The 115,343-nt window shown below is 42.7% G+C and carries 104 protein-coding genes, 12 tRNA genes, 4 rRNA genes, 2 pseudogenes and 1 other annotated feature (2 of these 123 cut by a window edge); of the genes and pseudogenes, 70 read left to right on the forward strand and 52 right to left on the reverse strand.

The window, feature by feature from the left end:
• From ELZ61_RS02820 to paeA, 18 genes are all read left to right on the forward strand, one after another.
• Window positions 1-1,120: ribosomal RNA gene (locus tag ELZ61_RS02820) — 16S ribosomal RNA — on the forward strand; it begins 421 nt to the left of the window's first position.
• A 97-nt stretch (window positions 1,121-1,217) separates the two neighbouring features.
• Window positions 1,218-1,293: transfer RNA gene (locus ELZ61_RS02825), tRNA-Glu, on the forward strand.
• 219 nt (window positions 1,294-1,512) lie between these two features.
• Window positions 1,513-4,623: ribosomal RNA gene (locus ELZ61_RS02830) — 23S ribosomal RNA — on the forward strand.
• Window positions 4,624-4,763: 140 nt separating this feature from the next.
• Window positions 4,764-4,879, forward strand: a 5S ribosomal RNA gene (gene rrf, locus ELZ61_RS02835).
• Window positions 4,880-4,929: 50 nt separating this feature from the next.
• Window positions 4,930-5,045 (forward strand): 5S ribosomal RNA (rrf, locus tag ELZ61_RS02840).
• The 16S, 23S and 5S rRNA genes sit together here with 3 tRNA genes alongside, the layout of an rRNA operon.
• Before the next feature lie 11 nt (window positions 5,046-5,056).
• Window positions 5,057-5,133 (forward strand) — tRNA-Asp (locus tag ELZ61_RS02845).
• 8 nt (window positions 5,134-5,141) lie between these two features.
• Window positions 5,142-5,217: transfer RNA gene (locus ELZ61_RS02850), tRNA-Trp, on the forward strand.
• A 631-nt stretch (window positions 5,218-5,848) separates the two neighbouring features.
• On the forward strand, window positions 5,849-6,220 hold the full coding sequence (locus ELZ61_RS02855) for a ComEA family DNA-binding protein (protein ID WP_126371281.1): 372 nt from the start codon (window positions 5,849-5,851) through the stop codon (window positions 6,218-6,220).
• Between the two features lie 150 nt (window positions 6,221-6,370).
• Window positions 6,371-6,985, forward strand: coding sequence for an RdgB/HAM1 family non-canonical purine NTP pyrophosphatase (rdgB, locus tag ELZ61_RS02860; protein ID WP_126371283.1), 615 nt, complete (start codon window positions 6,371-6,373; stop codon window positions 6,983-6,985).
• Window positions 6,985-8,145 (forward strand): radical SAM family heme chaperone HemW, encoded by a 1,161-nt coding sequence (gene hemW, locus ELZ61_RS02865; RefSeq protein ID WP_126371285.1) that lies wholly within the window; start codon window positions 6,985-6,987, stop codon window positions 8,143-8,145. The genes rdgB and hemW overlap by 1 nt, the downstream gene beginning before the upstream one ends.
• A gap of 102 nt (window positions 8,146-8,247) precedes the next feature.
• Complete coding sequence (gene rpiA, locus ELZ61_RS02870; RefSeq protein WP_126371287.1) at window positions 8,248-8,907, forward strand: ribose-5-phosphate isomerase RpiA; 660 nt, start codon at window positions 8,248-8,250, stop codon at window positions 8,905-8,907.
• A gap of 21 nt (window positions 8,908-8,928) precedes the next feature.
• On the forward strand, window positions 8,929-10,161 hold the full coding sequence (gene serA, locus ELZ61_RS02875; RefSeq protein ID WP_126371289.1) for a phosphoglycerate dehydrogenase: 1,233 nt from the start codon (window positions 8,929-8,931) through the stop codon (window positions 10,159-10,161).
• A gap of 173 nt (window positions 10,162-10,334) precedes the next feature.
• Window positions 10,335-11,366 carry an endolytic transglycosylase MltG gene (gene mltG, locus ELZ61_RS02880; RefSeq protein ID WP_126373561.1) on the forward strand — a complete coding sequence of 344 codons (1,032 nt, stop codon included), beginning with the start codon at window positions 10,335-10,337 and terminating at the stop codon, window positions 11,364-11,366.
• A 1-nt stretch (window position 11,367) separates the two neighbouring features.
• Window positions 11,368-11,997, forward strand: a complete 630-nt coding sequence (tmk, locus tag ELZ61_RS02885; RefSeq protein WP_126371291.1) for a dTMP kinase — start codon at window positions 11,368-11,370, stop codon at window positions 11,995-11,997.
• Between the two features lie 5 nt (window positions 11,998-12,002).
• Window positions 12,003-12,995 (forward strand): DNA polymerase III subunit delta', encoded by a 993-nt coding sequence (locus ELZ61_RS02890; protein ID WP_126371293.1) that lies wholly within the window; start codon window positions 12,003-12,005, stop codon window positions 12,993-12,995.
• A gap of 9 nt (window positions 12,996-13,004) precedes the next feature.
• On the forward strand, window positions 13,005-13,787 hold the full coding sequence (locus tag ELZ61_RS02895; RefSeq protein WP_126371296.1) for a TatD family hydrolase: 783 nt from the start codon (window positions 13,005-13,007) through the stop codon (window positions 13,785-13,787).
• Window positions 13,788-13,826: 39 nt separating this feature from the next.
• Window positions 13,827-14,354, forward strand: coding sequence for a DUF1523 family protein (locus tag ELZ61_RS02900; RefSeq protein ID WP_103854264.1), 528 nt, complete (start codon window positions 13,827-13,829; stop codon window positions 14,352-14,354).
• Window positions 14,355-14,419: 65 nt separating this feature from the next.
• Window positions 14,420-15,709: a polyamine export protein PaeA gene (paeA, locus tag ELZ61_RS02905; protein ID WP_126371298.1), complete on the forward strand. Its 1,290-nt coding sequence runs from the start codon at window positions 14,420-14,422 to the stop codon at window positions 15,707-15,709.
• A 126-nt stretch (window positions 15,710-15,835) separates the two neighbouring features.
• On the opposite strand, the gene rpmE is transcribed toward paeA, so the two are convergent.
• Window positions 15,836-16,048: a 50S ribosomal protein L31 gene (gene rpmE, locus ELZ61_RS02910; RefSeq protein ID WP_126371300.1), complete on the reverse strand. Its 213-nt coding sequence runs from the start codon at window positions 16,046-16,048 to the stop codon at window positions 15,836-15,838.
• A gap of 200 nt (window positions 16,049-16,248) precedes the next feature.
• On the opposite strand from rpmE, the gene priA reads away from it, so the two are divergent.
• The 13 genes from priA to ELZ61_RS02975 all read left to right on the forward strand — a co-directional run bounded on the left by priA (window position 16,249) and on the right by ELZ61_RS02975 (window position 31,043).
• A complete protein-coding gene (gene priA / locus ELZ61_RS02915) occupies window positions 16,249-18,435 on the forward strand; it encodes a primosomal protein N' (protein ID WP_126371302.1) in 2,187 nt (728 codons plus the stop codon).
• Between the two features lie 142 nt (window positions 18,436-18,577).
• Window positions 18,578-19,384 (forward strand): cell division protein FtsN, encoded by an 807-nt coding sequence (gene ftsN / locus ELZ61_RS02920; protein ID WP_126371304.1) that lies wholly within the window; start codon window positions 18,578-18,580, stop codon window positions 19,382-19,384.
• A gap of 174 nt (window positions 19,385-19,558) precedes the next feature.
• Window positions 19,559-20,125: a TetR/AcrR family transcriptional regulator gene (locus ELZ61_RS02925; protein ID WP_126371306.1), complete on the forward strand. Its 567-nt coding sequence runs from the start codon at window positions 19,559-19,561 to the stop codon at window positions 20,123-20,125.
• Between the two features lie 30 nt (window positions 20,126-20,155).
• Window positions 20,156-21,382 carry a multidrug efflux RND transporter periplasmic adaptor subunit AcrA gene (acrA, locus tag ELZ61_RS02930; protein ID WP_115248511.1) on the forward strand — a complete coding sequence of 409 codons (1,227 nt, stop codon included), beginning with the start codon at window positions 20,156-20,158 and terminating at the stop codon, window positions 21,380-21,382.
• Between the two features lie 14 nt (window positions 21,383-21,396).
• Window positions 21,397-24,495, forward strand: coding sequence for a multidrug efflux RND transporter permease subunit AcrB (acrB, locus tag ELZ61_RS02935; protein WP_126371308.1), 3,099 nt, complete (start codon window positions 21,397-21,399; stop codon window positions 24,493-24,495).
• 232 nt (window positions 24,496-24,727) lie between these two features.
• Window positions 24,728-26,359, forward strand: a complete 1,632-nt coding sequence (gene pyrG / locus ELZ61_RS02940) for a glutamine hydrolyzing CTP synthase (protein WP_103855588.1) — start codon at window positions 24,728-24,730, stop codon at window positions 26,357-26,359.
• Window positions 26,360-26,474: 115 nt separating this feature from the next.
• Window positions 26,475-27,776: a phosphopyruvate hydratase gene (eno, locus tag ELZ61_RS02945; protein WP_103855589.1), complete on the forward strand. Its 1,302-nt coding sequence runs from the start codon at window positions 26,475-26,477 to the stop codon at window positions 27,774-27,776.
• Window positions 27,777-27,845: 69 nt separating this feature from the next.
• On the forward strand, window positions 27,846-28,259 hold the full coding sequence (locus ELZ61_RS02950; protein WP_126371310.1) for a DUF2251 domain-containing protein: 414 nt from the start codon (window positions 27,846-27,848) through the stop codon (window positions 28,257-28,259).
• A gap of 126 nt (window positions 28,260-28,385) precedes the next feature.
• Complete coding sequence (locus ELZ61_RS02955) at window positions 28,386-28,607, forward strand: YceK/YidQ family lipoprotein (RefSeq protein ID WP_103854250.1); 222 nt, start codon at window positions 28,386-28,388, stop codon at window positions 28,605-28,607.
• On the forward strand, window positions 28,604-30,616 hold the full coding sequence (gene rep, locus ELZ61_RS02960; protein WP_126371312.1) for a DNA helicase Rep: 2,013 nt from the start codon (window positions 28,604-28,606) through the stop codon (window positions 30,614-30,616). Before ELZ61_RS02955 ends, rep begins: the two co-directional genes overlap by 4 nt.
• A gap of 111 nt (window positions 30,617-30,727) precedes the next feature.
• Window positions 30,728-30,817 (forward strand) — tRNA-Ser (locus ELZ61_RS02965).
• A 10-nt stretch (window positions 30,818-30,827) separates the two neighbouring features.
• Window positions 30,828-30,904: transfer RNA gene (locus ELZ61_RS02970), tRNA-Arg, on the forward strand.
• A gap of 62 nt (window positions 30,905-30,966) precedes the next feature.
• Window positions 30,967-31,043 (forward strand) — tRNA-Arg (locus ELZ61_RS02975).
• 79 nt (window positions 31,044-31,122) lie between these two features.
• Here the strand turns inward: ELZ61_RS02975 and ELZ61_RS02980 are convergent.
• Entirely contained in the window at window positions 31,123-31,494 is a 372-nt protein-coding gene (locus ELZ61_RS02980) for a hypothetical protein (protein ID WP_126373563.1), read from the reverse strand.
• Between the two features lie 156 nt (window positions 31,495-31,650).
• Between ELZ61_RS02980 and ELZ61_RS02985 the strand changes: the two genes are divergently transcribed.
• The 5 genes from ELZ61_RS02985 (at window position 31,651) to purT (ending at window position 35,396) form a co-directional block, all read left to right on the forward strand.
• Window positions 31,651-32,250, forward strand: a complete 600-nt coding sequence (locus ELZ61_RS02985; RefSeq protein ID WP_126371314.1) for a beta-phosphoglucomutase family hydrolase — start codon at window positions 31,651-31,653, stop codon at window positions 32,248-32,250.
• Between the two features lie 2 nt (window positions 32,251-32,252).
• Window positions 32,253-32,861 carry a sugar O-acetyltransferase gene (locus ELZ61_RS02990; RefSeq protein ID WP_126371316.1) on the forward strand — a complete coding sequence of 203 codons (609 nt, stop codon included), beginning with the start codon at window positions 32,253-32,255 and terminating at the stop codon, window positions 32,859-32,861.
• Window positions 32,854-33,306 (forward strand): YqaA family protein, encoded by a 453-nt coding sequence (locus ELZ61_RS02995; protein WP_126371318.1) that lies wholly within the window; start codon window positions 32,854-32,856, stop codon window positions 33,304-33,306. The genes ELZ61_RS02990 and ELZ61_RS02995 overlap by 8 nt, the downstream gene beginning before the upstream one ends.
• A 375-nt stretch (window positions 33,307-33,681) precedes the next feature.
• The gene (luxS, locus tag ELZ61_RS03000) at window positions 33,682-34,188 is read left to right on the forward strand and encodes an S-ribosylhomocysteine lyase (RefSeq protein ID WP_103855833.1); all 507 of its coding nucleotides are present in this window, start codon (window positions 33,682-33,684) and stop codon (window positions 34,186-34,188) included.
• Window positions 34,189-34,214: 26 nt separating this feature from the next.
• Complete coding sequence (purT, locus tag ELZ61_RS03005; protein WP_126371320.1) at window positions 34,215-35,396, forward strand: formate-dependent phosphoribosylglycinamide formyltransferase; 1,182 nt, start codon at window positions 34,215-34,217, stop codon at window positions 35,394-35,396.
• A gap of 138 nt (window positions 35,397-35,534) precedes the next feature.
• Here purT and ELZ61_RS03010 read toward each other — a convergent pair whose 3' ends face one another.
• Window positions 35,535-35,855, reverse strand: coding sequence for a DUF5389 domain-containing protein (locus ELZ61_RS03010; protein WP_126371323.1), 321 nt, complete (start codon window positions 35,853-35,855; stop codon window positions 35,535-35,537).
• Between the two features lie 43 nt (window positions 35,856-35,898).
• Here ELZ61_RS03010 and ELZ61_RS03015 point away from each other — a divergent pair, with 43 nt between their 5' ends.
• Window positions 35,899-36,762, forward strand: a complete 864-nt coding sequence (locus ELZ61_RS03015) for a rhomboid family intramembrane serine protease (protein WP_126371325.1) — start codon at window positions 35,899-35,901, stop codon at window positions 36,760-36,762.
• Window positions 36,763-36,789: 27 nt separating this feature from the next.
• A complete protein-coding gene (locus ELZ61_RS03020; protein ID WP_103854240.1) occupies window positions 36,790-37,548 on the forward strand; it encodes a DeoR/GlpR family transcriptional regulator in 759 nt (252 codons plus the stop codon).
• A gap of 44 nt (window positions 37,549-37,592) precedes the next feature.
• Here ELZ61_RS03020 and glpC read toward each other — a convergent pair whose 3' ends face one another.
• The 3 genes from glpC to glpA are packed head-to-tail and all read right to left on the reverse strand — an operon-like array spanning window position 37,593 to window position 41,834.
• Entirely contained in the window at window positions 37,593-38,861 is a 1,269-nt protein-coding gene (gene glpC, locus ELZ61_RS03025; protein ID WP_126371327.1) for an anaerobic glycerol-3-phosphate dehydrogenase subunit GlpC, read from the reverse strand.
• Window positions 38,861-40,153 (reverse strand): glycerol-3-phosphate dehydrogenase subunit GlpB, encoded by a 1,293-nt coding sequence (gene glpB, locus ELZ61_RS03030; protein WP_126373565.1) that lies wholly within the window; start codon window positions 40,151-40,153, stop codon window positions 38,861-38,863. The genes glpC and glpB overlap by 1 nt, the downstream gene beginning before the upstream one ends.
• The gene (glpA, locus tag ELZ61_RS03035) at window positions 40,143-41,834 is read right to left on the reverse strand and encodes an anaerobic glycerol-3-phosphate dehydrogenase subunit A (protein ID WP_126371330.1); all 1,692 of its coding nucleotides are present in this window, start codon (window positions 41,832-41,834) and stop codon (window positions 40,143-40,145) included. Before glpA ends, glpB begins: the two co-directional genes overlap by 11 nt.
• Before the next feature lie 284 nt (window positions 41,835-42,118).
• Between glpA and glpT the strand changes: the two genes are divergently transcribed.
• Window positions 42,119-43,564 (forward strand): glycerol-3-phosphate transporter, encoded by a 1,446-nt coding sequence (gene glpT / locus ELZ61_RS03040; protein WP_126371332.1) that lies wholly within the window; start codon window positions 42,119-42,121, stop codon window positions 43,562-43,564.
• 93 nt (window positions 43,565-43,657) lie between these two features.
• Window positions 43,658-44,755: a glycerophosphodiester phosphodiesterase gene (gene glpQ, locus ELZ61_RS03045; RefSeq protein WP_126371334.1), complete on the forward strand. Its 1,098-nt coding sequence runs from the start codon at window positions 43,658-43,660 to the stop codon at window positions 44,753-44,755.
• A gap of 64 nt (window positions 44,756-44,819) precedes the next feature.
• Here the strand turns inward: glpQ and ftsY are convergent, their stop codons facing one another.
• Complete coding sequence (gene ftsY / locus ELZ61_RS03050; RefSeq protein WP_126371337.1) at window positions 44,820-46,454, reverse strand: signal recognition particle-docking protein FtsY; 1,635 nt, start codon at window positions 46,452-46,454, stop codon at window positions 44,820-44,822.
• Between the two features lie 158 nt (window positions 46,455-46,612).
• On the opposite strand from ftsY, the gene rsmD reads away from it, so the two are divergent.
• Entirely contained in the window at window positions 46,613-47,224 is a 612-nt protein-coding gene (rsmD, locus tag ELZ61_RS03055) for a 16S rRNA (guanine(966)-N(2))-methyltransferase RsmD (protein WP_126371340.1), read from the forward strand.
• A gap of 7 nt (window positions 47,225-47,231) precedes the next feature.
• Here rsmD and dprA read toward each other — a convergent pair whose 3' ends face one another.
• Window positions 47,232-48,362, reverse strand: coding sequence for a DNA-processing protein DprA (gene dprA, locus ELZ61_RS03060; RefSeq protein ID WP_126371342.1), 1,131 nt, complete (start codon window positions 48,360-48,362; stop codon window positions 47,232-47,234).
• A 159-nt stretch (window positions 48,363-48,521) separates the two neighbouring features.
• Entirely contained in the window at window positions 48,522-48,872 is a 351-nt protein-coding gene (gene copM / locus ELZ61_RS03065; RefSeq protein WP_126371345.1) for a CopM family metallochaperone, read from the reverse strand.
• A 443-nt stretch (window positions 48,873-49,315) separates the two neighbouring features.
• On the opposite strand from copM, the gene ELZ61_RS03070 reads away from it, so the two are divergent.
• Window positions 49,316-51,343 carry a BCCT family transporter gene (locus ELZ61_RS03070; protein WP_126371348.1) on the forward strand — a complete coding sequence of 676 codons (2,028 nt, stop codon included), beginning with the start codon at window positions 49,316-49,318 and terminating at the stop codon, window positions 51,341-51,343.
• Window positions 51,344-51,454: 111 nt separating this feature from the next.
• Window positions 51,455-53,239: a cation:proton antiporter gene (locus ELZ61_RS03075; RefSeq protein ID WP_126371351.1), complete on the forward strand. Its 1,785-nt coding sequence runs from the start codon at window positions 51,455-51,457 to the stop codon at window positions 53,237-53,239.
• A 74-nt stretch (window positions 53,240-53,313) separates the two neighbouring features.
• Here the strand turns inward: ELZ61_RS03075 and polA are convergent, their stop codons facing one another.
• Entirely contained in the window at window positions 53,314-56,178 is a 2,865-nt protein-coding gene (gene polA, locus ELZ61_RS03080) for a DNA polymerase I (protein ID WP_126371353.1), read from the reverse strand.
• A gap of 158 nt (window positions 56,179-56,336) precedes the next feature.
• Here polA and ELZ61_RS10760 point away from each other — a divergent pair, with 158 nt between their 5' ends.
• Genes ELZ61_RS10760 through ELZ61_RS03090 form a run of 3 tightly spaced genes read left to right on the forward strand, consistent with a single transcriptional unit; the run spans window position 56,337 to window position 57,756 of the window.
• On the forward strand, window positions 56,337-56,522 hold the full coding sequence (locus ELZ61_RS10760; protein WP_241969717.1) for a GNAT family protein: 186 nt from the start codon (window positions 56,337-56,339) through the stop codon (window positions 56,520-56,522).
• Window positions 56,506-56,775, forward strand: coding sequence for a GNAT family N-acetyltransferase (locus tag ELZ61_RS10765; RefSeq protein ID WP_241969718.1), 270 nt, complete (start codon window positions 56,506-56,508; stop codon window positions 56,773-56,775). Before ELZ61_RS10760 ends, ELZ61_RS10765 begins: the two co-directional genes overlap by 17 nt.
• Before the next feature lie 33 nt (window positions 56,776-56,808).
• Window positions 56,809-57,756 carry an ADP-ribosylglycohydrolase family protein gene (locus ELZ61_RS03090; RefSeq protein WP_126371355.1) on the forward strand — a complete coding sequence of 316 codons (948 nt, stop codon included), beginning with the start codon at window positions 56,809-56,811 and terminating at the stop codon, window positions 57,754-57,756.
• A gap of 126 nt (window positions 57,757-57,882) precedes the next feature.
• Here the strand turns inward: ELZ61_RS03090 and ELZ61_RS03095 are convergent, their stop codons facing one another.
• The 4 genes from ELZ61_RS03095 to ELZ61_RS03110 all read right to left on the reverse strand — a co-directional run bounded on the left by ELZ61_RS03095 (window position 57,883) and on the right by ELZ61_RS03110 (window position 62,402).
• Window positions 57,883-58,392, reverse strand: a complete 510-nt coding sequence (locus ELZ61_RS03095) for an MltR family transcriptional regulator (protein WP_126371357.1) — start codon at window positions 58,390-58,392, stop codon at window positions 57,883-57,885.
• A 45-nt stretch (window positions 58,393-58,437) separates the two neighbouring features.
• Window positions 58,438-59,592, reverse strand: a complete 1,155-nt coding sequence (locus tag ELZ61_RS03100) for a mannitol-1-phosphate 5-dehydrogenase (protein ID WP_126371359.1) — start codon at window positions 59,590-59,592, stop codon at window positions 58,438-58,440.
• A gap of 67 nt (window positions 59,593-59,659) precedes the next feature.
• Window positions 59,660-61,531, reverse strand: a complete 1,872-nt coding sequence (locus ELZ61_RS03105) for a PTS mannitol transporter subunit IICBA (protein ID WP_126371361.1) — start codon at window positions 61,529-61,531, stop codon at window positions 59,660-59,662.
• 334 nt (window positions 61,532-61,865) lie between these two features.
• Entirely contained in the window at window positions 61,866-62,402 is a 537-nt protein-coding gene (locus tag ELZ61_RS03110; RefSeq protein WP_126371363.1) for a single-stranded DNA-binding protein, read from the reverse strand.
• Between the two features lie 170 nt (window positions 62,403-62,572).
• Between ELZ61_RS03110 and uvrA the strand changes: the two genes are divergently transcribed.
• The 4 genes from uvrA (at window position 62,573) to mreD (ending at window position 68,200) form a co-directional block, all read left to right on the forward strand.
• On the forward strand, window positions 62,573-65,401 hold the full coding sequence (gene uvrA / locus ELZ61_RS03115) for an excinuclease ABC subunit UvrA (protein WP_126371365.1): 2,829 nt from the start codon (window positions 62,573-62,575) through the stop codon (window positions 65,399-65,401).
• Window positions 65,402-65,548: 147 nt separating this feature from the next.
• Window positions 65,549-66,595, forward strand: a complete 1,047-nt coding sequence (locus tag ELZ61_RS03120) for a rod shape-determining protein (protein ID WP_126371367.1) — start codon at window positions 65,549-65,551, stop codon at window positions 66,593-66,595.
• 70 nt (window positions 66,596-66,665) lie between these two features.
• The gene (gene mreC / locus ELZ61_RS03125; protein WP_126371369.1) at window positions 66,666-67,712 is read left to right on the forward strand and encodes a rod shape-determining protein MreC; all 1,047 of its coding nucleotides are present in this window, start codon (window positions 66,666-66,668) and stop codon (window positions 67,710-67,712) included.
• A complete protein-coding gene (gene mreD / locus ELZ61_RS03130; RefSeq protein WP_126371371.1) occupies window positions 67,712-68,200 on the forward strand; it encodes a rod shape-determining protein MreD in 489 nt (162 codons plus the stop codon). The genes mreC and mreD overlap by 1 nt, the downstream gene beginning before the upstream one ends.
• A gap of 152 nt (window positions 68,201-68,352) precedes the next feature.
• Here the strand turns inward: mreD and ELZ61_RS03135 are convergent.
• The 3 genes from ELZ61_RS03135 to ELZ61_RS03145 all read right to left on the reverse strand — a co-directional run bounded on the left by ELZ61_RS03135 (window position 68,353) and on the right by ELZ61_RS03145 (window position 68,687).
• Window positions 68,353-68,428: transfer RNA gene (locus ELZ61_RS03135), tRNA-Val, on the reverse strand.
• A 68-nt stretch (window positions 68,429-68,496) separates the two neighbouring features.
• Window positions 68,497-68,572, reverse strand: a tRNA-Val gene (locus tag ELZ61_RS03140).
• Between the two features lie 39 nt (window positions 68,573-68,611).
• A tRNA-Val gene (locus ELZ61_RS03145) sits at window positions 68,612-68,687 on the reverse strand.
• A gap of 176 nt (window positions 68,688-68,863) precedes the next feature.
• On the opposite strand from ELZ61_RS03145, the gene gltX reads away from it, so the two are divergent.
• Together gltX and ELZ61_RS03155 are read left to right on the forward strand one after the other, a co-directional pair.
• On the forward strand, window positions 68,864-70,306 hold the full coding sequence (gene gltX / locus ELZ61_RS03150; RefSeq protein WP_126371373.1) for a glutamate--tRNA ligase: 1,443 nt from the start codon (window positions 68,864-68,866) through the stop codon (window positions 70,304-70,306).
• Between the two features lie 94 nt (window positions 70,307-70,400).
• Window positions 70,401-70,476, forward strand: a tRNA-Ala gene (locus tag ELZ61_RS03155).
• Window positions 70,477-70,550: 74 nt separating this feature from the next.
• Here the strand turns inward: ELZ61_RS03155 and ELZ61_RS03160 are convergent.
• From ELZ61_RS03160 to ELZ61_RS03170, 3 genes are read right to left on the reverse strand one after another with little or no spacing between them, the layout of a single operon-like run.
• Entirely contained in the window at window positions 70,551-71,576 is a 1,026-nt protein-coding gene (locus ELZ61_RS03160; RefSeq protein WP_126371375.1) for an ABC transporter ATP-binding protein, read from the reverse strand.
• Between the two features lie 2 nt (window positions 71,577-71,578).
• Window positions 71,579-73,234: an ABC transporter permease gene (locus ELZ61_RS03165; protein WP_126371377.1), complete on the reverse strand. Its 1,656-nt coding sequence runs from the start codon at window positions 73,232-73,234 to the stop codon at window positions 71,579-71,581.
• Between the two features lie 57 nt (window positions 73,235-73,291).
• Window positions 73,292-74,302 (reverse strand): Fe(3+) ABC transporter substrate-binding protein, encoded by a 1,011-nt coding sequence (locus tag ELZ61_RS03170; protein ID WP_126371379.1) that lies wholly within the window; start codon window positions 74,300-74,302, stop codon window positions 73,292-73,294.
• Window positions 74,303-74,644: 342 nt separating this feature from the next.
• Here ELZ61_RS03170 and ELZ61_RS03175 point away from each other — a divergent pair, with 342 nt between their 5' ends.
• Window positions 74,645-74,935 (forward strand): co-chaperone GroES, encoded by a 291-nt coding sequence (locus tag ELZ61_RS03175; RefSeq protein WP_017806817.1) that lies wholly within the window; start codon window positions 74,645-74,647, stop codon window positions 74,933-74,935.
• A 78-nt stretch (window positions 74,936-75,013) separates the two neighbouring features.
• A complete protein-coding gene (gene groL, locus ELZ61_RS03180; RefSeq protein ID WP_103854190.1) occupies window positions 75,014-76,657 on the forward strand; it encodes a chaperonin GroEL in 1,644 nt (547 codons plus the stop codon).
• Between the two features lie 263 nt (window positions 76,658-76,920).
• Here groL and ELZ61_RS03185 read toward each other — a convergent pair.
• Both ELZ61_RS03185 and ELZ61_RS03190 read right to left on the reverse strand, forming a co-directional pair.
• Window positions 76,921-76,997: transfer RNA gene (locus tag ELZ61_RS03185), tRNA-Arg, on the reverse strand.
• Window positions 76,998-77,027: 30 nt separating this feature from the next.
• Window positions 77,028-77,104 (reverse strand) — tRNA-Pro (locus ELZ61_RS03190).
• A 164-nt stretch (window positions 77,105-77,268) separates the two neighbouring features.
• Between ELZ61_RS03190 and folD the strand changes: the two genes are divergently transcribed.
• Window positions 77,269-78,129: a bifunctional methylenetetrahydrofolate dehydrogenase/methenyltetrahydrofolate cyclohydrolase FolD gene (gene folD, locus ELZ61_RS03195; RefSeq protein WP_126371381.1), complete on the forward strand. Its 861-nt coding sequence runs from the start codon at window positions 77,269-77,271 to the stop codon at window positions 78,127-78,129.
• Window positions 78,130-78,201: 72 nt separating this feature from the next.
• On the opposite strand, the gene ELZ61_RS03200 is transcribed toward folD, so the two are convergent.
• From ELZ61_RS03200 to leuA, 5 genes are all read right to left on the reverse strand, one after another.
• Window positions 78,202-79,443: an O-antigen ligase family protein gene (locus tag ELZ61_RS03200; RefSeq protein ID WP_126371383.1), complete on the reverse strand. Its 1,242-nt coding sequence runs from the start codon at window positions 79,441-79,443 to the stop codon at window positions 78,202-78,204.
• 105 nt (window positions 79,444-79,548) lie between these two features.
• Window positions 79,549-80,151, reverse strand: a complete 603-nt coding sequence (gene leuD / locus ELZ61_RS03205) for a 3-isopropylmalate dehydratase small subunit (protein ID WP_126371385.1) — start codon at window positions 80,149-80,151, stop codon at window positions 79,549-79,551.
• 9 nt (window positions 80,152-80,160) lie between these two features.
• Window positions 80,161-81,573, reverse strand: coding sequence for a 3-isopropylmalate dehydratase large subunit (gene leuC / locus ELZ61_RS03210; protein WP_126371387.1), 1,413 nt, complete (start codon window positions 81,571-81,573; stop codon window positions 80,161-80,163).
• 382 nt (window positions 81,574-81,955) lie between these two features.
• Entirely contained in the window at window positions 81,956-83,032 is a 1,077-nt protein-coding gene (leuB, locus tag ELZ61_RS03215; protein ID WP_126371389.1) for a 3-isopropylmalate dehydrogenase, read from the reverse strand.
• A gap of 11 nt (window positions 83,033-83,043) precedes the next feature.
• Window positions 83,044-84,597: a 2-isopropylmalate synthase gene (gene leuA, locus ELZ61_RS03220; RefSeq protein WP_126371391.1), complete on the reverse strand. Its 1,554-nt coding sequence runs from the start codon at window positions 84,595-84,597 to the stop codon at window positions 83,044-83,046.
• Window positions 84,598-85,120: 523 nt separating this feature from the next.
• On the opposite strand from leuA, the gene ELZ61_RS03225 reads away from it, so the two are divergent.
• The 13 genes from ELZ61_RS03225 (at window position 85,121) to ELZ61_RS03285 (ending at window position 95,647) form a co-directional block, all read left to right on the forward strand.
• Window positions 85,121-87,163, forward strand: a complete 2,043-nt coding sequence (locus ELZ61_RS03225) for a TonB-dependent receptor domain-containing protein (protein WP_126371393.1) — start codon at window positions 85,121-85,123, stop codon at window positions 87,161-87,163.
• A gap of 260 nt (window positions 87,164-87,423) precedes the next feature.
• The gene (gene ccmA, locus ELZ61_RS03230; protein ID WP_126371395.1) at window positions 87,424-88,074 is read left to right on the forward strand and encodes a cytochrome c biogenesis heme-transporting ATPase CcmA; all 651 of its coding nucleotides are present in this window, start codon (window positions 87,424-87,426) and stop codon (window positions 88,072-88,074) included.
• A 43-nt stretch (window positions 88,075-88,117) separates the two neighbouring features.
• Window positions 88,118-88,783: a heme exporter protein CcmB gene (gene ccmB / locus ELZ61_RS03235; RefSeq protein ID WP_126371397.1), complete on the forward strand. Its 666-nt coding sequence runs from the start codon at window positions 88,118-88,120 to the stop codon at window positions 88,781-88,783.
• A gap of 40 nt (window positions 88,784-88,823) precedes the next feature.
• The gene (locus ELZ61_RS03240; RefSeq protein ID WP_126371399.1) at window positions 88,824-89,567 is read left to right on the forward strand and encodes a heme ABC transporter permease; all 744 of its coding nucleotides are present in this window, start codon (window positions 88,824-88,826) and stop codon (window positions 89,565-89,567) included.
• Between the two features lie 83 nt (window positions 89,568-89,650).
• Window positions 89,651-89,854, forward strand: a complete 204-nt coding sequence (gene ccmD, locus ELZ61_RS03245; RefSeq protein ID WP_126373567.1) for a heme exporter protein CcmD — start codon at window positions 89,651-89,653, stop codon at window positions 89,852-89,854.
• Window positions 89,851-90,366 carry a cytochrome c maturation protein CcmE gene (gene ccmE / locus ELZ61_RS03250; protein ID WP_126371401.1) on the forward strand — a complete coding sequence of 172 codons (516 nt, stop codon included), beginning with the start codon at window positions 89,851-89,853 and terminating at the stop codon, window positions 90,364-90,366. Before ccmD ends, ccmE begins: the two co-directional genes overlap by 4 nt.
• A complete protein-coding gene (locus ELZ61_RS03255; RefSeq protein ID WP_115249492.1) occupies window positions 90,366-92,324 on the forward strand; it encodes a heme lyase CcmF/NrfE family subunit in 1,959 nt (652 codons plus the stop codon). Before ccmE ends, ELZ61_RS03255 begins: the two co-directional genes overlap by 1 nt.
• Before the next feature lie 10 nt (window positions 92,325-92,334).
• Window positions 92,335-92,880: a DsbE family thiol:disulfide interchange protein gene (locus ELZ61_RS03260; RefSeq protein ID WP_126371403.1), complete on the forward strand. Its 546-nt coding sequence runs from the start codon at window positions 92,335-92,337 to the stop codon at window positions 92,878-92,880.
• On the forward strand, window positions 92,880-93,362 hold the full coding sequence (locus tag ELZ61_RS03265; protein ID WP_164550713.1) for a cytochrome c-type biogenesis protein: 483 nt from the start codon (window positions 92,880-92,882) through the stop codon (window positions 93,360-93,362). Before ELZ61_RS03260 ends, ELZ61_RS03265 begins: the two co-directional genes overlap by 1 nt.
• 3 nt (window positions 93,363-93,365) lie before the next feature.
• A complete protein-coding gene (gene ccmI, locus ELZ61_RS03270; protein ID WP_126371405.1) occupies window positions 93,366-94,256 on the forward strand; it encodes a c-type cytochrome biogenesis protein CcmI in 891 nt (296 codons plus the stop codon).
• Window positions 94,257-94,307: 51 nt separating this feature from the next.
• Window positions 94,308-94,547, forward strand: coding sequence for a hypothetical protein (locus ELZ61_RS03275; RefSeq protein WP_126371407.1), 240 nt, complete (start codon window positions 94,308-94,310; stop codon window positions 94,545-94,547).
• Window positions 94,548-94,677: 130 nt separating this feature from the next.
• Window positions 94,678-95,073 (forward strand): SMU1112c/YaeR family gloxylase I-like metalloprotein, encoded by a 396-nt coding sequence (gloA2, locus tag ELZ61_RS03280; protein WP_126371409.1) that lies wholly within the window; start codon window positions 94,678-94,680, stop codon window positions 95,071-95,073.
• A gap of 73 nt (window positions 95,074-95,146) precedes the next feature.
• Window positions 95,147-95,647, forward strand: coding sequence for a DUF8095 domain-containing protein (locus tag ELZ61_RS03285; RefSeq protein ID WP_206750010.1), 501 nt, complete (start codon window positions 95,147-95,149; stop codon window positions 95,645-95,647).
• A 42-nt stretch (window positions 95,648-95,689) separates the two neighbouring features.
• On the opposite strand, the gene hda is transcribed toward ELZ61_RS03285, so the two are convergent.
• The 24 genes and pseudogenes from hda to ELZ61_RS03400 form a co-directional block, all read right to left on the reverse strand.
• Window positions 95,690-96,379: a DnaA regulatory inactivator Hda gene (gene hda / locus ELZ61_RS03290; RefSeq protein WP_338418674.1), complete on the reverse strand. Its 690-nt coding sequence runs from the start codon at window positions 96,377-96,379 to the stop codon at window positions 95,690-95,692.
• A 106-nt stretch (window positions 96,380-96,485) separates the two neighbouring features.
• Window positions 96,486-97,739 (reverse strand): nucleobase:cation symporter-2 family protein, encoded by a 1,254-nt coding sequence (locus ELZ61_RS03295; protein ID WP_103854207.1) that lies wholly within the window; start codon window positions 97,737-97,739, stop codon window positions 96,486-96,488.
• A gap of 98 nt (window positions 97,740-97,837) precedes the next feature.
• Window positions 97,838-98,464, reverse strand: a complete 627-nt coding sequence (upp, locus tag ELZ61_RS03300; protein WP_103854208.1) for a uracil phosphoribosyltransferase — start codon at window positions 98,462-98,464, stop codon at window positions 97,838-97,840.
• Between the two features lie 138 nt (window positions 98,465-98,602).
• Window positions 98,603-99,106, reverse strand: a complete 504-nt coding sequence (locus tag ELZ61_RS03305) for a chorismate--pyruvate lyase family protein (protein WP_126371414.1) — start codon at window positions 99,104-99,106, stop codon at window positions 98,603-98,605.
• Window positions 99,107-99,115: 9 nt separating this feature from the next.
• A complete protein-coding gene (gene hisIE, locus ELZ61_RS03310; RefSeq protein WP_126371415.1) occupies window positions 99,116-99,727 on the reverse strand; it encodes a bifunctional phosphoribosyl-AMP cyclohydrolase/phosphoribosyl-ATP diphosphatase HisIE in 612 nt (203 codons plus the stop codon).
• 1 nt (window position 99,728) lies between these two features.
• The gene (locus ELZ61_RS03315; protein ID WP_126371417.1) at window positions 99,729-100,091 is read right to left on the reverse strand and encodes a hypothetical protein; all 363 of its coding nucleotides are present in this window, start codon (window positions 100,089-100,091) and stop codon (window positions 99,729-99,731) included.
• Window positions 100,078-100,839, reverse strand: a complete 762-nt coding sequence (locus ELZ61_RS10820; RefSeq protein ID WP_126371419.1) for a methylated-DNA--[protein]-cysteine S-methyltransferase — start codon at window positions 100,837-100,839, stop codon at window positions 100,078-100,080. The genes ELZ61_RS03315 and ELZ61_RS10820 overlap by 14 nt, the downstream gene beginning before the upstream one ends.
• A 1-nt stretch (window position 100,840) precedes the next feature.
• A complete protein-coding gene (locus ELZ61_RS03325) occupies window positions 100,841-101,212 on the reverse strand; it encodes an aspartate/glutamate racemase family protein (protein WP_422386256.1) in 372 nt (123 codons plus the stop codon).
• Window positions 101,175-101,300, reverse strand: a complete 126-nt coding sequence (locus ELZ61_RS10840) for a hypothetical protein (RefSeq protein ID WP_422386257.1) — start codon at window positions 101,298-101,300, stop codon at window positions 101,175-101,177. The genes ELZ61_RS03325 and ELZ61_RS10840 overlap by 38 nt, the downstream gene beginning before the upstream one ends.
• 10 nt (window positions 101,301-101,310) lie before the next feature.
• Window positions 101,311-102,084, reverse strand: a complete 774-nt coding sequence (gene hisF, locus ELZ61_RS03330) for an imidazole glycerol phosphate synthase subunit HisF (protein WP_126371421.1) — start codon at window positions 102,082-102,084, stop codon at window positions 101,311-101,313.
• A complete protein-coding gene (gene hisA, locus ELZ61_RS03335) occupies window positions 102,066-102,815 on the reverse strand; it encodes a 1-(5-phosphoribosyl)-5-[(5-phosphoribosylamino)methylideneamino]imidazole-4-carboxamide isomerase (RefSeq protein WP_126371423.1) in 750 nt (249 codons plus the stop codon). The genes hisF and hisA overlap by 19 nt, the downstream gene beginning before the upstream one ends.
• A 25-nt stretch (window positions 102,816-102,840) precedes the next feature.
• Window positions 102,841-103,335, reverse strand: a complete 495-nt coding sequence (locus ELZ61_RS03340) for a protein disulfide oxidoreductase (protein WP_126371426.1) — start codon at window positions 103,333-103,335, stop codon at window positions 102,841-102,843.
• A complete protein-coding gene (gene hisH / locus ELZ61_RS03345) occupies window positions 103,335-103,928 on the reverse strand; it encodes an imidazole glycerol phosphate synthase subunit HisH (RefSeq protein ID WP_126371428.1) in 594 nt (197 codons plus the stop codon). Before hisH ends, ELZ61_RS03340 begins: the two co-directional genes overlap by 1 nt.
• Before the next feature lie 20 nt (window positions 103,929-103,948).
• Window positions 103,949-104,509 carry a hypothetical protein gene (locus ELZ61_RS03350; protein ID WP_126371430.1) on the reverse strand — a complete coding sequence of 187 codons (561 nt, stop codon included), beginning with the start codon at window positions 104,507-104,509 and terminating at the stop codon, window positions 103,949-103,951.
• A gap of 114 nt (window positions 104,510-104,623) precedes the next feature.
• Window positions 104,624-105,031 carry a DUF1016 N-terminal domain-containing protein gene (locus ELZ61_RS03355; protein WP_197717467.1) on the reverse strand — a complete coding sequence of 136 codons (408 nt, stop codon included), beginning with the start codon at window positions 105,029-105,031 and terminating at the stop codon, window positions 104,624-104,626.
• A gap of 29 nt (window positions 105,032-105,060) precedes the next feature.
• Complete coding sequence (gene hisB / locus ELZ61_RS03360; protein WP_126371432.1) at window positions 105,061-106,155, reverse strand: bifunctional histidinol-phosphatase/imidazoleglycerol-phosphate dehydratase HisB; 1,095 nt, start codon at window positions 106,153-106,155, stop codon at window positions 105,061-105,063.
• Between the two features lie 48 nt (window positions 106,156-106,203).
• Complete coding sequence (hisC, locus tag ELZ61_RS03365; protein WP_126371434.1) at window positions 106,204-107,259, reverse strand: histidinol-phosphate transaminase; 1,056 nt, start codon at window positions 107,257-107,259, stop codon at window positions 106,204-106,206.
• A 41-nt stretch (window positions 107,260-107,300) separates the two neighbouring features.
• Window positions 107,301-107,567 (reverse strand): annotated as a pseudogene (locus tag ELZ61_RS03370) (type II toxin-antitoxin system death-on-curing family toxin); the annotation flags it as partial.
• 20 nt (window positions 107,568-107,587) lie between these two features.
• Window positions 107,588-108,242, reverse strand: a pseudogene (locus ELZ61_RS03375) (IS1595 family transposase).
• A 38-nt stretch (window positions 108,243-108,280) separates the two neighbouring features.
• On the reverse strand, window positions 108,281-108,994 hold the full coding sequence (locus tag ELZ61_RS03380; protein WP_241969719.1) for a virulence RhuM family protein: 714 nt from the start codon (window positions 108,992-108,994) through the stop codon (window positions 108,281-108,283).
• A 45-nt stretch (window positions 108,995-109,039) separates the two neighbouring features.
• Complete coding sequence (gene hisD, locus ELZ61_RS03385; protein WP_126371436.1) at window positions 109,040-110,338, reverse strand: histidinol dehydrogenase; 1,299 nt, start codon at window positions 110,336-110,338, stop codon at window positions 109,040-109,042.
• A 41-nt stretch (window positions 110,339-110,379) separates the two neighbouring features.
• Window positions 110,380-111,279, reverse strand: coding sequence for an ATP phosphoribosyltransferase (gene hisG / locus ELZ61_RS03390; protein WP_126371438.1), 900 nt, complete (start codon window positions 111,277-111,279; stop codon window positions 110,380-110,382).
• Between the two features lie 32 nt (window positions 111,280-111,311).
• Window positions 111,312-111,449: a sequence feature (His leader region), on the reverse strand.
• A gap of 89 nt (window positions 111,450-111,538) precedes the next feature.
• Window positions 111,539-112,282, reverse strand: a complete 744-nt coding sequence (locus ELZ61_RS03395; protein WP_197717468.1) for a class I SAM-dependent methyltransferase — start codon at window positions 112,280-112,282, stop codon at window positions 111,539-111,541.
• A gap of 76 nt (window positions 112,283-112,358) precedes the next feature.
• Window positions 112,359-113,609, reverse strand: coding sequence for an aromatic amino acid transporter (locus ELZ61_RS03400; protein ID WP_126371442.1), 1,251 nt, complete (start codon window positions 113,607-113,609; stop codon window positions 112,359-112,361).
• Between the two features lie 159 nt (window positions 113,610-113,768).
• On the opposite strand from ELZ61_RS03400, the gene ppa reads away from it, so the two are divergent.
• Window positions 113,769-114,296: an inorganic diphosphatase gene (gene ppa / locus ELZ61_RS03405; protein WP_103854223.1), complete on the forward strand. Its 528-nt coding sequence runs from the start codon at window positions 113,769-113,771 to the stop codon at window positions 114,294-114,296.
• A gap of 71 nt (window positions 114,297-114,367) precedes the next feature.
• Window positions 114,368-115,138: a M48 family metallopeptidase gene (locus ELZ61_RS03410; RefSeq protein WP_126371443.1), complete on the forward strand. Its 771-nt coding sequence runs from the start codon at window positions 114,368-114,370 to the stop codon at window positions 115,136-115,138.
• 73 nt (window positions 115,139-115,211) lie between these two features.
• Here ELZ61_RS03410 and ELZ61_RS03415 read toward each other — a convergent pair whose 3' ends face one another.
• On the reverse strand, window positions 115,212-115,343 hold the end of the coding sequence (locus tag ELZ61_RS03415; protein ID WP_126371445.1) for a hypothetical protein. The gene runs 252 nt beyond the window's last position; the window shows 132 of its 384 coding nt (coding positions 253-384); its start codon lies off the right edge, out of view — the gene reads right to left on this strand; it ends in the stop codon at window positions 115,212-115,214.

The following is a 115,343-nucleotide window of genomic DNA, read 5'->3' on the forward strand; positions in this document are numbered from 1 at the left end:
TCGGGTTGTAAAGTTCTTTCGGTGGTGAGGAAGGCAGTGGTGTTAATAGCACTACGGTTTGACGTTAGCCACAGAAGAAGCACCGGCTAACTCCGTGCCAGCAGCCGCGGTAATACGGAGGGTGCGAGCGTTAATCGGAATAACTGGGCGTAAAGGGCACGCAGGCGGTGGCTTAAGTGAGATGTGAAAGCCCCGAGCTTAACTTGGGAATAGCATTTCAGACTGGGTTACTAGAGTACTCTAGGGAGGGGTAGAATTCCACGTGTAGCGGTGAAATGCGTAGAGATGTGGAGGAATACCGAAGGCGAAGGCAGCCCCTTGGGGAGATACTGACGCTCATGTGCGAAAGCGTGGGGAGCAAACAGGATTAGATACCCTGGTAGTCCACGCTGTAAACGCTGTCGATTTGGGGATTGGGCTTAGAGCTTGGTGCCCGTAGCTAACGTGATAAATCGACCGCCTGGGGAGTACGGCCGCAAGGTTAAAACTCAAATGAATTGACGGGGGCCCGCACAAGCGGTGGAGCATGTGGTTTAATTCGATGCAACGCGAAGAACCTTACCTACTCTTGACATCCTAAGAATCCTGTAGAGATATGGGAGTGCCTTCGGGAGCTTAGAGACAGGTGCTGCATGGCTGTCGTCAGCTCGTGTTGTGAAATGTTGGGTTAAGTCCCGCAACGAGCGCAACCCTTATCCTTTGTTGCCAGCACTTCGGGTGGGAACTCAAAGGAGACTGCCAGTGATAAACTGGAGGAAGGTGGGGATGACGTCAAGTCATCATGGCCCTTACGAGTAGGGCTACACACGTGCTACAATGGTGCATACAGAGGGGTGCGAGCCTGCGAGGGTGAGCGAATCTCAGAAAGTGCATCTAAGTCCGGATTGGAGTCTGCAACTCGACTCCATGAAGTCGGAATCGCTAGTAATCGCGAATCAGAATGTCGCGGTGAATACGTTCCCGGGCCTTGTACACACCGCCCGTCACACCATGGGAGTGGGTTGTACCAGAAGTAGATAGCTTAACCGCAAGGGGGGCGTTTACCACGGTATGATTCATGACTGGGGTGAAGTCGTAACAAGGTAACCGTAGGGGAACCTGCGGTTGGATCACCTCCTTACCTAATAGAATAGATGAGTGCTCACACAGATTGTGATGGTTGATGTTAGACAAGCGAGAGCGAAACTCAATGTCGTGTGAGATTACCTTTATATGTAGTCCCCTTCGTCTAGAGGCCTAGGACATCGCCCTTTCACGGCGGTAACAGGGGTTCGAATCCCCTAGGGGACGCCATTTAAAGCTAATTTTTTAGCGATTTGCTCTTTAACAATGTAAAAACAAGCTGAAAACTGAAGAGACTTTCAAGCTAATGAGGAAGTGGTGACAGTGATAGAACCATTTTCTTATTAAATTGAAGAAGTCTGAGTAAAAAAGACTTACTTGAACAAAAGCAAGTAAGCGTTCTCAACGAGAATGAAGAGACTTCAGGGAGAAAAATCCTTGAGGTTGTATAGTTAAGTGAGAAAGCGTACAGGGCGGATGCCTTGGCAATCAGAGGCGATGAAGGACGTGCTAATCTGCGAAAAGCGTGGGTGAGTTGATAAGAAGCGTTTAACCCACGATGTCCGAATGGGGAAACCCGATAGGTGAAGAACCTATCATTGTTTACTGAATAAAATAGGTAAACAAGGCGAACCGGGAGAACTGAAACATCTAAGTACCCCGAGGAAAAGAAATCAACCGAGATTCTGTGAGTAGCGGCGAGCGAAAGCGGAGAAGCCAGTGAGTGATAGCATGTGATTTAGGAGAATTAGCTGGGAAGCTAAGCGACACAGGGTGATAGCCCCGTATCTGAAAAATTGCGTGTGGTACTAAGCTTACGACAAGTAGGGCGGGACACGAGGAATCCTGTTTGAAGATGGGGGGACCATCCTCCAAGGCTAAATACTCCTGATTGACCGATAGTGAACCAGTACTGTGAAGGAAAGGCGAAAAGAACCCCGGTGAGGGGAGTGAAATAGAACCTGAAACCCTGTACGTACAAGCAGTGGGAGCCCCATCATTAAGCCAAAGGCACGATGATGAGTAGCGCACCTTTTGTTGGAAGTGCGGTTGACTTCACGCAGTGAAGTCCAACCCGAAAAAATCAAACAGAGGGGGCTTAATGATGGGGTGACTGCGTACCTTTTGTATAATGGGTCAGCGACTTATATTTTGTAGCGAGGTTAACTGAATAAGGGAGCCGAAGGGAAACCGAGTCTTAACTGGGCGTTGAGTTGCAAGGTATAGACCCGAAACCCGGTGATCTAGCCATGGGCAGGTTGAAGGTTGGGTAACACTAACTGGAGGACCGAACCGACTAATGTTGAAAAATTAGCGGATGACTTGTGGCTGGGGGTGAAAGGCCAATCAAACCGGGAGATAGCTGGTTCTCCCCGAAATCTATTTAGGTAGAGCCTTGAGCGGACACCTTTGGGGGTAGAGCACTGTTTCGGCTAGGGGCCCATCCCGGGTTACCAAACCGATGCAAACTCCGAATACCGAAGAGTGATACTCAGGAGACACACGGCGGGTGCTAACGTCCGTCGTGGAGAGGGAAACAACCCAGACCGCCAGCTAAGGTCCCAAAATCTATATTAAGTGGGAAACGAAGTGGGAAGGCTTAGACAGCTAGGATGTTGGCTTAGAAGCAGCCACCATTTAAAGAAAGCGTAATAGCTCACTAGTCGAGTCGGCCTGCGCGGAAGATGTAACGGGGCTAAAATATAGTACCGAAGCTGCGGCATCAGGCGTATCACTAATACGCCTTAACGATTAACCACTTGCGAAGCAAGTGGGTAAAGCGAAAAACACGTTGAGTGTAATGGCAAAAAATCGAAGAGGGATATTAGTGATACGCCTGTTGGGTAGGGGAGCGTTGTGTAAGCGGAAGAAGGTGATTTGAGAGGATTGCTGGACGTATCACAAGTGCGAATGCTGACATAAGTAACGATAAAACGGGTGAAAAACCCGTTCGCCGGAAGACCAAGGGTTCCTGTCCAACGTTAATCGGGGCAGGGTGAGTCGGCCCCTAAGGCGAGGCTGAAAAGCGTAGTCGATGGGAAACGGGTTAATATTCCCGTACTTGGTAAAGCTGCGATGTGGGGACGGAGAAGGTTAGGTTATCACACTGTTGGATATGTGTGTTTAAGCTGGTAGGTGGGAAGACTAGGCAAATCCGGTCTTCTATTCAACACCGAGAAGTGATGACGAGGCTCTATGGAGCTGAAGTAACCAATACCACGCTTCCAGGAAAAGCCACTAAGCGAAAGGCTTTACTAAACCGTACTGAAAACCGACACAGGTGGTCAGGTAGAGAATACTCAGGCGCTTGAGAGAACTCGGGTGAAGGAACTAGGCAAAATAGCACCGTAACTTCGGGAGAAGGTGCGCTGGCGTAGTGTGAAGTTCTATACGGATGGAGCATGAACCAGTCGAAGATACCAGCTGGCTGCAACTGTTTATTAAAAACACAGCACTCTGCAAACACGAAAGTGGACGTATAGGGTGTGATGCCTGCCCGGTGCTGGAAGGTTAATTGATGGTGTAATCGAAAGAGAAGCTCCTGATCGAAGCCCCAGTAAACGGCGGCCGTAACTATAACGGTCCTAAGGTAGCGAAATTCCTTGTCGGGTAAGTTCCGACCTGCACGAATGGCATAATGATGGCCAGGCTGTCTCCACCCGAGACTCAGTGAAATTGAAATCGCCGTGAAGATGCGGTGTACCCGCGGCTAGACGGAAAGACCCCGTGAACCTTTACTATAGCTTGACACTGAACCTTGAATTTTGATGTGTAGGATAGGTGGGAGACTATGAAGCGGTAACGCCAGTTATCGTGGAGTCGTTGTTGAAATACCACCCTTTAACGTTTGATGTTCTAACGAAGCGCCTGAAACGGGTGTTCGGACAGTGTCTGGTGGGTAGTTTGACTGGGGCGGTCTCCTCCCAAAGCGTAACGGAGGAGCACGAAGGTTTGCTAATGACGGTCGGACATCGTCAGGTTAGTGCAATGGTATAAGCAAGCTTAACTGCGAGACAGACAAGTCGAGCAGGTGCGAAAGCAGGTCATAGTGATCCGGTGGTTCTGAATGGAAGGGCCATCGCTCAACGGATAAAAGGTACTCCGGGGATAACAGGCTGATACCGCCCAAGAGTTCATATCGACGGCGGTGTTTGGCACCTCGATGTCGGCTCATCACATCCTGGGGCTGAAGTAGGTCCCAAGGGTATGGCTGTTCGCCATTTAAAGTGGTACGCGAGCTGGGTTTAGAACGTCGTGAGACAGTTCGGTCCCTATCTGCCGTGGGCGTTGGAGAATTGAGAGGGGCTGCTCCTAGTACGAGAGGACCGGAGTGGACGCATCACTGGTGTACCAGTTGTCTCGCCAGAGGCACTGCTGGGTAGCTAAATGCGGAAGAGATAAGTGCTGAAAGCATCTAAGCACGAAACTTGCCTTAAGATGAGTTCTCCCAGTCTATAAGACTGTAAGGGTTGTTTGAGACTAAGACGTAGATAGGCTGGGTGTGTAAGCGGTGTGAGCCGTTGAGCTAACCAGTACTAATTGCCCGAGAGGCTTAACTATACAACGCTCAAGGGTTTTGGCTTGTTTTTGATTGTGAAGGAAGAGTGAGAATAAAAATAAAAACACTTAGTCGGATAATGGCATAGAAATAAGCGAAGTTATCGACTAAGAGAAAAGACATAAAGAATACAAAGAATTATCTTGGCGGCGCTAGTGCAGTGGACCCACCTAATTCCATGCCGAACTTAGAAGTGAAACGCTGTAACGCCGATGGTAGTGTGGGGAATCCCCATGTGAGAGTAGGACACCGCCAGGTTTTATTTTGTTAATTTATTTTTATTTAAGTAAATTAACAAAATAAAATTTTTTGGCAGCTATAGTGTAGCGGATCCACCTAATTCCATGCCGAACTTAGAAGTGAAACGCTATAACGCCGATGGTAGTGTGGGGAATCCCCATGTGAGAGTAGGTCACTGCCAATTATCAGTTTTGCGGAGCGGTAGTTCAGCTGGTTAGAATACCTGCCTGTCACGCAGGGGGTCGCGGGTTCGAGTCCCGTCCGTTCCGCCACTTCATTTAGGGGCGTAGTTCAATTGGTAGAGCACCGGTCTCCAAAACCGGGTGTTGGGAGTTCGAGCCTCTCCGCCCCTGCCATCAGATATAAAATTTCCTTATTACTCCAATTTTTTCATTATATTTTAAGTTTAGTTTTCTTTTGCTTTTCTGAAATTATCATAATTTGAAAAGAATGATGGTTATCAGAGTTTTTGTATTCCTATGCTTCCATATTTTTTGGCTTTTAGTATGAAAAATCTATTAAAGGGCAGTATTTTGCACATTGTTAATGTCAAGCGCGATTACAATAGCAAAACTTGATGAATAAATCAGATTAATGGGAGAACGAGTAAAAAAAAAGCAAAGCACAATGTCAGAGAGCTTACGAGTACAAGATTGAGGGCAAGGTTTTGGAAGATAAAATAAGTAATGCCCTCTCCTCCCAAGAATAAGCAAAGGCAATGATAGAAATATCATTACCTTTTCTTTTTTAAACAATCTAAGCCGAACGTGTTTATTATGACTTGTTAAGCTATCAAAAATAGATTTCACTTTTTTATTTTTTGCACCTTCTTATATCAAATTACCTTATTTATTCCGTTTATTTTTACGATCGTGATCGTAAAAGAGCGGTGCTTTTCTTGCGAGTTTTTGTATTGAGATGCAAAGTATCACTGCTGATTTATTCAGTATTTATACTTTTTTGTTTCTATGAATAAGGAAAACCGTAATGAAAATTAAGACAGTTCTATCTTCTTTATTGTTATCTATAGGCTTGTTAAGTAGCTTTTCTGTTGTGGGTCAACCTCAACTAAATGAAAAAGTCAGTTCTAGTACCGCTCAAGTTTTGACGGATACAATCAAAGAGGAATCTTTTATTGGGGAAAAATTGAATATCAATACCGCTACAGCGAGCGATATTCAACGTTCGTTGGTTGGTATTGGTGCGAAAAAAGCTGAAGCAATTGTTGATTATCGTGAAAAACACGGCAAATTTACCGCAGTAGAACAGCTGTTAGAGGTTCAAGGCATTGGGAAAGCAACATTAGAAAAAAACAGAGAACGTATCGATCCTTTATCATTTAGTGAAGATGGCAAATAGAGATCACAATTAAAATGCACTATACTAATCACACTAAGTATATGGCGTAAACATATTATCGCTGAATGGAGATCATAATCTGGTTTCTACTCAATGAGTGTTACAAGGGCGACTTAGTGGTCGCCCTTTTTTATTTTATAAGGAGCAACAATGAAACAAAAAATTGTGCTTGCTACGGGCAATCAAGGCAAAGTGCGCGAAATGGCCGATGTGCTAGCAGATTTTGGCTTTGAGGTGATCGCACAAACGGATTTAGGCATTGAAAGCCCCGAAGAAACAGGCTTAACTTTTGTGGAAAATGCCTTGTTGAAAGCGCGTTATGCAGCCAAAATGTCAGGTTTGCCCGCCATTGCTGATGATAGCGGATTAGTGGTGAATGCACTCAATGGTGAGCCAGGGCTATATTCCGCTCGTTACGCAAGTGTTGATGGCGAGCAAGCCGATGCTGAAAATCGTAAAAAGTTATTACAAAAATTAGCTAATGTGCCAGCCAGCGAACGCCAAGCCAAGTTTGTTAGCTGCATTGTATTATTGCAACACGAAACCGATCCTTCACCGATTATTGCGGAGGGGGAATGCGCAGGTGAAATCACTTTTGAAGAAAAAGGTGAAAATGGTTTTGGTTATGACAGTCTATTTTTCTATCCTGAAAAAGACCGCACTTTTGCCGAGCTTGATACGCCAGAGAAGAAACAAATCTCACATCGCGCACGTGCATTAGGCGTGTTAAAAGCACGCTTGCAAGCCAAAGAGCGGTCAAAATAATGCAAGTTTTTCCGCCGCTTTTTCCGCCATTGAGCCTTTATGTACATATTCCTTGGTGCGTACAAAAATGCCCTTATTGCGATTTCAATTCCCACGCGCAAAAAGGCGGCATTCCCGAACAGGAATATATCGCGCATTTGTTGGCTGATTTACGCCAAGATCTAGCGCGCTATCAAGCAAGTATTGGTGAGCGAACGCTACATTCCATTTTTATTGGCGGTGGCACGCCGAGTTTATTTTCAGCACAAGGCATTGCACACTTATTGCAAGGGATTGAACAGCAAATTCCCTTTGCGCCAAATATTGAAATCACCTTAGAAGCCAACCCCGGCACGGCAGAAGCGAGCCGTTTTGCAGGCTATGTGGAAGCTGGGGTAAATCGCCTTTCTTTAGGCATACAAAGTTTTGATGATGAAAAATTGCAACGCTTAGGGCGCATTCATAATTCTGAGGAAGCCAAAAGCGCGGTGCAAATGGCAAAAGATGCGGGCTTTAAACGCATTAATTTAGATTTAATGCATGGCTTACCAAATCAAACATTGACGGAAGCGCTAGATGATTTGCGTCAAGCTATTGCCCTTGAGCCGAGCCATCTTTCTTGGTATCAGCTCACCATTGAGCCAAATACAATGTTCGCCTATCGTCCGCCTACATTGCCTGATGATGACGCGCTATGGGATATTTTCGAGCAAGGTCATCAGCTTTTAAGCCAAGCAGGCTATGGGCAATATGAAACCTCTGCCTATGCCAAAGCCGGTGATCAGTGTCGCCATAACCTGAATTATTGGCGCTTTGGCGATTATTTGGCAATAGGCTGTGGTGCGCACGGAAAATTGACTTTCCCGAATGGCGATATTTTGCGTTTTTCTAAAACTAAGCACCCGAAAGGCTATATGCGTGGGGAATATTTATATGAAGAAAAGCCAATCTCCCTTAATGAGCGTCCTTTTGAATTCTTTATGAACCGTTTTCGCTTGCTTGAACCTGTGCCCAAAATTGAGTTTGAGAATTTGACGGGATTATCCTGTGATGTGATCGCAAAACAAATTGATTGGGCTAAATCACAAAAATATATTCAAGAAAACCACCGCACTTGGCAAATCACCGAGCAAGGTAAGTTGTTTTTAAACGAATTGTTAACAGAGTTTTTACCCGAATAGGGCTTGTATCTGCCCGTGAATGGGATTAAAGTAGATGCCTTATTCGCAAACGTTTACTTATAGCAAATTTGAACACTGATTTTATCAATGAAGGGAAAGAATATGGATCAACTCGCAATGAAAAAGCAAGCTGCACAAGCGGCATTGCAATATGTTAAACCAGATACGATTGTGGGCGTGGGCAGTGGCTCAACGGTAAATTGTTTTATTGAAGCCCTTGGTGCAATGAAAGATGAAATTAAAGGGGCTGTGGCGGCCTCTAAAGCATCAGAAGAATTGTTGAGAAAACAAGGCATTGAAGTATTTAGTGCCAATGAAGTGTCAAGTTTGGATATTTATGTTGATGGCGCTGATGAAATCAACCCACAAAAAATGATGATCAAAGGGGGCGGTGCAGCATTAACGCGAGAAAAAATTGTTGCGGCACTGGCGAAAAAATTTATCTGCATTGTGGATCAAAGCAAACAAGTGGACGTGCTAGGCTCAACCTTTGCTTTGCCGGTGGAAGTGATCCCAATGGCGCGCTCGCAGGTGGGGCGTAAATTGGTCAGCCTTGGTGGCGCACCAGAATACCGTGAAGGTGTGGTAACCGATAACGGCAACGTGATTTTAGATGTCTATAATTTCCCAATTTTAAATCCAATCGAAATGGAAAAAACCTTAAATAACGTGGCAGGTGTGGTTACCAACGGAATTTTTGCCTTGCGTGGTGCGGATATTGTAATTGTCGGCACACCACAAGGTACAGAAATTATTGAATAATTTTTGATTATGGAGAGCAAAATGACAACCAAAGTTTCACTGGATAAGTCTAAAATTAAATTTGTACTGCTTGAGGGCGTACATAAAAATGCCGTTGATGTGCTAAATGCCGCAGGCTATACCAATATTGAATATCATAAAAAAGCCCTTGAGCCAGAAGAATTAAAAGAAGTGATCAAAGATGCGCATTTCTTAGGTATTCGTTCACGCACGCACTTAACTGCTGATGTATTGGAATGTGCCAACAAACTCATCGCCGTGGGCTGTTTTTGTATCGGCACAAACCAAGTGGATCTTGAAGCGGCGAAAATGCGTGGTATCCCCGTGTTCAATGCCCCATTTTCTAATACTCGCTCGGTGGCAGAGCTGGTATTAGGCGAAATTTTGCTCTTAATGCGTAATGTCCCGCAAGCTAACGCCGAAGTGCATCGTGGTTTATGGAACAAATCTGCATCAGGTTCTAACGAAGTGCGGGGGAAAAAATTAGGGATTGTTGGCTACGGACATATTGGCTCACAGCTCAGTATCATTGCGGAATCACTAGGTATGAATGTCTATTTTTATGATGTTGAAACCAAATTGCCATTGGGTAACGCGCAGCAAGTGGGTACCTTGGAAGAATTGCTCGCCAATAGCGATGTGATTTCTTTGCACGTGCCTGAAAATGCCTCTACGAAAAATTTAATGAATGCCGAGCGTATCGCCCAGCTTAAAGAGGGAAGCATTTTAATTAACGCCGCCCGTGGTATGGTGGTGGATATTGATGCCCTAGCACAAGCCCTAAAAGCGGGCAAATTGCGAGGGGCAGCGTTAGATGTGTTCCCTGTTGAACCCGCTTCTATCAATGAAGAATTTGTATCACCGTTACGCGGTTTAGATAACGTAATTCTCACCCCACATATTGGTGGCTCAACGGTGGAAGCCCAAGAAAATATCGGTACGGAAGTGGCAAGCAAATTTGTGAAATATTCCGACAACGGCTCAACACTTTCTGCTGTGAATTTCCCTGAAGTGTCCTTGCCTGGGCATAGCGGAACAAAACGCTTGTTGCACATTCACGAAAACCGCCCAGGTGTGTTAAACCAAATCAACCAAATTTTTGTCGGTGCAAATATCAACATCGCCGCCCAATACCTACAAACCGACCCGAAAATTGGTTATGTGGTTATTGACGTAGAAACCGATGACTGCTCACAACTCTTACAACAACTGCGCGAAATTAACGGCACAATTCGTGCAAGGGTTTTGTATTAATCATTTGCTAGGCTTTGAATTTTAAGCTTAACGAAAAAAGAAAAGTGCGGTGGAAATTTTATGAATTTTTCCACCGCACTTTGTTTTTACCCTATTCTTGTTTTTTCATAACATTCTGAAAATTTGCCTGTCTGTGATACACTTGCCCTCAATTTTTTGATGATGGATCGATGATGAAAAAATTTTTCCTTTTTCTTTTGTTTTTGTTGCTCTTGATTGGTGGGGCGGCGCTTTGGGGTTATCAGCACTTAACGCAATGGGTGCAGCACCCTGTGAATGTGCAGGCGGAGCAATTATTAACGGTGGAGCGTGGCACAACGGGGGCGAAATTAGCGAAGCTGTTGGAGCAAGAAAAGCTGGTTGATGATGCCACCTATTTGCCGTGGTTGTTAAAGCTCAAGCCCGAGTTAAATAAAATCAAGGCGGGGACCTATTCCCTTGAGGGTGTGAAGACGGTGGCGGATTTGTTGCAACGTTTAAACAGCGGTAAGGAAGTGCAACTGAATGTGCGTTTTTTAGAAGGGGATACCTTCAAAACCTGGCGTAAAACGCTGGCGAAAGCCCCTTATTTGCAACAAACTTTGGCGGATAAAACGGAAGAAGAAATTTATCAATTATTGGATTTGCCGGCGGATTTACCGCATAAAATTGAAGGCTGGTTATATCCTGATACTTATAGCTATACACCGAAATCGAGCGATCTGGCATTATTGAAACGAGCGGCAGAGCGTATGAAAGCCTTATTAGAAAAAACGTGGGCAGCGCGCGATGCCAATTTACCGCTAAAAAATGCCTATGAAATGCTGATTTTAGCTTCTATTGTTGAGCGTGAAACTGCATTGAATGATGAGCGCGGCAAAGTGGCGTCAGTGTTTATTAACCGCTTGAATAAAAAGATGAAATTGCAAACTGACCCAACCGTGATTTACGGAATGGGTGAGCGTTATAATGGTAATATTCGTCGTAAGGATTTGGAAGAAGCCACGCCATACAACACCTATGTGATTGACGGCTTGCCGCCTACGCCAATTGCAATGCCAACAGAAAGCGCCTTGCAGGCCGTGGCACACCCTGAGAAAACGGAATTTTTATATTTCGTGGCCGATGGCACGGGCGGACATAAATTCAGCAAAAACTTACAGCAACACAATCAAGCAGTGCAAGAATATCTGCGTTGGTATCGCCAACAAAAAAGTGGGAAATAATATGACTGGCAAATTTATTGTGATCGAAGGGCTAGAAGGGGCAGGCAAAACCACCGCGCGTGATGCTATTGTGGAAGTGCTAGCTCGCGAAGGCATTGACGATGTGGTGTTTACCCGTGAACCCGGTGGCACGCCGTTGGCGGAAAAATTACGCCATTTGATCAAATATGAAACGGAAGAACCCGTAACCGATAAAGCGGAACTGTTAATGCTTTATGCTGCGCGTATTCAGCTGGTGGAAAATGTGATTAAACCCGCCCTTGCTGCAGGCAAATGGGTGGTGGCCGATCGCCACGATTTATCTTCCCAAGCCTATCAAGGAGGCGGGCGACAAATTGATGCACAACTGTTGCAAAGCTTAAAGCAAACGGTGTTAGGGGATTTCTCGCCTGATCTCACGTTATACTTAGATCTCGATCCTGAAATCGGTTTGGCGCGTGCCAGAGGGCGTGGCGAGTTGGATCGTATTGAGCAGCAGGAAATCGCCTTTTTCCAACGTACGCGAGCGCGTTATTTGGCATTGGTGAAAGATGATCCGAAAGCAGTTATCATCAATGCGGAACAGCCCATTGAACAAGTGCGTGCCGATATTCAAAGTGCGGTGCAAAATTTCGTTAAAAATCATCAATAAAACTTATGTTACGTTATCCTTGGTTGCAACCTTATTACGACAAAATCATCAACGCCTTTGAACAGGGCTATGGTCATCACGCCTTGCTGTTTAAAACAGAGCAGGGCATTGGCGACGATGAGCTGGTGCGTGGCGTGGCGGAATGGTTAATGTGTCAATCGCCAAAGGGCAACCAACCTTGTGGCGCGTGCCATAGTTGTCAGCTGTTTAATGCAGGCAATCACCCTGATTTTTATCTGCTTGAACCGATTGAAAATAAGGATATTGGCATTGACCAAGTGCGAGAAGTGAATGAAAAAGTTGCGCAGCGTTCACAGCAGGGTGGCAATAAAGTTGTCATGATTAGACAAGTGGATCGCCTGACGGAATCTGCCGCGAATGCGTTGCTGAAAACCTTGGAAGAACCCACTGAGCAAACTTATTTCCTGCTTCAAGCAGATCTTTCTGCCAGTTTGTTAGCGACCATTTATAGCCGTAGCCAACCTTGGCTTATTCCAAATCCGCCTGAAGTGGAAGCTTTGACTTGGCTAGAGACACAGAATGTAGGAAAAATCGAAGAAATTCGCACCGCACTTGAGGTTTCGCACGGTCGCCCTCTTTCCGCGTTGGATATGTTACAGCAAGGATTATTGGAAAAACGCAAGCAGTTGTTACGCCAATTTTGGCAGTTTTATATGCGCCGTTCACCGCTGGAATTATTACCGCACTTTGAAAAAGAGATTTTATTTCAGCAGTTAGATTGGCTCAGTGCCTTTTTGCGTGATGCGTTGAAAATGAAGCTGAATGTGCCTGAGCAGTGGGTGCAGGCAGATTTTCTGCAAGCCATTGCTCGTTTTAATCAAAGGCAGAGCGCGCAAGGGTTGCTAAAAGCCAGCCAAATTATGCAACAAGTGCGGTCGGATTTATTACAAATTAATGGCGTGAATCAAGAAATTATCTTGCTTGATGGCTTAACACGCCTGATTACAGAGGTTTTTGAACCCGAACAAAATCATTAGGAAAGTAAAATGTTTATTGTAGATAGTCATTGTCATTTAGACGCATTAGATTATGAAAACTTACACCAAAATGTCGCCGATGTGGTGCAAAAAGCCAAGCAACGTGGCGTGCAGCATTTGCTTGCGGTGGGGGTAACCTTAAAACGTTTTGAGCAAATGTACGATACCTTAAAGCCGTTTTCTGAAATTTCGCTGGCTTGCGGTGTTCACCCGTTAGATTTAGATGATGAACCCTTTGACGCTGAGCGCCTGTTAAAATTGGCGCAAGACGATAAAGTTATCGCTATTGGGGAAATGGGCTTGGATTATTATTACAGTGTGGAAAATAAAGCTCAACAGCAATCGGTGTTTGCCGCCCAAATTGGCGTGGCGAATGCGTTAAACAAGCCGATTATTGTGCATACGCGCGCCGCAAGAGAAGATACCATTGCATTGTTGAAAGAAAATAATGCACAAAAGTGCGGTGGTGTTTTGCATTGTTTTACGGAAAATTGGGAAATGGCAAAACAAGCCCTTGATCTCGGGTTTTACATTTCCATTTCAGGCATTATTACCTTTAGAAATGCGGAAGAACTGCGTGAAGTGGTGCGTCAAGTGCCGTTAGATCGCCTGCTGGTGGAAACCGACAGCCCTTATCTTGCGCCTGTGCCTTATCGCGGCAAACAAAATCAACCAGCTTATACCCGCGAAGTATGCGATTATGTGGCAACCTTAAAAGGGCTTTCTAGCGAGGAATTTGCCCAAATCACCACACAAAATTTTGAGCGTTTGTTCAAAATTCAGGTACAATAAAGCATCACTAAAGAATTACTTTAGCAGGAGGAAGACACAATGCGCCGCTTTTTTAAATATTTTTTTATTTTGATCATCTTTTTATTCCACGGTTTTTTGTTTGCCCTAGTGAACTACGTTACCCCACATTATGACGTAACGCGCGTTACTGGGGTGGAAGTAAAACGTGTGGACAAAGATGGCCCAATCACGAAATCAAATCCAGCAGACGGCCCAACTCGTGATGTGTATTACATTTATACACAAAAACCGAATGAAGATAAGGTAATGGTGTATCGCAATGAAGATACACGCTGGGGCTTTCCGTTCTATTTCAAATTTGGTTCGGCAGATTTACAAGCCAAAGCGCAAAGTTTTGCGGTGGAACATAAATTGGTGCAAGTGAAATATTATGGTTGGCGTTTGGTGTTATTTGATGAGTTCCGTAATGCCACATCAATCAAAGAAGTGACCTTAGATGAAGGTGCATCTTACCCGATTTTGTCTTATGTGTTTTACTTCTTCTTGTTGATTACGCTGTTTTTCTCAATCCAATTCGTGCGCGGGTGGTTTGATAGCGAACGATAAGCATCAAAATAAGGTGAAAGTGGTGTATCTTGTGATGCACCATTTTTTGTCTAAGGATAATAAAAATGGGATTATTTGAAGCAATATTAAGTTTGGCTGCCTTAATTGGCATAAGTGCGGTGATTTCTTCCGCAGAAATTTCCCTCGCAGGGGCAAGAAAGTTGAAGCTACAAAGTCTTGAAAATGAAGGTGATGAGCGAGCAAGATTAGTGCTACAACTGCAAGCGCAACCGGGGCGATTTATCACCGTGGTGCAAATTGGCTTGAATATGGTGGCAATTTTAGGTGGGGTGATTGGCGAAAGTGCCATTAGTCCTGTACTGGAAAAATTACTTGCCCAATATAGCCACGCAGAATGGTTGCAAAGTGCCGCGTCTTGGTTGTCTTTTGCCATTGTAACCATTGCGTTTATTTTACTGGCGGATCTGATTCCTAAACGCCTTGCAATGACCAATCCAGAAGCCGTCGCATTGCGCACCGTACGCATTATGCTATTCTGCATTTTCTTATTTAAGCCTATCGTGTGGCTGTTTGACGCTATTGCCAACGGTGTATTTCGCTTATTTCGCATTTCTACCGTGCGAGAAGATAACCTGACCCCTGAAGATATTGTGGCGCTGATGGACGCAGGAGCTGAGGCGGGCGTGCTAAAAGCGCAAGAACATTATTTGATCGAAAATATTTTCGATATGCAAGAACGCACGGTGACTTCCACAATGACCACGCGTGAAAATATCGTTTTTTTAGACCGCACTTTTGATCGCGAAAAAGTGATAGCAACCATTAAATCTAACCCTCATTCTAAATTGCTGATTTGTGATAATGGACTAGATAAAATTTTAGGCTACATTGAGTCGCACAGCTTGCTCACCTTGTATTTGCAAGAACAGCAGGTTTCTCTCACAGATCAGCGTATTCTGCGTAAGCCCTTGTTTATCCCTGATACTTTATCCCTATTTGAAGTGCTGGAATTGTTTAAATCTGCGGGCGAAGATTTTGCCGTAATCGTCAATGAATATGCCTTAGTGGTGGGTATTGTTACCTTAAATGATGTGATGAGCATCGTAATGGGCGAATTGGTGTCGAGTGAAGAAGAGCAAATCGTCCGCCGTGACGAAAGTTCGTGGCTGATTGACGGCGCAACCCCTTTGGAAGATGTAATGCGAGCCTTAGAAATCGAAACCTTCCCTGATGCGGAAAACTACGAAACCATCGGCGGATTTATGATGTATATGCTACGCAAAATCCCGAAAAAAACCGATTTTGTGCTATACGACAAATATAAATTTGAAATTATCGACACCGAGAATTTTAAAATTGACCAACTGATGGTGTCTTTAAGAAAGGATATATAGGATTAAGGTGAGATAAGGCAGTGAGCTGAAAAGAACGTGATCGGTAGGCTGCCTGTGTTTGCTCAATCCATATTTTTACTCAACAAAAAAACCCTACTTGCGTAGGGTTTTTTGTCATCAACAATCTTATTTTGTGCTTGGAATGCTGAAGCGTTTGTTGAAGCGTTCAACACGACCACCAGTATCAACAACACGTTGTTTACCAGTGTAGAATGGGTGGCAGTTGCTGCACACATCTAAGTTCAAAGCTTTACCTAAAGTTGAACGCGTTTTGATTACATTACCGCAAGAACAAGTTGCCGTAATTTCTTTATATTCTGGGTGAATACCTTGTTGCATAGAAAACCTCAATTTGAAGCCACTCCGCTCTCTAAAACTGAATTTAGCACCGAGTGTGGTTAATATTACGCTTATAACACATCGCCATAAGCAGGATCTTTCATTTAAGCCCGCAGATTATACCGAAAAAAAAGGAATATTCAAGGGGCGAGATTATTCCGCTATAATAAGGGCAATTTTTGTTTGTTAAGGCTCGCATAATGAAACTTGTTCGAGTGGCGCTGGCTGTGCCGTTGTTCCAATTTTTTGATTATCTTCTGCCCGAAGGTTTAAACCCTGTGGTGGGCGGGCGCGTGGTTGTGCCATTTGGAACACAAAAACGAGTGGGGATCGTGGTGGATTTTCCTACGGAAAGTGAGATTGAACTACAACAGCTCAAAGGGATCTTGGGCGTGCTAGATGAGCAAAATTTATTTAACGAACCTGTGTGGCAGCTCATTCACTGGGCAGCGAATTATTATCAAGCGCCCTTGGGAGAAGCCTTATTCCAAGCCTTGCCAGTGAAATTGCGGCAGGGCGAAAGTGCGGTGCAAAATTCGCAAGTTTTTTTCCATATTACAGAATTAGGCGAGCAAGCCTTGCGTGAGAATTTGCTGAAACGCGCGAAGAAACAGCAAGAAGCCTTGCAATTATTGGCCGCACAGCCTGTGGAAAAAGGGCAGAATTCCTTTGCCGCGAGCATTTGGCAGAACCTGAAAGAAAAAGGCTATGTGGTAGAAAAAGAACAGCTAGCGGAAATTCGCCCTTGGCAAGATATTGAACAGCCGATTGTAAATGAGCAAAATAAACATCGCTTAAATAAAGAACAGGCGTTGGCGCTAGGGCAAATTTTATTTCATCAAGGCTTTGCTGCGTGGTTGATTGACGGCGTAACGGGTTCGGGCAAAACGGAAATCTATTTACAAAGCATTGAAGAAACCTTGAAAAAAGGGCGACAAGTGTTGGTGCTTGTGCCTGAGATTGGCTTAACCCCGCAAACCGTGCAACGCTTTAAAGCACGTTTTAATGTGGAAATTGATGTGCTACATTCTAATTTGAACGATACGCAACGCTTGCAGGCTTGGCAACGAGCAAAATCGGGACAAAGTGCGGTGGTTATTGGCACGAGATCGGCACTGTTTACCCAATTTGCCGATCTTGGTTTGATCGTGATTGATGAAGAACACGACAGTTCTTTCAAGCAGCAAGAGGGTTGGCGTTATCACGCGCGGGATCTCGCCGTGGTGTATGCCAAACAGTTGGATATTCCCATTTTATTAGGATCGGCAACGCCAAGCCTTGAGAGCTTGAATAACGTGAAATTGGGCAAATACCAGCACATTATTTTGCAAAAAAGAGCAGGAAATAGCACCGCACTTCAACAGTTTGTCATCGACCTGAAACATCAGCGTATGCAAAATGGCTTGTCAGATGCCCTTGCCAACAAAATGCAGGAACATTTACAGCAAGGCAATCAAGTGTTGCTATTTTTAAACCGCCGTGGTTTTGCGCCTGTGTTGTTTTGCCACGAATGCGGTTGGATTGCCGAATGTCAGCATTGCGAAAAGCCTTATACTTATCATCAACATCAACGCGTGTTGCGCTGCCATCATTGTAACTCACAAAAGCTCATTCCAATGCAATGTGGGCATTGTGGTTCAACCCATTTGATGACCACGGGACTTGGCACCGAACAGCTGGAAGAAACCCTAAAACAACGCTTCCCTGATTATGTGGTAACGCGTATTGACCGCGATAGTACCGCGCGCAAAGGCAAGCTAGAACAGCATTTGCAAGATATTCAGCAAGGCAAAAGCCAGATCTTAATCGGCACGCAAATGCTCGCAAAAGGCCATCATTTTCCTAATGTGACCTTAGTGGGCTTAATGAATGTGGATAATGCCTTGTTTTCTTTGGATTTTCGTGCAGAAGAACGGCTTGCTCAGCTTTATGTGCAAGTGTCAGGGCGCGCGGGGCGCGGTGAAAAACACGGGCAAGTGGTGCTGCAAACGCACTATCCCGATCACCCCTTATTACGCACTTTGTTAAAAGATGGCTACGGTGAATTTGCTCAGCAAGCCTTGCATTTACGCCAACAAATGGGGCTGCCGCCTTATAGCGCACAGGCCTTATTTCGCGCGCAGAGCCGACATAGCGAAGAAGCCGAGCAGTTTTTACAACATATTGCCGAACAGCTACAACAACAAAATGTTACAGGCTTGCAAATTTACGGCCCATTGCCAGCCCCATTTAGCAAAAAAGCAGGGTTTTACCGTTGGCAGTTATTGCTACAACATTCTTCCAAAGCAAAACTACAGCAAGTGTTAAGCCAATTTAAACCGCATATTCCGCAAAAGGCTCACCAAGTGCGGTGGATTTTAGATGTGGATCCGTTAGATTTAAGTTAAAACTTGCTAGCCATTACCCCTATTTTTCAGTAGAATTGCGGTTATTTTTTATTATGGTTGGGGATAATTGTTAAATTTCCCACTGATTGAGTAAATTTATCCTAAATTTTGACCGCACTTTTAATGGAAACAAGGTGTTATTGTGGCTAAACGTGATTATGTTTCTCGCCGATCTGGCGCAACAAATAAGAAAGCAAAGAAAGTAAATAAATCAGTAGTTTTAACGATTGTGGCATTAGTGATCGCACTATTTGCGGGTGGATTATATTTTCTTAAGCAAAAATCTAACGAAATTGCCCCTGTTGTGCCTACGCCAGAGAAAAAAGCGCCAAAAAGCGTCTTGCCAACGCCCCCTGAAGAAGTGTGGAGCTATATTAAAGCCTTGGAAACGCGCACTGTGCCTGTGGACGATAATCCAAAATCTTTGGAAAAAAATATGCGTTTAACAGAAGAGCAGAAAAAAGTGCTAATCGAAATGGAAAAAGAGCAAAAGGCTGCCGAAGCCGCGCGCTTAAAACAGGCTGAAGAACGCAAGAAAGCCGAAGAACAGGCAGCCAGAGAAGCCGCAAGAAAACCAGAGCCAGCCAAAGCTAGCGTGGTGGAAAGCAAGCCTATGGTGGTAGAAACAAAACCTGTCGTGAAAGTAAAAGAAGAAAGTAAAAAAGCGGAAACGGTGAAAAAAGAAGAAGCGCCGAAGAAAGTGGAAACTGCAGTCGCAAAAAATACCAACGGAGAGAAAAAATATGGCTTGCAATGTGGCGCATTTAAAAATCGTCATCAAGCAGAAAATATTCAAGCCAAACTTGTGTTAGCTGGGTTTAATGCGCGTGTAAATAGCAGTGCAGATTGGAATCGTGTGGTAATCGGTCCGGTGGGGGATCGCACAACAACGCAAAAGACGCTTGAAAAGGCGAAGTCAATCACCACTTGTGTGTTGATTGGAATGTAAAATTTGAAATACTAAATCTCATCAGCCACCTTTCAAAAGGTGGCTTTTTTTCGCTTATTTTTTGATTTATTTATTGCGTTAAAATAAAAAATCATTAAAATGAACGAACGTTCATTCAGTCCATTCTTTTTACTGTTTGTACTTTTTTCTCTCAATTTTTTTAAGGTTATTTTAATGCGTCAATCTGAAAATGAGATGACCGAGCAAATCTTTTTGGCCACAGAACGGCTGATGGCAGCAGGTGGATTGCACAATTTGTCGATGCACAAAATTGCCAAAGAAGCCAATATTTCTGCGGGAACAATTTATATTTACTTCAAAAGTAAAGAAGAATTGCTAAAGGAATTTGCTCGCAGGGTGTTCACCCTTTTTTCTAAGGAATTAGAAAAAAATTACGATGAAAACCAACCGCACTTTGAACAATATCGTCAAATGTGGTGGAACATTTGGCATCATTTACAAAACAATCCAATGATTGTGGTGAATATAAGCCAATATCAGTCCTTACCTGATTTTTATGAAATCTGTACGGAGCTGGAAACAGAAAGCCTTTGGTATGCCTTTTGTGAAAAGGCAAAGAAAGCTGGGGTGCTATGCGATTTATCGCATAAGATTTTGTTTTCATTAGGTTTAGAAAGTGCGATTAATCTGGCCTTAGATCAAGCCTTTTTCAAAACTGAAATGAAAGACGGTATGTTAGAAGAAGTGATCGCAAGAACTTGGCGCTCAATTCAAAAATAGTTTAGTGATTTTGTTTTATGGAGTTTTTTTATGAGTCTTAATACTCAACCCGTTCAACCTAAAACACAAAAGCGTTCGCACGTTTTTTGGGTGAAGTTGATCCTCATCGTGGCGGCATTAATTTTTATTGCAATGATTGCGGCAAATATCTTTAAAGGAAAAATGATTGGTCAATATTTGGCAAGTATGCCAGAAACCGCCAACCCAGTTACCGCAATGAAAGTAGAAGCGAGAGAATGGACGCCAGTGATTGAAACCACAGGCTTAGTTCGTCCAAATCAAGGGGCGATGCTAAGTGCGCAAACCGCAGGCACAGTTGCCAACGTGTTGGTGCAATCAGGCCAAGCCGTGAAAAAAGGCGATGTGTTAGTACAGTTAGACAGCTCAGTGGAACAGGCAAATTTATCGGCTTCGCAAGCGCAGCTTTCTTCGGTGAAACAAACCTATCAACGTTATCTCAATCTTTATAAAACTAAAAGCGTGTCGCAGCAGGAATTGGATAATGCCAAAGCCAGTTACGATGCCTTAGTGGCCAATATTGATGCGTTAAAAGCTACTATTGAACGCCGCCAAATTGTTGCGCCTTTTGATGGCGTAGCGGGGATTGTGAAAGTGAACGTAGGACAATACGTTACTTTAGGCAGCCCAATTGTACGCGTGGAAGATCGTAGCCAAATGAAAGTGGATTTCTCCGTGGCACAAAATTCCTTAGAGCAATTACACTTAGATCAAAAAGTTACCGCAACGGCTGATGCCCTTTTAGGGGAAACCTTTGGGGCAAAAATCACCGCGATTGAGCCAGCAATTAACGGTTCAACAGGTTTAATTGATGTGCAAGCGACCTTTGATCAGCCTGAGGGCGAAAAATTATTGTCAGGAATGTTCACCCGTTTACGCATTGCCTTGCCAACAGAGCGCAACCAAGTTGTCGTGCCACAAGTGGCGGTGAGCTACAATATGTACGGAGAAATCGCCTACGTTTTAACCGCACTTTCTGATGAAGATAAACAGAAGCTATTAGATAACGATAAATTCCCGCACAAAGATGATATTGATAAAGTCTATCGTGCCAAACAAATCACTGTATTCACCAAAGATCGCCAAGGTATTTATGCCCAATTAAAAGGCGATGATGTGAAAGTGGGTGATTTAATCATCACAGGCGGTCAGCAACGCATCGGTAACGGCAGCTTAGTGTTTGTTACTGATAAAGCAGGCGTGGGAACAAGCGAACCTGTGAAGAAAACCAATCTTTAATTAGGAAATAGCGAATGAAATTTACAGATATATTTATTCGTCGCCCCATTTTAGCGGTTTCGATTAGCTTGCTGATTGTGATTTTAGGTCTGCAAGCCATTTCGAAATTGACGGTGCGTGAATATCCTAAAATGACCACCACGGTAATTAATGTTACCACCACTTACCCCGGGGCAGATGCCAATCTGATCCAAGCCTTTATTACGTCAAAATTAGAAGAAGCTGTGGCGCAGGCAGATAATATTGATTATATGTCCTCTGAAAGCCGTCCAAATGTGTCTTCGATTACGGTAAAAATGAAACTGAACACCGATCCAAACGCTGCACTGGCTGATGTGTTAGCGAAAGTGAACTCGGTACGTTCTGCTTTACCAAGTGGTATTGATGATCCTGCGATTACGTCTTCCACTGGGGGATCGGGGATTATGTACATCAGTTTCCGTTCTAACAAATTAGATGCAAGCCAAGTTACCGACTATATTGAACGTGTGGTAAAACCGCAGTTCTTTACCGTAGAAGGGGTGGCAAAAGTGTCAATTTTCGGGGCATCACAATATGCAATGCGTATTTGGTTAGATCCGCAAAAAATGGCATCGCAAAATCTTTCTGCGCCAGAAGTGATGGCGGCGTTATCAGCAAATAACGTGCAAACCGCCGCGGGGAATGATAACGGTTATTTCACGGTATATAAAAACAAAGTGGAAACCACCACGAAAACCGTAGAGCAGTTGCAAAATCTGATCGTGTATTCAAAAGGCGATAACCTCGTGCGTTTGCGTGATATTGCCGATGTGGAATTAAACAAAGAAAGCGATGACAGTCGTGCGGTGGCTAATGGTTCAGATTCTGTGGTGTTAGCCATTGATCCTGCCTCAACGGCAAACCCATTAACGGTGGCAGAAAATATTCGTCCATTATATGAAAGTATTAAACGTAATTTACCTGATAGTATTGAAACGGATATTCTTTACGACCGCACTATTGCAATTAACAGCTCCATTGACGAAGTGGTAAAAACCATTTTAGAAGCAACCATTATCGTATTGGTGGTGATCACGTTATTTATCGGTTCATTCCGTGCTATTTTGATCCCCGTTATTACCATTCCGATTTCCTTGATCGGGGTAATAATGATGCTGCAAGCCTTTGATTTCTCCATCAACTTGATGACCTTGCTGGCTTTAATTCTGGCTATCGGCTTGGTGGTGGACGATGCCATTGTGGTGCTAGAAAATGTGGATCGCCATATTAAACTGGGTGAAACCCCGTTCCGTGCAGCGATCATCGGTACAAGAGAAATTGCAACGCCAGTTATTTCAATGACTATCGCCTTGATTGCAGTATATTCCCCAATGGCATTAATGAGTGGGATTACCGGTTCATTGTTTAAAGAATTCGCCCTCACTCTTGCAGGTGCGGTATTTATTTCAGGGATTGTGGCATTAACCCTTTCGCCAATGATGAGTAGTAAATTACTCAAACCGCATACCGAGCCCTCAAAACTTGAGCAACGTATTGAAAATACCTTAGGAAAATTGACCCGCACTTATGAATATGTGCTTGGTATCGTGATGAATAGCCGTAAATTCGTGCTAGCCTTTGCCGTAGTGATTTTTGCCACCTTGCCGATGTTGTTTAATTCCCTTTCCAGTGAATTAACCCCTGCGGAAGATAAAGGTGCATTCCTTGCCTTGGGTACAGCGCCGGCAAATGTCAATGTGGATTATGTACAAGGGGCAATGAAAGGCTATGAAGAGATCTTAAAAAATACTGATGAAGTTGCCTTTTCTATGGTTATTTCGGGTGCGCCAGCCTCTAACCAATCACTTAACGTAGTTACCTTGAAAGATTGGAAAGAGCGTAGCCGAAAACAAAGTGAAGTATTAGCTGAGCTAAACAAAAAAGCGCAAGCGATTCCAGAAATTTCAGTGAGTGGCTTTGCCTTCCCAGAAATTGAAACTGGGGAACAAGGCCCGCCAGTGAGCTTTGTGATTAGCACGGCGAAAGATTACAAAGAGTTGGCTGAAGTGGCAGGCGCTTTCCTTGATAAAATGAAAAACTCTGGACAGTTTGTGTACACGACTTTAGCGTTGAAGTTTGATACTGCGCAAATGAAAGTAACCATTGATAAAGAGAAAGCGGGAACTTACGGCATATCAATGCAACAAATTAGCCAGACGTTAGGTAGCTATCTTTCTGCCGCAACCATCACTCGTGTGGACATTGATGGCCGTGCGTATAAAGTGATCTCGCAAGTAAAACGTAAAGATCGCCTTGCGCCAGAAAGTATGGATAACTACTTCGTGAAAGCAAGCAATGGTGAATCTGTGCCGTTAAGCAGTTTCTTAACTGTAACCCTTGAATCACAACCAAGTTCATTACCGCGCTTTAGCCAGTTAAATTCGGCGATTATCGGCGCTGTGCCGTCACCAACCACCAGTATTGGTGATGTGGTGAAATGGTTACAAGACACCGCGAATCAGGATTTACCACAAGGCTATAACTACGACTTCAAAGGCGAAGCCCGTCAGTTAGTACAAGAAGGAAATGCTTTAGCGGTAACCTTTGCCCTTGCGGTGATTATCATTTTCTTAGTGTTAGCGATTCAATTTGAATCTATCCGCGATCCATTAGTGATTATGATTTCCGTACCGCTTGCGGTGAGTGGGGCATTATTCGCCTTGAATTTATTCAGCTTGCTTGGCGTGGCAGGGGCAACCTTGAACATTTATTCGCAAGTGGGATTAATTACCCTTGTGGGCTTAATCACCAAGCACGGTATCTTAATGTGTGAAGTAGCAAAAGAAGAGCAGCTTTATCACCACAAAAACCGCCGTGAAGCGATTATGGCCGCCGCCACAGTCCGTTTACGTCCAATTTTGATGACCACAGCCGCAATGATCGCAGGTTTAATCCCATTGCTCTACGCCACAGGCGCAGGTGCGGTTTCTCGCTTTAGTATTGGTATTGTGATCGTTGCAGGGCTAGCAATCGGTACGCTATTTACCTTGTTCATCTTGCCAGTTATTTATACTTACATCGCAAGCGAACACAAACCATTGCCAGAGTTTGATGAAAATCAGCCCGCATTAGAAAATAATGCACAGCATTAATTAAGCATTAAAAATTAAAAGCTACCTTCGGGTAGCTTTTTTATTGGCATAATACAATAGCAAGTGCGGTGAGATTTTGTGAAATATTTATAAAAATCCGAGAAAAAACCACCGCACTTTAAAAATAAAAAATCTGCCCCAATGATTGAGTTAAATTGCCCTTTGCTGTAGACTAACGTCCCGTCTTATTACAATGATTATCAACTTTCATCTCAACAAATTAGGTTCGATTATGGCTACCAATTATATTTTTGTAACGGGCGGTGTTGTTTCTTCCCTAGGTAAAGGTATTGCTGCGGCATCTCTTGCAGCAATTTTAGAAGCCCGTGGTTTGAATGTAACCATTATGAAGCTGGATCCTTATATTAATGTGGATCCCGGCACAATGAGTCCAACGCAACACGGCGAAGTGTTTGTTACCCAAGACGGTGCAGAAACCGATCTCGATTTAGGACATTATGAGCGTTTTATTCGCACCAAAATGACCAAACGCAACAATTTCACCACCGGTAAAATTTATTCTGAAGTGCTACGCAAAGAACGCCGTGGTGATTATCTTGGTGCGACCATTCAAGTGATCCCACATATCACCAACGAAATTAAAGCCCGTGTGATTGACGGTGCAGCTGGCCACGATGTCGCGATTGTCGAAGTGGGCGGCACAGTGGGGGATATTGAATCCTTACCTTTCTTAGAAGCCTTGCGTCAGCTTGCGGTGCAAGTGGGGCGTGAGCGTACGATTTTTATGCACTTAACCCTTGTGCCTTATATTCCAACGGCAGGGGAAGTGAAAACCAAACCAACGCAACACTCGGTGAAAGAATTACTGTCTATTGGTATTCAGCCTGATGTGTTAATTTGCCGTTCTGATCGTATGGTTCCACCGAATGAGCGCGCCAAAATCGCCTTATTCTGTAATGTGCCAGAGCGTGCGGTGATTTCGTTAAAAGACGTGAACTCCATTTATCAAATTCCAGCTTTATTGAAATCGCAAGGCTTAGATGAATTTATTTGTCAGCGTTTCCATTTAGATTGTCCAGAGGCGGATTTAAGCGAATGGGAACAAGTGCTTTACCAGCAAGCCAACCCAACAGGCGAAGTAACCATTGGTATGGTGGGCAAATATACCGAATTGCCTGATGCCTATAAATCGGTGAACGAAGCGCTCAAACACGGTGGTTTGAAAAACCGTTTGAACGTGAATATCAAATACATTGATTCCGAAGATGTCGAAAGCAAAGGTACCGATGTACTGAAAGGCTTAGACGGTATTTTAGTACCAGGTGGCTTTGGTTATCGTGGCGTAGAAGGCAAAATTCGTACCGCGCAATATGCGCGTGAAAATAACATTCCTTACTTAGGTATTTGTTTAGGAATGCAAGTGGCGTTAATTGAATACGCGCGTCATAAAGCGGGATTAACCGAAGCCAACTCTACTGAATTTGATAAAGACTGCAAACAGCCTGTGGTTGGTTTGATTACCGAATGGCAAGATGCAGAAGGAAATATTGAAACTCGTAACGATCAATCTGATCTTGGTGGCACAATGCGTTTAGGCGCGCAACAATGTCATCTCGCCGAAGGTAGCCGTGCGCGTGAACTCTATGGTGCGGAAACCATTGAAGAGCGTCATCGTCATCGTTACGAAGTAAACAATACCCTGTTGCCACAAATTGAAAAAGCCGGTTTAAAAGTAACCGGATTATCTGCGGATAAAAAACTGGTGGAAATTATTGAAGTGCCTGAGCACCCTTGGTTTGTAGCTTGTCAGTTCCACCCTGAATTTACTTCAACCCCACGCGATGGTCACCCATTGTTTGAAGGTTTTGTGAAGGCGGCAAGAGAACATCAGAAAAATAGTTAAAAAGTAGTGTTTGGATCAAATAAGCATTATTTTTAACAAGACAAATTCGGAAAAACGCTTTACTATAAGCCCGATTTTTCAAGAATTCATTTTGAACTTAAAAGAGGAAAATAAAATGGCGAAAATCGTTAAAATTATTGGTCGTGAAATCATCGACTCTCGCGGTAACCCAACTGTGGAAGCAGAAGTTCACCTTGAAGGTGGTTTCGTAGGTCTTGCAGCTGCGCCATCTGGTGCATCAACAGGTTCTCGCGAAGCGTTAGAATTACGCGATGGCGATAAATCTCGTTTCTTAGGTAAAGGTGTATTAAAAGCGGTTGATGCTGTAAATGGTCCAATCGCACAAGCTTTAGTGGGTAAAGATGCCACTAATCAAGCTGAAATCGACCAAATTATGATCGACTTAGACGGCACTGAAAATAAATCTAAATTCGGTGCAAACGCAATTTTAGCGGTTTCTCTTGCTAACGCCAAAGCAGCGGCAGCATCTAAAGGTTTACCACTTTATGCGTGGATTGCTGAGCTTAACGGCACACCAGGTGTTTACTCAATGCCATTACCAATGATGAACATCATCAACGGTGGTGAACACGCAGATAACAACGTGGATATTCAAGAATTTATGATCCAACCAGTGGGTGCAAAAACGTTAAAAGAAGCACTACGCATTGGTGCTGAAGTGTTCCACAACCTTGCTAAAGTATTAAAATCTAAAGGTTTAAGCACTGCAGTGGGCGATGAAGGTGGTTTTGCACCAAACTTAGAATCAAATGCAGCAGCGCTTGCTTGTATCAAAGAAGCAGTAGAAAAAGCAGGCTATGTATTAGGTAAAGACGTTACCCTTGCAATGGACTGCGCATCATCTGAATTCTACAACAAAGAAAATGGTATGTACGAAATGAAAGGTGAAGGCAAATCATTCACTTCTCAAGAATTCACACACTACCTTGAAGAGCTTTGCAAAGAATACCCAATCGTTTCTATCGAAGATGGTCAAGATGAATCAGACTGGGAAGGTTTCGCTTACCAAACTAAAGTGTTAGGCGACAAAGTTCAATTAGTGGGTGATGATTTATTCGTAACTAACACCAAAATCTTAAAAGAAGGGATTGAACGCGGTATCGCAAACTCAATCTTAATCAAATTCAACCAAATCGGTTCATTAACTGAAACTTTAGCGGCAATCAAAATGGCGAAAGATGCAGGTTATACTGCAGTGATCTCTCACCGTTCTGGTGAAACTGAAGATGCAACTATCGCAGATTTAGCGGTAGGTACAGCAGCAGGTCAAATCAAAACAGGTTCAATGAGCCGTTCTGACCGTATTGCGAAATACAACCAATTAATCCGTATCGAAGAAGCATTAGGCGACAAAGCGCCATTCTTAGGATTAAAAGCGGTTAAAGGTCAAGCGTAATTTATTGCGTGATTCGCTTAAGCCACCGAGTTTTCGGTGGCTTTTTACTATCTAAAAATAGGAGATACAATGCTTTATTCTGTCCTTGATGAAAAACTAAAAATTGGTGAAAAATACCGTTGTGGCGCACATTCACCACAGCACGAACATTTACTGGTGATTTTTGAAGATGATGGCGAAACAGGCTATTTTTATGCCCTTGATCTTCACCAAAAAGCACAGCCTGTTGTGGATAGTCTTTTTGTGTATGCGGTGAGTGATATTGATAAAAATTCTTTAGCTGAGCCGCGAGATCTACAAATTTGTTGGTCAGAAAATGGTTACCAAGCCTTTTTACTGATTAATGGTTACCCGCACGCCGTGTTCGATTTTCACCAATTTGTGGGCTACAACCACAGCAAATATCCTGAGCCAAACTTTGAAAGTATGTGGGTGCACAAAGAAACCACACAAGAGCTTGTTAATCGATGGCTGATGAGATAGGTTTGGGTATATTAATTGCGTTCAAACTCAATTAAAACCACAGATTGCACAGCTATTTTGGTCATTTCTATTTTATTTTTTACTTTCTATTCCCTATAATGCGCGAAATTTTTTACCTCATTGATTATGAAAAAAATAGCGATAATTTCCACCGCACTTTTATTATTAAGCGGTTGCGGCACGGTGGTGAAATTGGTTGATCCTACCGAACCTTATGAAAGTTATGCTGGCACGAAATACGATTGGGAAATGACCCAAAAGTGGGGGCTGCCAATTTTAGATTTGCCGTTATCTTTTTTATTAGACACCGCATTATTGCCCTATGCGTGGGCGGAAGAATCGAAATGAAATTAAACGCACAGCAACAACAAGCCGTTCATTATGTGTCTGGGCCTTGCTTGGTTTTGGCGGGCGCAGGCTCTGGCAAAACTCGGGTGATCATTAATAAAATTGCCCATTTGATCGCAAATTGTGGTTATTCCGCCAAGCATATTGCAGCGGTAACCTTTACCAATAAAGCCGCACGCGAAATGAAAGAGCGGGTGGCACATTCCATCGGTAAAGATCAAAGCCGCGGCTTGACGATCTCCACTTTTCATACCCTTGGTTTCGACATTGTAAAGCGCGAACACAAGCATTTAGGGCTAAAATCGGCTATTACGTTGTTTGATGATTCCGATCAAATGGCGTTATTGAAAGAATTGACTAAGGATTTGTTACAAGAAGATAAAGATCTGCTGAAAGCCTTGATGACACGGATTTCGCGTTGGAAAAATGATCTTATTTTGCCTGCGCAAGCCCTTGCCACCGCACGAGATCCGCAAGAGCAGACCTTTGCGCAATGCTATCAGCGTTATGCCACGCAGTTGCGCGCTTATAATGCCCTAGATTTTGATGATTTAATTATGCAGCCAACCTTGTTGTTACGCGCAAATGCAGAAGTGCGGTCAAAATGGCAGGCAAAAATTCGCTATTTGCTGGTGGACGAATATCAAGATACCAACACCAGTCAATATGAATTAATCAAATTGTTGGTGGGCGAAGCCGCACGATTTACCGTGGTGGGAGATGACGATCAGTCTATCTATTCTTGGCGTGGGGCAAAACCACAAAATATGGCCCGCCTGAAAAATGATTTTCCGCAACTAGAAGTGATCAAACTTGAGCAGAATTACCGTTCCACAGGACGCATTTTGCATTGCGCCAATATTTTGATTGCCAATAACGATCACGTTTTTGACAAAAAATTATTTTCCACCTTAGGCGAAGGGGAAAAATTGCAGGTAATCGAAGCAAAAAATGAAGAACACGAAGCCGAGCGCGTGGTGGGTGAACTTATCGCCCATCGCTTTATGCGTAAAACCAAATACCGCGATTATGCCATTTTGTATCGTGGCAACCACCAATCGCGTTTGTTTGAAAAAGTGCTAATGCAAAACCGTATTCCTTATAAAATTTCGGGCGGCACGTCTTTTTTCTCAAGGGCAGAAATTAAAGATATGATGGCGTATCTGCGCGTGTTGGTGAATCAAGATGATGATGCCGCGCTGTTACGCATCATTAATACACCAAAGCGAGAAATCGGCACGGCAACTCTTGAAAAATTGGGATCATTGGCATCGGAAAAACATATTAGTTTATTTGAAGCGATTTTTGATTTTGAGTTAATTCAACGCGTTACCCCAAAAGCCTATAACGCCTTACAGCATTTTGCACGCTGGATTGTAGAACTCAATGATGAAATTTTGCGTGCTGAGCCTGAAGACGCTATTCGCCGAATGTTAAGCCAGTTACATTACGAAGAATATCTTTACGAAACCGCGACTTCACCAAGAATGGCGGAAGTGCAAAGTAAAAATGTGGCGACCTTATTCCAATGGGTGGCAGAAATGCTCAAAGGCGATGAGTTTAATGAGGCAATGACGCTCAACCAAGTAGTCGCGCGCTTAACTTTGCGTGATATGTTAGAACGTGGTGAAGAAGATGATGAAAGCGATCAAGTGCAATTGATGACCTTGCACGCGTCAAAAGGGCTGGAATTTCCCCACGTTTTCTTAGTGGGAATGGAAGAAAATATCCTGCCACATCAAACCAGTATTGATGAAGACAATGTGGAGGAAGAGCGCCGTTTAGCCTATGTCGGCATTACGCGTGCGCAACAAACATTGACCTTTTCCCTGTGTAAAGAGCGGCGACAATTTGGCGAAATTTTTAAACCAACGCCAAGCCGCTTTTTAGAGGAATTACCGCCAGATGATGTGCAATGGGAAAAAGACAAACCTGCAATGACCGCAGAAGAAAAGCAAAACCAAACAAAGAAAAATCTTGCTAATTTACGAGCGATTTTGAAAGGCTAGTTGATATTTATTCTTCGTTGTAGATAAATCATTCAAACAAACGATTATTTTCAAAAAATCGTTTGACTTATGTGAGGGCAATCCGTATTATACCGCCCACAAACCGATTGCGGTGAGATGGCCGAGAGGCTGAAGGCGCACCCCTGCTAAGGGTGTATAGGGGAAACTCTATCGAGGGTTCGAATCCCTCTCTCACCGCCATTTACTCAGGGCACCCGTAGCTCAGCTGGATAGAGTACTCGGCTACGAACCGAGCGGTCAGAGGTTCGAATCCTCTCGGGTGCGCCATTTTGTTGAACTCTACAACAAAATTAAAATGATTAAATGATTGGTAAGTAATATTCAAATACGCACCCGTAGCTCAGCTGGATAGAGTACTCGGCTACGAACCGAGCGGTCAAAGGTTCGAATCCTTTCGGGTGCGCCATTCTACTTTAATTCCTTTTATATTTTTTCACTCTTACTTCAAACAATTCTATTACTTTTGTTTATTTTCTATTGTTTTTTTAATCTAGAATCTGTGGCTGACTTAATGATAGAGCATAAATATTCGCCATAAAATGCGTTTGTTCACTATCAGGAATAGCAAGGGGAATAAGCTGCATTAGCTCGATATGACGCTGAAAAACTTGCGGAAAAACCACCGCACTTTGCATTTCAGCCAAAATTTCTTGGGCTAAAGGGTGGGCGGCATAACCGCGTTTAATTCGCCCTAACGCCATTGCAAAATGATTAAACAGCATAAAAACTTGCGGGCTTTCCACATCAGCGTGCCACTGTGTGTGCAAATGATCTCGGATATGCAACATCCATTGCACGATTTCTTCATCGATCAATTTTCGTTGTAATAAAAACGTTAATTGTTGCTGCAGCCTCATTGCCATCTCGACATCATTTTCAGGTTAGAAAGTGCGGTGATTTTTTGCGATAAATTTTATTTAAGCCTAACTTTACCGAAATCTCATCAAATAAAACAGTGCAGGGATCACAAATTTGTAGCAAAATACACAAAATTTTAAAAAAGGTAGTAATGAATGACGGATTTGGAGTTTTTTGCCGATTATGACGGCTTAATTTTTGATATGGACGGCACGGTAATCGACACAATGCCAAGCCATAAAAAAGCGTGGGATAAAGTGGGCGAAACCTTAGGTTACCCTTTAAATGGTGAGATGATTTACCAACTGGGTGGCGCACCAGTGAAAGTGATTGCTGAACAAATGATGAAAAAAGCCGCAATGCCAATGGAGTTGTTTGATGAAGTGATCCAGCTAAAACGCCAATATGGAATTGAATTAATTATGCAACACTCCACCTTGTTGCCAGCGGCGCAGGTGGTAAAGAAATTTGCTGGACAAAAACCTTTGGCGCTGGGAACAGGCTCGCACCGCAATGTGACCAATTTATTGCTCGATAAATTTGATTTGCACGCTTATTTTGATGCCGTGGTTACCGCAGAAGATGTGGCAAAGCACAAGCCAGAACCTGATACATTTTTGCGTTGCGCGGAATTAATCAAGGTGAATCCACAACGTTGCGTGGTGTTTGAAGATGCCGATCTTGGCGTGCAAGCAGGGCTTGCTGCTGGAATGGACGTCTTTGATGTCCGTATCAATCAACTGATTAAACAATAATTATGTTATCAAATAAGCAGAAAATGCTCGCAGGGCTGGCGCATAAACCTAATGATCCAGAATTAGCACAACTTCGCATTGAAAATAAAAAGCGCCTTTTTCAATACAATACGCAAATTTGCCCTTCTGAAACAGAAAAAAGAGCGGTGCTAATTCAGCAAATTTTAGGCAAATGCAAAAATGAACCCCATATTAACGCGCCGTTTTTTTGCGATTACGGCTGTTTTATTGAAGTGGGCGAAAACTTTTTTGCCAACTATAACTGCACAATATTGGATAACGGTGGCATCACCATTGGCGATAATGTGATGCTTGCGCCAAATGTGAGCCTCTATACCGTAGGCCACCCCCTTGATGCGGAATTACGCAGCCAAGATTGGGAACAAGCGCTGCCGATTACCATTGGCAATAATGTGTGGATTGGGGGAAATGCCATTATCTTAGGTGGCGTAACCATTGGCGACAACGTGGTGATTGGTGCAGGTGCAGTGGTGAGCAAAGATATTCCTGCCAATAGCCTTGTGGTGGGTAATCCTGCCAAAGTGCTTCGTCAAATTACCGAGCAAGATAGGCTAAATTATATTAACAAATATATGGCAGACTATGCTTGATTGGCTGACCGATGGGCTATTGGGATCAAATAGCCTGTGGATAATGTTTAGCAGCGCCTTTCTTAGCGCCACCGTATTACCCGGCAATTCGGAAATTATTTTCCTTTTTCTCACCGCACCTTTTATTGGCGCGGTTTTCTCTATTGATCTTTTTGAATTGCTTGTTGCTGCCGTACTTGGTAATACATTAGGTGGAATGACCACTTATATGATTGGACGTTGGTTTCCCAAATTAGAACAAAAAAATCTGCAACACAGCTGGGCATTGAACAACATTCAGCGCTATGGCATTTGGACATTATTATTAAGCTGGCTGCCCATTGTGGGCGATGCCTTTTGCGCAATGGCAGGCTGGTTGCGTTTTAACTGGTTGAAATCATTATTATTAATAATGATTGGAAAATTGTTTCGTTATACGTTGTTATTATTAATTAGCCAAATTTAAATAAAAAAATGCCACCTCGAAAGGTGGCGAATAACCTAAGGAACCAATTTTTATTAAACAACTGCAAGTTGCTATTTGTTGTGGAACGCTATACTAACATAACTTTAAGAAAATTTACAAAGAATTACAAAAAATAAATCAGGTTGTTCGCTTTTTGCACTTTGCTTATACTAGATCGGTGTCAAACAAGATGTTTTAGCCGATCAAGGAAAGAAAAAGCCACTCATAAAGAGTGGCAAAAATAACTTAAGGAATCAAATTTATTAAAACAACTGCAAGCTGCTATACTGTCAGACCGAATAATAACAGAAAAGTTCACGATAAGTTGAATTTTTTTTACAAAAATTTACATTTTATTCAGGAAAAGGAAAAATTATGCCATTACTCGATAGCTTTAAAGTGGATCACACCAAAATGAATGCGCCAGCAGTGCGTGTCGCCAAAACAATGCGTACCCCAAAAGGCGATGATATTACGATTTTCGATTTGCGTTTTTGTATCCCAAACAAAGAAATTCTGCCACCAAAGGGCATTCACACCTTGGAACACCTTTTCGCTGGTTTTATGCGCGATCACTTAAACAGCGAAAATGTAGAAATTATTGATATTTCGCCGATGGGTTGCCGCACTGGATTTTATATGTCCCTCATTGGCACACCAAACGAACAGCAAGTGGCGCAAGCGTGGCTCGCCTCAATGAAAGATATTTTACAGGTGAAAGATCAAAAAGAGATTCCAGAATTAAACGAATATCAATGCGGTACTTACACCGAACATTCCTTGCCCGAAGCCCATCAAATCGCGCAACACATTCTTGAACGTGGCGTAGGCGTAAACAAAAATGAAGATTTGCTACTCGATGAAAGTTTGTTAGCACAGTAAATTCTCACTGATAGAAGGAAAACACAATGACAACATTAGGGACTGCACTGACACCAAAAGCCACCAAAGTGATGATGTTAGGTTCTGGTGAGCTGGGTAAAGAAGTGGTAATTGAATTGCAACGCTTAGGTGTGGAAGTGATTGCGGTGGATCGTTATGAAAATGCGCCAGCGCAGCAAGTGGCGCACCGTGCTTATACCATTTCAATGCTTGATGGCGAGGCGTTGAAATCCTTGGTTGAAAAAGAACAGCCTGATTATATCGTGCCAGAAGTAGAGGCGATTGCCACAGAAACTTTGGTGGAATTAGAGCAAGCGGGCTTTAATGTTGTTCCTACGGCGAAAGCCACACGCTTAACAATGAATCGCGAAGGTATTCGCCGTTTGGCGGCAGAAGAATTAGGGCTGCCTACTTCGCCTTATCAATTTGTGGATAATTTTGCAGATTTTCAAAGTGCGGTGGAAAAAATTGGCGTTCCTTGTGTGGTGAAGCCGATTATGTCTTCTTCAGGACACGGACAAAGTATCGTGAAATCGTTTGATCAGCTACAAGCCGCTTGGGATTATGCCCAACAAGGTGGGCGCGCGGGAGCTGGGCGTGTGATTGTGGAGGGTTTTGTTAAATTTGATTATGAAATCACCTTGCTTACGGTTCGCCATATTGGTGGCACTTCATTCCTTGCGCCGATTGGTCATCGTCAAGAAAATGGCGATTATCGTGAATCTTGGCAGCCACAAGCAATGTCAGCGGAGGCATTAGCCAAAGCGCAGCAAATTGCGGAGAAAATTACTACCGCACTTGGCGGACGTGGGATTTTTGGCGTGGAAATGTTTGTAGCCGGGGACGATGTGATTTTCAATGAAGTTTCACCGCGTCCGCACGATACAGGAATGGTTACCCTTATCTCGCAAGAGCTGTCTGAGTTTGCCTTGCACGCCCGTGCGATTTTAGGTTTGCCGATTGCGCAAATTAATCTTATTAGCCCAGCAGCATCTAAAGCCATTGTGGTGGAAGGACATTCCAACCAAGTACAATTTGCGGGTTTAGAAAACGTGTTGGCTGAACCCAATACGGATATTCGTTTATTTGGTAAGGGAGAAGTGCAAGGCCATCGCCGAATGGGGGTAGTGCTAGCTCGCGATGAAAGTGTAGAAAAAGCCTTGCAAAAAGTGCAACGCGCTTACAACGAACTAGACATTATTTTATAACGAGTAGGCGAACAAGGTTCGCCTTTCTTACTAATTTAAGAATAAGTGCGCTGGAAAATGCGTGTGAATTTTAGAGCATGCAGAATTGTTCCGAAGCAGAAATGAAGCAATGGCAAAAAATGCGTAAACAATTAACGCCTATGCAACCCGAAATCCCACCGTTGCCACATAGCCTAAAATGCCGTAAAAAATCACCGCACTTAGGATAAGCAAGGCTTTGCCTTGTTGGGCATTGCGTTGATGAATGAGGTAAAGTATTCTTGCACTAATGCCTAAAATAAAAGGATAAACCCAGAAAAAAATCGACATCAACATAGTTTGCAAATCAGTTAAACTGGGGTTTTTCAGTAAATTTGGCGAGATAAGTAGCGCCAGGGGCCAAAGCAAAATAGGCAGGCAAAAAATAGCGAGCGCCCAAATGAAAGGGCTAAAGCCAGTGGGCATTTTTTGTTTGTTCATATCAATCATTTATTCAATTTTTCAGGAGAAGGGAATATAACAAATGAAGCGTCTATTTGGTAGTGAAATCAGTAATTTTGCTTTTTACTTTCGTGATTATATTGCACAGAAATATCAAGTCCCGCTTGAAGTGAGAGAGGAACAAACAAAATATGGCATTATGCTTGCGGTGTATGTGGCAGAAGATTGCCCATTATTAAACCAAATAGAGCAAGAGCGCGATGAATTTCTGCGCCGTCCTTTTGATGCGATGTACCAACAAGCCAGCTGGGAAACGGGCAAAATTGAACAAGCTGATGAAAATAAAGTGCGGTGGAAATTTCCTCGGTTTTCCCAGTGGAAACAACAAAAATTTACTGTTTTTTTAACCGCACTTTGTCTGATTATTTATCTTTTTCAGCTACTTGGTTTTAACCAAGACATTTTGCTAGCCACCCATTATCCAGAGAGCTATGCGGAACAATCCGAACTTTGGCGCTATTTCACGCATAGTCTTGTTCACCTTTCCCCTTGGCATATCACCTTCAATTTGGTGTGGTGGTGGATTTTTGCTGGGAAAATTGAACAGAAATTTGGCACAGCAACGCTGGTGCTGTTGTATCTGCTTTCTGCGTTTATTAGTGGTTTTGCGCAAAATATGGCATCAGGGCCTGCATTTTTCGGCTTATCTGGCGTGGTGTATGCGGTGCTAGGCTATGTTCTGGTATTGGATAAATTTAGTCGTCAGCACCCCTTTCATTTACCGCAAGGCTTTTTTACAATGCTCCTTGTTGGTATCGCCTTTGGTTTTGTTAGCCCCTTGATTGGCGTTTCTATGGGGAACACCGCGCACATCACGGGCTTATTAACGGGCGCTGTATTAGCCAGGGTAAAAATCTTGTTTGCCAAGCCACAAAAAACAATTTAAAAATAAACACAACATCAGGAAGAAGCAATGAAACAATCCCTTCGTCATAAAAAGATCATTTCGCTGGTGAAACAAAATGGTTATTTAAGCACGGAAGATTTAGTTAGCCTGCTTGGGGTTAGCCCACAGACCATTCGCCGCGATTTGAATGAACTGGCAGAAAATAATTTAATCAGCCGTCATCACGGTGGCGCGGCCTCCCCTTCCACATCAGAAAATTCTGATTATGTGGAACGTAAGCACTTCTTTTCAACAGAAAAAAGACGCATTGCCGAAGAAGTGGCGAAAATTATTCCCAATGGTTCATCGTTATTTATGGATATCGGCACAACCCCTGAGGCGGTGGCAAATGCCTTGTTAAATCACAAAAATTTACGCATTGTGACCAACAACCTGAACGCTGCTTACATTCTGATGCAAAATAAAAGTTTTGACATCACAATGGCGGGCGGATCGCTGCGCCAAGACGGTGGCATTATCGGTGAAGCCACCGTGGCATTTATCAAACAATTTCGCTTAGATTTTGGTATTCTCGGCATTAGCGCCATTGATAGTGATGGCACATTGCTGGATTATGATTATCACGAAGTGCAGGTAAAACGTGCGATTATGGAAAGCTCGCGTAGCACTATTTTAGCAACGGATCATTCCAAGTTTAACCGCCGCGCAATGGTATGTTTGGGATCACTCACCGAGCTGAGCCATTTGTTTACCGATACCCCACCGTCAGAGAGCATTATTCAGCTGTTAGAAGCAAGTAATACGCTAGTGCATATTTGTGAATAAAAAATTGGGCAATTAGCCCAATTTTTTTATAACTGGCGTGAAGATTAAATCGCCTTCGCCAACAACGTGATTGGGTGCAGGCAGGTTAGGCTGGTGGACATATCAATTTGCCATTTACAGGTTTCGCACTCTGAAATCACAAAATCGAATTTCCCTTCTTCAATATGCTCAAATAGGGTTTTACCAATGGCTTGGGAAACTTCATAGTTTTCTGCTTTAAAGCCGTAAGTGCCAGCAATACCACAACATTGGCTTGGTAGCATTACCACCTCTAAATCAGGAATCAGTTTCAGTAACGCAAGCGTATAAGGCGCCCAACCTGCTTTATCCACGTGGCAAGCGGTGTGATATGCCACTTTCAACGGCATTGATTTAAACTGCGGTGCGTTTTTACGTTGAAATAATTGATACAAATACTTCGTTACAATATTAATGTGTGGACGTACTTTTGCGTTATCCATTCCCAAAATATGATGATATTCATCACGCAAATTCATCGTACAGCTAGATGAAGTGCCAACTACATCAAGCTCTTGATTAATAATGGTATTTTCTAGCTGAGCAAGGTTAAATTCGGCAAGTTGTCTAGCACGTTTTGGAAAGCCATTTACGCTCAGTGGCAGTCCACAGCATTTTTCTTTTTCCAATAACAGCACGCCAATATCTAAGGCATTGAAAACCTTGATTAAATCCTTACCGAGTTGTGGATTATTATAGTTCACGTAACAGCCGTGATAGTATGCCACCTTGTCTTTGTAATAACGCTGACGCTCAAGGGCATTATTTTTATACCATTGACGGAATGAGCCAAAAGAATATTTCGGCAAACTGCGGTGTTGGCTAACTTTTAAGGTTTTTTCCAGTAAGAATTTCGTGGCTTTTAAGCCTGTAATGGTATTCACCACAGGGGCAAAAGGGGTGTTGAGTTTGCCCATTATGTCGGTGTTACTTAGCACCGCATCGCGTAATTTATGAATGAGCGATTTTTTCTGTTCTTTCAAATGGTTATTTCTCGCCCGCACGATTAAATCGCCAATTTTCACATCAGAAGGGCAAGCCACTTCACAGCGTTTGCAGTTGGTACAATATTTCAGTGCTTCATCATAGAATGCGGCACTTTTTAGGCGAAAACGTTCCCCATCTGGACCAGCTTGCTTCGGACCAGGGTAGAGCGGGTTTTGCTTCGACACGGGGCAAACCGCCGTGCAAGCCGTACATTTTATGCAGCTCTCAAAACTGTTATCCATATATTGATGTGTGGGTGGCAAGGCGGCATTTTGTTTCGCATTTTCGATTAATTGTTGAATGTTCATTATTTGCCCCCTGCAAGAATCTGTTCTGCCACGGTGAGCGCGGTAACCACCGCCACGCCCGAGCTACAACCGAGTTCTAAATTATTGTAACCGCCAATCACTGAGCCAATAGCGTATAAATTCGCTAAAATCTCACCGCACTTTTGCACTTGGCATTTTTCGTTAATTTTCACCCCCGCACTTTGATAAGGTTGCGGAGCGGAAAAGCGATCTCTTGTCCAAGAAAGGCGGTTGCCATTATCAAAATCGCCGTTGCCGATAATATCGAGATCAAAAATAGGCTCAAGAACCCGTTCAAATTCCGCCACAATCCCCGAGCTAAAATAATGCCCCGAAGCCAGCACAAAATGCTCAGCATAAAGTGCATCATCTTGATGTAATTGCGTGTAAAGGGCTTTCACTTGGTGATCCTCAATATCCGCCCGCAACGCTTTGTCGCCATTGAGCATTACACCGCCCAACTTTTCAAAATGATCTCGCAGGGCTTTTCGCTGACGCATTCCCAGTAAAGAAGGCGGTAGTGTTGGTAGTTCAAATAAATTTAGCCCTGTCGCCTGTTTGAGGCTGTTGAAGAAATGATTGTCGCTCATTCCAAAACAGGCGGGTAAAAACACCGCACTTGCGTTTCCTGCGGCTTGTTGGATTTCTCGCACTAACTCGCCGAACGCCAGTTTATGCTCCAGTACTTGGGAAATATTGACGCTACGAAATTCCCGTGCGTTGTTGCGAAGTTGGTCTAATTGCGGAATGTGCAAATAGCCAATACTCACATCACAATGGGCAAATTGCGGATTTTGTTTTAAGTTATCCGCTAATAATTGTGGTTGGAAATCGTGGTAACCCTCAATGCCTAGCACTACAATGCGTTTATGGGGAAATTCAGCTTGTGATAATGGCAAGGTTGGCACGCTGTTTGCCGAAAGCCAAGTTCGACGTAAACCGCCCAAAGGAGTAACACGGAGATGATTTTCTTTATGTGAGCCAAGCAGATCCAAATTGAGCGATTGGGCTAATTGTTCAAAGTGTTCTGCTTTAGCAAGCACCTGATCTTTTCCCAATAAGGTATAGGGGTGATGTGGCACTTGCTCAGCAAAGTGCGGGTAAAAATCTGCAAAATTTTCCACCGCACTTCCATCTGGAAGCTGGCTGAGTAAATCTAACGAGCCAGAGGAAAAATCCATCGCCGCTTGTCCGTTGTTTACGATGGCACAATGTTTACCTTGTTGTTGCAAGGCGATACCGCAGGTTAGCCCTGCCAATCCGCCACCGATAATAATCACATCAAATTTCATTGCTGTCTGTCCCCTGTGTGGCTTGTTCATCAAGTGGTTTAACATCATTCAAACCGAGTAAACTGTAATAAATCCAGCTGGTAAATTCTGCTTCGCGCACCGCTTCTCCCCACGCAATAGGCTGAATTCCCCGCCAACGTTCTTCCATAAAAGAAGCCAGTTGAGTGGTAGATTGGCGTGGTGTGGCAACATTAAAACGCGCCATTAAGCCTGCAGCACGACAGGCGCAAAGTTCCGCTTGGCAGGTTCCCATTCCTACACGGGTGCGGCGGCGTAAATCCACCAAGTTATTCACTTTGAGTTCATCAACGGCATAACGAATTTCCCCTGCACTCACCGCTTCACATTCACAAACCAAGGAACGATCTAAGCGTTCTTGATCGAGCAATTTGGTGGCTCGCTGGCCGTGGCGATATACCGCAGAAATTTTAATTGGTGTTGGCAGTGAAATAATTTGTTTGTAGGTTTCTTCTTGTGTTGCGCCTGAACCCGGTAAAGGTTGGCTAGCAGTGGTACAAGTGGCAGATTTATTGAGTTTTTTGCACACCAAATCCGTTGCCCATTCTGCCATTAAACGATAGGTCATTAATTTCCCACCTGTGATGGTAACAAAACCCTCCAACCCATCACGTTCTGCGTGATCGAGCAACACAATGCCACGGCTCACGTTGCGTCCTGAAGGATCGTCATCAGTGGCAACCAGTGGGCGCACGCCAGCATAAGCACGCAGCACACGGGTATGGCGTAGGGAAGGGGCGAGTTTTTCCCCTTCACGGAACAAAATATCCACTTCTTCAGGTGTTACCACCATATTATCAATTTGATCATAAGGAATACGGCTTGAGGTCGTACCGATCACGCAAATGGTATCCCCCGGCACGAGAATATCAGCATCGGCAGGCTTACGGCAGCGGTTAATCACTAGATTATTAATGCGGTGGCCCATAATTAACAGCGCCCCTTTGGCTGGGAACATTCGGATTTTCAGATCGGCAGATTCGGCAATGCCTTGTCCCCAGATCCCACCTGCATTCACCACAACAGGGGCAAAAAATAAGCGTTCTACTTTATTTTTATGATCGTAAACTTTCGTCCCAATCACGCGATCACCCTCGCGGATTAGCCCTTTTACTTCGCAATAGGTGAAAATTTTTGCGCCACGCTCGCTGGCATCAAGCATATTGGCGGAAGTGAGGCGGAAAGGATCGATTGAGCCATCAGGCACCACCACCGCGCCCACTAAATTCGGATTGACCGAAGGCTCTAAGCGTCTGGCTAAATCAGGCTCAATCGCCACCGCTTCAATGCCAGCATTATCGCAAGCGGTAAGAAAGGTTTTTTGATAGGCCGAATCATCTTCAGGCAGCGTGATAAATAGCCCTTTGGTGTCTTCAATACAATGGCGAGCAATGTTTTTCAGGATCAAATTTTCTTGAATACATTCGCGTGCGGATTCTTCATCATTCACCGCATAACGCGCGCCACTGTGCAACAGCCCGTGGTTACGCCCTGTTGCTCCTGTGGCAATATCACGGCGTTCCAACAACACACAATTAATGCCACGCAACGCACAATCGCGTGCAATCCCCGCACCCGTTGCGCCGCCGCCAATGATGATCACGTCCGTATTGATAGGCGAAAAGTCCTGTGCATTTTGATAAAAGTGCGGTGATTTTTTCATCGCTTTTCCCCCACATTAAATTTGTAAATAAAAAGATAAGATTAACAGCTCTATCATACGATAAATGTTCGTTTTAGAAAATAAAATGAGCGAATTTGTATTAAATTATGTGAGGTAGATCACTATTTATCCGTCATTGAAAAGTTTTTGTTATTTTTTTGTGATAAACATCACATCTTAAACTTTATCTGCTTTTCGTTTTTTATTTTCTCGCTATGATATGTTGGAAATGTTCGTAAAAGAACGTCTTTCATCTATAAAAAATAACAACTTGGAGAATTTCTATGTTTGGACCGTTTAAACCAGCTCCCCATATTGCGGAGCTGCCAAAAGAAAAGATAGATTCCACTTATAGACGCTTGCGTTGGCAAGTGTTTGCAGGGATCTTCTTTGGTTATGCGGCATATTATTTTGTGCGCGCAAATTTTGATTTAGCACAGAAAGGGTTAATTGAAGCAGGGCTTTATAACAAAGCTGAACTGGGTATTATCGGGACTGGTGCAGGTTTAGCCTATGGCTTATCAAAATTCTTTATGGCGAGTATTTCTGACCGCTCAAATCCGAAAGTTTTCTTGCCTTGTGGTTTGTTGCTTTCAGGTTTATGTATGACCCTAATGGGCTTAATGCCTTGGGCGACATCAGGCATTTTAGTGATGTTTGTGATGATTTTCCTTAATGGTTGGTTCCAAGGTATGGGGTGGCCACCGTGCGGACGTACAATGGTACACTGGTGGTCAAAAAATGAACGCGGAACAATCGTGTCTATCTGGAATACCGCACACAATCTCGGGGGAATGGTGCCGGGCGCAATGGTGTTATTAGCCAGTGCGATTTATTTCAGTGAACACGGCGTGCAAGCCACCGCAAAAGATGTATGGCAACAAGCGCTTTACTATCCAGGTATTGCGGCAATGCTTGCGGCGATCCCTGTATTCTTTGTAATGAAAGATACACCACAATCTTGCGGTTTACCTGCTATTGAAAAATGGCGTAATGATTACCCAGATGACTATAACGAAAAAACCTACGAAAACGATCTCACAGCAAAAGAAATTTTCGTTACTTATGTCTTAAAAAACAAATTGTTATGGTACATTGCCATTGCTAACGTGTTTGTTTATCTCATTCGTTATGGCGTATTAAAATGGTCGCCAGTGTATTTGGGTGAAGTAAAACACTTCAATATCAAAGGTACGGCGTGGGCATACACCATTTATGAATTAGCGGCGATTCCGGGAACGCTTATCTGTGGTTGGGTATCGGATCACCTATTTAAAGGTAAACGTGGTTTAACCGGTTTTATCTTTATGATCTTAACTACCATTGCGGTAGTGGCATTATGGTTAAACCCAGCAACACCAGAATCTGAACTTGCACAATATGCAGGCAAAGCGTGGTATGAAAACCCATATCAATTAACTGACTTTATCTTAATGACCACTATCGGTTTCTTAATTTATGGTCCAGTAATGTTAATTGGTTTACACGCCCTTGAACTTGCACCGAAAAAAGCCGCAGGTACAGCAGCAGGGTTCACTGGCCTATTTGGTTATCTCGGTGGTACTGTTTCTGCTTCAGCCGTTGTGGGTTGGGCTGCGGAATACTACGGCTGGGACGGCGGTTTCTATGTAATGATCACCGGCGGTATCTTGGCAGTATTGTTACTCTTAATCGTAACTATTCAAGAAGCAAAACATAAAGCCACATTAGGCGATCACTACGGTAAATAGTGAATAATCAGAAAGGAAGCGCAGCAATGCTCTTCCTTTTTTATTGATAAAAATTCGGTGAAAAATCACCGCACTTTAATAAAAGGAGTTTTTATGACATTCAAATTAAAAAAATTAGCCCAAGTTGTTGCCTTATCCACCTTGGCATTTACTTGTGTGCAATCGGCAAATGCAATGCCGACAATGAACAATAATGAAAAACTTGTTATCGCTCACCGCGGAGCAAGTGGCTATTTGCCTGAGCATACACTAGAAAGTAAAGCCCTTGCCTTTGGACAAAAAGCGGATTATTTAGAACAAGATTTAGCGATGACGAAAGACGATCATTTAATCGTGATCCACGATCATTTTTTAGACGGGCTGACTGACGTGGCGAAAAAATTCCCTGATCGTAAACGCGCAGATGGGCGTTATTATGTGGTGGATTTTACGCTTGCGGAAATTCAATCGCTTAATATGACCGAAAATTTCAAAGTGGTAGAGGGTAAACAGGTACAGGTTTACCCTGATCGCTTCCCAATGTGGAAATCCCATTTCAAAATTCACACCTTTGAAGATGAAATCGAATTTATCCAAGGACTAGAAAAATCCACAGGCAAAAAAATCGGCATTTACCCTGAAATCAAAGCCCCTTGGCTACATCATAAAGAAGGGAAAGATATTGCCAAAGCGACCTTGGAAGTGCTGAAAAAATATGGTTATACGCAAAAATCTGATCGCGTTTATTTGCAAACCTTTGATTTTAATGAGCTTAAACGCATCAAAACGGAGCTAATGCCGAGTCTAGGAATGGATCTTAAATTAGTCCAGCTTATCGCCTACACCGATTGGCACGAAACGGAAGAAAAAAATCCGCAGGGTGAATGGGTAAACTATGATTATGACTGGATGTTCAAAGATGGCGCAATGGCAGAAGTAGCAAAATATGCAGACGGCGTAGGCCCGGGTTGGTATATGTTGATTGATGAAAACAATTCGACTAAAGACAAAGTGGTTTACACCCCACTTGTGCAAGAATTGAAAAAATACAATATGGAACTACACCCTTACACCGTACGAAAAGATGCCTTACCTGCATTTTTTACTAACGTAAACCAAATGTACGATGCTTTGTTAAACCAAGCTGGCGCAACAGGTATTTTCACCGATTTCCCGGATACCGCGGTGGAGTTTTTGGGGAAAGGGAAGTAAGTTTGAACCACTTATGTGAACGTTAAATAAAAAATCGGAAAGGTAACTTTCCGATTTTTTTTAGTTAATGATGTTCTGTTTCAGTATTAAACAACGCCTCAATAAATTCTTCTGCTTGGAATGGACGCAGATCTTCAATTTTTTCGCCGATACCAATATAACGAATCGGTAATTTGAATTGATCGGCGATGGCGAAAATCACCCCGCCTTTGGCTGTGCCGTCTAATTTAGTTAAGCTAATTCCTGTTAAACCTACTGCTTCGTTGAATAATTTGGCTTGGCTAATAGCGTTTTGCCCTGTGCCAGCATCAAGGGTAAGCATAATTTCGTGCGGCGCGGTTTCATCGTATTTTTTCATTACGCGAACGATTTTTTTCAGCTCGTCCATTAAATTATTTTTATTTTGCAAACGCCCTGCGGTATCAGCAATCAAAATATCAATATTGCGCGCAGCCGCCGATTGCATTGCATCATAGATCACCGAAGCGGAATCTGCTCCCGTGCTTTGTGCCACCACAGGAATATTATTACGCTCTCCCCACACTTGAAGCTGCTCCACCGCAGCAGCACGAAAAGTATCGCCTGCCGCCAACATCACGGATTTGCCTTGCATTTGGAATTGGCGTGCAAGTTTACCAATGGTCGTGGTTTTCCCTACACCATTGACGCCCACCATTAAAATCACATAAGGCTTTTTGCTGGTATCAATTTCTAAAGGCTGCGCCACAGGCTTGATAATCTCTGCGAGTTCTAATTTTAATTGTTGATACAGTAAATCCGCATCTTTTAGCTGCTTGCGGCTGGCGTGCTGCGTTAAATTATTGATAATTTTAGTGGTTGTTGGCATACCAATATCAGCGATGAGCAACTGTTCTTCTAATTCTTCAAACAGATCATCATCAATTTTTTTGCCTGAAAATAGCCCGAAGAAGCCCGAACCGATATTTTGTTTGGTACGAATTAAGCCTTTCACCAAACGGCTAAAAAAGCCCCCTTCGCTTGGTTTTTCTTGCGTTGAAATTTCTGGATTTTCCACCGCTCTTGGTTCTTGCGGAAGTTCTGTTTGATCGGCGATTTCTGTTTCTTGCGCTAAAACATCAGGATTTTCTACCGCACTTTGCTCTTGCGGAAGTTCTGTTTGCTCAGCGATCTCTGTTTCTTGCGCTAAAACGTCAAGATTTTCCACCGCACTTGGTTTTTGCGGAAGCTCTGCTTGCTCGGTAATTTCTGTTTCTTGCGCTAAAATGTCAGGATTTTCTACCGCTCTTGGTTCTTGCGGAAGTTCGGCTTGCTCTGCGATTTCTGTTTCTTGCGCTAAAACATCAGAATTTTGCACCACACTTGGTTCTTGCGGAAGCTCTGTTTGCTCTACGATTTCTGTTTCTTGTACTAAAACTTCAGAAGTTTCCACCGCACTTGGTTCTTGCGGAAGTTCTGTTGGCTCTGTAATTTCAGTTTCTTGCGCTAAAACGTCAGAATTTTCCACCGCACTTGGTTCTTGCGAAAGTTCTGTTTGCTCTACGGTTTCTGTTTCTTCCACCAAAACTTCTGGATTTTCCACCGCACTTTGTTCTTGCGCAAGCTCCGTTTGCTCTACGGTTTCTGTTTCTTGCACTTCCGCTTGGTTCGATGTTTCTTCTTTCTTTTTTCCTAATCCAAACCAAGACCAAAAACCACCTTTTTTATTTTTTTCTGCCATAAATTACTCGCTATTATGAAAAAATTACTGATTTTCTGAATTTTATACTAAACTATGCTACCTAATTTTATTCTGTTACCGAATGCAAAAGTCGGCTGAAAATGGGCATTAAGTTCAGCGAAAAGTTTGCATAGTTTATCATAATTTGGCGAATCCCTATGAAAAAAAATCCTGCGACACGCAAGCAACATACTAATCTGGCAAAAGGTGAAGTCCGTATTATTGCAGGGCTTTGGCGTGGGCGGAAATTGCCTGTGCTGAATGCGGAAGGCTTGCGTCCAACAGGTGATCGGGTGAAAGAAACGCTATTTAACTGGTTGATGCCTTATATTGTGGACGCGACTTGCTTAGATTGTTTTGCTGGCAGCGGTTCATTGGGGTTAGAAGCCCTTTCACGCCAAGCCAAGCAAGTGACCTTTTTGGAACTCAATAAACAGGTGGCAAAGCAACTCACGCAAAATCTACAACAGCTAAAATGTACGCCGCAACAAGGGCGTGTGATTAACCAAGATAGCTTGCATTATTTACAGCAACCAGAGCCAAAACCCGTGTTTGACTTGGTGTTTCTCGATCCACCTTTTCATTTTGATCTCGCACAACAAGCCGTTGATTTGCTGATTAAATTTAATTGGCTTAAGCCCAATGCACTAATTTATGTGGAAACGGAAAAAAACAAAACCCTAAGCCTGCCAGATAATTGGCAAATATTAAAAGAAAAAACCACTGGGCAAGTGAGTTATCGGTTGTATCAATATTTGCTGGGCGAATAATACTTCTTTAACTCCTTCGATATAAGCCATTTTCGCTCACCACCAAACCTTGCAATTCCAAACTTAATAATTGTGTAAGTAGTGCATCAATGGGCAAAGATAAGCGGGCGGAAAGCTCATCAAGGCTGATGGCAATGTGGCTAAGTTGGGCGTAAAGTTCGGGGTGGCTTGGCGGTTCAGCTTGTTGTGGGGTAACGCTTTTTGTTTGACTGTTAGTTTGATTAAATGGGAGAGCTTGCTGTTTTGGCTGTGCATAAAATGATGCGGAATAGCCATAATTCGGCAGATTATCCACAATATCCTGCACGTTTTCCACCAGTGTTGCCCCTTGTTTAATCAATTTATGGCAGCCTTCGCTGAAGCCATTTTGGATATTACCGGGAAGCGCAAAGATTTCTCGGTTTTGCTCAAGGGCGTAGCGTGCGGTGATCAATGAGCCACTTCGTTCTGTGGCTTCGATGATCAATGTACCAAGAGAAAGCCCGCTGATAATACGATTGCGACGTGGAAAATTTTCTGCCACGGGCGGTTGGTTGGGCAAAAATTCAGAAATCAATGCCCCGTTATTTTCAATAATTTGTTGAGCTAAGCCACGGTGTTTAGCAGGATAAACCGCATTCAGTCCACTGCCTAATACGGCAATAGTCTGCCCTTTTTGTGTTACCACTGCTTGATGACAAAAACCGTCAATACCTAGCGCCAAGCCACTGGTAATGACAAAACCTGCCTGATTTAATTCTTGAGCGAAAAACTTCGCCCAATATTCCCCATAATTAGAGCAATAACGACTGCCCACAATAGCAATTTGTGGCTGAGAAAGTGCGGTTAAATTTCCTTGTAAAAATAACAGCGGCGGCGCTGACGGAATTTGTTTTAACAAATAAGGATAATCTTGTTCAGTAAAATTAAGCAAAAAATTGCCCGCACTTTGCGCCCAATCTAACGCCGGCTCGATAAATTTACGCTCAGGATTAAACCAGCGCTGAATTTGGCTCTCAGTCCACCCCATTTGTTTGAAAGCAATCTTGTCATAGTCTAAAAGCTGTTCAGGGCTAATTTCAGCCAGCATTTTTTGAATCGTATTCGCGCCAAGTTTTGGCACTTGTAATAAGCGGAGTAAGATCTCGTTTTTTAGCATTGATATTTTAGAAATTGGCAAAATAGAGGAGTAGCTTAAAAGAAAGGGAAGAAGGAAAGTAAACTTTGTTTGCGTTTTGCGACAGTGATCGAGAATTTAATTCATATTTGGGGAATTAGAAAAGTAATAACGCCCTGGGTTGAGGGCGTTATTTCAGCATTATTGTTTAGCCTGATGTTTTTCCAACCACTGTTGCATAAATTGGATTTCGCTTTGTTGTGCGTTGATGATATTTTCTGCTAGCTGACGTAATTCAGGATCTTTGCCATATTTCAATTCTATCTCGGCCATTTTCACTGCACCTTCGTGATGTGGCAGCATACTGGCCGCGAACGCGACATCAGCATCTTGATATTGCATTCCTTTTTCCATATCCGCGTGCATTGCAGACATACTTGCCATTAATTCACTTTGCATTGCATTAGGTTGATGTGCAGTGTGATGATGTGGCATTTCAGCCATCGCAGTGCTAGAAACTAAACCGATTAAAATCAATAGTGCTTTTTTCATTGTGAGTACCTTATTTTTGTATGATTAAATGAGCCAAAATAATAAACCTTACCCTTAGGGTAAGGTCAAGAAAAAAAGCAAAACTTCTTCTTATACATTTCTTTGATAAATTTATAGTTATCTTATTGATATATAAGTGAAAATAATAAGGCCTGTCAATCCTCGATATTTTATGCTATAATCTATCCGTTTTTGAGAATTTCATATCAAGAAAGTATGATTTTTTCGTCTTTTTGTACTGTGATGTACAACTCAATGCGTTGCATAAACGTTTATTGCTAAGAAAGGTGTAATGAACGTCTTTTTTAGCTCAAATTTGAAGCAATTTCATTCATCAATTTGTTTTGTATTCTTTATTTAAGCGAGCTATTTAGCGGCTATTTCAATTTATTTGTTGAGATTGATATGTGCACAAAACATTAACTTAAAGGAGAATCATTGTTGTGTCTTTTTCTGCTTTTATTCATAAAAGATCATCGTTTAACCCCTTTGTTATAGGGGCAACTTTATTACTGGTTATTTTGTTGCTCGTTGCAACGTTAATTTTGCCAGAAAAAACCACCGCACTTTTAAACTGGGCGAAAGCGGGCGTGTTTGCGAATTTTAGCTGGTTTTATATTTTAGCCTTTTCCGTTTTTCTTTGTTTCTTATTCGTGTTGTCGGTCAGTAGTTTGGGCAATATCAAACTGGGGAGCAATGAAGAAGAACCTGAATTTTCTTTCCTTTCTTGGCTAGCGATGTTATTTGCCGCTGGAATGGGGGTTGGGTTGATGTTCTTTGGAGTGGCTGAACCGCTCACCCATTATTTTTCCACCATCACCACAGGATCTGCTGAACATAAACAACAAGAAGCCTTATTGCATACCTTTTTCCACTGGGGAATTCACGCTTGGGCAGTGTATGGCGTGATCGCCTTAGCGCTCGCCTATTTTGGTTTCCGTTATAAATTGCCGCTGGCGTTGCGTTCTTGCTTTTATCCTTTATTGAAAGATCGTATTAACGGCAAGATCGGCGATGTGATTGATATTATGGCGTTAGTCGCCACCCTATTCGGGATTATCACCACCCTCGGATTTGGTGCGGCACAGCTCGGTGCAGGGCTAACTCAGCTTGGCGTGGTGGCTGAAAATAGTTTCGGCTTGCAAACGGTGATTATCGTTGTGGTGATGTCCATTGCGGTATTTTCCGCCATTTCAGGGGTGGGCAAAGGGGTGAAATTACTCAGCGAAATCAATCTAGGCTTAGCCCTCGCTTTAATGTTGTTTATTTTAATCGCAGGCCCAACCCTGTATTTGCTCACCACATTTAGCGATAACATTGGCATTTATTTGAGCAATTTAGTACGCCTAAGTTTTAAAACCTATGCGTACGAAACAGAAAACACTGCGTGGTTCACTGGTTGGACAGTGCTTTATTGGGCGTGGTGGTGTTCGTGGGCGCCATTTGTGGGCTTGTTTATCGCGCGTATTTCCCGCGGACGCACCATTCGCGAATTTATTTTCGGCGTGCTAGCCGTGCCAAGTTTATTCTGCGTCTTGTGGTTCACCGTGTTTGGCAACAGTGCGATTTGGTTAGAGCTAAACGTGGCAGAGGGGGCATTACACGCGTTCACCTCCGCACCAGAAAAATTATTGTTTAAATTCTTAGATTATTTACCGTTCTCTGCACTTACAGGCACCTTAGCCTTAGTGATTATTTCCCTATTTTTCATTACTTCGGCAGATTCAGGCATTTATGTGCTGAATAATATGGCATCACGGGATAAAAGCCTTTCCGCACCGCGTTGGCAAGCCATAATGTGGGGCGCGGTGATGATGGTATTAGCTATTGTGTTAATGCGTGAAGGTGGACTAGGCACACTACAAACAATGACCTTATTGGTGGCACTACCGTTTGCAATGTTGATGTTAATAATGTGTGTGAGCTTATGGAAAGGCTTGAATGCGGATCAAAAATACTTCGCCGCCAAAGTCACCCCAACCAGCTTGTTATGGACAGGGGAAAAATGGAAAGATCGCTTAGGACAAATGCTCAACCAAACGCAGGAAAAGGATATTGTGAAATTCTTAAAACGCACCGCCTTGCCTGCAATGCGTGAGCTACGCCAAGAGTTAGTGGAAGTTTACAGCCTGAATGTGGACGTTGTGCCATCGCTTGAGGCAGAAGAGCCAAGCGTGGAACTGATCATCAAAAAAGAATCAATGCGTGATTTTATGTATGGAGTGAAATCCGTAAGCCACGAAATTGCCTCACAGTTGGTTGATGATGAAAACCTCCCGCATATTCAGCATTCCGTCACTTACCAGCCGATGACTTACTTCGCTGACGGTCGTACGGGCTATGATGTGCAATATATGACACGTAACGAACTCATCGCCGATATTTTGCGTCAATATGAACGCTATCTCAGCTTGCTAGAAGACGTGGGGCAAGAGCTAATGTCGCACGAGCAAACGGAGCTGGCGGAATAATTTAAGCGATAGCAACGAATAAAAACAAAGTGCGGTCAAAAAAATGATAGAATTTTGCACCGCACTTTTTTACGCGAGCTTTTCTCGCTTTTGATGTTTATGGAGAACTTTATGGATACCGCATTTATTTTATCTGCCATTGTTGGCTTGGGTATTGTGGCACAATGGCTGGCTTGGTATTTAAAACAGCCCTCAATTTTATTTTTATTGCTGATCGGCATTGTAGTCGGCCCCGTGTTGAATTTATTCAACCCTGATGCTATTTTGGGCGATTTGCTCTTTCCTTTTATTTCCCTTGGCGTTGCTGTCATTCTCTTTGAGGGAGCGTTAACCCTCGAATTTGACGAAATAAAACAACACGGCAAAGTGGTGCAACTTTTGGTGTCGCTCGGAATGCTGATTACCGTCAGCGTGATTTCTGTTGCCACTTATTTTCTCTTTGAGGTGGATTGGCGCATCGCCTTGCTGTTCGGCACATTGGTGTGCGTAACTGGGCCAACGGTGATTGTGCCATTGTTGCGTAGCGTTCGCCCAAATAGCAACATCGCCAATATTCTCAAATGGGAAGGCATTATCATTGACCCAATCGGTGCGATCGCTGTGGTGTTGGTGTATGAATACATTATTTCTGGCGGTGAAGCCAGTGAAATCGGCACCTTTGCCAAAATCATTGCCGTAGCAGGCGTGATTGGAATGGCTGGTGCGTGGTTGCTGGCTAATCTGATTAAACGCCATATGATCCCTGAATATTTGCGCAACGTGTTCGTGCTTGCTTACATTTTGCTGTTATTCACTGCGTCAAACCATTTCGCCCACGAATCAGGGCTATTAACGGTTACCGTGCTGGGCGTGGCATTGGCAAACTGGAAAGGCTTTCCAAAAGATCATATTTTAGAATTTAAAGAATCCCTGACCGTTTTGCTGATTTCCACCCTGTTTATCATTTTAGCTGCGCGGGTGAATTTAGAACATCTGACAAGCGTGGGAATGGCAGGCATTTTGCTGTTATTCGTAGCAATGTTTATCGCTCGTCCGCTTGCCATTTGGTTTTCGTCTATTGGCTCAAGTTTAACTTTAAATGAAAAGTTGATGATTAGCTGGATTGGCCCGCGCGGGATTGTCGCCGCAGCTATTTCTTCTCTCTTCGCGATTAAATTGCAAGACACCCAAATTCAAGGCGTGGAATTGCTTGTGCCGTTAGTGTTCACGATTATTATTGGTACGGTGCTAATTCAAGGCTTAGGGGCAAAAACCATTGCAAAATTGTTGAATGTGCAAGAATCGGTGTACAAAGGCGTGTTGATTATTGGTTCAAATCCTGTGGCGCTAGCCATTGCGAAATCCTTAAAAGATCAAAATGTGGACGTATTGGTCGCAAGCCGCCATTATAACGAAGTAGCAAAAGCCAGAATGTTGGGGCTGCGTACTTACTACGGTAACCCAGTTTCTACCCACGCCGATGGGCATTTGGATCTTATCGGGTTGGGCAATATGTTCGCCATTAGTACGGACAAAGAACTCAATACCTTGTCGGAAATTCATTATCGCCACGAATTTGATAAAGAAAACATTTACCGCATTCGTTTCAGCGATGATAACAATCCAACGGAACGTTATGATATTCAAGACAACTACCGTTCCAACTGGCTTTTCGGCAAAAATGTAACCTACGCAAAATTAGCCAGTATGCTGGCGAAAAATGCGCGTGTTAAGGTAACCAATCTTACTGATAGCTACACTTATCAAGATTACAAAACCACCAACAAACAATTTGTGCCGTTATATACCATTGATGATAAAGGCTTTATTTCTATTATCAATGATGAACAAACGATCCCAACTAACTGCCGTATTGTAGCGTTAGTAGCGGAAGAAGAAACGGCGAAAAGCGCATAAAAATAAGTGCGGTGGAAAAAATGGAAATTTTTCACCGCACTTTGTTTTTCTAATTGCACGCTTATCAACGCGAATTAATGGGCTTCGTCCCAGTTTTCCCCAACGCCCACATCTACAATCAGCGGCACTACAAGCTCGGCGGCATTTTGCATTAGAGATTGAATTTGCGAGCGGTAGTGATCTACGCGGTCGGTTTTCACTTCAAACACCAATTCATCGTGGACTTGCATAATCATTGCGATATTCGGATCTTGCGCAATGGCGCTGTCAATGGCGATCATCGCACGCTTAATAATATCCGCCGCCGTGCCTTGCATTGGGGCGTTGATCGCCACACGCTCTGCGCCTTTTCTGCGCATTGCGTTGCTCGATTGAATCTCAGGCAGATACAAACGGCGTCCGAACAAGGTTTCCACATAGCCTTGCTGTTTGGCTTTTTCGCGAATATCAGTCATAAAGGTTTGCACACCGGGATAGCGTTGGAAATACAAATCCATATATTTTTGCGCATCGCCACGAGGAATGCCAAGCTGACGAGAAAGCCCAAACGCGCTCATTCCATAAATGAGTCCAAAGTTAATGGCTTTTGCACTGCGACGTTGTTCGCTGGTAACCTCATCAAGTGGCACGCCAAAAATCTCTGCAGCGGTGGAACGGTGAATATCCTTGCCTTGTTGGAATGCACTAATCAAGCCTTGATCTTGCGATAAATGCGCCATTATGCGCAGTTCGATTTGAGAATAATCCGCCGCGATGATTTTATACCCTTCGCGCGCAATAAAGGCTTGGCGAATGCGGCGTCCTTCTTCATTACGAATAGGGATATTCTGCAAGTTTGGATCGCTGGAAGAAAGCCGCCCCGTTACCGTTACCGCTTGATGATAAGAGGTGTGAATCCGCCCTGTGCGTGGATTGATCATCAGCGGAAGTTTGTCCGTATAAGTGGATTTTAATTTCGCTAAACCACGGTGTTCAATGAGCAATTTCGGCACAATATGCCCTTGTTGCGCCAACTCTTCCAACACTTCTTCATTGGTGGAAGGCGCGCCTTTTGGGGTTTTGGCGATAATCGGTAAACCAAGCTTTTCAAACAGGATTTCTTGTAATTGTTTGGTGGACGCAAGGTTGAAATTTTCCCCTGCCGCCTGATGCACTTGGCTTTCAAGTGAGGTCAATTTTTCGCTAATTTCTTGCGATTGTGCGAGTAAGGTTTGGCTGTCCACCAACACGCCGTTGCGTTCAATGCGTGATAACACGCCCACCAACGGCATTTCGATGTCATCAAATAACTTGACCAAACTTTCCGTTTGCGCCAATTCTGGCCATAGGGTTTGGTGTAATTTCATTGTGATGTCCGCATCTTCCGCGGCATATTCACTGGCTTGTTCGATAGCAATTTTATCAAAAGTGAGCTGTTTTTTGCCCTTGCCAGCAATGGCTTCAAATTCAATGGTTTGATGGTCCAAATGGCGTTTGGCAAGCTCGTCCATATTGTGTCGCCCTGTGCTGTTTAGCACATAGGATTCCAACATGGTGTCGAAACGCACGCCTTGTAGCGCAATGCCGTGATTGGCGAATACGGTGAGATCGTATTTGATATTTTGTCCCACTTTTTCAATCTGCGGATTTTCCAATAAAGGCTTGAGCGCCGCTAAACATTGCTGTTTGTCTAACTGGCTCGGCACACGTTCAAAATAGGTTTCGGTTGCGTCTGCGCTGCCGAATAAATCCCCTTGTGATTGGCTTTCACGCGCCACTTCGTGCAAATGATCAAGGGGGATATAGCAGGCTTCGCCATTTTCTAAAGCAAAAGAAATGCCTACCAAGTTCGCTTGCATTACATCTAAATTATCGGTTTCCGTATCCACTGCAATGAGTTTAACGTGCTGAATTTTATTCAGCCATTCATCGAGCTTGGCTTGGCTATCCACGGTTTCATACAAAGTGCGGTCGATTTTTACCGAATTTTTCACCGCACTTTTTGTCACCGTTTCATTTTGTGCTGTCGGCGTGGCAAATTTGGCGCTTTGTAAATCCCCTTTGGTCAAACCGCTTTCGCCGTCCATCACTTCATTTAGCCAACGCTTAAACTCATAGCGCGCGAAATATTCCACTAATTCATCACGCTGATTTTGCCCAAGCGTGAGTTCTTCTGGCTTCACCGCTAACGGCACATCAGTTTTGATGGTCGCAAGAATGTAAGACAAATCTGCATCAGCTTTGGCGGCAAGCAATTTTTCGCCTAATTTTTTCGCGCCGCGAATAGGCAGCTCCGCCACTTTTTCCAAATTGGCATAAATCTCTGCCATACTGCCAATGCCTTGCAAAAGCCCAAGTGCGGTTTTTTCGCCCACGCCAGCCACACCGGGGATATTGTCCGCGCTGTCGCCCATTAAGGCTAAATAATCAATAATTAACTCAGGCGGAATGCCATATTTTTCAATCACGCCCTCGCGATCCAGCAGGCTGTTATTCATTGTGTTGATAAGCATAATGTTATCGTCCACCAACTGCGCCATATCCTTATCGCCCGTGCTAATCAACACTTTTTGGCCTGCCTGAGAAGCCTGCACCGCAAGCGTGCCGATAACATCGTCCGCTTCCACCCCTTCAATGGATAAAAGCGGAATACCAAGGGCTTTGATAATGGCGTGCAAGGGCTGAATTTGCTTGCGCAAATCATCAGGCATCGGCGGACGGTGCGATTTATATTGCTCAAATAATTCATCACGGAAAGTTTTCCCTTTGGCATCAAACACCACCGCAATATGGCTCGGCTGCACCTGCGCAATCAAACTTTTCAGCATATTCAACACGCCATACATCGCCCCCGTTGGCTCGCCAAGGGAATTGGTGAGCGGTGGAAACGCGTGGAACGCACGATACAAATAAGACGATCCGTCCACTAACACAAGCGGATTTTCTTCAATTTTAGCCATAAGATTCTCGATAACTGTGATGAAAAATGAGAGATATTATAGCGGAAAGTGCGGTGGGATTTTGAAAAATTTTGCAAGAATAAGCTGACAATGCACAACGCGCCCCATTATAATCGCCCGAATTAATTGATTGAACGCTGAAAAGTGAAGCACAAACTATGAATATCATCACCGTAACAGACCGCGAAACCTTGCCTTTAGACCACTTGCTTAATCTCTGGCAAGCCAGCGTGGAAGCCACTCATCACTTCTTATCCAAAGAAGAAATCGCCGCCATTCGCCCTTATGTGCCAGAAGCCCTCAAAGGCGTGGAGCATTTAATTACTGGTGGAAAAAGACAGTGAAATCGTGGGCTTTATGGGCATCAACGGCACAAAATTAGAAATGCTCTTCATCGCCCCAGAACAGCGCGGCAAAGGCATCGGCAAAACCTTATTACAGCACGGCATTGCGGAATTGGGTGTGAATAGCCTAACTGTCAATGAACAAAACCCACAAGCAGTGGGCTTTTACCAGCACATGGGCTTTCAGACGGTGGAACGCCACGAGTTGGACGAACAGGGCAATCCGTATCCGATTTTAATTATGAAAAAATAACACTTGAATTTGGGTTTGAGAGATTAAGCGACAATGCAAGGAAAAATCCAACGCGCACAAGGTTGTTTATTAGGGCAGCTGGCAGGTGATGCACTGGGGAGTTTGGTAGAGTTTTTATCGCCAGAAATGATTCGCAAGAAATACCCCAATGGTGTTCGTAAATTAGAAGATGGCGGCACTTGGGATACCATTGCAGGTCAACCGACAGATGATTCTGAAATGGCTTTATTGCTAGCGCGCTACTTAGTGAAAACAGGTACTTATAATGCGAAAGAGATGCAAAATGCTTATCTGTTTTGGCTTAATTCGCAGCCATTTGATTGTGGAATGACCATTGCTTCTGCGCTGTTAGGGAGAAAAAATCCAAATAGTCAAGCCAATGGTGCTTTGATGCGCATTAGTCCTTTAGGGATTTTTGGGGCAAATTATCCACTGGCAACCGTGGCAAATTGGGCAATACAAGATGCTCAACTGACTCATTCTAACCCTGTTTGCTTACAAGCAAATGCACTAATGGCTATGGCTATCGCCGAAGCGGTTAATCAAAATATTGATGCTAAAACTCTGTTTGTTAAAATCAAACACTGGGCGCAGACATTGACAGTCGATGATTTATTACTTCAAGCTATTGAAGAATCAGAGATCGCCCCGCCAAAAGATTACATTACTCAACAGGGTTGGGTGATCATTGCCTTTCACAATATGCTATGGCAGTTGCAACACGCGGAAAGTCTTGAAAGCGGTGTGATTGATACCGTAATGCGTGGTGGGGATACGGATACCAACGCCGCCATTTGTGGCGCACTATTGGGAGCCGTTTATGGCATTAAAGCCATTCCTGAACAATGGCTAACAGCGATTTTAAATTGTCGCCCTTCTATAGATCTTCCTTCTATAAAACGACCACGCCCTAAATGTTTTTGGCCAGCTGATGCGCTAGAATTAGCTGAGCAACTTGTTAACCCGAGTTCAAAAAATTGAGAAATGGTACTCGATAACTAGCTAAAATCTCCATTTTTAAATAATTAATTAGGGAGAGTTTGGGTTGGTGCCTAGTGCAACCCCTAATTTAAAAATAAATAAGTGCGGTGTTTTTTTGTCAAGTTTTTACAATGGGCTTTCCACCTGCAACCGTTCGTAAATCTCATTGATGGTGAGCATTAAACAAGAGCGTACCAATTTTTCTTTGCGTTGCATTTTAATTTGGTAGCTAAGAGAATCGGGATCTTCTTTGTCTTCGGGAAAGTTCAGCAGAGTTTTGTCTTGCTGCAAATGTAAACCTTGCATAAATTCAATCACTATCGGATCAAAAAAGCGGTATTCTTTTTCATCATTATTGAGCTTTTCTTTGAATTTGATGAAGGCATTAAGATCTTCAAAAACGTGGTGATCGATCACACCAAGCCCCAATAACACTTTCAGGCGAATGGCGAGATCAAAAAGTGGGCCTGACGTCATAAATAACGAGTCCACCACGGATTTCACCGCAAAATCCGTTTTGCGGAAAACACGATTGATAAGGCTGTCCACAGCGTCATCAAATAATGCGACACTGGCGGTAATAAAGCCACGAATAGACGTGGCTTCACTGAGTTTTTCGTAAATAGGATCGTCCAATGATGCCTTCCTAAATAGGGTGAATAAAGATACTGCTGTTCACTTTTACGCTGCAAGTTGTTGATAGGCTTGAGCTATTTGCTCAATCACTGTCTTATCTTGCAATTCTGTATATTTTTCTAGCGTATTAATCACACCATTTTGCGTTAAGGATTGCGCTAGCTCTTGTGCCTGTGGATCATTTTCATTGCGATAGCACAGCGCGGTTGCCACAGCTTGTTCTAAATGTTGATGCGGCAGTTGATATTCTAGCGTTCCGCGTAATGGTTTGATTAGGCGATCATTATAACTGAGTTTACGCAAAGGCTCACGTCCTACACGATCCACATCATCGACTAAATAAGGATTAGCAAATCGAGCCAAGATTTTTTCAATATAAGCGGCGTGTGCTTGTGGATCAAATCCGTAACGTTTAATCAGAACTGCGCCACTTTCTTCCATTACCGCTTTAACAAAAGCACGCACTTGCGGATCTTCAATGCTTTCTTTGACAAATTGGTAGCCTTTTAATTTGCCGTAATATGCCGTTACCGCGTGGCCCGTATTTAGCGTAAACAATTTACGTTCTACAAACGCCATTAGATTATCCGTTTGTTCCATTCCCGCAATTTTGGGGATTGGCCCTTTGAACTGGGTTTTATCCACAATCCATTCGCTAAATTCTTCCACCGTAACCAACAGCGGATCTTGCGGATCAAGTTGCACTGGCGGCACAATGCGATCCACCGCACTATCCACAAAGCCAACCAATGCGTCCACTTGTTGCTGCTGTTTTTCATCTAAATATTGAAAAACCTGCTCTTTCAAGAAACTCGTACCACGCACCATATTTTCGCACGCAATAATGTTGAGTGGTTGTTTATTCCCAGCTTCAAGACGAGCCACCAAGCCTTTGGCAATGGTGCTAGCAATAATTTTTAGTACATTTGGCCCAACGGCAGTGGTGACTAAATCCACTTGCTGAAATAAGTCAATCAGAGCATTTTCATCTTTTGAATTAACGCCAGTTACATTAGATACTTGCTCAATTCGATTAACTTTTTCGCCCACCACTTTTACGTTGTAGCTTTTCTGTTCTTGCAATAATCGAATAACGTCATCATTCACATCGGCAAAAATCACTTCAATACCACTGTCTGCGAGCAATTTTCCGATGAAACCTCGTCCGATATTTCCTGCCCCAAAATGTAATGCTTTCATTTTTTTCTCCAATAACATCAATAATGAGAAATGGCATCGCAAAAACGATGCCATTTTTGACCGCACTTTAAGATTTAAGTAAGGCTAACACATCTTCCACATTATTTGTGGTGGTCAGTGTTGCAATCGCTTCTTCGCTGTCTAAGGCGTTAGTGATAGCAGTTAGCACTTGAATATGTTCATTATTGCGCGCGGCGATACCAATCACTAATTTGGCTACGCCGTCTTCTTCCTCAGTAAAGCGTACGCCTTCAGGATATTGACATACTACAATACCTGTTTTCAATACGGCATCTTTTGCATCAATCGTACCGTGTGGCACGGCTAAGCCTTCGCCTAAGTAAGTGGAAACTAATTCTTCGCGTTCAAACATTGCGTCCACATAACTTGGCAACACGAAACCTGCTTTCACTAATTGTTCGCCAGCAAAACGAATGGCATCTTGTTTATTTTCCGCTTTTAATCCTAAGAAAATTTGATCCGCACTAAGGTTGAAGGTTGCACCGTCCATTTCTGCCACTTCTACGCTGTCTGCCGATTTTGCGGCTGCTTCTGTGAAATGTGCTTTTAATTCATTCACCAAATTATCATAGAATTTATTATCTAAGAAATTGGTTAAAGAAAGATGCATTGCATTTGGCACTTGTTTTTGTGCGCGTAAGGTTAAGTCTTGGTGCGTAATCACTAATCTTGCATTATCTGGTAAGTCATTGATTGCACAGTTCGCCACATCAATTGGCAAGCCTGCATCTTTCACTTTTTTGCGCAGCATACTTGCACCCATTGCGCTTGATCCCATTCCAGCATCGCAAGATACAAAGATTTTTTGTAAGCCTTTGTAATCGGTTACTGGTTTTGCCACATCGCCTTTCATTGCTTTTGATGCAGCTTGAGCTTCTTCTAATTTATCTGAAGTATCTTCTTTTTGAATTTTTAAGAAGAATGCAGCGATAACAAAAGAAACAACGGTCGCTAATGCCACTGAACAAAGCACGCCAAAGATAGATTGTGAAGGTGTCATTGCTAATACCGCAATAATTGAACCCGGTGAAGCTGGCGCAATAAGCCCTGCATTAAATAATACCAAGGTAAATACGCCAGTCATTCCCCCTGCAATAACCGCGATTAATAAACGTGGATTCATTAATACATAAGGGAAATAAATTTCGTGAATCCCACCGAAGAAGTGGATCACAGCCGCCCCACCTGCGGTTTGTTTCGCTGAACCTTTACCAAATAAAATATAGGCTAATAATACCCCTAAACCTGGGCCTGGGTTTGCTTCAATCAAGAAGAAAATAGATTGACCAAGTTCTTGTGATTGTTGAATACCTAGCGGAGAGAAAATGCCGTGGTTAATCGCATTATTTAAGAAAAGGATTTTCGCAGGTTCAACAAAAATAGAAGTGAGTGGCAACAAATGTGCTTGTACTAATACATCTACCCCTGCCGCCAAGGTTGTGGAAAGCACTTTCACCGCAGGGCCTACCACTAAGAAGAATAAAATAGCAAGCAACATTCCGATAATACCTGATGAAAAGTTATTCACCAGCATTTCAAAACCGCTCTTGATTTTACCATCAGCCCAACGGTCGAAGTGTTTAATTGCCCAACCACCTGTTGGTCCTGCAATCATTGCACCAAGGAACATTGGAATATCTGTCCCAATGATTACCCCTGCTGTTGTGATCGCACCTACAACCGCACCACGATCGCCACCGACTAATTTCCCCCCTGTATAACCAATTAATAATGGCAATAAATAGGTGATCATCGGGCCAACAAGTTTACCTAAGGTTTCATTTGGAAACCAACCTGTTGGAATAAAAAGTGCGGTGATAAATCCCCAAGCAATGAATGCCCCAATATTTGGCATCACCATATTTGACAAAAAGCGTCCAAAACTTTGGACTTTCAGTTTTGCATTTGCTGATAACATAATTAACCTCATTAATTGTGAAGTGAGTTGTGTCCATTTAATGAACGAAAGCATAGCAAAGGCAAAATCAAAGCCAAAATTTTTAAGTTTAAAAATGTGAACTAGATCACAAGATATTTTTGGGTATACAAAAGTAAAATGTGATGAAGATCACATAATTTTATTGAGGTGGAATTTTATGTGATCTATATCACATAAATTTATTGTAGAAAGTGTAGAGAAGGATTTATTTCATCAATGTTATATTGAGAAATAAAATAGGTAAAAAGGGATATTGAGATTTTACAAAGAAAAACAAAAACTGCTTGGTGCTCACCAAGCAGTTTGGAGTGAATTAGAAAGGAATATCATCATCTAATGGCACGTCATCAATCACTGGCTGTGGCGCAGGTGTTGCTTGTGGTGCGGCTCTTTGTGCTTGATATGCGGGCTGTGTAGGTTGAGCATATTGATTGCCCCCTTGTTGAGCTGCATAGCCACCACCTTGTTGGGCATATCCCCCGCCTTGCGGTGCATAGCCGCCTTGAGTACGTTCTGCGCGGCTGTCTAACATTTGTAGCACATCGCCTTGGATTTCCGTGGTGTAGCGATCTTGGCCATTTTGATCTTGCCATTTGCGCGTTCTTAAACGCCCTTCAACATAAACTTTTGAACCTTTGCGCAAATATTCACCCACAATTTCAGCTTGACGGCGATAGAACACAATGCGATGCCATTCGGTGATTTCACGGCGTTCACCGGTGTTTTTATCCATCCAGCTTTCACTGGTTGCTACGCTAATGTTCGCCACAGCTTCGCCATTTGGCATTGTGCGAATTTCAGGATCGTTTCCTAGGTTTCCTACGATAATAACTTTGTTTACTCCAGCCATAAATTCCTCTGTCTGATGTTAATTACGATAAAATTTTCGCTATTTTGCCCTAAAAAAAGAGAAAAAGCTATTAGTTCCAGACAAATAAACTGGATATTTGCACAGTTATTTCAGATTATGCGATAATGATCGCAAAATTATCTTAAATTGCTTGAACAGACGAAACGATTATGGAAAAAATAGAAGTGCGTGGGGCGAGAACCCATAATTTAAAAAATATTAATCTGACGATTCCGCGTGATAAATTGATTGTGATTACAGGGCTTTCTGGCTCGGGGAAATCTTCACTGGCCTTTGATACCCTTTATGCCGAAGGGCAACGCCGTTATGTGGAATCCCTTTCTGCGTATGCGCGCCAGTTTTTATCGTTAATGGAAAAGCCAGATGTGGATCATATTGAAGGGCTATCCCCTGCGATTTCCATTGAACAAAAATCCACCTCGCACAATCCACGTTCTACGGTGGGTACGATCACGGAAATTCACGACTATTTGCGTTTGCTATTTGCTCGTGTGGGCGAACCGCGCTGCCCAAATCATCATATTCCGTTAGCGGCGCAAACCATTAGTCAGATGGTGGATAAGGTGCTGGCATTGCCGGAAGAAAGCCGAATGATGCTGCTCGCCCCTGTGGTGAAAGATCGCAAAGGGGAACATATTAAAATTTTAGAACATATTGCCGCGCAAGGTTATATCCGCGCTAGAATTGATGGGGAAATTTGCGATCTTTCTGATCCACCAAAATTAGAATTACAGAAAAAGCACACCATTGAAGTGGTGGTGGATCGCTTTAAAGTTCGTCCAGATTTAGCAACCCGCTTAGCGGAATCCTTTGAAACAGCGTTAGAACTTTCTGGCGGCACGGCAGTGGTGGCGAATATGGACGATCCGAAAGCGGAAGAACTGCTGTTTTCCGCGAATTTTGCTTGTCCGCATTGTGGTTATTCCGTGCCTGAACTCGAGCCGCGTTTATTTTCCTTTAATAATCCTGCGGGGGCTTGCCCGACTTGTGATGGCTTGGGGGTTCAGCAATATTTTGATGAAAAACGCGTGGTGCAAAATCCAAGCATTTCCTTAGCAGGTGGGGCGATTAAAGGTTGGGATCGACGTAATTTCTATTATTACCAAATGCTGACTTCCCTCGCCAAACACTATGGCTTTGATGTGGAAAGCCCGTTTGAAGATTTACCAAAAAAAATTCAGCACATTATTTTGCACGGTTCAGGCAAAGAAGAAATTGAATTCCAATATATGAACGACCGTGGCGATGTGGTGCTACGCCGCCATAGTTTTGAAGGCATTCTCAATAATATGGCACGCCGTTATAAAGAAACAGAATCAATGTCTGTGCGTGAAGAATTGGCGAAAAATATCAGTACGCGTCCTTGTAAGGATTGCGGTGGCTCGCGTTTACGCCCTGAAGCGCGTAATGTTTTTATTGGCGAAACAAATCTGCCTGAGGTTTCCGAAAAGAGCATTGGTGAAGCCTTTAATTTTGTGGATAGCCTTACCCTAAGCGGACAGCGCGCGCAAATTGCCGATAAAATTCTCAAAGAAATCAAAGAGCGCTTGCAATTTTTGGTTAATGTGGGGCTGAATTATCTTTCTCTTTCTCGTTCTGCCGAAACCCTTTCTGGTGGTGAAGCGCAACGTATTCGTCTAGCTAGCCAAATTGGTGCTGGCTTGGTTGGCGTGATGTATGTGCTTGATGAGCCTTCCATTGGCTTGCACCAACGAGATAATGAGCGCTTACTTAACACCTTGATTCACTTAAGAAATTTAGGTAACACAGTGATTGTGGTGGAACACGATGAAGATGCTATTTTGAGCGCAGATCACATCATTGATATTGGCCCTGGTGCTGGTGTGCACGGTGGTAGCGTGGTAGCGCAAGGTACAGCACAAGAAATTATGCAAAATCCAAACTCACTGACGGGGAAATTCTTATCAGGCAAAGAAAAAATAGAAATTCCAAAAAAACGCACCGCACTTGATAAAGAAAGAATCTTAAAACTCAAAGGCGCTTCGGGCAATAATCTGAAAAATGTCAATTTAGAAATCCCTGTGGGCTTGTTTACTTGTGTAACAGGCGTATCGGGGTCGGGTAAATCTACGCTGATTAACGATACCCTATTCCCACTGGCGCAAAGTGCTTTAAACCGTGCGGAAAATGCGCAAGCCGCACCGCATAAATCTATTCAAGGATTAGAATTTTTTGACAAAGTGATCGATATTGATCAAAGCCCAATTGGACGTACACCGCGTTCCAATCCTGCCACTTACACGGGCTTATTCACACCAATTCGCGAATTATTCGCAGGCGTGCCAGAATCCCGTGCGCGAGGCTACAATCCCGGTCGATTTAGCTTTAACGTGCGAGGCGGACGCTGTGAAGCCTGCCAAGGAGATGGGGTAATCAAAGTGGAGATGCACTTTTTACCTGATGTTTATGTCCCTTGTGATCAATGCAAAGGAAAACGTTACAATCGCGAAACCTTAGAAATTCGTTACAAAGGCAAAACGATTAACCAAGTGTTGGATATGACGGTGGAAGAAGCGCGAGAATTTTTCGATGCCATTCCGCAAATTGCGCGCAAATTGCAAACCTTGATGGACGTGGGACTATCCTACATTCGCCTAGGGCAATCTTCCACCACCCTATCTGGCGGTGAAGCGCAACGGGTGAAATTGGCGACCGAGTTATCAAAACGCGATACGGGAAAAACCTTGTATATTCTTGATGAACCCACAACTGGCTTACATTTTGCGGATATTAAACAGCTCCTTGAAGTGCTACATCGCTTGCGTGATCAGGGCAACACCATTGTGGTGATTGAGCATAATTTAGATGTGATTAAAACCGCAGACTGGATTGTGGATCTTGGCCCTGAAGGGGGAAGTGGCGGTGGTGAAATTATTGCTACAGGAATGCCAGAGCAAGTGGCGAAAGTGAAAGGCTCGCACACAGCACGGTTTTTAAAACAAATTCTTGCAAAGTAAAAAGAACAAAATAAAAGTGCGGTAATTTTTTCAGCAGATTTGATAAAAAATTTCTGTTATCAATGCTGATTTTTTGATACATTTAGCGCAATTTTTCTCACACTTACGCGTGAGTGTTTTTTATACAGTTACTTTAACGGAATTCTTATGTTATTTAAAAAAATTCGTGGTTTATTCTCAAACGATCTTTCTATTGATTTAGGTACAGCGAACACATTAATTTATGTGAAAGGGCAAGGAATCGTGCTAAATGAACCCTCTGTGGTGGCAATTCGTCAAGGCCGTGCAGGATCGATGAAAAGCATTGCAGCGGTAGGGAAAGAAGCAAAATTAATGCTTGGCCGTACACCGAAAAGCATTTTAGCCATTCGCCCAATGAAAGATGGCGTTATCGCGGATTTCTCGGTAACCGAAAAAATGTTGCAATACTTCATTAAACAAGTACATAGCGGCAACTTTATGCGCCCAAGCCCGCGAGTTTTAGTCTGCGTACCAGCAGGTGCAACCCAAGTGGAACGCCGTGCGATTAAAGAATCTGCCTTAGGTGCAGGCGCGCGCGAAGTGTACTTAATTGAAGAGCCAATGGCTGCGGCAATCGGGGCAAAATTGCCTGTTTCCACCGCAACAGGATCAATGGTGATTGATATCGGTGGCGGTACAACTGAAGTCGCGGTGATTTCTTTAAATGGTATTGTTTATTCTTCTTCTGTGCGCATTGGTGGCGACCGTTTTGATGAAGCAATTATCGCCTATGTACGCCGCACTTTTGGTTCTATTATTGGTGAACCAACCGCAGAGCGCATCAAAGAAGAAATTGGTACAGCCTATATTCAAGAAGGCGATGAAATTAAAGAGCTAGAAGTTCACGGACACAACCTTGCAGAGGGGGCGCCAAGAACCTTTACCTTAAATTCACGCGATGTGTTGGAAGCTATTCAACAGCCATTAAACGGCATTGTTACTGCCGTGCGTACTGCGCTCGAAGAATGCCAACCAGAACACGCTGCGGATATTTTTGAACGCGGTATCGTGCTAACTGGTGGTGGTGCGTTATTGCGTAATATTGATGTTTTATTGTCGAAAGAAACTGGCGTACCTGTGATTGTTGCTGATGATCCACTGACCTGTGTTGCTCGTGGCGGTGGCGAAGCATTAGATATGCACGGTGCTGATATTTTCAGCGACGATATTTAATTTGCAATGTTATAAAAGTGCGGTCAAAAAATGCTAAAAATTTGACCGCACTTCTTTCTGAGCCATATTAATGAAACCGATCTTTGGAAAAGCTCCCTACCTTGGCATTCGTTTAATTTTTGCCGTGATTGCTTCTATTGTGCTGATTTTATTTGATGGGCAAACCAACACAATGATAAAAGCACGTAGCATAATGGAAACAGCAATTGGTGGCGTTTATTATCTTGCCAACACCCCTAGAACCGTATTAGACGGTGTGTCTTACAATCTTGTTGATACCAACAAATTACAAATCGAAAACAAAGTCCTAAGAGAACAACTGCGCGAAAAAAATGCCGACTTACTGTTATTGGATCAACTAAAAGTAGAAAACCAACGCTTACGTTTATTGCTAAATTCGCCATTGCGTACAGATGAATACAAAAAAATCGCTGAGGTTTTAACCGCAGAAACTGATGTTTATCGCCAGCAAGTGGTCATTAACCAAGGGGAAAATGACGGTGCTTATGTGGGGCAGCCGGTTATCGATGAAAAAGGTGTAGTTGGGCAGATTATTTCTGTAGGAAGCAACACCAGTCGCGTGCTGTTACTAACGGACGTTACCCATTCCATTCCTGTGCAAGTATTGCGTAATGATGTGCGTGTGATCGCCAGTGGTACAGGGCACAGTGATGAACTCACCCTAGACAATGTGCCACGCTCAGTGGATATTGTGAAAGGGGATTTACTGGTTACATCTGGGCTAGGTGGACGTTTCCTTGAAGGCTACCCTGTCGCCATTGTGGAAAATGTATCGCGTGATGGAAAGAATTATTTCGCTACTATCACAGCGAAACCACTCGCATCGATTGAGCGTTTACGTTATGTCTTACTTTTATGGCCAACCAATGAAGATATGCGTAAAGTAAATTCTAGTACGCCAGAAGATGTGCGCAAAGCCGTTCGTCAGCGTCTTGAAACTCAGAAAAAGCAAGAAATTGTGCAACCGTCTATGACAGCGGAAGAGCCAGAAGAAAAACCATCAACTCCAACTTTAGAGGAGATTCATACGGAACAAATGGAAATGCCTTCTGAACCTGTTGATCCTGAATTGCAACATTATCGAGAGGAAGATTAATGCGAGGTCGTGCTGTTTTACAATTATTGTTTATTGTATCCACCTTTTTAATTGCAATGGTGTTAGAAATTGCACCTTGGCCAACTAGCCTGCATAATTTCAAGCCTGCGTGGTTATTGTTGGTCTTAACTTATTGGATCTTAGCAATGCCTTCAAAAATTAGTGTCGGTACAGCATTTCTTATGGGAATTGCTTGGGATCTTGTACTCGGTTCAACCTTGGGAATCCACGCGTTAGTGCTTTCTATTTTTGCTTATTTGCTTGCAGTGAATAGTGTATTAATCCGGAATTTATCTTTATGGATGCAAGGAATATTTGTTATTCTCGCTGTTTTTGGTGTAAGAATAGGAATTTTTATCGTTGAGCTATTCTTGCATAGTGCAGTCTTTAATTGGCAAGAGATTTTTGGCGCAATTACCACTGGCGTATTATGGCCTTGGATATTCTTGTTATTGAGAAAAGTAGCAAAGCAATTCCATATTGGATAATACTGCTAATGAATTAGAAATAATTTAGATCTCTTTTAATTGGATAAACTTAATTAGTAAATTAAATTGAAAGAGATTTTTATTGTTGAATAAGAAATATAACAAAAACCAGTAAAGTTTTCAGATGTAATAGAATTATAAAAGAAAAAGAGTGGTGGGCGATACCGGTCTCGAACCAGTGACCCCCTCCTTGTAAGGGAGGTGCTCTCCCAACTGAGCTAATCGCCCGACAGAATGCTATTTCTAGCTATCGGATTTAACTTTGTGAAAAGTTAAACTGGGAACTTAAACTAGCGTGGTGGGCGATACCGGTCTCGAACCAGTGACCCCCTCCTTGTAAGGGAGGTGCTCTCCCAACTGAGCTAATCGCCCACGTTAGTTTAAGCGTTACAACACAAGTCCTTAAAAAAGTGGTGGGCGATACCGGTCTCGAACCAGTGACCCCCTCCTTGTAAGGGAGGTGCTCTCCCAACTGAGCTAATCGCCCTTGTGTCGTGGGTTGGCATTATAAGTGTTCTCAAAACACAGTCAATAAGTTTTTGCATATTTTTGTTTAAGTGTTGCAAAAATAAACATAAACTTGCTTTTTTTATCGTGAATTAGATGAACTCATAGTACAATACCGCCGATTTAATTTTACTGTAAACAAAGGTTATAAATAAAATGAAAGCAGAACCGCTATTTAATTTAGATCCGTCCGTGAAAGTTCGTACTCGCTTTGCGCCTAGCCCAACAGGCTATCTGCACGTTGGCGGTGCTAGAACCGCACTATATTCTTGGCTATTTGCAAAACATAACCAAGGTGAATTTGTATTACGCATTGAAGATACTGATTTAGAACGTTCTACGCCAGAAGCCACGCAAGCTATTTTAGAAGGAATGGAATGGCTTAACTTAGCTTGGGATCACGGCCCTTATTACCAAACGAAGCGCTTTGATCGTTACAATCAAGTGATTGATCAAATGCTTGAACAGGGCTTGGCTTATCGTTGTTATTGTTCAAAAGAGCGTTTAGAAAATTTACGCAATGAGCAAGAAAAAAATAAAGAAAAACCACGTTATGATGGCTATTGCTTACATCACGCGCCTGAGAATCCAGATGCTCCTCACGTTGTACGTTTCAAAAACCCACAAGAAGGTTCGGTAGTATTTGATGATGCCGTGCGTGGACGCATTGAGATCAGCAACAGTGAGCTTGATGATTTAATTATTCGCCGTACTGATGGCTCACCAACATATAACTTCTGCGTAGTGATTGACGACTGGGATATGGGCATTACACACGTTGTACGCGGCGAAGACCATATTAACAATACCCCACGTCAAATTAATATTTTGAAAGCGTTAAATGCGCCAATTCCGACATATGCGCACGTTTCAATGATCCTAGGTGATGACGGACAGAAATTGTCTAAACGCCACGGTGCAGTGAGCGTAATGCAATATCGCGATGATGGCTTTCTCCCTGAAGCCTTGCTTAACTATTTAGTACGCTTAGGTTGGGGGCACGGCGATCAAGAGATTTTCTCCGTAGAAGAAATGATCAAGCTATTTGAATTAACTCAGGTAAGCAAATCTGCCAGCGCATTTAACACAGAAAAATTGTTATGGTTAAACCATCATTATATTCGCGAATTACCACCTGAATATGTGGCTAAACACCTTGCTTGGCATTATCAACATCAAGGCATTGATACCAGCAATGGGCCCGCATTAAGTGAGATTGTTGTAATACTCGGTGAGCGTTGTAAAACTTTAAAAGAAATGGCGACTGCAAGCCGTTACTTCTTTGAAGATTTTGATCATTTTGACGAAAGTGCGGTGAAAAAACACTTTAAATCTGGGGCGGCTGAAGCACTTGAAAAAGTCAAAGAAAAATTGACCGCACTTTCTCAATGGACGGCTGAGCCAATTCACCAAGCCATTGAACAAACAGCGGAAGAACTCGGCGTAGGAATGGGCAAAGTGGGAATGCCATTGCGTGTTGCGGTAACTGGTGCAGGGCAATCTCCATCTATGGACGTTACCCTAGTTGGCATCGGGCGCAATCGCTCCCTCGCCCGCATTCAAAAAGCCATTGATTTCATCAAGGCAAAAAACGCCTAATATAAAGCGCTTAATATTTAAGCTAGCGAATGAATGCAGTGAATTTAATATTGACAGCGTTCATTCTGCTAATTATTATAAACGACATATTTACGGGGATATAGCTCAGTTGGGAGAGCGCTTGAATGGCATTCAAGAGGTCGTCGGTTCGATCCCGATTATCTCCACCAGATTTTAAAGCCTTGAAAGAAATTTCAAGGCTTTTACTTTTTATAGCCTATATAATATTCTAATCTTCAACACATTATTTTTCAGCAAAGATTACTCCACTTTCTTTCTCATATAATACTTGAACCCTCGCACCTAGGGGCAAAGATTGTTGGCTTGTAATGATGAGTTCTAAGCCAGCCATTTCCACTTGATATTTATAATAAGCACCTAGAAAACGTTGTTGGCGAATAATGCCGTTGGCTTGTGTTGGGGTATCTGCCACGCGTAATTGTAGCTGTTCGGGGCGGATTGCGAGATAACTCGGTGCTTGTTGCGATTGATGCGTGGAACACAAATGCACGCCAAGTAGCGATTGGCAACGCTGATCATCAATAGGGTGGCAAGGCAGATAATTCATTTCCCCCAAAAAATTGGCGACAAAAGGGCTGTTTGGCTGTTGGTAAACCGTGCTTGGCGCGCCGATTTGGCAGATTTTTCCTTGGTTCATTACCGCTAATTTATCCGCAAAGAGAAAGGCTTCTTCTTTGCTATGGGTAACGAAAATGGCGGGAATATGCTGTTGTTTTAGAATATGGCGAATTTCTTCGATCATTTGATGACGAACTTGGCTGTCAATGTTAGAAAAAGGCTCATCAAGCAATAATAATTTGGGCTGACAAGCTAGCGCGCGGGCAATGGCAACGCGCTGTTGTTGCCCGCCCGAAAGCTCGTGGGGATAGCGTTTTTCTAACCCTTGCAAATGCACAAGTGCGGTCATTTTTTGTAAGGTTTTTGCTTGCTCGCTTTTATTTATTTGATGCAAACCAAATAGAATATTTTCTGCCACGGTTAAATGGGGGAAAAGGGCATAATCTTGAAAGATCAGCCCTATTTCTCGCTCATTCGCCTCAAGATGTTGAATTTCTTTGTCTTGCAGACGAATATTACCTGCACTTAGCGGAATTAATCCTGCAACGGCTTTGAGCAAGGTGGTTTTTCCGCAGCCACTTGCACCGAGCAAACACACAATATCATCATTTTCTATGGATAAATTAAGATCTTGCAAAATGGGCTGATTGTTATAGCAGCAGGTTAAATGGGTAATATCTAAGGTATTCATTATTAAGCTTTTTTCCCTGATTGCAGTAAAGAACGAGTTAAAATCAACACGGGAATAATCCCCACTAAAATAAGCACCAAAGCAGGCAAGGCGGCGCGTTCAAGCTGTTCATCTGAAGTAAAGGTGAAAACGTGGGTGGCGAGCGTATCAAAATTAAACGGACGCAACAATAAAGACGCATTGAGTTCTTTCATACTTTCAATAAAAACTAGCAATAATGCGGTGAAAATGCCTTTGCGCATTAAGGGTAAGTGGATTTTGCGCCAAATTCCCCAAGATTTATAGCCTAACATTCTGCCTGCCATATCTAAAGACGGCGGAATTTGACTCAAGCTGGTTTCTAAGCTGCCCAATGCCATCGCCGAAAAGCGGATCACATAAGCGGACACAAGGGCGAAAATGGAGCCAGAAAACACCAAGCCAAGCATTGGCAAATCAAGCCATTTTAACAAGCGGTTAAGTTGATGATCGGCAAAGGTAAAAGGAATTAACAAGCCGATTGCCAGAACTGTTCCGGGAATGGCGTAACCTAGCGCAGAAAAACGCACGGCTATTTTAGCCAAAGGCGTTGGGCGTAACCTTGCCCAAAAGTGCATTAATAACGCTAAGCATACGCAGATGATCATTGCTAGCCCAGAAACCAGCAAGCTGTTTTGGCTATATTGCCAGAAATCCGCTGTCCACGCTTGTTCAAAATAGATAATTGACCAATAACTTAGCTGAAAGAGCGGGATAAAAAATGCAAGAATAATTAACAGGGTGCTGAATAACAATAATCCCCAGCCTAGTCCATTGAGCCGTTGGGTTTGCGCAGGGCGCTGTCCTGAACGTTGATAATAGCGTTGTTGGCGGCGTGCATAACGCTCAATGCTAATAAATAGCACTAACAATCCGAGCATAAACAGAGAAATCTGTGCCGCGGCTTGCAAATCGCCAAAGCCAAGCCAAGTGTCGTAAATCGCCGTAGTGAGTGAAGGAATGGCAAAAAACGCCACCGTACCAAAATCGCCCAAGGTTTCCATTGCCACCAAGGCGCAACCCACCGCAATAGCTGGTCGGATAAGGGCAAAGGTAATTTTGTAAAACACACGCCAGCGGCTTGCGCCCAATAGTTTTGCGCTTTGCTGTAAATTGTCGCCTTGCTCCATCAACGCCATTCTGACTAATAAGAAAATATAAGGATACAACGACAACGCCAAAATAAAGCAAGCGCCGCCTAGGCTACGAATGGAAGGAAACCAATAATCTTGCTTACTTTGCCAATCAAACCAAGTGCGCAAACTTTGTTGCACGATGCCGGGATAGTCTAAAAAATCCGTGTAAAGATAGGCAGATAAATACGCAGGAATGGCAAGGGGCAGGCAAAGTAACCATTGCAACAGCGTTTTGCCAACAAAATGATAACGCGACACCAAAAATGCGCAGGGCAAGGCAAAGCATAAACTGAGCGCAGTTGTGCCGAATACTAAGCTTAGAGAATTGAATAAATAGTCGGTAAACACCGTTTGCCATAAATGTTGCAAACTGTGCAATGAGCCTTCAAACGCCGAAAACAACAAGGCGATAATCGGCAGCAAGAAGAACCCCAATACCGCCAATAATGCGATAAGTGCGGTGCTTTTTGCGAAAAAATTTTTATGTTTTGCGGAATTATCCATAATCAAAATAAAACTAGCCTATCCCTGATGGGTATAGGCTAGCATAGATTGGATCTATTACAGATCAAATTTTACTTCATCGATTAATTTCAACGCATTTTCATAGTTTTCTGCGATTTTTTCTAATGGCAGATTATCTTGTTTAAATTCACCCCAAGATTGCACCAATTTAGATTTTTGTACAGACGGTTTTACTGGATATTCGTGGTTCAATTCGGCATAAAGATGCTGTGCTTTGTCGCCACTTAAAAATTCCACCAATTTCACCGCGTTGTCTTTATTTGGTGCATATTTTGCTACTACCACACCGCTGATATTCATATGCGTTCCCACGGTTTCTTGGTTTGGATAGTTGATATAAGCCGCTTCCGCCCAGTTTTTTTGTTTTTCATCTTCCAGCATTTTGCCATAATAATAGCTATTGCCTAATGAATAATCGCACACGCCTTCTTTAATCGCTTTCACTTGATCACGGTCGCCGCCCTGTGGTTTTTGTGCCAAGTTCGCTTTTAATCCTGTTAAGAAATCTTTAGCTTTTTCTACGCCATCGTGAGCAATCATTGAAGCAATTAATGAAACATTGTAAGAATGTTTGCCTGAACGCACACAAACTTTGCCTTTTAATTCAGGTTTGGCTAAATCGTAGTAAGTGAAGCTTGCTGGCAATTTACCCACGCGATCTTTCGATGAATACACCACTCGCGCGCGGCTGGTTAGCGCAAACCATTTGCCTTGGCTATCACGGAATTTTGCAGGAATATTACTTTCTAATACAGAAGATTGGATCGATTGAGCCAAACCTGCATTAACAATTTCCATCACACGGCTAATGTCCACGGTTAATAGTACATCAGCCGGGCTAAGCTCACCTTCACGTTTTACCCGCTCAACTAAGCCTTTATCGGCAAAAATAAAATTCACTTTCACGCCCGTTTCTTGCTCAAATTGTTTCAAGATAGGTTCGATCAAATAAGGTTGGCGATAAGAATAGACATTCACTTCGTTGGCGGCGAAAGCAGGCGCTGCAAATGTGGTTAATAAGGCCAAAGCAGATAATGTTTTTTTCATTGCACGTTCTCCGTGGTTAAAGTTGAGTGATTGGTTAAAATCTCTGCGTTTTTGCACCGCACTTTGCGTAGAAAATAGAATTTCTCCTTTTGAATTCAGTGAAAAACGCCTGTTAAATTTAGCTGAAACTTTTTAGCCAAGCTTTGTTTTAGCTAGCATTGACTTTACCGAAAAAAATGCAGTAAGTAAATAAAAATTATTCTCATCTTTATCTCAAAAGTGCAGGGCTTTTTTTACCTGTTTTTGCAAAAAATTTTTTGTTATTCTCTTGAAAGGAAAAAATCCTGCCCCATATTGAAGATACTTTTTTGTTTAAAACCTCAACTTAAGAAGGAAATTACAATGAATATTCGTCCATTACACGATCGTGTGATCATCAAACGTGAAGAAGTGGAAACCCTTTCTGCTGGCGGAATTGTTTTAACTGGTTCTGCGGCGACTAAATCAACCCGTGCAAAAGTGCTTGCCGTGGGTAAAGGGCGCATTTTAGAAAATGGCACTGTGTTGCCTTTAGATGTAAAAGTTGGCGACACCATTATCTTCAATGATGGCTATGGCGTGAAAGCGGAAAAAATTGATGGCGAAGAAGTGTTAATCATTTCTGAAAGCGATATTTTAGCTATCGTAGAATAATCCCAAATCAATCATCAAAAAGTGCGGTTATTTTTCACCGCACTTTTAGCAAAATTAATTATTAAGAAGGAATAAAAAATGGCAGCAAAAGACGTTAAATTTGGCAATGATGCTCGCGTAAAAATGCTTAACGGTGTAAACATTCTTGCAGACGCAGTGAAAGTAACCCTTGGCCCGAAAGGTCGTAATGTAATTTTAGACAAAGCCTTTGGCGCACCAACGATCACGAAAGACGGTGTATCCGTTGCACGTGAAATCGAATTAGAAGATAAATTCGAAAATATGGGCGCACAAATGGTGAAAGAAGTGGCCTCTAAAGCCAATGACGCGGCAGGGGACGGTACAACAACGGCAACCGTATTAGCCCAAGCTATCGTAAACGAAGGCTTAAAAGCCGTGGCTGCGGGAATGAACCCGATGGATTTAAAACGCGGTATTGATAAAGCTGTGAGCGCTGTTGTGGCAGAATTAAAAGCCCTTTCTAAACCGTGCGAAAGCTCAAAAGAAATTGAACAAGTGGGAACAATCTCAGCAAACTCAGATAATGTAGTCGGTAAACTTATTGCCGAAGCAATGGAGAAAGTGGGCAAAGAAGGCGTGATCACCGTAGAAGACGGCACAGGTTTAGAAGATGAATTGGCAGTGGTTGAAGGTATGCAATTCGATCGTGGTTACCTTTCACCTTATTTCATCAACAAGCCAGAATCTGCAACCGTAGAATTTGACAACCCGTTCATTCTTTTAGTGGACAAAAAAATCTCTAACATTCGTGAATTATTGCCCGTGTTAGAAGCTGTTGCGAAAGCAGGTAAACCATTGTTAATTATCGCTGAAGATGTGGAAGGCGAAGCCCTTGCGACCCTTGTAGTGAACACAATGCGTGGTATCGTGAAAGTGGCTGCGGTAAAAGCACCGGGCTTTGGTGATCGCCGTAAAGCAATGTTACAAGATATTGCGATTTTAACCGCTGGTACTGTGATTTCTGAAGAAATCGGTATGGAGTTAGAAAAAGCGACTTTAGAAGATTTAGGTCAAGCGAAACGTGTTGTGATCAACAAAGACAACACAACCATTATTGACGGCGTGGGCGAAGAAGCACAAATCAAAGGCCGTGTGGCACAAATTCGTCAGCAAATTGAAGAAAGCACTTCAGATTACGACAAAGAAAAATTACAAGAACGCGTGGCTAAATTAGCTGGCGGTGTGGCTGTAATTAAAGTGGGTGCGGCAACTGAAGTTGAAATGAAAGAGAAAAAAGATCGCGTTGAAGATGCTTTACACGCAACTCGTGCAGCTGTGGAAGAAGGTATCGTAGCCGGTGGTGGTGTTGCCTTAATCCGTGCGGCAACCAAAGTTGCAGCAAGCTTAAAAGGCGATAACGAAGAGCAAAACGTGGGCATCAAACTTGCCTTGCGTGCAATGGAAGCACCATTACGCCAAATCGTTACCAACGCTGGGGAAGAAGCCTCTGTGGTGGCAAGTGCGGTGAAATCTGGTGAAGGAAACTTCGGTTACAACGCAGGTTCTGAGCAATATGGCGATATGCTTGAAATGGGTATCTTAGATCCAACTAAAGTAACCCGTTCAGCCCTTCAATTCGCTGCTTCTATCGCAGGATTAATGATTACCACTGAAGCGATGGTAACCGAAATTCCAAAAGAAGATAAAGCAGACCTAGGCGCTGGTATGGGCGGTATGGGTGGAATGGGCGGTATGATGTAATTCGTCCCGAAGCCTCATTTTTAAAGTGCGGTGGAAATTTTTCTGATTTTTAGATTTCTATTGCACAAATCCCCGTAGTTTTAGCTGCGGGGAGTTTTTTATCATTGGAATAATACGTTAGGGAAAAATCATCAGCATAAAAGAAGAACAAGTTAGAAAATGAGTTACGATTGCTTGTTTTGTCAAAAAGTGCGGATATGTTTTTAGAAACATAAATATAAAATAAGAATAAATGAAAGTTTGTTAAGCAGAAATGATTATAATGGCACGCCCTATTGGATTCGAACCAATGACCTACGGCTTAGAAGGCCGTTGCTCTATCCAGCTGAGCTAAGGGCGCATTTCAAATGGATATAGATAAAAAAAGAAGTGGTCGGCGAGATAGGATTTGAACCTACGACCCACTGGTCCCAAACCAGTTGCGCTACCAAGCTGCGCTACTCGCCGACAGATGTGTAGCATTATAAGTAGCTTTCATTATCAGTCAATGAATTTTTTCTATTTTTTATTTAATCGCTCAAAATTATCTCAATTAGGCTTACATTGGAATGTTTTTTTTGAGAAAATAGCAAACGTTTACTTTCTCAGTATTTCATTTTAAGGAAAACGTAATGACGGCACAAATCATCTCTGGCACAGCTCTCTCTAAAGAAATCAAATCAGAAATTGCTGAAAAAATTCAACAATATACTCAACAAGGCAAGCGTGCACCGGGGTTAGCGGTGATTTTAGTCGGGGCCGATCCTGCCTCGCAAGTTTATGTTGCCAGCAAACGCAAAAGCTGCGAAGAAATCGGAATGTTTTCTAAGTCTTATGATTTACCTGAAAGTACAACCGAGCAAGAATTGCTTGCTCTGATTGATGAGCTAAATGCAGATCCACTAATTGATGGTATTTTAGTTCAGCTGCCTTTACCTGCTCATATTAATAGCACTTCTGTTATTGAACGTATTTCACCGAACAAAGATGTAGATGGCTTCCACCCATATAATGTGGGGCGTTTATGCCAGCGTATTCCTACACTGCGTGCTTGTACTCCCTACGGTGTCATTAAACTGTTAGAAACCACTGGTATTGGTTTTTATGGTCAGCACGCTGTGATTGTGGGAGCGTCCAACATCGTAGGGCGTCCAATGGCGTTAGAATTATTACTTGCAGGCTGCACTGTTACGGTAACGCATCGTTTCACAAAAGATTTAGAACACCACGTGAAACAAGCGGATATTCTAGTGGTTGCCGTAGGAAAACCACAATTTATCCCCGGTGAATGGATTAAAGAAGGCGCAGTGGTGATTGATGTAGGAATTAACCGTGTGGACGGCAAACTTTCTGGTGATGTGGAATTTGACAAAGCAAAAGAAAGAGCAGGTTACATCACCCCAGTGCCAGGCGGCGTTGGCCCAATGACCGTTGCGATGTTAATGTTTAATACGTTGTATGCTTATGAAAAGCATTTAGTTGATAATAAATAAAGCAAAAAATAATAGAAAAAAGCACCGCACTTTTAAAAATAATGCCCTTATGATAGGGCATTATTTTATGTCTTAACTTTTATTCTTTACCACTTTAATGGCAGCATAAAAAATTACAATCAAAAAGAAATAGAAAATATTTCCTGAATTATGGCTAAAGAAACTTTGTGAAAAATTATAAAACATTGTAGATGTAACGTGAATGATACCCAAACTAGAAAGGCATAATAGTTCTGGATTATCTTTTTTTAAGTTGCTAATAAAAAAGCGTAAAGGAACAATAAAAACAAATAATAAGGCTATAAGTCCAATTAATCCTTTTTTTACTGTGTCATCAATAAATTGATTATGGTTATGCACGAAACTTGCTGCATATTCACTAATAACGCCTTCTTTTGCCAGTTCTTGTTTTTTGTCGTAAATACCTTGTTTTCCCCAACCTAAAATAGGTTTTTCTTGAATAGCAATCCAAGAAGCTTTCCACATATCGAAACGTGCACCAACAGAAGTAGAAGTGTTTTCGCTACTCACATATTGCGTAATATCTGCTTTAGCCGCATTGATGCGATCAATAATGCCCCCTGTATTGGTGAGTGAAACAATAACAACAAATGTTGAAATTGTAGAAAATAGGATAGGAAAGAAATATTTAGGCAGTTTTTTGCGATAAATATATAAGGTGAAAGCCAGTATAAATGGTACACCAATCCAGCCACCACGAGCGGTAGATAAAATGCTTCCTAACATTCCCATTAAGGCACAAAATAATACGAGTAGAGCAAATTTCTTATTTTTATTTGTCCAAAAATATAGACTAATACAAATTGAAAAAACACCTAAGCTCATAGCCATATCACCGCCTTGAATATGCATAACATTGCTGTATGCTTGTTCATACCCAAGATAAAAACGTTGAATAAGTGCAATAATCCCAGCTAATAAGGCAGAGAAAGGAATAACTTTTATTAAAATATGAAAGCTAAGTTTGTAATTAACTAATAATGGAATGATTGGTAAGAATAGCAAAATGCGACTAGGATTATCTAATTCGTTTAATTTTCCGTGATGGAATAATACAGAAAATGCAAGTGTTGCAAAGTAGAAAAGATAACTGAGCGCTAATGTCTTTTGTTCGTTATTAAATTTAAAGATATTTTTTCTTTCTTTACTTATTATAAAAAGAATCAGTGCCGCTAAAATGAGCAAGGCGGGTGCTATGTTATAGCTACGCTTAAAAAGAAATATAGATAAAAAATAAATTGAAACAGCAGTGTTTACAAATAAATAACCAAAAGAATAACGTTTATTAAGCATAAATTATAACCAAAATGAAAAATTCTGGGGCTAAGTATGCGTGAAAATGGTTAAGATTGCTAGTGCTGCGGTAAAAATTAGGCTGACGTTGTGTCAGCCTTAGGTTTATCGTAAAAACGCAGGAATATTTTTCTCATATTCTGCAATGGCGTTTTCGTGTTGAAGGGTGAGTCCGATGTTATCTAAGCCATTTAATAGGCAGTGGCGGCGGAATTCGTCTAGCTCAAAGGGATAGACTTTTTCGCCAACGGTTACGGTCATTTTTTCTAAATCCACATCAATGGTCGCCCCTTGATTTGCCCACACCCATTGGAAGATTTCTTCGATTTCTTCTTCGCTTAAACGGATGGGTAACATATGGTTGTTTAAGCTGTTGTTATAGAAAATATCCGCGAAACTTGGCGCGATCATCACTTTGAAACCATAATCTGCCAATGCCCAAGGGGCGTGTTCGCGAGATGAGCCACAGCCTAAATTTTTACGCGCCAGCAAAATGCTTGCCCCTTGATATTGTGGGAAGTTGAGTACAAATTCGGGATTAGTTTGCTTGCCCTCTGCATCAAGATAACGCCATTCGTGGAATAAGTGTTTGCCAAAGCCAACACGCGTGATGGCTTGTAAAAATTGTTTTGGAATAATGGCATCGGTATCCACATTTGCCACATCTAATGGCACAACAATGCCTGAATGTTGTTTAAAGCCTGCCATAATATCTCCTTAATATAATTCCACTTGGCGAATATCAACAAATTTACCAAACACCGCTGCCGCCGCAGCCATTGCTGGGCTGACAAGATGAGTGCGGCCATTACGCCCTTGGCGACCTTCAAAGTTACGGTTGCTGGTGGAAGCACAACGTTCCCATTCGCCTAATTGGTCATCATTCATTCCTAAACACATTGAACAACCGGGGTTACGCCATTCAGCCCCTGCTTCAATAAAGATTTTATCTAAGCCCTCTTTTTCGGCCTGTTCTTTCACAAGACCCGATCCCGGAACCACCAACACGCGTTTTACGTTATCAGCAACTTTACGTCCTTTCATCACCGCGGCAGCAGCACGTAAGTCTTCAATACGCGAGTTAGTGCAAGAGCCGATAAAGACTTGATCAACAGGGATTTGAGTTAAATCTGCATTCGGTTCTAACCCAATATAAGCTAAGGCTTTTTCAGCAGAAGCGCGTACCACAGGATCATTCATTTCAGCGGGATTTGGCACGGTTTGATCAATGCCGATCACTTGCCCTGGGTTTGTTCCCCAAGTTACCTGTGGCGAAATGTCTTTCGCGTCTAATACGATCACTGTGTCAAATTCTGCGCCCTCATCGGTTTTCAACGTTTTCCAATAAGCTACCGCATCGTCCCAATCTTTGCCTTTCGGGGCATAAGGACGACCTTTCAAGTATTCAAAAGTTGTTTCGTCTGGCGCGATTAATCCTGCTTTTGCACCAAGTTCAATGGCCATATTGCAGACGGTCATTCTTCCTTCCATAGAAAGATCACGAATGGCTTCACCGCAAAATTCTACAACGTGTCCTGTGCCACCTGCCATTGTGGTTTTGCCGATAATAGCAAGCACAATGTCTTTTGCCGTAATTCCCGGGGCAACTTTGCCACGCACTTCAATTTTCATATTTTTAGCACGGCTTTGTTTTAAGGTTTGGGTAGCAAGAACGTGTTCCACTTCTGATGTACCAATCCCAAACGCTAATGCGCCAAATGCGCCGTGCGTGGCAGTGTGGGAATCGCCACAAACAATCGTCATTCCTGGCAACGTTAGCCCTTGCTCAGGCCCCATAACGTGGACGATCCCTTGCTGTTTGGTGTTCATATCAAACAATTCAATGCCTGTATTGGCACAGTTTTTCGCAAGTTCCAACACTTGGATTTTGGCTTGTCCTTCTAATTTATTCACATCACGCACTTGCGTTGAAATGCTGTGATCCATTGTACCGAAAGTTTTACCCACTTGACGCACTTGGCGATTGGCAACACGCAATCCGTCAAAGGCTTGCGGGCTGGTTACTTCGTGAATTAAGTGGCGATTGATGTATAAAATCGGCGTTTCGCCTGCTGATTCGTAAACGATGTGAGCATCGAATAATTTGTCGTATAGGGTTTTTTTAGTCATTCTATTATCTCTTGTTTAGAATCTCCCCCTAACCCCCTCTTTATTAAAGAGGGGGGATCTCGTGAGAGATTTCATCATCAGTTTCTCTTATTTATCCCTTATTGATAGAAAATAACTAAGCTATTTCACTTATCAATTCCCCTTTTTATCAAAGAGGGGGGATCTCGTGAGAGATTTCATTATCAGTTTCTCTTATTTATCCCTTATTGATAAAAAATAACTAAGCTCTTTCACTTATCAATTCCCCCTCTTTAATAAAGAGGGGGCTAGGGGGAGATTTCATCATCAATTTCTCTTATTTATCCCTTATTGATAGAAAGTAACTAAGCTATTTCACTTATCAATTCCCCCCTCTTTGATAAGGAGGGGTGGGGGGAGATTTTTAAATCTCAGCCACAATAAGATCCCCCATTTCTTCTGTTGAAACAGGTGCGCTTTCATCTGCAAGATCTGCGGTGCGGTAGCCATTTTCTAGTACTTTTTTCACCGCACTTTCTATTGCGGTGGCGGCGTCATTGAGATCAAAGCTATAACGCAACATCATTGCGGCGGAAAGAATTTGTGCGATTGGGTTAGCGATGCCTTTGCCTGCGATGTCAGGGGCTGAGCCACCTGCGGGTTCGTATAAACCGAAGCCTTGTTCGTTTAGACTGGCGGAAGGAAGCATTCCCATTGATCCCGTGATCATTGCACATTCATCAGAAATGATGTCGCCGAAAATATTTGAGCATAGCAACACATCAAAAAATTCAGGTTGTTTGATTAATTGCATCGTGGCGTTATCAATATAGATATGATCCAATCTCACTTCAGGATAGTCTTTTGCCACCTCTTCCACCACATCACGCCATAGGGTAGAGCTGATCAACACGTTGGCTTTATCTACTGAAGTAACGTGTTTAGTGCGTTTCATCGCGGTTTCAAAGGCGACTTTGGCGATACGCTCAATTTCATAGCGGTGATAGATTTCCGTATCGTAGGCTTTTTCGTTTTTTCCTTCGCCCTCACGGCCTTTAGGCTGACCGAAATAGATCCCGCCTGTTAATTCACGCACTGTTACCATATCAAAGCCTTTCGCCGCAATATCTGCACGCAATGGGCAGAATTTTTCTAAACCTTTGTATAGGGTTGCAGGGCGTAAGTTGCAAAATAGAGCAAAGTGTTTACGCAACGGTAATAATGCGCCGCGTTCAGGTTGTTGATTTGGCGGTAAGTTTTCCCATTTTGGCCCACCCACTGAACCAAATAAAATTGCATCGCTTTCTTCGCAGCCCTTTAAGGTTTCTGCTGGTAATGGCGTGCCGTGTTTATCAATGGCGATACCGCCTACATCAAAATGGCGAAAGTTAAGTTGAAAACCGTATTTTTGCTGTACGGCATCAAGCACTTTAAGGGCTTCAGCCATAATTTCTGGGCCAATGCCATCGCCACTTAATACGGCGACATTATAATTTTTCATCACATCACTCCTTAATTGATTGCATTTTTGCTTAATTTTAAATTTTCTACTTTATGTGAGCGGTAGATTGCATTAATGGCGTGGATAAGCGCACGCGCTGAAGATTCCACAATATCCGTTGCCAAGCCCACACCGTGGAAGCGGCGACCTTTATGCTCCACCACAATATCCACTTGCCCGAGTGCTTCCGCCCCCTCGCCTTTGGCAGTTAAGTTGTAGTTCAGCATTTTTAACTCAATGCCTGTGATTTTCAAAATGGCATTGAACACCGCATCAACAGGTCCATTCCCACCACTCGACACTTGGCTTAATTTCTCGCCGTCCAATTCCACTTGCACGAAAGTGGAAGCAGGCAAATGACTAATCATTTGCGAGGTGATCACATCAAGGGTTAAGCGATCTTCATCACCCTGTTGCATATCAATAAAGGCAAGGGCTTCTAAATCGTAGTCAAAGACTTGCCCTTTTTTGTCCGCTAATTTCAAAAAGGCTTCGTATAATTTATCCAAATCATATTCATTTTCTTGATAACCCATTGAATCCATATGGTTTTTCACCGCCGCACGACCAGAACGGGCAGTCAAATTCAATTTTTCTTTTTTCAAGCCAATGGTTTCTGGCGACATAATTTCATAGGTGTTTTTATTTTTCACCATACCGTCTTGGTGAATACCCGAAGAATGGGCGAAAGCATTCGATCCAACAATAGCTTTATTTGGCTGAATTGGCATATTACATAATTGGCTAACCATTTGGCTGACGCGGTGGATTTCCTGCGTATTAATGCGCGTATCCACGCCAAACAAGGCTTGACGGGTTTTAATCGCCATTACCACTTCTTCCAACGCCGTGTTACCTGCACGCTCACCGATGCCGTTTACCGTACATTCAATTTGTCGCGCGCCATTTTGCACCGCTGTTAGCGAATTTGCTGTCGCCATACCCAAATCATTGTGGCAATGCACGGAAATCACCGCTTTATCAATATTCGGCACACGGTTCATTACATTGGCGATAATATTGCCATATTCCATCGGCAAGCAATAACCCACGGTATCAGGAATATTCACTGTGGTCGCCCCAGCTTGAATTGCAGCTTCTACAATGCGGCAAATATTATCAATGCCCGTACGCCCTGCATCTTCGCAAGAAAATTCCACATCATCGGTATAACGGCGCGCGCGTTTTACGGCGTTAATCGCCATTTCTACCACATCATCAAACGTGCGGCGTAATTTAGCTTCAACGTGCAAGGCAGAAGTGGCAATGAAAGTATGAATACGAAAGGCTTCTGCCACTTTTAACGCTTCTGCCGCCACATCAATATCTTTATCTACCGCGCGTGATAAGGCACAAACTCGGCTATTTTTAATGTTTTCCGCAATGGTACGGACGGATTCAAAATCCCCCGCGGAAGACACTGGGAAGCCCACTTCCATTACGTCCACGCCAAGACGCTCGAGGGCAAAAGCGATTTGTAATTTTTCTTTTACTGTCAAACTGGCTTTCAACGCTTGTTCACCATCGCGTAAGGTGGTGTCAAAGATAATCACTTGATCTTGCATAATCTGTCCTTTCATTTTGAAGATATAAAAAAACCCGCCTAAAAAGTGCGGGTCAAATTTGGGAAGTTTTTACTTTGGTGTTTTTCATCCACAAGCTAGCCGCACAAAAACTGTGAGAGAAGCAGGTGGAGTGAGAGCAAAACACGAGTAAACATAAAACATAATCCTTCTTGAAAACGAGTTTTATCTTACTCGTTAAAAATAAACTGTCAAACAAAATTTTAGCATTTTTATCCAAAGTAAACGATTTACAAGAATTTGAATTAGATGAATACACTATTATTTTAAGCATAAAAGGATAAATATTTTGAATTAGGTAAAAAGTTTACTTTTTTATACCGCACTTTTTTATAAATGGCGTGGATAAAATTTATTTTACTCGATCTTTCAAATTGCGGGTGTGTTCGTTAAAAACAAACAAAAATAATCTAAATAATATTGATAACTAATATCATTTAGATTATTATGCTTTTGAGTTTACTCTCGTACATATCTGTATTAACCCTAAATGGAAGGAATAACAATGTCTAAGAAATTTACCTTAACTTTTATTAGTTTAGCCATTGCGCATACTTTTGCAGCTGGCTCAGCCTTGGCAAATGAAGATGTATTAGATGAAATTCTTGTCTCTGAACACCAAGGTAAGAAAATCGAAACGAATGTTGTCACTCTAAGTGAAATGAATGAAAGCACCGCAACTGATATTCGTTCTTTGTTATCTAAAGAACCTTCCATTGATATCGGGGCAGGAAACGGAACATCACAATTTTTGACTTTGCGTGGAATGGGGCAAAATTCTGTTGATATCAAGGTTGATAATGCGTATTCAGATAGCCAAATACTTTACCACCAAGGCCGTTTTATTATAGATCCGTCATTACTTAAAAGTATTTCTGTACAAAAAGGGGCAGGTTCTGCCAGTGCAGGGATTGGTGCAACGAATGGGGCGATTATTACCAAAACTGTTGATGCGTTAGATCTTTTAGCGAACAGTGAACGGAATTTTGGGGCTAAAATTAGTACCGGCTATTCAACCAATGATGGATATACTTATGGCTCAACCCTTTTTGGTAAATTTGGACATTTTGATGCCTTAGTATCTTATACCAGAGTAAACGATCACGATTATCAACCGGGTAAAGGTTATACTAACTATAATGGTGGAAAAACTGTGCCTTACAGCGGATTAGATAAACGTAGCTATTTAATCAAATTAGGCGCAACCTTTGATAACCACCGTTTTGTACTTAGCCACTTGCAAGATCAACATCGTGGCGTGCGAGCGGTAAGAGAAGAATTTACCGTGGGAACAAACCCGCGCTTAAGTTTGGCTCGCCAAGCACCTGCCTACCGCGAAACCACCCTACAAAATACCAATTTTGAATGGACAGCGAAAAATTTGGGCTTTGTGAGTGAATTAACTGCAAATGCTTATTTAATGAAAAATAAACGTTATTCTGCAGATGATAGTGGTTGTGGCTATTGCGGAAATATTGAAGGAGAAACCACCACGCTCATCGAAACTCGTGGTGCGAATATCAATTTTGACTCGCCAGTTGGTGAAAATGTGCTATTAAAATATGGGGTGAATTATAGAAATCAGAAAATTACCCCACATAAATTTTTCCAAAGTGGTTTAAGTGAACCTAAAAAAGATGATTTCGGCGTTTATTTAGAGGCGATTCATTCAATGGGTGATTTTATTTTAACCACAGGGCTTCGCTATGATTACTTCAAGTTGAAAGCAATGGATGGAAAAACCGTTTCTGCGGATAAATTCAATCCTAGTTTAGGGTTAATTTGGTTGGTGAATGATAATTTAAGCTTTAGCGCTAACCACAACTACGCTTCGCGCAGCCCACGTCTTTATGATGCGTTAATGACACATGGTAAGAGAGGTATTATTTCTATTGCTGATGGTACTGTCGCTGAGCGCGCGCGCAATACTGAGCTTGGGTTTAATTATAAAGATGGTAATTGGTTAATAACAGGAAGCTATTTCTGGCAAAAAATTAGTAATGCTATTGCTAATCCGCAACAAAGACATGATGCAAATGGTATGCCAATTATGGGTACGAGAGAGACGGTAAACGCGGGTTATATTCGCAATCACGGCTATGAACTCAGCGTGGCTTATACTATCCAAGGCTTAACTGCAAGTATGGGCGTTTCTCATAGCAAACCAAGAATTTATGATACTCACCCAGATAACCTACTTAGCAGCAACCCAGAATTTGCTGTACAAACAGGAAGAACTTGGACGGCAGGGCTTGCCTATCGATTTGAAACACCAAATTTAGAAATTGGGTATCGTAATCGCTCCGCTGAACGTGGCAAAGGTTCTGTGTTAGTCAGAGAAAATAACGGCACCACCGTAGTAGAACGTGCAGGATATAGTGTTCATGATTTTTATGTGAACTGGAAGCCATTTAATAATGATGATATGAATGTGAATATTTCATTAAATAATGCCTTCAATAAATTTTACTATCCGCATACACAACGCGGTGAAACCCTTGCAGGTGTAGGACGAAATCTAAGTATCGGCGTAAATTACACATTTTAATTATCATTGCTAAGAGTTGGTTTAGGCTGGCTCTTACATCTCTGATAACGTGCTAAAAATCCTAGCTTATGGCTAGGATTTTCTTCTTTCACTTCTTTTGAATTTGTTCAAACCACTCAAATAGGCAAAAAGGATTTTTGCGTTAAATCAATAACCACCTATAAATACTACAAAAGAGTTAGTTTTTCTTTTGTGGAATAACTACGCTCACCTATGCCCTTGTGATAAAATCAGGGCATTTTTCGTCAAAGGTAGATTTTATGTCAATAATCAATCAATTACAGCTCGAACAAATTGCCTGCCAGCGTGGTGATAAAACCCTGTTTACGGATTTATCGCTCACTTGGCAAAGCGGTGATTTTGTGCAGATTGAAGGACATAACGGCATTGGCAAAACCAGCTTGTTACGCATTTTAGTTGGCCTTGCACCGCCTTTGGCAGGGCAAGTGTGTTGGAATGGACAGGCGATCAAACAATGCCGCGAAGATTATTATTACCAACTGTTGTATTTAGGCCATCACGCAGGCATTAAGCCAGAACTCACCCCTTGGGAAAATTTGGAATTTTATCAAGCCATTAGCCAATGTCAGCAAGGGGAAGAAGCCCTTTGGCAAGCACTGGAAAAAGTGGGCTTGATTGGGCGCGAAGACATTATTTCAGGGCAACTTTCCGCAGGACAACAACGGCGAATTGCCCTTGCGCGTCTGTGGCTTTCCCAAGCGCCATTATGGATTTTAGATGAGCCTTTTACCGCCATTGACAAAAATGGCGTGCGCATTTTAACGCGTTTATTTGAACAGCAAGTGGAAAAAGGCGGAATGGTGATTTTAACTAGCCACCAAGAAATTCCAAGCGAACAATTACAAGTGTTAGATTTAGAAAAATATAAATGTTATTCACACCGCGAATAGCTTCATCATAGATAAAGTGCGGTGCAAAATTAGAGAATTTTTTATGCAGATATTTGCGCAAATCATCAAACGGGAATTACGCATTGCGATGCGAAAACAAACGGAGATTCTCAATCCGTTATGGTTCTTTTTGATTATTATCACCCTGTTCCCGTTAGTGATTGGCCCTGAACCAAAATTGCTGGCAGAAATCGCCCCCGGTGTGGCTTGGGTGGCGGCGCTGCTTTCTGCCTTGCTTTCTTTTGAACGTTTGTTTCGCGATGATTTTATTGACGGATCGCTGGAGCAATTAATGCTCAGCTCTCAACATTTAGCCTTAACCGCCTTGGCGAAAGTGGTGGCGCATTGGCTATTAACCGGCTTGCCGCTCATTTTACTTTCACCCATTGCGGCGTTATTGCTTTCTTTGGATAGCCATATTTGGTGGGCGTTGGTGCTAACTTTATTACTCGGCACGCCAATTTTAAGCTGCCTTGGCGCGATCGGCGTGGCGCTCACTGTTGGGCTGCGCAAAGGCGGCGTGTTGCTGAGTTTATTAGTGTTACCTTTATTTATTCCAGTGCTGATTTTTTCTGCGTCCGTCCTTGAAGCAGCCGCGCTTGCCTTGCCTTATAACGGGCAACTTGCTATTTTGGGCGCAATGTTATGTGCGGCACTGACCTTATCGCCTTTTGCCATTGCGGGGGCATTACGAATTAGCCTTGAATAAGGCACAAGTTTTTATTTTTTGATTAAAGGAAAGATTGATTATGTGGAAATGGCTTCACCCTTATGCCAAATCAGAAACCCAATACCATTTATGCGGAAAATTTATTCCTTGGTTTGTGGTGCTTTCAACCTTATTAATTGGCACCGCCTTAGTTTGGGGCTTGGCCTATGCGCCAGCAGATTATCAGCAAGGCAACAGCTTTCGTATTATGTATATCCACGTTCCAGCGGCGATTTGGTCAATGAGTATTTATGTTTCAATGGCGATTGCGGGTGTGATTGGTTTGGTGTGGCAAATTCGCCAAGCGCATCTTTCTATCATTGCAATGGCGCCGATCGGCACGGTGTTCACCTTTATCGCCTTGGCAACAGGTGCAATTTGGGGCAAGCCAATGTGGGGAACTTGGTGGGTGTGGGACGCGCGCCTCACCGCATCATTAATCTTATTTTTCTTATATTTAGGTGTGATTGCGCTGTATTCGGCATTCCAAGATCGCACCACGGGAATGAAAGCCGCGGCGATTTTGGCTATCGTGGGTGTGATCAACATTCCGATTATTCATTTTTCGGTGGAATGGTGGAACACTTTGCATCAAGGGGCGAGCATTACTAAATTTGAAAAGCCCTCTATCGCCACGCCGATGTTAATCCCGCTGATTTTGTCGATTTTTGGCTTTATGGCACTGAGCATTTGCTTAACCTTAGTGCGTTACCGCTTAGCGTTATTAAATGATGAGAAAAAACGCCCTTGGGTGAAAGCGTTAGTTAGTCAGAAAAAAATTTAGCAAATTTGCACCGCACTTTCGTTTTCGTAAAAATAAAGTGCGGTGGTTTTTTCAAGAATTTTTAATTTTATAAGGATAAGATGATGTTTTTTGAATCTGTGAGTGATTTTCTGAATATGGGGGGCTACGGTTTTTACGTTTGGCTTTCTTATGGCGTTTCTTTTTTAGCCATTGCAGGCTTGATTTTGCAAGGCGTAATGAGCAAGAAAAAGCTTATCAATGAAATTAAACGCGAACAACAACGCACGCAATATGAACAAAACCGCAGAACAGGAGAAAGCCTATGAATCCAAGACGTAAATCGCGTTTAACCATTGTGTTATTTGTGTTAATTGGCGTGGCGGTGGCGTCATCATTAGTGCTGTATGCGTTGCGTCAAAATATTGATTTATTTTACACCCCAACGGAAGTGATCTACGGTAAAAATGACGATGCGGAAACCAAACCGAAAGTAGGGCAACGTATCCGTGTGGGCGGAATGGTGGTGGCAGGCACAGTGAAACGTGATGACAAAAGCCTGAAAGTGGTGTTTGATCTTAACGATATTGGGCCTTCGATCACCGTGGAATATGAAGGTATTTTGCCTGATTTATTCCGTGAAGGGCAGGGCATTGTGGCACAAGGCGTGCTAAAAGCGCCAACGGTGTTGGAAGCAAGTGAAGTGTTAGCGAAACACGATGAAAATTATGTGCCACCAGAATTAGGTGAGCAAATGAAAAAAGTGCATAAACCAATGGGTATTTCAGATTTAACGGGCGAAAGCGAGCGTGATCGTCAAGAAAAACAAGAAGGTAAATAATGATCGCAGAATTAGGAAACTATGCGTTAGCCTTGAGTTTGGGCGTTTCCCTGCTGTTGGCGTTTTTCCCTTTATATGGTGCAGAAAAAAATAACGCGCAGCTAATGGCTTTGGCGCGCCCAATGACTTATGGGCTATTTTTCAGCCTAACCTTAGCCTTTGCCAGTTTATTTTATTTATTCGCCACCAACGATTTTTCCGTGCAATATGTGGTGAATAATTCCAATACTAACTTGCCGTTGGCTTACCGCTTATCCGCCGTGTGGGGTTCACACGAAGGATCTCTGTTGCTATGGATTTGGTTGCTCACCTTATGGAGTGCGGCGGTTGCCTTTTTCAGCAAGCCGTTACCGCAAGAAGCGGTCGCGCGCGTGCTAGGGGTAATGGGGGTGATTACCATTGGTTTCTTAATTTTTGTTTTATTCACCTCCAATCCATTTGATCGCACTTTCCCTGATTTCCCAGTGGAGGGGCGAGAGTTAAATCCGCTGCTGCAAGATGTCGGCTTGATTTTCCACCCACCGCTACTTTATATGGGCTATGTAGGCTTTTCCGTGGCATTTGCCTTTTCCATTGCCTCATTAATGACAGGCAAACTAGACACCGCCTGGGCAAGATGGTCGCGCCCTTGGACAATGGCCGCTTGGGTTTTCTTAACCTTAGGGATTGTTCTCGGCTCGTGGTGGGCGTATTACGAACTAGGCTGGGGCGGCTGGTGGTTCTGGGACCCAGTTGAAAACGCGTCATTAATGCCTTGGTTGGCAGGAACGGCATTATTACATTCTCTTGCAGTAACCGAAAAGCGTGGCTCGTTTAAAGCTTGGACAGTATTGCTTGCGATTTTAGCCTTTTCCCTTTGCTTGCTCGGCACATTCCTTGTGCGATCAGGCATTTTGGTTTCTGTTCACGCCTTTGCTTCCGATCCAACCCGTGGGCTTTATATTTTGGCTTATTTGATCGTGGTGATTGGCGGTTCGCTTACCCTGTATGCCTACAAAGGCAACCGTATTCGCTCAAGAGATAACGCCGAGCGTTATTCCCGTGAAACCATGTTATTGCTCAATAATATTTTATTAATGACCGCACTTGCAGTGGTCTTTTTAGGCACATTATTGCCTTTGGTGCATAAACAACTTGGCTTGGGCAGTATTTCTATTGGTGCGCCATTCTTCGATCAAATGTTCCTATACATTATGATTCCTTTTGCCTTATTGCTTGGCATTGGGCCTTTGGTGAAATGGCGCAGAGATCAATTTTCTGCCATTAGAACGCCAGTGATTATCAGCCTAATTTTGATGCTAATTGCTGGCTTTGTACTGCCTTACTGGTTACAAGATCGCATCACCGCAACCTCCGTGCTTGGCGTGATGATGTCGGTGATTATCACTGTATTGGCATTATACGAATTACAACAGCGCGCCACGCACCGCCACAATTTCTTTGTGGGGCTAAGCAAACTTTCTCGTTCCCATTGGGGAATGGTGTTGGCACATCTTGGCGTTGCGATGACCGTTTGGGGCATTGCCTTTAGCCAAAACTACAGCATTGAACGTGATGTGCGAATGAACGTAGGCGACAGCATTGATATTGCAGGCTATGATTTTAAATTCCAAGGCATTAGTGATGCCAATGGCCCGAATTATCTCGGCGGCAAAGCGGAAATTGAAATCAGCAAAAACGGTAAATACGAAACCACATTGTATGCTGAAAAACGTTTTTATACCGTGAGTAAAATGTCAATGACAGAAGCGGCGATTGACTGGGGCTTTAGTCGCGATCTTTATGTGGCCTTAGGCGAAAGCCTTGGCAATGGCGCGTGGGCATTGCGTTTATACTACAAACCGTTTATCCGTTGGATTTGGTTCGGCGGCGTATTTATGGCGTTAGGTGGCTTGCTCTGTATGCTTGACAGACGTTACCGTTTCAAACAGTTATTAACCAAAGCTCAAACAGAATAAGAAGGTCGTGATGAATAAAAAATATGCTATTCCTTTGATTTTATTTTTGGCGCTAACCATCGCCTTTTTCGTGCAATTACAACGTAATTCCAACGGTGATGATCCTAAAGCCTTGGAAAGTGCTTTAGTGGGCAAGCCCGTGCCAGCGGCAACTTTGCAAGATCTGTTTGAGAATAAAACGCACGATCAAGGCATTTTCCAACAAGGTAAACCGATCTTATTGAATGTGTGGGCGACTTGGTGTCCTACTTGCTATGCAGAGCATCAATATTTGAATCAGCTCCATTCACAAGGGGTAACCATTATCGGTGTGGATTACAAAGACAAAACGGACAAAGCCATTAAATGGTTGAAAGATCTGGGCAATCCTTATCAGCTTGTAATTAAAGATGAAAAAGGAGCTTTCGGGCTGGATTTGGGTGTATATGGCGCGCCAGAAACTTTCATTATTGATGGCAAAGGTATCATTCATTATCGTTATGCAGGGGACGTGAACGAAAAAGTATGGCAAAGCACCTTGCAGCCGATTTATCAAAAATTAATGGAACAAAAATAATGCGAAAAATTCCTTATTTTTTCACCGCACTTTTATTTTGTGCCATCACGGCAAAGGCAGCCATTGAAGTGCGAAATTTTGCTTCAGCGCAGCAGGAACAGGATTACCAAAGCCTAACCCAAGAGCTACGTTGCCCGCAATGTCAGAACAATAATATTGCTGATTCCAACGCGACCATTGCCGTGGATATGCGCGAGAAAGTCTATGAGTTGCTCAGCCAAGGGCAAAGCAAACAGCAAGTGGTGGATTATATGGTACAGCGCTACGGCAATTTTGTTACCTACAACCCACCGCTCACGCCCGCAACGATGTTACTTTGGGCTGTGCCAGTTTGCCTTGTGTTGTTCGGCGGCATTTTAGTGTTACGCCGTAAACCGAAAAAACAACCACAGGCAAAACAAAGTGCGGTGCAAATTAATGATGAAAATTTAACCCAAGCGGAACAGCAACGTTTACAACAATTATTGAAGGATAAGGAATAAACAATGAATTTTTGGCTTATCAGTTTTGCGATCACCCTTATTGTGGCGCTAATTTGTTTTTATCCCTTATTATTTTCAGGCAAACAAGCGCTTGATAGCAACAAGCGTAACAAGCTAAATAAAGCCTTTTATTTCAATCGCTTGAAAGAAATTGAAGAAGATGAACAGCAAGGTTTAATTGAAAACGCCTCGCAGTTACGCACGGAATTACAGCAAACCTTATTGCAAGATATTCCTGAAAATGAACAACTTCAGCAAGATGGCAAACGCTACGGCAAAATCTGGTTTGTATCGGGCTTTTTAACCTTAGCAATTTTAGCAGGGCTAGGCTATATGCAAGCAGGCGCTTGGCAGCAAGAAGCTATGCTCGAAAAAACCTACCAAAAACTACCGCACTTTTATGAGCGTTTAAAGGAAGAAGAAAGTAATCCAATGAACGATCAAGAATTGCAACAATTCGCCACCGCCTTGCGCTTAAAATTGCAAAAAGAACCTAACAACGCGGCGGACTGGTGGACGCTTGGGCAAATTGCAATGAATCTGGATAAGGCACGCTTAGCCTATGACAGCTACGCCCGTGCGGTAAAATTAGATCCTGAAAATATCGAATATCAGCTTTCTTATGCGCGCATTTTAATGTTTTCCGATGACCAAACGGATAAAAACAAAGGAATGGATTTGCTCAAAGGTGTTCTTCGCAAAGATCACAGCAACCTACAAGCCCTTGGTTTACTCGCGTTCCAATATTTTGAAAGCGAAGAATACAAAATGGCCGCAGTAACTTGGGCGATGATGTTACGCCTAATCCCCGAAAACGATCCAAGAGTCGCACTTCTTGAAAAAAGCATCCGCGCCGCCCGCGATGCACAAGAAGAAAAGGAAAAGGCAGAGTAGAAAAAATAATCTTGTTTACTTAAGATTAATGTGTAACTAAAAGAGCGAGTAATGTTTAATATTTTTAAAAGACCAGTAAATAAGGAAAGTTTACAATCTTGGTGCAAAATCCTTGATGATATTGCAAAAGTTGCGATTTTAGCTGCTCCTGTAGTACTATATGGAGAGAATGCGATAGGCTATAAAGTATTAAATTGTCTATTTCTTGTTATTTCTGCTTATGCCTGTTTATTCAGTGCAGATTTTATGCGTAAGAATTTAGAGAAATTGATAACGGAAAAGGAGGAGTAAATGGCATTTACAATTGGGCTTGGTATTATGGCAGCACTGTGCGTGCTACTTGCTGTCACTTTAGAAAAAAGTCTAAAAACAAAATAATTTATTAGCTTGCAAATTTTAGATTTTTAATTTTGTGTGAAAAATGAATTCATTATTTTTAGGTTTTCATCATATTGCAATTATTGCATCAGATTATGCGAAATCTAAACATTTTTACACGCAGATTTTGCAGGCAAAGGTTATTCAAGAAACCTATCGGGCGGAGCGAGAAAGCTATAAGCTGGATCTTGCCTTGCCTGATGGCAGTCAAATTGAGCTGTTTTCCTTTCCAAATCCGCCAGCCAGACCAACAAGACCAGAGGCTTGCGGTTTACGCCATTTGGCGTTTAAAGTAAAAAATATTCATCAAGTTGTGGCATATTTAGCCCAACATAACATTTTTTGTGAACCTATCAGAGTGGACGAATTAACGGGTAAACAATTTACCTTTTTTCAAGATCCTGATGGCTTGCCTTTGGAACTATATGAAATTGAATAAAATATTTGGTAACAAAATGAAAAAGTTAAATATAGCAACGGCTATCTTCCTTAGCTTTTTTAGCCATACTATTATGGCTGTTGAAGAAACGGCAGAGCCTTCTGGTTATGTGGAAGTTTTTCGTTTTTCTGAAAGTGAGCCAGAAAATCAAACTTATGTGAGCAAGGAAGAATCAAAACAACTTAATCCAAAGAAAATGAGCGATGCGGAAAAGCTAGCGAAAAGCATTGAGTTTGAAGTGTATGAAGTTGGCGAAAATCGTGTTGCTCACACGGTATTTAAATCGGGCGCTGGGATTTGTCGTGGTTTTAAATCTCATTATGGCGTGGATCTGACCGATTCTCGCACTTATTACATTGATCAAGCCAATAATGAATATTATGCAAGCATCGCAGGCGCAACGATTTATTCTAAAAATGCGCCAGAAAATGTGCAATATGCGCCGGTATTTAACATTCAAGATGAAAAACTTGCCCAGCAAGTACAAGATGAAGAAAATAAATACGGTAAACAAGTGGCAACACAAAATATTGCAAAAAATTCAGAAATGTTGAAAAAAACAATTTGTCGATAAAATGATTGAAAGATAAAAGGGAGGTATGATTACTTCCCTTTTTTATAGCTGCAAAATCTCTTTCACAAAAGGAATGGTGAGTTTACGTTGCGCCTGTAAAGACGCTTTGTCTAAATCCGCCAACGCTTGGAATAGGGTGTGCATATCGCGATCAAGGCGTTTAAGCAGAAAGTTAGCGGTTTCATCAGGCAATTCAATGCCGCGAGAATGGGCCTTTTGTTGCAGCACCTTGATTTTCTGCTCGTCATCTAAAGGCGCAAGCTGGTAACTTTCCCCCCAAGACAAGCGTGATCGTAAGTCAGGCAATTTCACTGGCAAGGCATTTGGCGATTGGTTAGCACTGATGAGCAAAATGCCTCGCCCTTGTTCGCGCATACGGTTAATCAGATCAAAAATGGCCAGTTCCCATTCATCATTGCCGATTACGGATTGAATATCATCTAGGCAAACCAAATCTTGCTGTTCTAAATTTTCCAGCACTTCTGGGGAGAAATATTGCGATTTGCTCAATGGCACATAAATAGAAGGGCGTTGCTGCACTAAAAATTCATTTGAACAGGCTTTTAGCAAGTGCGTTTTTCCGCTACTTTCCGATCCCCAAACATAGAAAAACTGCTGTTTCGGATCTGCAAAATTTTTATGCAAGGAATCCAGCAACAATAAATTATTGTCAGCATAAAAATTCTCAAGAGTTTCTTCATCAATTTGATGAATAGGAAGCGGTAACTGCAAATCTAATAACCAATGTGTTTGTAAACTAAAGTGCGGTAAGAATATACAAAAAAAATAGGGATAAATAAAGCCTACCCCTATTTTCTGCGTTGAATTTGGTGGGATTTTATTCTTGAATTTCGACCTGATCTTTCGCTTTCGGTAAAATCAAGTTAAGAATAATCGCCACAACCGCACATAAACTAATGCCTTTTAGTGAAATTTCGCCGAAGTTCACGAACATTCCACCGATACCAAAGGTCATCACCACGGAAATAATGCACAGATTGCGCGCTTCGGTAACATCAACTTTACCACGGATTAAGGTACTCATTCCCACAACAGCAATCGAGCCGAACACTAACATCATAATGCCGCCCATCACGATGGTTGGAATGGTGGAAAGGAATGCCCCCACTTTTCCGCAGAAAGAAATAGCAATCGCCCATACCGCAGCCCAAGTCATAATATTTGGATTGAAGTTGCGTGTTAGCATCACCGCGCCGGTTACTTCAGCATAAGTGGTATTTGGTGGCCCACCTAATAATGAAGCCGCAGTGGTTGCCACGCCATCACCCAATAAAGTGCGGTGTAAACCCGGTTTTTTTAGGAAATCTTTACCCGTTACCGAGCTAATCGCCATAATACCGCCAACGTGTTCAACCGCAGGCGCAATGGCGATAGGTAAGAGATATAAAATCGCTTCAAGTTTAAATTCTGGCGTGGTGATATTTGGCAGACTGAACCAAGGTGCGTCTAGTACTGGTTGGAAATTGATTAAGCCTAAAAATAAGCACAGCACATAACCTGCGGTGATCCCGAACATAATCGGGATTAATTTCATAATGCCTTTCGCAAACACCGCAACAGAAAGGGTAGTCAGCAAGGTAACCATTGAAACAAGCACTGCATCATTGTATTCATAGGCGGAACCTTTACCTAATGCCATATCCACCGCCACAGGCGCTAATCCCATACCGATAATAATGATCACAGGGCCAACCACCACAGGCGGGAACACTTTTTGCAATGCTTCTGCGCCTCTTAATTTAACTAAGGTACTCAGTGCGAAATACACCAAACCCGTGCAGGCAAGTCCGCCCATTGTTACCGCAATGCCCCAAGTGGCCACGCCATATTGGATTGGGGCAATAAACGCAAAGGAAGACGCCAGAAAAATTGGCACTTGTTTGCCTGTGCATAATTGGAAAAGCAATGTCCCTACGCCAGCGGTTAATAAGGCGGTGTTGGCATCTAGCCCTGTAATTAATGGCACAAGCACTAAGGCACCAAAGGCCACAAACAACATTTGCAAGCCAACAAACGCCTGCTTCGCTTTACTTTCCACCTCGACAGGTGCATTTGGATTGGTTTTTGTCATTTTAAGTTTCAACTCTCTGTCTGAATTAACTTTAAAAAACGCTTTATTTGCATAAAACGCGCGGAAAAAAACGGCATAAATGCCGTTTCTAAAAAAGGTTATTTTGTGCCAAAAATCTTATCGCCTGCATCACCCAAGCCCGGGATAATGTAGCCTTGCTCATTTAATTTTTGATCGATAGAAGCGGTGTATAATTCCACATCAGGGTGCGCTTTTTCTAACGCCGCAATCCCTTCAGGTGCAGCCACTAGCACTAATACTTTGATTTGATTACAGCCTTTTTCTTTTAACAAATCAATGGTTGCAATCATTGAACCGCCTGTTGCCAGCATTGGATCGACCACGATCGCTAAGCGTTCTTCTAAATCACTGGCGAGTTTTTGGAAGTAAGGCACAGGTTGAAGAGTTTCTTCATCACGGTACATACCCACCACGCTAATTCTTGCACTTGGGATATGCTCTAATACGCCGTCCATCATTCCTAGACCAGCACGCAGAATTGGTACAACGGTTACTTTCTTACCTTTGATGCGATCCACTTCCACAGGGCCGCACCAGCCGTCAATGATGACTTTTTCCGTTTCTAAATCTGCCGTTGCTTCATAAGTGAGCAAGCTACCCACTTCCGTGGCTAATTCACGGAAATCTTTGGTGCTAACATCAGCGGCACGCATTAAACCAAGTTTGTGTTTGACTAATGGATGTTTGACTTCAACAATTTTCATCTGTAACCCCTTATTTCGACCCGTAAAAATAAAATCGACAAATTCTAAATCAAAGTGATGAAAATGAACAGCGAAATTAAGCAAAATCAGTGAAAAAAGTGCGGTGCGTTTTCACTGATTTTTTATATAAGGGAAAAATCAGGCAGGAAAAGGAAACTCTGCGAGAAATAACTCTTTGATTTGTAAAGGATACCCTTTGAGATCAAAATCAGAATAGCGCGCATAAAGCCCCGTTTCAGGATCTTGCCGCCAATATAGCGAAATACGCTGCATAGGTTGTTTAAATAACCACAAACCAATGGGCTGTTCACCCAGTTGAAGCACATATTGCGCCACATTCTGCACAGTGGTTTGAGGAAGTGTCGTTTGCGCAAAAATCCACGGTGTGCCATCGCCTTTCAGCAACACTTCGCGTAACCAAATTTGCTCAAGTGCGGTGCTTTTTGGCGAAATTTTTTCGCTTAAGTTTTCTTGCCAGCCTTGATAAATGACTTCTACGCTAAGTTGCTGGCAGGCTTGCTGTAATTTCTGCGTTAGCGAACCTTGATGTTGCACCCATTGGGCAATTTCAGGCGCAGCAAAATGCCCTGATGTTTGCCAATCAGGGCGAGCGAGTAATTGACGATAACGTTCAAAATCCATTTTTTAGACTTATTTTTGATGACGTTCTTTCAGCTTAGCGATAACATCTGCCCAGCTCAAGTCGGCATCTTGCAATAACACGGTTAAGTGATAGGCTAAATCCGCCGCCTCGCAAATGGTTTCTTCGCGATCTTTCACAGTTGCCGCCAGCGCAGTTTCCACGCCTTCTTCCCCCACTTTCTGCGCAATGCGTTTCGTACCACGGGAATACAAATGCGCGGTGTAAGAACTTTCAGGATTAGCGTCTTTGCGGCTGGCAATCAAACGTTCTAATTTGCTAAAAAAGATCCAATCAGGCTCGCTTGATTTTTCAAATTGATGAAAGCAACTTTCCGCGCCAGTATGACAAGTTTCACCAATGGGATCGGCAAGAATTAATAGGGTGTCATTATCACAATCTAAACTCATATCCACCACATTAAGAAAATGTCCTGAACTTTCCCCTTTCGTCCATAAACGTTGTTTGGTGCGTGAATAAAAAGTAACACGTTGTTCTGCAAGAGTTTTTTCAAGGGCTTCTGAGTTCATATAACCCAACATTAATACTTCACAAGTGCGGGCATTTTGCACAATAACAGGCAGTAAACCTCCCACTTTTTGCCAGTTGATTTTTTGCTGCATGTTAACACTCCAAACGAATGATAAGCTGTGATTGATTCGACAATTTTTTAACTATCTGCACATTTTCAATTGGGCTAGTGCAGCTTCTTGGCTGAATATATGCTTTTGCCATGTTAATCGCTGTTTGCTCATTAATTGGCGTCGCGTTTTGTTTGACCATATAAATAAAATAAGGGCGAGAAAAGAGTTGAATATAAGTATCCAGTACATATTTTTCCGCATTTTCGGTGATAACCGCATGATTTTCTTGCACAATCGAAAGTGTCTTTAAATCACTGGCTAGATCATCACTTCCCGTTATGGCTGCGCAAGCACAAAGTGATAATGGGAAGAGCATAAAAAGGGAAAATTTAACTATTCTCATAATATATCCTATGATTTTGTTCTAAGGTTAATAATGCTTTTTTACGTTCAATGCCACCACCATAACCCGTTAGTGTACCATCTGCTCCGATAACACGATGGCAAGGAATTAAAATGGAAATTTTATTTTTACCATTCGCATTTGCTACCGCTCTTATGGCATTGGGTTGCGCCATGTATTCCGCTTGCTGTTTATAACTGCGCGTTTCGCCGTAGGGAATTTGTTGTAAGGCGTTCCACACTTGCTGCTGAAAGGGGGTACCTTGCAAATAAAGTTTGGTGCGAAATTCTGTGAGCGTTCCCGTAAAATAAGCGTCCAACTCTTGTTGTAAGGTTATCGCACTCTCACTTTTTTGCCAATAGATATTCGCATTCAGCTGTTTTTGTAACACAGTCAGTTCACTTTCTAGCATTTTTCGATCGTAGAACTCTAATAAACAGAGTTTTTCTTGCCAGAAAAGTGCCAACATTTCACCCAGAGGGGTTACCATTGTGCAGGCGGTTAGCTGATTTTGATACTGTGGCTGGGGTGTGTGCAGAAGAAAATGTACGCGTTTTAAGCGGATATAGCACCCTAATGAAAAATGTAACTCTTTTTTGACTGCTTGTTTGAGTTGCTTTAATTCCTCTGGCGAACTTATTGGGTGCAGTAAATACGATTTAGGTGGACAGGCTTGCGCATCTAGCCAGCTGGCATAGGGTTGCCATTGTTGCGCTAAAATTGGGCTAAGGTTTGGCGGTGGTAACATATTATTCTCCTGAAAATAAGAAATCTGCCGCAGCTTGAATATGCAGCAGTGCGGTATCAAAAAATGGTAATTTGCAGTCGGTTTGTTGAATCAGTAAACCAATTTTATGCAGTTTACGCTGTAAAATAGCTTGGTTGGATGCATCAATAATATTCAAAAAAGGAATCGTGGTCGTCTCAATAATTTGTGGTGCAACTTTGTGCATCTTGTTAGTTGCAAGCACGATAGCATCTGCACCACTGTTTTTTAAAACGCGAGCGGCTTGAGCTAATACTTCCCCTGCCTTTTGCCAATTTCCTGATTTTTGGTATTCAACAATCTGCTCAAACCCAACCCTATTGAGTAGAATGGGGGGGGGAGTGATTTTTACCATAATGCTGGTTAATCAATTGGTTAATACCTTGGTAATAAGTGATTTTGCTTTCAGGGCTCATTTCACCAATAATACCTAATGCTTTCATTACATCTCCATTATCGTCTGATAGTAATACCTTGGCAATCGAGATAGCTTTTTAACTCCCTAATATCAATAATCCGCTTATGAAACACGCTCGCAGCGAGCGCGCCGTCCACATTTGCCTCAATAAAGGCATCACGAAAGTGTACCATTTCACCCGCGCCACCTGAGGCAATGAGTGGCACGTTGCACACATTACGCACTTTTTTTAGTTGGACTAAGTCATAGCCATTACGTACACCGTCTTGGTTCATCATATTCAGCACGATTTCACCTGCCCCGCGTTTTTGTACTTCTTGCACCCAATCCAGCGTTTGCCAGTGGGTTTGACGGGTGCGTTTTTCATCACCAGTGTATTGATTGACCCAATATTTATCTTGTTCGGCATCATACCAAGTGTCGATCCCCACCACAATGGCCTGCACGCCAAAGCGATCCGCCAAGCGAGAGATTAACTCGGGATCAGCAAGTGCGGGGGAATTTATGGAAATTTTATCTGCACCAAAGGTGAAAATTTGCTCCGCATCGGCAATAGCCTTGATTCCCCCAGCCACACAGAACGGAATATTGATCTCTTTCGCCACACGTTCCACCCAGCTTTTATCTACGGTGCGGCCGTCTGACGAGGCGGTGATGTCATAAAACACCAACTCGTCCGCCCCTTCTTCCGCATAACGTTTTGCTAGCGGCACAATATCGCCGATAATCTCGTGGTTGCGGAATTGCACGCCTTTCACAACCTGCCCATCACGAACGTCTAAACAAGGGATTATGCGTTTTGCCAACATTGGATTGCCTCCGCTACGTCAAATTTTCCTTCTAGTAATGCACGACCAACAATCACGCCAGCCACGCCTGTATTTTTTAAAGCAGCGATGTCTGCTAATGAGCCGATGCCGCCTGAGGATTGAAATTCAATCTGTGGAAAGGCGGTGCAGATTTCTTGATATAACGCCACATTCGAGCCTTGCAATGTGCCGTCACGGGAAATATCAGTGCATAAAACGTGCTGTAAGCCTACTTGGCGGAAATCGTTAATCACTTGCTCTAAGGTCAATGGGCTAGTTTCTTGCCAGCCGTGAATGGCGATGCGTTTTTCACCGTTCACAATATGAATATCTAAGGCGAGGACAAACTTTTCCGCACCATAGTTAGCGAACCATTGTTTTACCATTTCAGGTTGCTTGACCGCCGTTGAACCAATCACCACACGATTTGCCCCGACGGATAATAAATCTGCCACATCTTGCTCTGTACGAATACCACCGCCCACTTGAATATTAGCTTGCGTTGCGGCAATGATTTCGCCAATAAGTTTAGTTTGGCGTTGGCTCGGATCTTTCGCGCCTGTTAAATCCACTAAATGCAACTGCTTCGCCCCTTGTGATAAATAATGCTGAAATTGTGCGATGGGATTGTCGCTATATTGGGTTTGCTGGGCGTAATCCCCTTGATACAACCGCACAACCTTGCCGTCAATAAGGTCAAGTGCGGGGATAATTTGTGATGTTTTTTTCATTGTTGTGTTCTCTTTTTTGTTGTTATTAACTAAGCCATAAACGTAATTTCAACCCCCATGGGCTGCTTAATCCTGTGGTAGTGTGAACGATTTTACCGTTTTTAATAATGATAATACTTGGCGTAACCTGAATGTGCCATTGGGCGGAAAGTGCTCCCTGTGGATCATTTATGGTCAAAAAATCATATTGGTGTTGCTGTAGATAGTCTTGTACCGCCTGATCATTGCCTGATTTTAACGCAACGCTCACCACTTGCACGCCATCGTTGGCAAGGCTTGCAATGCTTGGTGAAGTGAGCGAGCAAATGCTGCACCAACTGCCCCAAAAGTAGAGTAGGACAGGTTTCTCTTTGCTGAGCTTAGCTAACTGAATACTTTCCCCATTCAATGCAAGCAAAGTCTGTTGCAAAGCATTTTCTGGGGCACCCGGTCGCCGCCAATAATCCATTGCGAAAGAGATCGTACCAAATAATAAGGTAAAAACGAGCAGATTTTTCACCGCACTTTTGATTTTATTCATTACAGATTTTCCATAAAATTCCGCAATAATTGTTCGCCCACCTTACCTGAACGCTCGGGGTGAAATTGCACGCCGTAGAAGTTATTTCTTGCAATCGCCGCAGAAAATGGCACGCCATAATCGCAGGTGGCAATGGTATTTTCATTTGGCAACACCGCATAGCTATGCACGAAATAGAAATAACTATCTTGCGGAATATCGATAAAGAGCGGGTGATTATCCTGATAATGCACCTTATTCCAGCCCATATGCGGCAATGGCAGTCCTTTATTTGGCAAGCGTTGCGTGTTGCCGTTAATCAGTCTAAGGGTTTCTATTTCACCTTCAGCGGAAAAATCGGTCATTAGTTGCATTCCCAAACAAATGCCTAATACAGGCTGAGTGAGCTGTTGAATTGTTTCAATTAATTGTCGAGATTGCATACTTTGCATTGCGGCTGACGCAGTCCCCACCCCCGGCAAAATAAGTTTTTCTGCACTTTGAATTTTGGCTAAATCATCGGTAATTTCCGCCTGATAGCCCAAACGCTCAAACGCAAATTTCACTGAAGAAAGATTAGCGCAGCCTGTGTTGATGATGGTGATATTATTCATTGTTTTCCCCTTTATGGTTTTTAGCGCCTAACGCTGAACCCAAAACCTTTTAATAACCATTGGGTTGTTTTCGTTGTCATGGTAGGTGTAGCCCTCCCTTTAAAACCTTGCATACTTCCAAAAGGTTTAAATTTAGCTATTTTATCTATTTCGGTATTCATTGATTCAGCATAACTAAAACAATTGCATATAGCTTTTCTTAAATCACTATCTGAAACATCTTTTCCATGAATGGTTTTATCTCTAACTTTTTCGGCAAATTCTAATTTCTTTACTATGTGATTAGGTAATGCTTTGCCAAAAATATTTCGATATAAATTTTTGAACCCTTCTCTAGTTAAATGCTCGTACTCAATAATATTTTTTGTTACCCCTGTATCTGCCTTATGTAATTTGATGATACCTCCATACAAAGCTCTATTCTGAGCCTCCTCTATTTTTATAAATAAATATGCAATTACAACTTCGAATGGGTATGCTTTTATAAGGTTAGGAGCGTATCTAAAAAACTTTTTAATTTCATCAGGTAATTCGTCATATGTTTTTATAACTCCTTTGTAGCTTTTTGTTTTATTAGTCATTTTATCCTCTTAGTTAAAATTAATTTTAAGTATGCTTTAATCTTGTAATGAAGATAATTAGCTTTATTTTGTTAAAAATATGATCTTCATTGCCCTAAATTTTGATGGATTAATTTAGTGTTCTAACTGGCGAGAACTCCAATTATTTTTGATACTTTCACCAATATAAAATTCGCGTTTATCAGGATCACCGATGCGTAAAAGTTGGCGATATTGTGTCCAGTTCAATTGCGATCGCAGTGCGTTCGCAATTGGAAAAGTGCGGTAAAATTGGCGGAATAATTCCAATTGCCTGCGACCAAAATTACTACCAAACTCTGGCTCAAGTTGTTTGGCAAGATATTTGATTAAGTAAGTACCATAATCTGCCCGCTCTTGTCCTTGCTGTTCTTCTTCAAAAATACGCTTGCCAATGTGCCAATACATCAGCACGCGCTGAAAATCCACCGCTCTCACCGCATTTTCACGCGATTGTGCGATGATCTGTTTAATATCAGTAATGATGGTTGTGTTGGTTAGCATTTCTAATTCCTTGAAATTTAAGGTAATAATTAAAGAACACCCTTACTACTCGGCATTTCATTCCCTTCAATGCGAATAGCTTGTCTTAATGTACGTCCGAACACTTTAAACAGGCTTTCGGTTTTATGGTGATCGTTGTCGCCGCTGGCTTTTAAGTGTAAGGTGGCGAGCATTGTAAATGCAAGGGATTGAAAGAAATGTTCCGTCATTTCCGTGCTGAAATCGCCCACTTTTTCTCGTTTAAATTTGGCTTTGAATTTGAAATAAGGACGCCCTGAAAGATCCAACGCACATTCTGCTTTGCATTCGTCCATTGGTAACACGAAACCAAAGCGCGCAATGCCGCGTTTATCGCCAATGGCTTGTTTCAACGCGGTGCCGAGCGCAAGTGCGGTGTCTTCCACGGTGTGGTGTTCGTCAATGTGTAAATCCCCTTTGCAGTTTACGTTCATTCTAAAACCGCCGTGGGTGGCAATTTGATCAAGCATATGATCGAAAAATCCCACGCCTGTTTGAATTTTATTTACGCCTGTTTCATCTAGCCAAACTTGCACTTTAATATCGGTTTCTTTGGTTTTGCGTTCCACTTCAGCATAGCGCGGTTGGCGCTCTCCAATATTGGTTACAGGCTCGTTCAACAGTTTTTCTGCGATCAGATCCCAATTGAGTTTTTCTGGGTGATATTGCAGGGCTTGAATGCCTAAGTTTTCTGCCAATTGCACATCGGTGGCGCGATCGCCAATTACAAAGCTGGTGGCAGGATCAAATAACTGCTTTTCAATATATTTTTTCAGCAATTTTGTTTTGGGTTTACGGCATTGGCAATTGTCTTCAGGCTTGTGCGGACAAATTAAAATATCATCAAATTCAATGCCTTGTGAACGGAAAAGATCAAGCATTGCATTATGCGGTTTATCAAAATCTTCTTTAGGAAAGGAATCTGTGCCTAAGCCATCTTGATTTGAAACCATCACAAAATGATATTTCTTTTTCAATTTTAATAGCGCAGGAATCACATTTTTTTCAAATTTTAATTTCTCTAAACGATCAATTTGAAAATCGGTTTTCGGCTCGTCAATTAATGTGCCATCACGGTCGATAAATAAGATTGATTTCTGTGTCATTTTGGTTTTCCTTTTATTTGTAATAAATAAGTGCGGTGGTTTTTTTCATTATTTTTGCGAGCTAATTGCCTCAACCACCCGTAAATTTTCCTCGGCCGTTCCCACGGTAATTCGGATACAATTTTCTAGCCCTAAGGCGTTATTTTGATTGCGTAAAATAATGCCTTGTTCCCAAAGTGATTTAAATATGTCGTTACCATTTTTAAATTTCACTAAAATATAATTGGCTTCGCTCGGGAAAATATCTTCTACCTGTGGCAAGCGTTGTAATTGTTCAATTAGCCATTGGCGTTGGGCTTTTACTTGCGCGACATTATTTTGCATTTCACTCAACCCCTGTTCCGATAAGGCTTGCGTGGCAAGATCCGAAACCGGCACGGGAATTGGATAAGGGGCGATCACTTTTTGTAATACGCCGATAAGTTCTTGATTGGCAAGCGTAAAACCACAACGTAATCCAGCCAAAGCAAAAGCTTTGGAAAGGGTGCGAATGATGGCAAGATGTGGGTAGTTTGTCAGCATTTGCACCATCGTGCTTTCAGGGCAAAACTCAATATAGGCTTCGTCCACCACTACGATTGCACGGTTTTTGGTCATTTCTAATAATTGGATTAAATCCGCACGGCGTAAAAGATTGCCAGTGGGGTTATTTGGGCTGCAAACGAAAATAACTTTCACCTTAGCAAGATTATTTGCAATATTGGCTAAATCTAACTGAAAATCTGCCGTTAATGGCACGGTTTTTGCTGTGATACCACAGGTTTCTGCGCTCACGGCATACATTCCATAAGTTGGCGGGCAATAAAGCACCTGATCGTCCGCTTCGCAAAAGGCACGAATAATCAGCTCAATGCCTTCATCGCCCCCACGTGTAACAAGTACATTTTCAGGTGCTACCCCCGCATAAGCAGCATAAGCATTCACCAGTTTTTCAGGCTGCGCTTCAGGGTAACGATTAAATTGGCGCTGCTGCAAATTCAAACCGGGGGAAAGCGGGTATTCATTGGCATTAAGCCATACATCGCCTTTGCCCCCCAAACGGCGCGCCGATTGGTAAGGGGTTAAGGCTTGAATATTTTTGCGTGATAATGTTGTGATTGTCATTTTTGTTCTCTCTAAAAATTTTTGTTTTTTTGACCGCAGTTTTATTTGATTAAAATAAAATGCTCAATAAGTTTTATCATTAATTCTTTTTGTTCTGGTAAACTTTCTGCCACAAGCAGAGCAAGCGCCACTAAGGTATTATCATTAATCAGCTGTTCTACTGGCTTGGCAAGCAAATGTTGATTTAATCTTAAATACCAAAGGAATAGAAATGCGCCAGTTCGTTTATTTCCATCAGTAAGTGGATGATTTTTAATGATAAAATATAACAAGTGAGCTGCGCGGCTAGCGATATTTGGATAAAATAAGGGGCTGTAGTAGATTAGCCCTAAATTTCACACCATTTTCGCAATATTTTTAACTGCTCTTTTGGTGTCCCAAAGTTAAACCGAAATTCACATTCCTTCAAGAATAAGGGAAAGTTTTTTTCGGTTAATTCCATTATATTTTCGCAGTATCCGCTTCGCCTGATTCCAAAAATTTTCAATGCCATTAATATGATTTTGTTTCACCGCAAATAGCTCGGAATGATTGATTCGTTCGTGGTGAAATTCACTCACATCAAGAGCATCATAACTGCGATAAGTGTCCGTATAAACCCAGCTATCAGGCTTGATTTTTCTTTTAATAACAGGGAGTAATGTTTCACTATTGGTGTTTTCAACCACAACAGTAAATACCTTTCCTTGTCGTTTTAGTAACCCAAAAACAGCAACTTTTCCAGCCGCTCCTCGTCCTCGTTTTCCCTTTCGATGACCACCAAAATAGCTTTCGTCTAGTTCAATTTCCCCCTCAAAAATCTCGTTAACTTCAAGGGATAAATGATAGCCAATCACAAGCCTGATTTTATGGTAGAACAAAGCGGCTGTATTCGGTTGAATATCTAGCAAATTTGCTGCCGTTCTTGCAGTAACTTCTGCGACAAAAAACTCAAGCAGTTTTTTCTGTATAGATTTCTTTAATTTACAATATGTTATCTTCATTTTTGTAGTATAGCATTGTTGCTAATCTACTACAGCCCCTAAAATAATTCCTCACCAAAACCTTGTTCAATGGTATGAATAGCAGACGCCAGCCCGTCATTGCGAGGGTTGGCAAATAATGGTGTGGCTTCGCCTTTTTCAATGAGCGTTTGCTTTAATTGTGCAATCGCGTTTTCGACATCTGGTATTAATAATGGGCGCATTTTATTTTGTTTTTGCTGATTGGAATTTAGACTTTGTTCGTCATAAGCCTGTAATAAGCTCCAGCTGCGTGAGTATTCTTGCACCACGGCAAGCACAGCTTTTCCTTCTTCATTCACTAACGTTTGATTGCTTAATGTACGATCCAGCAGGGCGATAACTTGACCAAACTCTACACCTTTTTCAGCTAAACGCTTTTGATTTAGCGTATAACCTTGAACCAGATATTCTTTAAGGCGTTGGGTTGCCCAACGGCGAAATGAAACACCTTCTGGTGATTTCACGCGGTATCCCACAGAAATTACGGTATCCAAATCATATAAGGTAATTGGTCTGTCAGAAGAAGCAATTTGCATTTTTTGCAAATTGCTTTTTTCTGAGATTTCACCATCTTTCATTGCATTACGAATATGCCTTGAAATAACAGAAACATCTCGTCCAAATAGGGATACCATTTGAGCTTGAGAAAGCCAAACAGTATCTTGGTTAAATTGAACCTCTACCTGTGTTGAACCATCTTGCGATTGATAAATTTCAATTTGATTTTGCATATTCTCTCCGATATATAACTGTATATAAAAACAGTTAATTATTCGTTATTTGTACAATTTTTGCAACTTCTCCAACCGCACTAACACGGCATTTTTATGGGCATCGAGCTGTTCGGCGGTGGCCATTTGGATCACTGTTGGTGCGAGATCTTGGAAGCCTTGTGGGCTAAGTTCTTGCACGGTCATTCGTTTGCTGAAATCTGCTAAGCCTAGGCTGGACGTGGTGCGAGTGTAGCCATAGGTGGGTAGAACGTGGTTGGTGCCGCTGGCGTAGTCGCCCATACTTTCAGGGCTGTATGCACCGAGAAAAATCGATCCTGCGTTATCCAGTTGATCGAGCAACGCACGGGCGTTTTCCACTTGCACCACTAAATGCTCTGGAGCGTATTGATTGCTGATTTCCACTGCTTGCGCTAAGTCTTCGGCAATAAAAATACGGCTGTGATCCAAGGCTTGTCGTGCTGTTTCAGCACGGGGTAATTGGGCAAGTTGGCGTTCGATAGCAAGTGCGGTGCTTTTTGCTAACGTTTCGCTCGGGGTAACCAGAATCACTTGGCTATCTGCACCGTGTTCCGCTTGAGAGAGCAGATCGCTGGCGACAAAATCGGGATCGGCATTTTCATCTGCCAAGACCAATACTTCAGAAGGGCCTGCTTGCATATCAATGGCAGCACCGTTCAGTGCTTGGCTCACTTGACGTTTGGCTTCAGTAACAAAGGCATTGCCGGGGCCGAAGATTTTATCCACTTTAGCAACGGTTTCTGTACCGAATGCCATTGCGACAATAGCTTGTGCGCCGCCAACAGGGTAAATGGTTTCGACCCCGCAGAGATCTGCCGCATATAAAATGGCATCAGCGATAGGCGGAGGGGAGCAAAGTACGATTTTTTTACAGCCCGCGATTTTGGCAGGAATGGCAAGCATTAAGACGGTGGAAAAAAGCGGGGCAGAGCCACCGGGGATATACAAGCCCACCCGATTAATCGGGCGAGTTACCACTTGGCAACGCACGCCCGCTTGGGTTTCAATGTCCACCGCTTGGGGGATTTGAGCTTGGTGAAAGCGTTCGATGTTGGCTTTGGCATTTTGAATGGCGGTTTTTAATTCATCAGGTAAGCGAGCCGCTGCTGCTTGAATTTCCGCTTGCGAGATAACGAGGCTGTCTAGTTTGACCTTGTCGAATTTTTCGCCTAATTCAAATAACGCCTTGTCGCCTTCACCTTGCACTTTTTCACGAATGGCGTCCACAGCGTCTTTAATGGACTGTGCTGCCGAAATGGCAGGTCGCATTAAGGCTTGTTGTTTTTCTTGTTGGGTTAAGTTTTTCCAGATTAGGGTTTGCATTGTGTTCTTCCTTAAAATTTGTTGCAAAATTTCACCGCACTTTAAGCGAGCATTTTTTCAATGGGTAGCACTAAAACCGAGCTTGCACCCTGTGCTTTCAATTCTTCCATTGTTTCCCAGAATAAGGTTTCTTGGCTCACTGCGTGCAGTGCCACTTTGCTTTCATCGTGAGCGAGAGGCAAAATGGTTGGGTTTTCCACCCCAGGAAGCAGGGAAATAATGGTTTCCAGTTGGGCTTTCGGTGCGTGGAGCATAATGTATTTGGATTCACCCGCCTGTTGCACGCCTTGAATGCGGGTGAGGAGTTTGTCCACAAGGGCTTGTTTTTCGTTTGATAACGGTTCTTTGCGTTGAATCAGGCAGGCGGTGGAGCGATAAATCACTTCCACTTCTTTTAAGCCGTTTGCTTCAAGGGTCGCGCCTGATGACACTAGATCGCAAATGGCATCAGCTAAACCTGCGGACGGGGCAACTTCCACCGAACCATTGAGCAGAGTGCTTTTGAAGGCTACACCTTGTTCGTTCATATAGCGTTTGAGTAGGTTAGGGTAGGAGGTAGCAATGCGGCAATTAGCGAAGTCTTGCACGCCGTTGTAAGCACGATCGCGATCGATGGCAAGCGATAAACGGCAACCGCCAAAATCTAAGGTGCGTAATTTTTTGTACGCTACGCTTTCGCCCGTGGCAAGACGGCCGAGTTCTTCCTCTTCCAGCACGTTTTCGCCGATAATGCCGAGATCTACAATGCCATCAAAAATTAAGCCGGGAATATCGTCATCACGCACGCGAAGAATTTCGATGGGCATATTTTCCGCATAAGCGATTAAACGTTGTTCGTTCCAGTTAATTTTTACGCCACATTGCTTGAGCAGCTCGGCGCAATCTTTGCTGAGGCGACCTTTCTTTTGTAAGGCGATTCTTAAGCGAGTTGGGTTAGTCATTGTGTTTTCCTTCTAATTAAAAATATTGGGTATAAAAAAATCTCTCGAAAGAAACTTCCGAGAGATCGCTAATTTTTAAATTAGTAGGATTGGCAACACTCGCTCGGAAGTCCTATCTTCCAAGCAATAGCCATCGCCTGAAAGATTATTCAGGGTGATGGTGATGATGAGTATTGCGATTAAAATTCATTTTGTGTTTCTCCAAAAAATAACTGCCTACTAATCTATGCAAAAAAACTTTTTTATGCAAGCAAAATTTTCAACTTTTTTTCGCTTTAATGAAAAGTAACACGGGGCGATGCTGCAAATCCTTGAATTCTTGCTGCCATTCGGGCTGATCCGCCAGCATTGGTTCAAGCATTTTTTCCACTTGAAAGCCCGCATTGATGAGATCGTTTACAATGGTGGACAAGGTGCGGTGATAGGTTTTAAAAGGCTGTTTAAACCAATTTCGCTGCCGTTCGCCCTCATCGCGATAATAATTCAGACGATAGGCAAGTTGCTGTTTATTTTGATCTTTTTCCCATCGCTCCCCGCCTTGATAGCAGGTAACAATCGGGTGTTCTTGCGAGAAAATAAGTGTGCCGTTGGTGTTGAGCTTGGCATAAATATTGGCGAGCAGCTGAGGAAAATCCTGCACATAATGAAAAGCGAAAGAGCTAGTAATCACATCAAAATTGTCATCAGGCAAGGTATTTAGCTGTTCCATTGCGAGTTGATGTAATGTAAAGTGCGGTTGTTTTTCGGCGAGATTTTTTGCCGCTTGACTCAACATTGCTTGAGATAAATCCATTCCCACCACAAATGCTGCGCCTTTTTGCAAATAAAGCTGTAAATGCTCGCCCATTCCACAACCCAGATCGAGCAGTTTTTTGCCCGTTAAATCAGGCATTAAACTTAACATTGTGGGCTTTTCCACAATTTCATTCAGGCTAATGGGGTTTTGGCGTAATTTTTGGTAAAGCTCAAAAAAGCCTTCTTTATCGTAAACGGAGGTTTTCATTATTGTTATGTGAAAAAATTAGCACGGTTTCCCGTGCTAATGGTTGAAATTTAAGCCTATTTTAAGCGATTTAGGTTTATCTGCCAAATACCGGTAACAAGCCAAAGAGATCGGCCAGTTGAATAAAGATATTGAGCAGACCAAACAGGATAACGAAGTAAATCATTCCGTTGCCACCATAAACTTGGTAGGTTTGGTTTGGATATTTAGTGCGGCAAGCTTTGGCAAGAAGCGCGGGAATAATCACCGCCCAAATGGTCGCCGCAAGCCCTGCGTAGCCAATGGCGATCACAAAGCCATAAGGGAAAAGCAGGCTTAAAATCAACGGCGGTAAGAAGGTGATTAATGCGGTTTTTGTTCTGCCCGCGCTGCTGTTGTCGAATTTGAATAAATCCGCAATGTAATCAAATAAACCAAGGGTTACGCCAAGGAATGAGCTGGCAATCGCCATATAAGCAAAGAAACGCAACATTAAGCCCACAAAATTTGTTTGAATTTGGCTATTCAAGGCTTCAAGTAATGCTGCAATGTCGCCGCCTTTTTGGATCACTGGGATAAATTCATTACGCGGCAAATTGCCCTGAATGGCAAGCTGCCATAACATATAGATTATTAATGCGATAAATGTGCCGTAAATAATAGATTTGGTCACTTTGCTGCTATCGCGATCATAATATTTCACTAAGCTCGGCACATTTTGGTGGAAACCAAAAGACACCAAACAAACCGGTAAGGCAGCAAGGGCGAATGGTAGATATTGGCTATCTTCTGTGGCTAGGCTATCAAGCAAAATATCGGTGTTTACCATTCCTAACAAATTGGTTACAGAGAGTAAGAAAGCAACCACCATTCCCGCGATTAAAACGGTGCTAAAGCGATCTACGGCTTTGGTGGAAAACCACACGAAAAAGGCGAGTACCGCACAGAAAATCAGCGAGCCAGAAATGCGTCCAATTTCCACCGCACTTTGTTCGCTGCTAAATAATTGATTTAGAAAACTTTCCGTCAAACCGCCGCCAGAGGTGATATAAGCGTAGGTGAGAATATAGAGCACAAACGCCACGGAAAGCCCATTTAGCACGTTCCAGCCTTTGCCGAGCAAGTCTTTTACAATGGTGTCAAAACTTGCCCCTGTGGGATAATGCAAGTTAGCTTCAAGTAGCATTAAGCCCGATGTGGTCATACAAAACCAAGTGTAGCAAAGGATCAAAATAGAGCCGATAAACCACACGCCAGAAGTGGCAATAGGGTTTGCCAACATTCCTGCACCAATGGTGCCGCCAGCGATAATCATTGCACCGCCGAATAAGGAAGGATTTTTTTTCATAAATTCACCTAAAGTTTAATATTGGTATCGATGAACTATTATAATAGTACAAAATAAAAATACAATGGCTAAATTGCCCGTTTAGCTTGGCAAAAGCAAAAAAATCAAGCTATAATTCAAGGGTTTTATTACCATTCATTAACTAGAAGGAAAGACCAAATGGGTTTAGAAATCGTTCCAGCAGGAAAAGAACTTCCTGATGATATTTATGTTGTTATTGAAATCCCAGCTAATTCAGATCCAATCAAATATGAAGTGGATAAAGAAACTGGGACATTATTCGTTGATCGCTTTATGGCAACCGCAATGTTCTACCCAGCGAACTATGGTTACATTAACCACACCTTATCTTTAGATGGCGATCCTGTTGATGTATTAGTACCAACTCCTTATCCATTACAACCAGGTTCTGTGATCCGTTGCCGCCCAGTGGGTGTGTTAAAAATGACGGACGAATCAGGTCAAGATGCGAAAGTGATCGCCGTGCCACACACAAAATTAAGCAAAGAATACGATCACATTAAAGATGTAGGTGATTTACCAGCTTTATTAAAAGCCCAAATCCAACACTTCTTTGAAAGCTACAAAGCCCTTGAAGCGGGTAAATGGGTGAAAGTTGATGGTTGGGAAGGTGTTGAAGCTGCTCGCCAAGAGATTTTAGAGTCTTTTGAGCGCGCGAAAAAATAATTTTTCCTTTACTTTTAATACCGCCTTTTCGTAGGGCGGTATTTTTCTATGTGTAAACTTAAGGAGTGAAAATGTTAAAAACCTTGAAAAAAATCACCGCACTTTCTGTATTGGCATTAATGCTTAACGCCTGTGCGGATTCCGCGAGCATTAACCAACAAGCCGCAGCAAATTACCGCCAAACGGTGAATCAAGCACAACAGCAAGGGGCTGTGGATACCACTTCCACCACCGCAAAACGCATTCATAAAGTCTTTAACAAAATGTATCCTTATGCGAATCAAGAAAACCACACAGGGCAGCCGTTCAACTGGCAAATTACGGTGATTAAATCCGATGAGCTAAACGCGTGGGCAATGCCGGGCGGAAAAATGGCATTTTATACCGGATTAGTGAATAAATTACAGCTCAGTGATGATGAAATCGCTACCGTAATGGGACACGAAATGGCGCACGCACTCAAAGAACACGGTAAGAAAAAAGTAAATATGGGAGCATTTACCAATGTTGTCGCACAAGTGGCTCACGTTGCACTTTCCACTCAAATTGGTTCAGAAGGTAGCGGACTTATTATCGGAATTACCAAAGATTGGGCGCTCGATAAACCTTATTCTCGCAGCGCTGAAACAGAAGCCGATGAAGTCGGCTTATTATTAATGGCAAAAGCGGGCTACAACCCAGAAGCCGCACCTAGATTATGGGAAAAAATGCAAAAAGCGTCATCGAGTTCACAAGGTGTACTTGCTGCACTTTCTTCCACTCACCCAAGCGATAAAGATCGCCAACAAAATCTACTTCGCCTAATGCCGGAGGCTGTGGCGATTTATAAAGTGAGTAAGTAATTATTTACAAATAGACAAAACAAAGTGCGGTGGAAAATTCAGAAATTTTACACTGCACTTATTTTTACCTTTTCTAAGAACGAGTTGGTTTTCTCAGTTCCCAGCCTGTTTGGGTTTTGATTAAATAAAGGCTTTTATCTTTTGCCGCGTAGCCGCCTTTTACCACATCTAAAATTAAATTTTGCGGTAAATTCGCTGAGAAGAC

This window comes from Avibacterium volantium (genome assembly GCF_900635775.1).
GTDB classification, from domain to species: Bacteria; Pseudomonadota; Gammaproteobacteria; order Enterobacterales; family Pasteurellaceae; genus Avibacterium; species Avibacterium volantium.

Excerpts from the sequence above, each read along its gene's own strand:
- ELZ61_RS03285 (WP_206750010.1), top strand. The coding sequence starts at position 95,147 with ATGGCTGTTGAAGAAACGGCAGAGCCTTCTGGTTATGTGGAAGTTTTT.
- ppa (WP_103854223.1), top strand. The coding sequence starts at position 113,769 with ATGGGTTTAGAAATCGTTCCAGCAGGAAAAGAACTTCCTGATGATATT.
- luxS (WP_103855833.1), top strand. The coding sequence starts at position 33,682 with ATGCCATTACTCGATAGCTTTAAAGTGGATCACACCAAAATGAATGCG.
- priA (WP_126371302.1), top strand. The coding sequence starts at position 16,249 with ATGAAACTTGTTCGAGTGGCGCTGGCTGTGCCGTTGTTCCAATTTTTT.
- ELZ61_RS10820 (WP_126371419.1), bottom strand. The coding sequence starts at position 100,839 with ATGTTACCACCGCCAAACCTTAGCCCAATTTTAGCGCAACAATGGCAA.
- ELZ61_RS03075 (WP_126371351.1), top strand. The coding sequence starts at position 51,455 with ATGGATACCGCATTTATTTTATCTGCCATTGTTGGCTTGGGTATTGTG.
- rpiA (WP_126371287.1), top strand. The coding sequence starts at position 8,248 with ATGGATCAACTCGCAATGAAAAAGCAAGCTGCACAAGCGGCATTGCAA.
- upp (WP_103854208.1), bottom strand. The coding sequence starts at position 98,464 with ATGAAAATTGTTGAAGTCAAACATCCATTAGTCAAACACAAACTTGGT.
- ELZ61_RS03295 (WP_103854207.1), bottom strand. The coding sequence starts at position 97,739 with ATGACAAAAACCAATCCAAATGCACCTGTCGAGGTGGAAAGTAAAGCG.
- paeA (WP_126371298.1), top strand. The coding sequence starts at position 14,420 with ATGGGATTATTTGAAGCAATATTAAGTTTGGCTGCCTTAATTGGCATA.
- hisG (WP_126371438.1), bottom strand. The coding sequence starts at position 111,279 with ATGACTAACCCAACTCGCTTAAGAATCGCCTTACAAAAGAAAGGTCGC.
- ccmA (WP_126371395.1), top strand. The coding sequence starts at position 87,424 with ATGTCAATAATCAATCAATTACAGCTCGAACAAATTGCCTGCCAGCGT.
- mltG (WP_126373561.1), top strand. The coding sequence starts at position 10,335 with ATGAAAAAATTTTTCCTTTTTCTTTTGTTTTTGTTGCTCTTGATTGGT.
- ELZ61_RS02890 (WP_126371293.1), top strand. The coding sequence starts at position 12,003 with ATGTTACGTTATCCTTGGTTGCAACCTTATTACGACAAAATCATCAAC.
- ELZ61_RS03015 (WP_126371325.1), top strand. The coding sequence starts at position 35,899 with ATGAAGCGTCTATTTGGTAGTGAAATCAGTAATTTTGCTTTTTACTTT.
- hisB (WP_126371432.1), bottom strand. The coding sequence starts at position 106,155 with ATGACACAGAAATCAATCTTATTTATCGACCGTGATGGCACATTAATT.
- ELZ61_RS03255 (WP_115249492.1), top strand. The coding sequence starts at position 90,366 with ATGATCGCAGAATTAGGAAACTATGCGTTAGCCTTGAGTTTGGGCGTT.
- uvrA (WP_126371365.1), top strand. The coding sequence starts at position 62,573 with ATGGAAAAAATAGAAGTGCGTGGGGCGAGAACCCATAATTTAAAAAAT.
- dprA (WP_126371342.1), bottom strand. The coding sequence starts at position 48,362 with ATGCTAAAAAACGAGATCTTACTCCGCTTATTACAAGTGCCAAAACTT.
- ftsY (WP_126371337.1), bottom strand. The coding sequence starts at position 46,454 with ATGGCAGAAAAAAATAAAAAAGGTGGTTTTTGGTCTTGGTTTGGATTA.
- ELZ61_RS03200 (WP_126371383.1), bottom strand. The coding sequence starts at position 79,443 with ATGCTTAATAAACGTTATTCTTTTGGTTATTTATTTGTAAACACTGCT.
- rpmE (WP_126371300.1), bottom strand. The coding sequence starts at position 16,048 with ATGCAACAAGGTATTCACCCAGAATATAAAGAAATTACGGCAACTTGT.
- ELZ61_RS10840 (WP_422386257.1), bottom strand. The coding sequence starts at position 101,300 with ATGAAAGCATTAGGTATTATTGGTGAAATGAGCCCTGAAAGCAAAATC.
- mreC (WP_126371369.1), top strand. The coding sequence starts at position 66,666 with ATGAAACCGATCTTTGGAAAAGCTCCCTACCTTGGCATTCGTTTAATT.
- hemW (WP_126371285.1), top strand. The coding sequence starts at position 6,985 with ATGCAAGTTTTTCCGCCGCTTTTTCCGCCATTGAGCCTTTATGTACAT.
- ELZ61_RS03170 (WP_126371379.1), bottom strand. The coding sequence starts at position 74,302 with ATGAAAAAAACATTATCTGCTTTGGCCTTATTAACCACATTTGCAGCG.
- tmk (WP_126371291.1), top strand. The coding sequence starts at position 11,368 with ATGACTGGCAAATTTATTGTGATCGAAGGGCTAGAAGGGGCAGGCAAA.
- gloA2 (WP_126371409.1), top strand. The coding sequence starts at position 94,678 with ATGAATTCATTATTTTTAGGTTTTCATCATATTGCAATTATTGCATCA.
- glpA (WP_126371330.1), bottom strand. The coding sequence starts at position 41,834 with ATGAAAAAATCACCGCACTTTTATCAAAATGCACAGGACTTTTCGCCT.
- ELZ61_RS02985 (WP_126371314.1), top strand. The coding sequence starts at position 31,651 with ATGACGGATTTGGAGTTTTTTGCCGATTATGACGGCTTAATTTTTGAT.
- gltX (WP_126371373.1), top strand. The coding sequence starts at position 68,864 with ATGAAAGCAGAACCGCTATTTAATTTAGATCCGTCCGTGAAAGTTCGT.
- ELZ61_RS02900 (WP_103854264.1), top strand. The coding sequence starts at position 13,827 with ATGCGCCGCTTTTTTAAATATTTTTTTATTTTGATCATCTTTTTATTC.
- acrA (WP_115248511.1), top strand. The coding sequence starts at position 20,156 with ATGAGTCTTAATACTCAACCCGTTCAACCTAAAACACAAAAGCGTTCG.
- groL (WP_103854190.1), top strand. The coding sequence starts at position 75,014 with ATGGCAGCAAAAGACGTTAAATTTGGCAATGATGCTCGCGTAAAAATG.
- ccmD (WP_126373567.1), top strand. The coding sequence starts at position 89,651 with ATGTTTTTTGAATCTGTGAGTGATTTTCTGAATATGGGGGGCTACGGT.
- ELZ61_RS02990 (WP_126371316.1), top strand. The coding sequence starts at position 32,253 with ATGTTATCAAATAAGCAGAAAATGCTCGCAGGGCTGGCGCATAAACCT.
- hisD (WP_126371436.1), bottom strand. The coding sequence starts at position 110,338 with ATGCAAACCCTAATCTGGAAAAACTTAACCCAACAAGAAAAACAACAA.
- ccmB (WP_126371397.1), top strand. The coding sequence starts at position 88,118 with ATGCAGATATTTGCGCAAATCATCAAACGGGAATTACGCATTGCGATG.
- glpC (WP_126371327.1), bottom strand. The coding sequence starts at position 38,861 with ATGAACATTCAACAATTAATCGAAAATGCGAAACAAAATGCCGCCTTG.
- ELZ61_RS03325 (WP_422386256.1), bottom strand. The coding sequence starts at position 101,212 with ATGGTAAAAATCACTCCCCCCCCCATTCTACTCAATAGGGTTGGGTTT.
- glpT (WP_126371332.1), top strand. The coding sequence starts at position 42,119 with ATGTTTGGACCGTTTAAACCAGCTCCCCATATTGCGGAGCTGCCAAAA.
- leuB (WP_126371389.1), bottom strand. The coding sequence starts at position 83,032 with ATGAAAAATTATAATGTCGCCGTATTAAGTGGCGATGGCATTGGCCCA.
- eno (WP_103855589.1), top strand. The coding sequence starts at position 26,475 with ATGGCGAAAATCGTTAAAATTATTGGTCGTGAAATCATCGACTCTCGC.
- ELZ61_RS03090 (WP_126371355.1), top strand. The coding sequence starts at position 56,809 with ATGCAAGGAAAAATCCAACGCGCACAAGGTTGTTTATTAGGGCAGCTG.
- ELZ61_RS03265 (WP_164550713.1), top strand. The coding sequence starts at position 92,880 with ATGCGAAAAATTCCTTATTTTTTCACCGCACTTTTATTTTGTGCCATC.
- mreD (WP_126371371.1), top strand. The coding sequence starts at position 67,712 with ATGCGAGGTCGTGCTGTTTTACAATTATTGTTTATTGTATCCACCTTT.
- ELZ61_RS03305 (WP_126371414.1), bottom strand. The coding sequence starts at position 99,106 with ATGGATTTTGAACGTTATCGTCAATTACTCGCTCGCCCTGATTGGCAA.
- ELZ61_RS03120 (WP_126371367.1), top strand. The coding sequence starts at position 65,549 with ATGTTATTTAAAAAAATTCGTGGTTTATTCTCAAACGATCTTTCTATT.
- acrB (WP_126371308.1), top strand. The coding sequence starts at position 21,397 with ATGAAATTTACAGATATATTTATTCGTCGCCCCATTTTAGCGGTTTCG.
- ccmI (WP_126371405.1), top strand. The coding sequence starts at position 93,366 with ATGAATTTTTGGCTTATCAGTTTTGCGATCACCCTTATTGTGGCGCTA.
- rsmD (WP_126371340.1), top strand. The coding sequence starts at position 46,613 with ATGAAAAAAAATCCTGCGACACGCAAGCAACATACTAATCTGGCAAAA.
- ELZ61_RS02980 (WP_126373563.1), bottom strand. The coding sequence starts at position 31,494 with ATGAGGCTGCAGCAACAATTAACGTTTTTATTACAACGAAAATTGATC.
- polA (WP_126371353.1), bottom strand. The coding sequence starts at position 56,178 with ATGGCTAAAATTGAAGAAAATCCGCTTGTGTTAGTGGACGGATCGTCT.
- serA (WP_126371289.1), top strand. The coding sequence starts at position 8,929 with ATGACAACCAAAGTTTCACTGGATAAGTCTAAAATTAAATTTGTACTG.
- ELZ61_RS03380 (WP_241969719.1), bottom strand. The coding sequence starts at position 108,994 with ATGCAAAATCAAATTGAAATTTATCAATCGCAAGATGGTTCAACACAG.
- ELZ61_RS03165 (WP_126371377.1), bottom strand. The coding sequence starts at position 73,234 with ATGGATAATTCCGCAAAACATAAAAATTTTTTCGCAAAAAGCACCGCA.
- ELZ61_RS02995 (WP_126371318.1), top strand. The coding sequence starts at position 32,854 with ATGCTTGATTGGCTGACCGATGGGCTATTGGGATCAAATAGCCTGTGG.
- ELZ61_RS03340 (WP_126371426.1), bottom strand. The coding sequence starts at position 103,335 with ATGAATAAAATCAAAAGTGCGGTGAAAAATCTGCTCGTTTTTACCTTA.
- glpQ (WP_126371334.1), top strand. The coding sequence starts at position 43,658 with ATGACATTCAAATTAAAAAAATTAGCCCAAGTTGTTGCCTTATCCACC.
- ELZ61_RS03175 (WP_017806817.1), top strand. The coding sequence starts at position 74,645 with ATGAATATTCGTCCATTACACGATCGTGTGATCATCAAACGTGAAGAA.
- ELZ61_RS02855 (WP_126371281.1), top strand. The coding sequence starts at position 5,849 with ATGAAAATTAAGACAGTTCTATCTTCTTTATTGTTATCTATAGGCTTG.
- leuD (WP_126371385.1), bottom strand. The coding sequence starts at position 80,151 with ATGGCAGGCTTTAAACAACATTCAGGCATTGTTGTGCCATTAGATGTG.
- hisIE (WP_126371415.1), bottom strand. The coding sequence starts at position 99,727 with ATGCAGCAAAAAATCAACTGGCAAAAAGTGGGAGGTTTACTGCCTGTT.
- ELZ61_RS03400 (WP_126371442.1), bottom strand. The coding sequence starts at position 113,609 with ATGAAAAAAAATCCTTCCTTATTCGGCGGTGCAATGATTATCGCTGGC.
- ELZ61_RS03275 (WP_126371407.1), top strand. The coding sequence starts at position 94,308 with ATGTTTAATATTTTTAAAAGACCAGTAAATAAGGAAAGTTTACAATCT.
- hisH (WP_126371428.1), bottom strand. The coding sequence starts at position 103,928 with ATGAATAATATCACCATCATCAACACAGGCTGCGCTAATCTTTCTTCA.
- pyrG (WP_103855588.1), top strand. The coding sequence starts at position 24,728 with ATGGCTACCAATTATATTTTTGTAACGGGCGGTGTTGTTTCTTCCCTA.
- ELZ61_RS03355 (WP_197717467.1), bottom strand. The coding sequence starts at position 105,031 with ATGCTAACCAACACAACCATCATTACTGATATTAAACAGATCATCGCA.
- ELZ61_RS02955 (WP_103854250.1), top strand. The coding sequence starts at position 28,386 with ATGAAAAAAATAGCGATAATTTCCACCGCACTTTTATTATTAAGCGGT.
- hisA (WP_126371423.1), bottom strand. The coding sequence starts at position 102,815 with ATGAAAAAAACATCACAAATTATCCCCGCACTTGACCTTATTGACGGC.
- ELZ61_RS03395 (WP_197717468.1), bottom strand. The coding sequence starts at position 112,282 with ATGAAAACCTCCGTTTACGATAAAGAAGGCTTTTTTGAGCTTTACCAA.
- ELZ61_RS02950 (WP_126371310.1), top strand. The coding sequence starts at position 27,846 with ATGCTTTATTCTGTCCTTGATGAAAAACTAAAAATTGGTGAAAAATAC.
- hisC (WP_126371434.1), bottom strand. The coding sequence starts at position 107,259 with ATGACAATCACAACATTATCACGCAAAAATATTCAAGCCTTAACCCCT.
- ELZ61_RS03315 (WP_126371417.1), bottom strand. The coding sequence starts at position 100,091 with ATGAGAATAGTTAAATTTTCCCTTTTTATGCTCTTCCCATTATCACTT.
- ccmE (WP_126371401.1), top strand. The coding sequence starts at position 89,851 with ATGAATCCAAGACGTAAATCGCGTTTAACCATTGTGTTATTTGTGTTA.
- ELZ61_RS10760 (WP_241969717.1), top strand. The coding sequence starts at position 56,337 with ATGAATATCATCACCGTAACAGACCGCGAAACCTTGCCTTTAGACCAC.
- rep (WP_126371312.1), top strand. The coding sequence starts at position 28,604 with ATGAAATTAAACGCACAGCAACAACAAGCCGTTCATTATGTGTCTGGG.
- glpB (WP_126373565.1), bottom strand. The coding sequence starts at position 40,153 with ATGAAATTTGATGTGATTATTATCGGTGGCGGATTGGCAGGGCTAACC.
- hisF (WP_126371421.1), bottom strand. The coding sequence starts at position 102,084 with ATGTTGGCAAAACGCATAATCCCTTGTTTAGACGTTCGTGATGGGCAG.
- ELZ61_RS03240 (WP_126371399.1), top strand. The coding sequence starts at position 88,824 with ATGTGGAAATGGCTTCACCCTTATGCCAAATCAGAAACCCAATACCAT.
- copM (WP_126371345.1), bottom strand. The coding sequence starts at position 48,872 with ATGAAAAAAGCACTATTGATTTTAATCGGTTTAGTTTCTAGCACTGCG.
- ELZ61_RS03350 (WP_126371430.1), bottom strand. The coding sequence starts at position 104,509 with ATGACTAATAAAACAAAAAGCTACAAAGGAGTTATAAAAACATATGAC.
- ELZ61_RS02895 (WP_126371296.1), top strand. The coding sequence starts at position 13,005 with ATGTTTATTGTAGATAGTCATTGTCATTTAGACGCATTAGATTATGAA.
- ELZ61_RS03105 (WP_126371361.1), bottom strand. The coding sequence starts at position 61,531 with ATGTTATCAGCAAATGCAAAACTGAAAGTCCAAAGTTTTGGACGCTTT.
- leuA (WP_126371391.1), bottom strand. The coding sequence starts at position 84,597 with ATGCAAGATCAAGTGATTATCTTTGACACCACCTTACGCGATGGTGAA.
- rdgB (WP_126371283.1), top strand. The coding sequence starts at position 6,371 with ATGAAACAAAAAATTGTGCTTGCTACGGGCAATCAAGGCAAAGTGCGC.
- ELZ61_RS03110 (WP_126371363.1), bottom strand. The coding sequence starts at position 62,402 with ATGGCTGGAGTAAACAAAGTTATTATCGTAGGAAACCTAGGAAACGAT.
- folD (WP_126371381.1), top strand. The coding sequence starts at position 77,269 with ATGACGGCACAAATCATCTCTGGCACAGCTCTCTCTAAAGAAATCAAA.
- ELZ61_RS03260 (WP_126371403.1), top strand. The coding sequence starts at position 92,335 with ATGAATAAAAAATATGCTATTCCTTTGATTTTATTTTTGGCGCTAACC.
- ELZ61_RS03160 (WP_126371375.1), bottom strand. The coding sequence starts at position 71,576 with ATGAATACCTTAGATATTACCCATTTAACCTGCTGCTATAACAATCAG.
- purT (WP_126371320.1), top strand. The coding sequence starts at position 34,215 with ATGACAACATTAGGGACTGCACTGACACCAAAAGCCACCAAAGTGATG.
- ELZ61_RS03225 (WP_126371393.1), top strand. The coding sequence starts at position 85,121 with ATGTCTAAGAAATTTACCTTAACTTTTATTAGTTTAGCCATTGCGCAT.
- leuC (WP_126371387.1), bottom strand. The coding sequence starts at position 81,573 with ATGACTAAAAAAACCCTATACGACAAATTATTCGATGCTCACATCGTT.
- ELZ61_RS02925 (WP_126371306.1), top strand. The coding sequence starts at position 19,559 with ATGCGTCAATCTGAAAATGAGATGACCGAGCAAATCTTTTTGGCCACA.
- ELZ61_RS03020 (WP_103854240.1), top strand. The coding sequence starts at position 36,790 with ATGAAACAATCCCTTCGTCATAAAAAGATCATTTCGCTGGTGAAACAA.
- ELZ61_RS03010 (WP_126371323.1), bottom strand. The coding sequence starts at position 35,855 with ATGAACAAACAAAAAATGCCCACTGGCTTTAGCCCTTTCATTTGGGCG.
- ELZ61_RS03410 (WP_126371443.1), top strand. The coding sequence starts at position 114,368 with ATGTTAAAAACCTTGAAAAAAATCACCGCACTTTCTGTATTGGCATTA.
- ELZ61_RS03100 (WP_126371359.1), bottom strand. The coding sequence starts at position 59,592 with ATGAAAGCATTACATTTTGGGGCAGGAAATATCGGACGAGGTTTCATC.